This is a genomic window from Nonomuraea sp. JJY05, from assembly GCF_043496855.1.
Lineage (GTDB): Bacteria > Actinomycetota > Actinomycetes > Streptosporangiales > Streptosporangiaceae > Nonomuraea.
Genome location: NZ_JBIEIS010000034.1, coordinates 57,132 through 148,532 on the forward strand (window position 1 = coordinate 57,132; position 91,401 = coordinate 148,532).

88 protein-coding genes (1 of these 88 cut by a window edge) are annotated in these 91,401 nt (G+C 71.4%); 36 read left to right on the plus strand and 52 right to left on the minus strand.

The window, feature by feature from the left end:
• Window positions 1–561: the 3' portion of an FAD binding domain-containing protein gene (locus ACFKCF_RS41355; protein ID WP_394500807.1), read on the plus strand. The gene continues 309 nt to the left of window position 1, outside the view; only the last 561 of its 870 coding nucleotides appear in the window; its start codon lies beyond the left edge, outside the window; the stop codon is at window positions 559–561.
• Window positions 558–1,037: a (2Fe-2S)-binding protein gene (locus ACFKCF_RS41360; RefSeq protein WP_394500808.1), complete on the plus strand. Its 480-nt coding sequence runs from the start codon at window positions 558–560 to the stop codon at window positions 1,035–1,037. The genes ACFKCF_RS41355 and ACFKCF_RS41360 overlap by 4 nt, the downstream gene beginning before the upstream one ends.
• A gap of 6 nt (window positions 1,038–1,043) precedes the next feature.
• On the opposite strand, the gene ACFKCF_RS41365 is transcribed toward ACFKCF_RS41360, so the two are convergent.
• On the minus strand, window positions 1,044–2,132 hold the full coding sequence (locus ACFKCF_RS41365; protein WP_394500809.1) for a mandelate racemase/muconate lactonizing enzyme family protein: 1,089 nt from the start codon (window positions 2,130–2,132) through the stop codon (window positions 1,044–1,046).
• Between the two features lies 1 nt (window position 2,133).
• Complete coding sequence (locus ACFKCF_RS41370; protein ID WP_394500810.1) at window positions 2,134–2,799, minus strand: GntR family transcriptional regulator; 666 nt, start codon at window positions 2,797–2,799, stop codon at window positions 2,134–2,136.
• Window positions 2,800–2,914: 115 nt separating this feature from the next.
• Between ACFKCF_RS41370 and ACFKCF_RS41375 the strand changes: the two genes are divergently transcribed.
• Window positions 2,915–3,262: a hypothetical protein gene (locus tag ACFKCF_RS41375; protein WP_394500811.1), complete on the plus strand. Its 348-nt coding sequence runs from the start codon at window positions 2,915–2,917 to the stop codon at window positions 3,260–3,262.
• Window positions 3,263–3,294: 32 nt separating this feature from the next.
• Window positions 3,295–3,501: a hypothetical protein gene (locus tag ACFKCF_RS41380; RefSeq protein WP_394500812.1), complete on the plus strand. Its 207-nt coding sequence runs from the start codon at window positions 3,295–3,297 to the stop codon at window positions 3,499–3,501.
• Here ACFKCF_RS41380 and ACFKCF_RS41385 read toward each other — a convergent pair whose 3' ends face one another.
• From ACFKCF_RS41385 to ACFKCF_RS41405, 5 genes are all read right to left on the minus strand, one after another.
• Window positions 3,502–4,023 (minus strand): class I SAM-dependent methyltransferase, encoded by a 522-nt coding sequence (locus tag ACFKCF_RS41385; RefSeq protein WP_394500813.1) that lies wholly within the window; start codon window positions 4,021–4,023, stop codon window positions 3,502–3,504. It lies immediately after the preceding gene.
• Window positions 3,993–5,438, minus strand: a complete 1,446-nt coding sequence (locus ACFKCF_RS41390; protein WP_394500814.1) for a hypothetical protein — start codon at window positions 5,436–5,438, stop codon at window positions 3,993–3,995. The genes ACFKCF_RS41385 and ACFKCF_RS41390 overlap by 31 nt, the downstream gene beginning before the upstream one ends.
• Window positions 5,439–5,513: 75 nt before the next feature.
• Window positions 5,514–6,518, minus strand: coding sequence for an enolase C-terminal domain-like protein (locus ACFKCF_RS41395; protein ID WP_394500815.1), 1,005 nt, complete (start codon window positions 6,516–6,518; stop codon window positions 5,514–5,516).
• Window positions 6,519–6,540: 22 nt separating this feature from the next.
• Window positions 6,541–7,914: an MFS transporter gene (locus ACFKCF_RS41400; RefSeq protein ID WP_394500816.1), complete on the minus strand. Its 1,374-nt coding sequence runs from the start codon at window positions 7,912–7,914 to the stop codon at window positions 6,541–6,543.
• Window positions 7,915–7,987: 73 nt separating this feature from the next.
• A complete protein-coding gene (locus ACFKCF_RS41405) occupies window positions 7,988–8,719 on the minus strand; it encodes a TetR/AcrR family transcriptional regulator C-terminal domain-containing protein (protein ID WP_394500817.1) in 732 nt (243 codons plus the stop codon).
• A gap of 98 nt (window positions 8,720–8,817) precedes the next feature.
• Between ACFKCF_RS41405 and ACFKCF_RS41410 the strand changes: the two genes are divergently transcribed.
• Entirely contained in the window at window positions 8,818–10,263 is a 1,446-nt protein-coding gene (locus tag ACFKCF_RS41410) for an MFS transporter (protein WP_394500818.1), read from the plus strand.
• A gap of 39 nt (window positions 10,264–10,302) precedes the next feature.
• Here ACFKCF_RS41410 and ACFKCF_RS41415 read toward each other — a convergent pair whose 3' ends face one another.
• The 5 genes from ACFKCF_RS41415 to ACFKCF_RS41435 all read right to left on the minus strand — a co-directional run bounded on the left by ACFKCF_RS41415 (window position 10,303) and on the right by ACFKCF_RS41435 (window position 17,707).
• Window positions 10,303–11,442, minus strand: coding sequence for a VWA domain-containing protein (locus tag ACFKCF_RS41415; protein ID WP_394500819.1), 1,140 nt, complete (start codon window positions 11,440–11,442; stop codon window positions 10,303–10,305).
• The gene (locus tag ACFKCF_RS41420) at window positions 11,439–13,727 is read right to left on the minus strand and encodes a DUF5682 family protein (RefSeq protein WP_394500820.1); all 2,289 of its coding nucleotides are present in this window, start codon (window positions 13,725–13,727) and stop codon (window positions 11,439–11,441) included. Before ACFKCF_RS41420 ends, ACFKCF_RS41415 begins: the two co-directional genes overlap by 4 nt.
• A 67-nt stretch (window positions 13,728–13,794) precedes the next feature.
• Entirely contained in the window at window positions 13,795–14,859 is a 1,065-nt protein-coding gene (locus tag ACFKCF_RS41425; protein ID WP_394500821.1) for an AAA family ATPase, read from the minus strand.
• Window positions 14,856–16,301, minus strand: a complete 1,446-nt coding sequence (locus ACFKCF_RS41430) for a DUF5691 domain-containing protein (RefSeq protein WP_394500822.1) — start codon at window positions 16,299–16,301, stop codon at window positions 14,856–14,858. The genes ACFKCF_RS41425 and ACFKCF_RS41430 overlap by 4 nt, the downstream gene beginning before the upstream one ends.
• The gene (locus ACFKCF_RS41435) at window positions 16,298–17,707 is read right to left on the minus strand and encodes an SWIM zinc finger family protein (protein WP_394500823.1); all 1,410 of its coding nucleotides are present in this window, start codon (window positions 17,705–17,707) and stop codon (window positions 16,298–16,300) included. The genes ACFKCF_RS41430 and ACFKCF_RS41435 overlap by 4 nt, the downstream gene beginning before the upstream one ends.
• A 112-nt stretch (window positions 17,708–17,819) precedes the next feature.
• Between ACFKCF_RS41435 and ACFKCF_RS41440 the strand changes: the two genes are divergently transcribed.
• From ACFKCF_RS41440 to ACFKCF_RS41455, 4 genes are all read left to right on the plus strand, one after another.
• Window positions 17,820–18,365 (plus strand): cupin domain-containing protein, encoded by a 546-nt coding sequence (locus ACFKCF_RS41440; protein WP_394500824.1) that lies wholly within the window; start codon window positions 17,820–17,822, stop codon window positions 18,363–18,365.
• A 22-nt stretch (window positions 18,366–18,387) separates the two neighbouring features.
• Window positions 18,388–19,278 carry a hypothetical protein gene (locus ACFKCF_RS41445; protein WP_394500825.1) on the plus strand — a complete coding sequence of 297 codons (891 nt, stop codon included), beginning with the start codon at window positions 18,388–18,390 and terminating at the stop codon, window positions 19,276–19,278.
• 49 nt (window positions 19,279–19,327) lie between these two features.
• On the plus strand, window positions 19,328–20,200 hold the full coding sequence (locus tag ACFKCF_RS41450) for a UTP--glucose-1-phosphate uridylyltransferase (protein ID WP_394500826.1): 873 nt from the start codon (window positions 19,328–19,330) through the stop codon (window positions 20,198–20,200).
• Between the two features lie 61 nt (window positions 20,201–20,261).
• On the plus strand, window positions 20,262–21,812 hold the full coding sequence (locus ACFKCF_RS41455; RefSeq protein WP_394500827.1) for an aldehyde dehydrogenase family protein: 1,551 nt from the start codon (window positions 20,262–20,264) through the stop codon (window positions 21,810–21,812).
• A gap of 62 nt (window positions 21,813–21,874) precedes the next feature.
• Here the strand turns inward: ACFKCF_RS41455 and glnII are convergent, their stop codons facing one another.
• The 3 genes from glnII to ACFKCF_RS41470 all read right to left on the minus strand — a co-directional run bounded on the left by glnII (window position 21,875) and on the right by ACFKCF_RS41470 (window position 26,728).
• Window positions 21,875–22,894, minus strand: a complete 1,020-nt coding sequence (gene glnII, locus ACFKCF_RS41460) for a glutamine synthetase (RefSeq protein ID WP_394500828.1) — start codon at window positions 22,892–22,894, stop codon at window positions 21,875–21,877.
• 176 nt (window positions 22,895–23,070) lie between these two features.
• Window positions 23,071–26,037 (minus strand): AAA family ATPase, encoded by a 2,967-nt coding sequence (locus tag ACFKCF_RS41465; protein WP_394500829.1) that lies wholly within the window; start codon window positions 26,035–26,037, stop codon window positions 23,071–23,073.
• Between the two features lie 10 nt (window positions 26,038–26,047).
• Window positions 26,048–26,728, minus strand: coding sequence for a hypothetical protein (locus tag ACFKCF_RS41470; RefSeq protein WP_394500830.1), 681 nt, complete (start codon window positions 26,726–26,728; stop codon window positions 26,048–26,050).
• A 281-nt stretch (window positions 26,729–27,009) separates the two neighbouring features.
• Here ACFKCF_RS41470 and ACFKCF_RS41475 point away from each other — a divergent pair, with 281 nt between their 5' ends.
• A complete protein-coding gene (locus ACFKCF_RS41475; RefSeq protein ID WP_394500831.1) occupies window positions 27,010–27,345 on the plus strand; it encodes a carboxymuconolactone decarboxylase family protein in 336 nt (111 codons plus the stop codon).
• Here ACFKCF_RS41475 and ACFKCF_RS41480 read toward each other — a convergent pair.
• Entirely contained in the window at window positions 27,305–28,450 is a 1,146-nt protein-coding gene (locus ACFKCF_RS41480) for a PQQ-dependent sugar dehydrogenase (protein ID WP_394500832.1), read from the minus strand. The genes ACFKCF_RS41475 and ACFKCF_RS41480 overlap by 41 nt on opposite strands.
• Before the next feature lie 34 nt (window positions 28,451–28,484).
• On the opposite strand from ACFKCF_RS41480, the gene ACFKCF_RS41485 reads away from it, so the two are divergent.
• Entirely contained in the window at window positions 28,485–29,234 is a 750-nt protein-coding gene (locus ACFKCF_RS41485; RefSeq protein ID WP_394500833.1) for an SDR family NAD(P)-dependent oxidoreductase, read from the plus strand.
• 125 nt (window positions 29,235–29,359) lie between these two features.
• Here the strand turns inward: ACFKCF_RS41485 and ACFKCF_RS41490 are convergent, their stop codons facing one another.
• Window positions 29,360–30,574, minus strand: a complete 1,215-nt coding sequence (locus ACFKCF_RS41490; RefSeq protein ID WP_394500834.1) for an ABC transporter ATP-binding protein — start codon at window positions 30,572–30,574, stop codon at window positions 29,360–29,362.
• Window positions 30,575–30,752: 178 nt separating this feature from the next.
• Between ACFKCF_RS41490 and ACFKCF_RS41495 the strand changes: the two genes are divergently transcribed.
• Entirely contained in the window at window positions 30,753–31,811 is a 1,059-nt protein-coding gene (locus tag ACFKCF_RS41495; protein ID WP_394500835.1) for a LacI family DNA-binding transcriptional regulator, read from the plus strand.
• Here the strand turns inward: ACFKCF_RS41495 and ACFKCF_RS41500 are convergent.
• The 3 genes from ACFKCF_RS41500 to ACFKCF_RS41510 form a co-directional block, all read right to left on the minus strand.
• Window positions 31,808–32,941 carry a hypothetical protein gene (locus tag ACFKCF_RS41500; RefSeq protein WP_394500836.1) on the minus strand — a complete coding sequence of 378 codons (1,134 nt, stop codon included), beginning with the start codon at window positions 32,939–32,941 and terminating at the stop codon, window positions 31,808–31,810. The genes ACFKCF_RS41495 and ACFKCF_RS41500 overlap by 4 nt on opposite strands.
• A gap of 69 nt (window positions 32,942–33,010) precedes the next feature.
• Window positions 33,011–33,793 (minus strand): SDR family oxidoreductase, encoded by a 783-nt coding sequence (locus ACFKCF_RS41505; RefSeq protein WP_394500837.1) that lies wholly within the window; start codon window positions 33,791–33,793, stop codon window positions 33,011–33,013.
• 51 nt (window positions 33,794–33,844) lie between these two features.
• Window positions 33,845–34,330 (minus strand): glutathione peroxidase, encoded by a 486-nt coding sequence (locus ACFKCF_RS41510; protein WP_394500838.1) that lies wholly within the window; start codon window positions 34,328–34,330, stop codon window positions 33,845–33,847.
• A gap of 212 nt (window positions 34,331–34,542) precedes the next feature.
• Between ACFKCF_RS41510 and ACFKCF_RS41515 the strand changes: the two genes are divergently transcribed.
• Complete coding sequence (locus tag ACFKCF_RS41515; RefSeq protein WP_394500839.1) at window positions 34,543–35,058, plus strand: GNAT family N-acetyltransferase; 516 nt, start codon at window positions 34,543–34,545, stop codon at window positions 35,056–35,058.
• A gap of 470 nt (window positions 35,059–35,528) precedes the next feature.
• Entirely contained in the window at window positions 35,529–35,978 is a 450-nt protein-coding gene (locus ACFKCF_RS41520; protein ID WP_394500840.1) for a lytic transglycosylase domain-containing protein, read from the plus strand.
• 27 nt (window positions 35,979–36,005) lie between these two features.
• Here the strand turns inward: ACFKCF_RS41520 and ACFKCF_RS41525 are convergent, their stop codons facing one another.
• The gene (locus ACFKCF_RS41525) at window positions 36,006–36,653 is read right to left on the minus strand and encodes a TetR/AcrR family transcriptional regulator (protein ID WP_394500841.1); all 648 of its coding nucleotides are present in this window, start codon (window positions 36,651–36,653) and stop codon (window positions 36,006–36,008) included.
• 89 nt (window positions 36,654–36,742) lie between these two features.
• Here ACFKCF_RS41525 and ACFKCF_RS41530 point away from each other — a divergent pair, with 89 nt between their 5' ends.
• Window positions 36,743–37,855 (plus strand): ferritin-like domain-containing protein, encoded by a 1,113-nt coding sequence (locus tag ACFKCF_RS41530; RefSeq protein WP_394500842.1) that lies wholly within the window; start codon window positions 36,743–36,745, stop codon window positions 37,853–37,855.
• Here ACFKCF_RS41530 and ACFKCF_RS41535 read toward each other — a convergent pair.
• A complete protein-coding gene (locus ACFKCF_RS41535) occupies window positions 37,852–39,189 on the minus strand; it encodes a sensor histidine kinase (RefSeq protein ID WP_394500843.1) in 1,338 nt (445 codons plus the stop codon). The two genes, ACFKCF_RS41530 and ACFKCF_RS41535, sit on opposite strands and share 4 nt — an antisense overlap.
• A 52-nt stretch (window positions 39,190–39,241) precedes the next feature.
• Window positions 39,242–39,715, minus strand: coding sequence for a nucleoside deaminase (locus ACFKCF_RS41540; RefSeq protein WP_394500844.1), 474 nt, complete (start codon window positions 39,713–39,715; stop codon window positions 39,242–39,244).
• A gap of 178 nt (window positions 39,716–39,893) precedes the next feature.
• On the opposite strand from ACFKCF_RS41540, the gene ACFKCF_RS41545 reads away from it, so the two are divergent.
• Window positions 39,894–41,678 (plus strand): ABC transporter ATP-binding protein, encoded by a 1,785-nt coding sequence (locus tag ACFKCF_RS41545; RefSeq protein WP_394500845.1) that lies wholly within the window; start codon window positions 39,894–39,896, stop codon window positions 41,676–41,678.
• The gene (locus tag ACFKCF_RS41550; RefSeq protein ID WP_394500846.1) at window positions 41,675–43,507 is read left to right on the plus strand and encodes an ABC transporter ATP-binding protein; all 1,833 of its coding nucleotides are present in this window, start codon (window positions 41,675–41,677) and stop codon (window positions 43,505–43,507) included. The genes ACFKCF_RS41545 and ACFKCF_RS41550 overlap by 4 nt, the downstream gene beginning before the upstream one ends.
• Before the next feature lie 4 nt (window positions 43,508–43,511).
• On the opposite strand, the gene ACFKCF_RS41555 is transcribed toward ACFKCF_RS41550, so the two are convergent.
• The 4 genes from ACFKCF_RS41555 to ACFKCF_RS41570 all read right to left on the minus strand — a co-directional run bounded on the left by ACFKCF_RS41555 (window position 43,512) and on the right by ACFKCF_RS41570 (window position 45,591).
• Window positions 43,512–43,835, minus strand: coding sequence for a hypothetical protein (locus ACFKCF_RS41555; RefSeq protein ID WP_394500847.1), 324 nt, complete (start codon window positions 43,833–43,835; stop codon window positions 43,512–43,514).
• A gap of 640 nt (window positions 43,836–44,475) precedes the next feature.
• Window positions 44,476–44,811: a DUF202 domain-containing protein gene (locus ACFKCF_RS41560; RefSeq protein ID WP_394500848.1), complete on the minus strand. Its 336-nt coding sequence runs from the start codon at window positions 44,809–44,811 to the stop codon at window positions 44,476–44,478.
• Between the two features lie 17 nt (window positions 44,812–44,828).
• On the minus strand, window positions 44,829–45,155 hold the full coding sequence (locus ACFKCF_RS41565) for a YidH family protein (protein ID WP_185077672.1): 327 nt from the start codon (window positions 45,153–45,155) through the stop codon (window positions 44,829–44,831).
• A 46-nt stretch (window positions 45,156–45,201) separates the two neighbouring features.
• On the minus strand, window positions 45,202–45,591 hold the full coding sequence (locus tag ACFKCF_RS41570) for a hypothetical protein (protein ID WP_394500849.1): 390 nt from the start codon (window positions 45,589–45,591) through the stop codon (window positions 45,202–45,204).
• A 72-nt stretch (window positions 45,592–45,663) separates the two neighbouring features.
• On the opposite strand from ACFKCF_RS41570, the gene ACFKCF_RS41575 reads away from it, so the two are divergent.
• The 4 genes from ACFKCF_RS41575 to ACFKCF_RS41590 all read left to right on the plus strand — a co-directional run bounded on the left by ACFKCF_RS41575 (window position 45,664) and on the right by ACFKCF_RS41590 (window position 49,131).
• A complete protein-coding gene (locus ACFKCF_RS41575; RefSeq protein WP_394500850.1) occupies window positions 45,664–46,251 on the plus strand; it encodes a winged helix-turn-helix domain-containing protein in 588 nt (195 codons plus the stop codon).
• 145 nt (window positions 46,252–46,396) lie between these two features.
• Window positions 46,397–47,575, plus strand: a complete 1,179-nt coding sequence (locus ACFKCF_RS41580; RefSeq protein WP_394500851.1) for an MFS transporter — start codon at window positions 46,397–46,399, stop codon at window positions 47,573–47,575.
• Between the two features lie 96 nt (window positions 47,576–47,671).
• Window positions 47,672–48,589 carry a class A beta-lactamase gene (gene bla, locus ACFKCF_RS41585; protein ID WP_394500852.1) on the plus strand — a complete coding sequence of 306 codons (918 nt, stop codon included), beginning with the start codon at window positions 47,672–47,674 and terminating at the stop codon, window positions 48,587–48,589.
• A 230-nt stretch (window positions 48,590–48,819) separates the two neighbouring features.
• Window positions 48,820–49,131, plus strand: a complete 312-nt coding sequence (locus tag ACFKCF_RS41590; RefSeq protein WP_394500853.1) for a hypothetical protein — start codon at window positions 48,820–48,822, stop codon at window positions 49,129–49,131.
• Between the two features lie 60 nt (window positions 49,132–49,191).
• On the opposite strand, the gene ACFKCF_RS41595 is transcribed toward ACFKCF_RS41590, so the two are convergent.
• From ACFKCF_RS41595 to ACFKCF_RS41620, 6 genes are all read right to left on the minus strand, one after another.
• Window positions 49,192–50,481 (minus strand): ABC transporter substrate-binding protein, encoded by a 1,290-nt coding sequence (locus tag ACFKCF_RS41595; RefSeq protein WP_394500854.1) that lies wholly within the window; start codon window positions 50,479–50,481, stop codon window positions 49,192–49,194.
• Window positions 50,482–50,494: 13 nt separating this feature from the next.
• Window positions 50,495–51,661 carry a branched-chain amino acid ABC transporter permease gene (locus tag ACFKCF_RS41600; protein WP_394500855.1) on the minus strand — a complete coding sequence of 389 codons (1,167 nt, stop codon included), beginning with the start codon at window positions 51,659–51,661 and terminating at the stop codon, window positions 50,495–50,497.
• Window positions 51,658–52,545 (minus strand): branched-chain amino acid ABC transporter permease, encoded by an 888-nt coding sequence (locus ACFKCF_RS41605; protein WP_394500856.1) that lies wholly within the window; start codon window positions 52,543–52,545, stop codon window positions 51,658–51,660. Before ACFKCF_RS41605 ends, ACFKCF_RS41600 begins: the two co-directional genes overlap by 4 nt.
• Window positions 52,542–54,377 carry an AMP-dependent synthetase/ligase gene (locus ACFKCF_RS41610; protein WP_394500857.1) on the minus strand — a complete coding sequence of 612 codons (1,836 nt, stop codon included), beginning with the start codon at window positions 54,375–54,377 and terminating at the stop codon, window positions 52,542–52,544. The genes ACFKCF_RS41605 and ACFKCF_RS41610 overlap by 4 nt, the downstream gene beginning before the upstream one ends.
• Before the next feature lie 62 nt (window positions 54,378–54,439).
• Window positions 54,440–55,213 (minus strand): ABC transporter ATP-binding protein, encoded by a 774-nt coding sequence (locus ACFKCF_RS41615; protein ID WP_394500858.1) that lies wholly within the window; start codon window positions 55,211–55,213, stop codon window positions 54,440–54,442.
• A complete protein-coding gene (locus ACFKCF_RS41620; protein ID WP_394500859.1) occupies window positions 55,201–55,962 on the minus strand; it encodes an ABC transporter ATP-binding protein in 762 nt (253 codons plus the stop codon). The genes ACFKCF_RS41615 and ACFKCF_RS41620 overlap by 13 nt, the downstream gene beginning before the upstream one ends.
• A gap of 124 nt (window positions 55,963–56,086) precedes the next feature.
• On the opposite strand from ACFKCF_RS41620, the gene ACFKCF_RS41625 reads away from it, so the two are divergent.
• The gene (locus tag ACFKCF_RS41625; protein WP_364747060.1) at window positions 56,087–56,344 is read left to right on the plus strand and encodes a UBP-type zinc finger domain-containing protein; all 258 of its coding nucleotides are present in this window, start codon (window positions 56,087–56,089) and stop codon (window positions 56,342–56,344) included.
• A gap of 19 nt (window positions 56,345–56,363) precedes the next feature.
• On the opposite strand, the gene ACFKCF_RS41630 is transcribed toward ACFKCF_RS41625, so the two are convergent.
• Entirely contained in the window at window positions 56,364–57,938 is a 1,575-nt protein-coding gene (locus ACFKCF_RS41630) for a Na+/H+ antiporter (RefSeq protein WP_394500860.1), read from the minus strand.
• 34 nt (window positions 57,939–57,972) lie between these two features.
• On the minus strand, window positions 57,973–59,226 hold the full coding sequence (locus ACFKCF_RS41635) for a hypothetical protein (RefSeq protein WP_394500861.1): 1,254 nt from the start codon (window positions 59,224–59,226) through the stop codon (window positions 57,973–57,975).
• Between the two features lie 230 nt (window positions 59,227–59,456).
• On the opposite strand from ACFKCF_RS41635, the gene ACFKCF_RS41640 reads away from it, so the two are divergent.
• Complete coding sequence (locus ACFKCF_RS41640; RefSeq protein ID WP_394500862.1) at window positions 59,457–61,460, plus strand: ATP-dependent DNA helicase; 2,004 nt, start codon at window positions 59,457–59,459, stop codon at window positions 61,458–61,460.
• Window positions 61,461–61,865: 405 nt separating this feature from the next.
• On the opposite strand, the gene ACFKCF_RS41645 is transcribed toward ACFKCF_RS41640, so the two are convergent.
• The 9 genes from ACFKCF_RS41645 to ACFKCF_RS41685 all read right to left on the minus strand — a co-directional run bounded on the left by ACFKCF_RS41645 (window position 61,866) and on the right by ACFKCF_RS41685 (window position 68,641).
• Window positions 61,866–62,618, minus strand: coding sequence for an SGNH/GDSL hydrolase family protein (locus ACFKCF_RS41645; protein WP_394500864.1), 753 nt, complete (start codon window positions 62,616–62,618; stop codon window positions 61,866–61,868).
• The gene (gene aroQ / locus ACFKCF_RS41650) at window positions 62,615–63,049 is read right to left on the minus strand and encodes a type II 3-dehydroquinate dehydratase (RefSeq protein WP_394500865.1); all 435 of its coding nucleotides are present in this window, start codon (window positions 63,047–63,049) and stop codon (window positions 62,615–62,617) included. Before aroQ ends, ACFKCF_RS41645 begins: the two co-directional genes overlap by 4 nt.
• Complete coding sequence (aroB, locus tag ACFKCF_RS41655) at window positions 63,046–64,116, minus strand: 3-dehydroquinate synthase (RefSeq protein WP_394500866.1); 1,071 nt, start codon at window positions 64,114–64,116, stop codon at window positions 63,046–63,048. The genes aroQ and aroB overlap by 4 nt, the downstream gene beginning before the upstream one ends.
• Window positions 64,113–64,613, minus strand: a complete 501-nt coding sequence (locus tag ACFKCF_RS41660; protein WP_394500867.1) for a shikimate kinase — start codon at window positions 64,611–64,613, stop codon at window positions 64,113–64,115. Before ACFKCF_RS41660 ends, aroB begins: the two co-directional genes overlap by 4 nt.
• Window positions 64,610–65,791, minus strand: coding sequence for a chorismate synthase (gene aroC / locus ACFKCF_RS41665; protein WP_394500868.1), 1,182 nt, complete (start codon window positions 65,789–65,791; stop codon window positions 64,610–64,612). The genes ACFKCF_RS41660 and aroC overlap by 4 nt, the downstream gene beginning before the upstream one ends.
• Before the next feature lie 43 nt (window positions 65,792–65,834).
• Window positions 65,835–66,437 (minus strand): prepilin peptidase, encoded by a 603-nt coding sequence (locus ACFKCF_RS41670; protein WP_394500869.1) that lies wholly within the window; start codon window positions 66,435–66,437, stop codon window positions 65,835–65,837.
• A gap of 125 nt (window positions 66,438–66,562) precedes the next feature.
• A complete protein-coding gene (locus ACFKCF_RS41675) occupies window positions 66,563–67,096 on the minus strand; it encodes an SseB family protein (protein ID WP_394500870.1) in 534 nt (177 codons plus the stop codon).
• An 89-nt stretch (window positions 67,097–67,185) separates the two neighbouring features.
• Window positions 67,186–67,524: a PadR family transcriptional regulator gene (locus ACFKCF_RS41680; RefSeq protein WP_394500871.1), complete on the minus strand. Its 339-nt coding sequence runs from the start codon at window positions 67,522–67,524 to the stop codon at window positions 67,186–67,188.
• Between the two features lie 10 nt (window positions 67,525–67,534).
• Window positions 67,535–68,641 (minus strand): ring-opening amidohydrolase, encoded by a 1,107-nt coding sequence (locus ACFKCF_RS41685; RefSeq protein ID WP_394500872.1) that lies wholly within the window; start codon window positions 68,639–68,641, stop codon window positions 67,535–67,537.
• Window positions 68,642–68,810: 169 nt separating this feature from the next.
• On the opposite strand from ACFKCF_RS41685, the gene ACFKCF_RS41690 reads away from it, so the two are divergent.
• The 3 genes from ACFKCF_RS41690 (at window position 68,811) to ACFKCF_RS41700 (ending at window position 71,855) form a co-directional block, all read left to right on the plus strand.
• Window positions 68,811–69,479 carry an alpha/beta fold hydrolase gene (locus tag ACFKCF_RS41690; RefSeq protein ID WP_394500873.1) on the plus strand — a complete coding sequence of 223 codons (669 nt, stop codon included), beginning with the start codon at window positions 68,811–68,813 and terminating at the stop codon, window positions 69,477–69,479.
• 110 nt (window positions 69,480–69,589) lie between these two features.
• Complete coding sequence (locus tag ACFKCF_RS41695) at window positions 69,590–70,708, plus strand: aromatic acid exporter family protein (protein WP_394500874.1); 1,119 nt, start codon at window positions 69,590–69,592, stop codon at window positions 70,706–70,708.
• Between the two features lie 49 nt (window positions 70,709–70,757).
• Entirely contained in the window at window positions 70,758–71,855 is a 1,098-nt protein-coding gene (locus tag ACFKCF_RS41700) for an aromatic acid exporter family protein (RefSeq protein WP_394500875.1), read from the plus strand.
• Window positions 71,856–71,984: 129 nt separating this feature from the next.
• On the opposite strand, the gene ACFKCF_RS41705 is transcribed toward ACFKCF_RS41700, so the two are convergent.
• The 3 genes from ACFKCF_RS41705 to ACFKCF_RS41715 form a co-directional block, all read right to left on the minus strand.
• Window positions 71,985–72,596 (minus strand): amidase family protein, encoded by a 612-nt coding sequence (locus ACFKCF_RS41705; protein WP_394500876.1) that lies wholly within the window; start codon window positions 72,594–72,596, stop codon window positions 71,985–71,987.
• 269 nt (window positions 72,597–72,865) lie between these two features.
• Window positions 72,866–73,681 (minus strand): type II CAAX prenyl endopeptidase Rce1 family protein, encoded by an 816-nt coding sequence (locus ACFKCF_RS41710; protein WP_394500877.1) that lies wholly within the window; start codon window positions 73,679–73,681, stop codon window positions 72,866–72,868.
• Between the two features lie 231 nt (window positions 73,682–73,912).
• On the minus strand, window positions 73,913–74,929 hold the full coding sequence (locus ACFKCF_RS41715) for an aldo/keto reductase (protein WP_394500878.1): 1,017 nt from the start codon (window positions 74,927–74,929) through the stop codon (window positions 73,913–73,915).
• An 89-nt stretch (window positions 74,930–75,018) separates the two neighbouring features.
• Between ACFKCF_RS41715 and ACFKCF_RS41720 the strand changes: the two genes are divergently transcribed.
• Window positions 75,019–75,615, plus strand: coding sequence for a TetR/AcrR family transcriptional regulator (locus ACFKCF_RS41720; RefSeq protein ID WP_394500879.1), 597 nt, complete (start codon window positions 75,019–75,021; stop codon window positions 75,613–75,615).
• Here ACFKCF_RS41720 and ACFKCF_RS41725 read toward each other — a convergent pair.
• A complete protein-coding gene (locus tag ACFKCF_RS41725; protein WP_394500880.1) occupies window positions 75,596–76,762 on the minus strand; it encodes a pyridoxal phosphate-dependent aminotransferase in 1,167 nt (388 codons plus the stop codon). The two genes, ACFKCF_RS41720 and ACFKCF_RS41725, sit on opposite strands and share 20 nt — an antisense overlap.
• A gap of 96 nt (window positions 76,763–76,858) precedes the next feature.
• On the opposite strand from ACFKCF_RS41725, the gene ACFKCF_RS41730 reads away from it, so the two are divergent.
• The 7 genes from ACFKCF_RS41730 (at window position 76,859) to ACFKCF_RS41760 (ending at window position 83,623) form a co-directional block, all read left to right on the plus strand.
• Window positions 76,859–78,562 (plus strand): alpha/beta fold hydrolase, encoded by a 1,704-nt coding sequence (locus ACFKCF_RS41730; protein WP_394500881.1) that lies wholly within the window; start codon window positions 76,859–76,861, stop codon window positions 78,560–78,562.
• On the plus strand, window positions 78,559–79,479 hold the full coding sequence (locus tag ACFKCF_RS41735) for a DUF418 domain-containing protein (protein WP_394500882.1): 921 nt from the start codon (window positions 78,559–78,561) through the stop codon (window positions 79,477–79,479). The genes ACFKCF_RS41730 and ACFKCF_RS41735 overlap by 4 nt, the downstream gene beginning before the upstream one ends.
• Complete coding sequence (locus ACFKCF_RS41740; protein WP_394500883.1) at window positions 79,439–80,215, plus strand: carbon-nitrogen hydrolase family protein; 777 nt, start codon at window positions 79,439–79,441, stop codon at window positions 80,213–80,215. Before ACFKCF_RS41735 ends, ACFKCF_RS41740 begins: the two co-directional genes overlap by 41 nt.
• 26 nt (window positions 80,216–80,241) lie before the next feature.
• Window positions 80,242–80,688, plus strand: a complete 447-nt coding sequence (locus ACFKCF_RS41745) for a hypothetical protein (RefSeq protein WP_318786947.1) — start codon at window positions 80,242–80,244, stop codon at window positions 80,686–80,688.
• Window positions 80,689–80,753: 65 nt separating this feature from the next.
• Window positions 80,754–81,149, plus strand: coding sequence for a hypothetical protein (locus tag ACFKCF_RS41750; RefSeq protein WP_394500884.1), 396 nt, complete (start codon window positions 80,754–80,756; stop codon window positions 81,147–81,149).
• 33 nt (window positions 81,150–81,182) lie between these two features.
• Window positions 81,183–81,680: an RNA polymerase sigma factor gene (locus tag ACFKCF_RS41755; protein ID WP_394500885.1), complete on the plus strand. Its 498-nt coding sequence runs from the start codon at window positions 81,183–81,185 to the stop codon at window positions 81,678–81,680.
• Entirely contained in the window at window positions 81,677–83,623 is a 1,947-nt protein-coding gene (locus tag ACFKCF_RS41760) for a hypothetical protein (RefSeq protein ID WP_394500886.1), read from the plus strand. Before ACFKCF_RS41755 ends, ACFKCF_RS41760 begins: the two co-directional genes overlap by 4 nt.
• Here the strand turns inward: ACFKCF_RS41760 and ACFKCF_RS41765 are convergent.
• Window positions 83,620–85,104 (minus strand): carboxyl transferase domain-containing protein, encoded by a 1,485-nt coding sequence (locus ACFKCF_RS41765; RefSeq protein WP_394500887.1) that lies wholly within the window; start codon window positions 85,102–85,104, stop codon window positions 83,620–83,622. The genes ACFKCF_RS41760 and ACFKCF_RS41765 overlap by 4 nt on opposite strands.
• 74 nt (window positions 85,105–85,178) lie before the next feature.
• The gene (locus tag ACFKCF_RS41770; RefSeq protein WP_355194669.1) at window positions 85,179–86,336 is read right to left on the minus strand and encodes a CoA transferase; all 1,158 of its coding nucleotides are present in this window, start codon (window positions 86,334–86,336) and stop codon (window positions 85,179–85,181) included.
• Between the two features lie 77 nt (window positions 86,337–86,413).
• Between ACFKCF_RS41770 and ACFKCF_RS41775 the strand changes: the two genes are divergently transcribed.
• Complete coding sequence (locus tag ACFKCF_RS41775) at window positions 86,414–86,950, plus strand: uridine kinase (RefSeq protein WP_394500888.1); 537 nt, start codon at window positions 86,414–86,416, stop codon at window positions 86,948–86,950.
• Window positions 86,951–86,958: 8 nt separating this feature from the next.
• On the opposite strand, the gene ACFKCF_RS41780 is transcribed toward ACFKCF_RS41775, so the two are convergent.
• Complete coding sequence (locus ACFKCF_RS41780; RefSeq protein WP_394500889.1) at window positions 86,959–87,630, minus strand: histidine phosphatase family protein; 672 nt, start codon at window positions 87,628–87,630, stop codon at window positions 86,959–86,961.
• A gap of 71 nt (window positions 87,631–87,701) precedes the next feature.
• Between ACFKCF_RS41780 and ACFKCF_RS41785 the strand changes: the two genes are divergently transcribed.
• Window positions 87,702–89,660 (plus strand): hypothetical protein, encoded by a 1,959-nt coding sequence (locus ACFKCF_RS41785; RefSeq protein ID WP_394500890.1) that lies wholly within the window; start codon window positions 87,702–87,704, stop codon window positions 89,658–89,660.
• Here ACFKCF_RS41785 and ACFKCF_RS41790 read toward each other — a convergent pair.
• A partial coding sequence (locus ACFKCF_RS41790; protein WP_394500891.1) for a hypothetical protein occupies window positions 89,645–91,401 on the minus strand: 1,757 nt, incomplete at its 5' end. The two genes, ACFKCF_RS41785 and ACFKCF_RS41790, sit on opposite strands and share 16 nt — an antisense overlap.

The window sequence follows — 91,401 nt, forward strand, 5'->3', positions numbered from 1 at the left end:
CCGCCCATCCGCGCCCGCGGCACCTTCGCGGGCAGCCTCGCCTGGGCGCATCCAGCGTCGGAGTGGTGCGCGCTGGCCATGGCCCTGGACGCCGGGATCGAGGTGGACGGCCCCGCGGGCCCGCGTACGGTGCCCGCCGGCTCATGGTTCCGCGGCGCGTTCGAGACCGCCTGCCTGCCGGAGGAGCTGGTCACCGGCGTCCGGCTGCCGCGCCCCCCGGCCCGGACCGTCTCGGCCTTCGCCGAGCACCGCCGCACACACAGCGGCTTCGCCCTGGCCGCCGCCCTGGTGATGCTGCGGCTGGCCGCCGGCCGCGTCGAGTGGGTGCGCATCGGGCTCGCGAACGCGGCGGACGTACCCCTCCGCGCCGTCGGGGCCGAGCGCCTGCTGACGGGCGAGCGGCCACAGCCGGAGCTGTTCGCGGCGGCCGGCGCGCGGGCCGCCGCCGAGGCGGACCCGCCCGGCGAGCCGCACGCGCCGGCCGACTACCTCAGGCACGCGCTGTCCACGCTGGTACGGCGCTGCCTCGCCCGTGCCGCCCACCACGCGGGGACCTCATGAACGTGCGGCTCACCGTCAACGGCCGGACCCACCAGATCGACGTGGAGCCGCGCACCAGCCTGGCCGACGCGCTGCGCGACCGGCTGGGCCTCACCGGGACCACCTTGGGGTGCGAGCACGGGGTGTGCGGCTCGTGCACCGTACTGGTGGACGGCACGGCCATCCGCTCCTGCCTGGCCCTGGCCGTCCAGGCGGAGGGCGCCGACATCCGCACCGTCGAAGGGCTGGCCGACGGCGACGAGCTGCACCCGCTGCAGGAGGCGTTCGCGGCCGAGCACGCGCTGCAGTGCGGCTTCTGCACCCCCGGCTTCCTCATGCTGCTCGCCGGCGCGCTGGCCGAGGAGCCGGAGCTGGACCGGGACGAGCGCCGGCTCGACGCGGTGCTGGCCTCCAACCTGTGCCGTTGCACGGGGTACGCGGGCATCCGCCGGGCCGCCGCCCGCGCGGCCGAACGCATGCGCACGAACGGCGGCTGAGGTGGTTCAGAGGACCCTGAGGTCGTCCATCGCGTCCCGGTCCCAGTCGATGCCCAGGCCGGGCACGTCGGGGGCGATCGCGTGGCCGTCCTCGATCGGCAGCTCGGACCGCGTGATTGCGCGCAGCTGCGGGATGTGCTCCACGTACGCCCCCGCCGGCACCGCGGCCACCAGGCTGACGTGCAGCTCCATCAGGAAGTGCGGGCACACCGGCACGTTGAACGCCTCCGCCAGGTGCGCCACCTTCAGCCACGGCGTGATCCCGCCCACCCTGGCCACGTCCGCCTGCACCACCGAGGCCGCCCCGCGCGCCAGGTAGTCGCGGAACTGCCCCACCGAGTACATCGACTCGCCCACCGCCACCGGGATCGAGGTCGAGCGGGCCAGCTCCCGGTGCCCCTGCACGTCGTCCGCCGGCAGCGGCTCCTCGAAGAAGTACACCTGGTACGGCTCCAGCGCGTGCGCCCGCCGCCTGGCCTCGGCGTAGGTCATGGACTGGTTGGCGTCCACCATGATGTCCAGCCCGGGGCCGGCGGCGGCCCGGACGGCGGCGACGCGCTCCGCGTCCTCCTCGATCCGGGGCTTGCCTATCTTGAGTTTGACGCCGCCGAGCCCGGCCTCCTGGGCCGCCAGCGCCCCGCGTACGAGGTCGTCGACGGGCAGGTGCAGCCAGCCGCCCTCGGTGTCGTACACCGGCACGGCCCGCCTGAACCCGCCCGCCAGCCGCCACAGCGGTTCGCCCGCGCGCAGGCAGCGCAGGTCCCACAGCGCCGTGTCGACGGCCGCCAGGGCCAGCGAGGTGATCGCGCCGACCGTGGTGGCGCGCGTGGTGGCGAACAGCTCGCGCCACAGCGCCTCCACGTCGCGGGCGTCACGGCCCTCCAGCAGGGGCAGCAGGTGGTCGCGGAGCATGGACAGCACGGCGCGGCCGCCCGTGCCGATCGTGTAGGAGTAGCCGGTCCCGGCCAGCCCGTCGTCCGCGAGCAGCTCGACGAAGATCGTCTCCTGCTTGACGAACGCCTGCACGGCATCCGTCCTGACGGTCTCCACGGGGAGGTCTACCAGGTACGCGTCGGCACGCACGATCTTCGTCATGTCAGGGTCCCATCTGGAGGAAACGGTCGCGGGCGGCGGCGAGGTGGGCCCGCATGGCCTCGGAGGCGGTCTCTGGACTGCCCGCCACGACGGCCTCGGCGATGCGGGCGTGCTCGGCCAGCGTGGGGTCGCCGTCGCGCCGGCCCGCGTACTCGATGCGGAACAGGTGCAGGTGGCAGTGGGTACGCCGGAGCGAGTCCCGCAACGCCTCGCTGCCCGAGAGCTCGGCGATCAGGTCGTGGAAGCGGGCGTCGTGGTCGGCCAGGCCGTGGTAGTCCTCGTACCGGGTGCCCTGGGGCGCCTTCGGGACGCTGGCCAGCTCGGCCCGCACGCGCTCCCCCGCCTCGGCCGTCACCAGCTCGGCCGCGCGCCCGGCCGCCCACGGCTCCAGGAGCAGCCTGAGCTGGTAGAGGTCGGCGATCTGGCCGGGCGTGAGCAGGGACGCCACGGAGTAGCCGCGCAGCGCCTCCTTGGTCAGCAGGCCCTCGGACTCCAGCGCGGACAGCACCTCGCGCACCGGCGTCTGGGAGACCTCGAGCAACCTGGCGATGGCGTAGATGTTGACGCGGGCGCCGGGCTCCAGGTCGCCGTTCATGATCAGGCCCTTGACGCGCTCGTGGACGTCCTCGGTGAGAACGCTCCGCCGGGCGGCCGGCACGCGGCCCATCAGGCGCTTTTCGATCTCACTGGCCAACCTTCACGCTCCGGCGGGTCTTGACGGGCATCGGGGGGCGTATGCACCATTGCGAAATATCCAATAGGAAATATTACTGAGGACCGCGATGGCCACAACCCTCCGAACCACCGTCCGCGGCCGGTTGCGCGCGCTGCCCGCCGACGTCGCCCCGGCCGACCGGTACGTGGCCTCGATCGGCGGCATCCAGAACTTCGCCTCGAACTTCGCGGGCATCATCAGCCCCATCATGGTCGGCTACCTGGTGGACAAGACGTCGTCCTTCGCCGTGCCCCTCATGGTGATCTCGTGCGGGGCTCCTGCTGGGCGCCTTCACCTACGCGGTGATCCTCAAGCGGGTCGAGCCCATCGGCCTCCCGCGCCGGGCAGAACCGTAAAGATCCGTTCTTGCTCATGTGGCGGCGCGGCCCTGCCCCGACCTGCCGTGATCTCCTGAGCGGTGTTCGTACCATCATTCAGGAGGTCCGCATGCGCCGACGCGCTCACCTGCTCGCCACCGCCGCCCTGCTCACCGCTCTCGCCCCGGCCGTCGTCCTGAGCCCCGCGGGCCTGACCTCGGAGTTCCCCACCATCAGCCAGCGCCTCATCAACTCCCTCGTCCTGACGAACGGCTACGTCTCGCAGGTGAGCGACATGCTGGGCGACTCCCTGGGCAGTCTCAATCTGCACGTCTGATCACGCGGGCCGGTGGAAGGTCGCCCGCCAGCGATGGTGCTCGCCGTCGCGCAGGTCCTCGACCTTCCCGCTCTCCAGCCCGCCGGTCGCGAAGGCCCCGATTTCCGACGGAGTCAGCGGCCACGGCGGCGCGAACGCCGGCCCGCCCTCCTCCCGGCCCGACGCGATCACCAGCAGCGTGCCGCCGGGCCGGACGAACTCCGCGATCGCGGCGACGGCCCGGCCGTGCAGGGGCTCCGGCAGCGCCTGCACGGTCATGATCTCGACCACCAGGTCGAACGCGTGCCGCCACTCCGGGGGCGGCGCCAGCAGGTCGGCGACCTGGTAGCGCACCTCGCTTCCGGGAAAGCGCTCCCGGGCCAGCCGGACGGCCGACTCGCTCACGTCGAACGCCACCGTCTCGTAGCCGAGGCCCGCCAGGTGCTCGGCGTCGTCGCCCAGCCCCGCGCCCACGACCAGCGCCCGCCCGACGCCGGGACGGGCCCACTCCGTCAGCAGGAAGTGCGGGACCGCGAGTCCCACGGCACGATCGCGTCGCCACTGGCCGACTCGGCATAGAGCCGCTCGAACCAGCCGGTCGGGTCGCCGTGAGCGAGCGACTCGGCGGCCAGCCTGGTCGCGTCGGCGTCCGGATCTCGTCCCGTCATCAGCCCTCCCAGCAGGATCCCGTACGGCTCGCCCCGCTCCGCCTTGGCGGCCAGCTCCACCAGGTCGGCCCGGTCCCCGAGGGGGCCGACCAGCCCACGCTGGGCGAAGACGTGCTCGTGCACGTATCCCCTGCGCCGCAGCGCCACGTCGAACAGCGGGAGCAGCGCGCAGACGCCGGGCGTGGGATGCGGGCAGGGCTGCTCCTTGTGCCACCATTCAAGCTCATTCGCACGCCCGGCGACCACGAGCTCGACGACGTCCAGGTCAGTGGCCTGCCGGCCGAGCAACTTGGCCGCCGCCTCAAGCACGACCTCACGCTGGTGCTTACCGACCCGCACCCAGGCCTCCACGGGGAGGTCCGCCATCCGGTACGGCCTCACGCCCAGCGCGAACCCGCCCCAGCCGCTCAGCTTGTGCGAGACGACTTTCCCGAGCCTGATGGCCAGCTTGGGGGGCACCGTCACCATCACGCCCGAAGGCACCGGCATGAGCGCCACCCCGTCGCCGATCGGCTGAGCAGCGTCCCAGTCGATCGCCTCGGCCATGCCGGGAAGAGCGGGCGCGGGCCGGGCGCGGGCCAGCAGCCCGTCCCTCTGGACCTTCCACAGGAAGCTCTCGTAGACGTCCGCGGCGCCGCCGCTGCCGGAGAACGGCGCGACGTAACGGGCCGCGTGCCAGCCGAAGGCACCTCCCAGCAGCCGCTCGGCCCGCATACCGGCGACGAAGCGCTCGCTCCCGACGATGGAGCGGGTCTCGGCCCAGAGCGCCTCCCGCAGCGACGCGGTCGCCTCGCCCAGCCAGGACCAGTCCGGATGGTGTGCCACGAACAGGTGGACGGCCCAGCGCTCGTGCCAGCGCCACCGCCTGGCGGCGAGCAGCTCCCCGACCATGAGCGTGTGCAGCTCCGCCTCGTCCGCCGCCAGCAACAACGGCAGGCCCACCAGCAGGATCGGCTTGCCTCGCTTGGTCCGACCCGCCCGCACCTCGGCCCAGGCGGACACGCGTACCTTGGGCACGGCGTCGAAGCCCGCGAGCCGCGCCGCGTCCGCGACCAGCTCGCGCAGCCGCGGCTGGTCATCCAGCGGCAGCGCGGGACAGCGCCACCGGAACCGCCGAGGCCATCGGTCCGCGGCGAAGGCGACCGCGCAGGCCCCGAGACCGAGGCTCACGACGAGCACTCCCTCGATGCCTCCCAAAGCCGCGCTGAGGAGGGTGCCCGCGACGCCGACGCCGAGGATCGCCGCCAGGCCGATGAGGAGTTTCGCCCATTCAGGAAGGAAGCATGACAAGAAATTCTTTGTCAGCAGGATCCATAACACCCGCCACCGCGTCAGTCGCACGGCCTAATGATCGGGCAGGAAGCCTTACGCGTGGAAGGAGTCCTTGGCCAGCCTTCGCACCCGCGTCTCGTCGATGTCGTGGCCCAGCCCCGACTGCGTGAGGGGGACGGCGATGACGCCGGCGTTGGCGCCCACGATCGGCGTGACGATCTGGTTCTGGCGCGGCGGCTGCGTCACGTCGCACGGCAGCGTGCAGCCCGGCAGGCTCGCGACCGCCACCGTCGCCGCCCTGGCCAGCCCCGCGCCCTGGCCGCCCGCGCACTGGATGTCCAGGCCCGCCGCCGCGGCCCGGTCGTGCGCCCGGCGCGCCTCCGTCAGCGAGGGGAACGCGTTCGGCCGCAGCAGCAGGACCCTGGCGGCCCGCAAGGTCAGGTAGTCGTCCAACCGGGCGGTGGAGGCGACCTCGACCGCGACCGAGGCGGACACCTGGTCCTGGAGCGAGGCGTGCGCGTGGACGTCGCCGACGGCGAAGGGCCGCTCGATGACCTCCAGCCCGTAGGAGTCGAGGGCGACGAGCTGGCCGAGGTCGGTGTAGGCGGTGCCGCAGTCGACGGCCAGGGTCAGCGCGGGGTACGCCTGGCGCACCGCCCGCACGGGCTCGACGTCCCAGCCGGGCCTGATGTCCAGCGTGACGTGGCCGTACCCGGCGCAGACCTGCTGGTTGACCCGGGACACGAGGCTCTCCACGGACGGATCGGGGGCCAGCCGGACGGTGGCCATGAGCGAGGTGCGGGTGCCGCCGATCGCCTCGGCGAGCGGCACCCCGCGCATCCTGGTCCACAGGTCCCAGCAGGCCATGTCGACCGCCGGGTCGCCGCTCGGCACCGTGTCGGGGTGCTCCCAGTCGACGCCGATCAGCAGGGCGCCCAGCGACTCCTCCAGCCTCGACCACGTCTTCGGCTGGGGGGCGATGGACTCGCCCCAGCCGGTCATGCCGCCGTGGTCGGTGAGTTTCACGAGCAGGGTCTCCGACTTCTTGCCGAACGGCAGGACAAGCCGGAAGACCTCAAGCTCCCGCACTCGCGGCATGTATCCCCCTTTTATGACGCGTTTATGACGCGGCTCCCTCCATAGTGCCTGCTGTGCGGGACTGGACAAAACGCGGGGCCAGCAGAAAGGCCACGGCCGCGAGCGCGGCGGTGAAGGACAGGCCGATCGCGTAGTTCTCGGCGGTGGCGGTGAACAGGGCGCCGCTGATCGCGACGGCCACCACGGTGAAGACCGACTCGCCCACGCCGACGGCCGCGGTGTTCTGGCCCTCCTCGCCCTCCTTGGACATCTCCAGCACCAGTACGGACACCGTCGGGTGCAGCGCGCCGATGCCGAGCCCGGCGATCGCCATGGCCACGAAGGCGAGCGCGAGCGGCAGGGAGTCGATGAGCACGAGCGTCACCAGCACGATGCCGATGGTGATCATGGCGGCGCCGCCGCGAATGGCGGCCAGGTGGCTGATCGTGCCCCGGCCCTTGATCCAGGAGCCGGTGGACCAGCCGAGGGCGCCGACGGTGAGCACGAGGCCCGCGCCGGTGGCGGTCAGGCCGCGCTCGTTGATCAGCATGAGCGGGATCAGCACCTGGGAGGCTGTCAGCGAGCCGAAGGCCAGGCCGCGCAGCACGGGCGCGGTCGGCAGGCCGGGGGCGGCCCTGAGCGAGCCGCGCAGCAGCAGCCTGGGCAGGGCCACGGCCAGCAGGACGATCCCCGCGAGGAGCAGGGGCAGGCCCGCGAGCTCGAGCGCGCTGCCGTACTGGATCAGGGCGGCGGCCACGGCGGTCAGCGTGGCCCAGACGAGCTTGCGGCCGAGGCCGGGGGCGGGCTCGGCGATGCCGTCGCCCACCTCACGCCCCGCGGTGCCGCGCCAGAGCAGCAGCGCCGACGGGACGACGATCAAGGAAACGCCGATGAAGATCCACCGCCAGTCGATGTTCTGGGCCACGAACCCGGCGATGGCCGGGCCGACCATGGACGGCACCACCCAGGCCGCCGAGAACAGGGCGAACACCTTGGGATGCATGCTTCCCGGGTAGACCCGGGCGACCAGCACGTACAGTGACACCTGGATCAATCCCGCCCCGAGGCCCTGCACGAACCGGCCCGCGACGAACACCTCCATGTTCGGCGCGAACCCGGCCAGCAGCAGCCCGGCCACGAAGCCCGCCACGCCGACCGCGATCGGCTGCAGCGGGCCGCGCATGTCGCTCCACCGCCCGCCCACGACCGTCGCGATCACGCTGGCCGCCAGCGTGGCGCTGAAGGCCAGGTTGTACAGGTGCATCCCGCCCAGCTCGCGGGCCACCACGGGCATCGCCGTGGCCACCGCCATCGCCTCGAAGGCCACCAGCATGACCAGCGCGACCAGCCCGATGCTGAGCGCCCGGTACTGCGGCGACACCACGCCCGCCGCGGATCTCTCAACTGTCATCGTCATACGGGGCAAGCTATGGCGAACCCCCACGTCAGCACCTCCGGCGGGGGTCCTAGGCGGCCCTCGGCAATTGGGCCTAGGGCGTGCGGGGCATGCGGGCCTCGATGCCGTCGAGGAGCAGCTCGAGGCCGTAGTGGAAGCGCTGCTCGCCGTCGTCGGCGATCAGGTCGTCCACGAACTTGGTGATGTGCGGGAACCGCGCCGCCGGCAGCGCCCGGTAGTAGCCGGCGATCTGCCCGACGAAGGACTCGAAGTAGTCCCGCGCGTCGGTCAGGCCGGCCGCGCGCATCCTGGCGAAGTGCACGGAGCCCTCGTACGCGTCGCCGACGACGTACAGGGAGATCCGGTCCATCGACAGGGACGCATCCCGCGGCGACATGCCGGCCTCGATCAGCAGGCCGAAGACGAACTCGCCCATGCGGACCGAGTTCTCCCCCGAGGGGATGTTGGCCAGCGCCACCCGGGCCAGGTCGATGTGCTTGCCCAGCACCCGGTGCACCTCGACCACGTATGCCCGCAGCTGGTCCTTCCAGCGGCTCGGATCGCGCTCGGGCAGCCGGATCTCGCCGAGCACCCGGTCGTAGATCAGCTCCAGCAGCTCGTCCTTGTTGGCCACGTGCGCGTAGAGGGAGGCGGGCCCCGTGTCGAACTCCTGGGCCACGCGTCTCATGCTCAGCGCGTCGAGCCCTTCGGCGTCGAGGATCCGCAGGCCGGCCTCGACGATCAGGTCCTGGCTGAGCTGCCGCCTCAGCTGGGCCGGCTTGCGCGACTTACGCCACGGGGGGAGCGGAACGTCCTCGGTTGCCATACGAACACTGTACTTGACACGAACGGTGTTCGCCACTAAAACGGTGTTCGTAGCGAACACCGTTCGTTCATAGAACACCGTTTCTTAAGGAGCCCCCCATGACAGTCACCGCCTCAGCGGCGACGACCGAGACCCAGCCCTACCGCTGGCGCTGGATCGCACTGTTCGTGATCCTGGCCGCCGAGGTCATGGATCTGCTCGACGCGCTCGTCACCACGATCGCCGCCCCCACGATCCAGAAGGAGCTGGGCGGCAGCGACAGCATCGTGCAGTGGCTCGGCGCCGGATACACCCTGGCCATGGCCGTCGGCCTGATCACCGGAGGGCGCCTCGGCGACCTGTTCGGCAGGAAGCGCATGTTCGTGATCGGCGCGCTGGGCTTCACCGCCGCCTCACTGCTGTGCGGCGTGGCGATGAGCCCGGAGATGCTGATCGCGAGCCGGGTGCTGCAGGGCCTGTTCGGGGCCGTCATGCTCCCGCAGGGCCTGGGGCTGATCAAGGAGATGTTCCCGCCTCAGGACCTGGGCAAGGCCTTCGGCATGTTCGGCCCGGTCATGACGATCTCGTCCGTGGGCGGTCCCGTGCTGGCCGGGTGGCTGGTCGACGCCGACTTCTTCGGCACGGGCTGGCGCATGATCTTCCTGATCAACCTGCCGCTCGGCCTGGCCGCCGCGCTGGCCGGCCTGCGTTTCCTGCCTGAGTACCGCCTCTCGAACGCCACCAGGCTCGACCTCGTCGGCGTCACCCTCGTCTCCCTGGCCTCGTTCCTGCTGATCTACCCGCTCATCCAGGGCCGCGAGCTGGGCTGGCCCGTGTGGACGTTCGTGTCGATGGCGGCCTCGATCGTGGTGTTCGCGATCTTCGGCCAGTACGAGTCGCGCCGCGCCAGGTCCGGCAGGGACCCGCTGGTCACGCCCGGGCTCTTCCGCAAGCGCGCCTTCACCGGCGGCCTGGTCGCCGGCCTTGCCTTCTTCTCCGGCATGATGGGCCTCGGCCTCGTCTTCAACCTCTACACCCAGCTCGGCCTCGGCTTCACCCCGCTCGAGGCCGGTCTCACCGGGCTGCCGCAGGCCCTCGGCGGCGTCGTCGGCTTCGGGCTGGCGATGTCCGGCCTGCAGGAGAAGCTGGGCCGCGGCCTGCTGCAGATCGGCACCGTCGTCATGGCCGTGGGCGCGGCCGCGCTCGCCCTGACCATCCACCTGGCCGGGGTCGACGTCAGCGGCTGGCAGCTCGCTCCCAGCCTCGCCTTCGTCGGCATCGGGATGGGCCTGACCATGGCGCCGTTCTTCGACATCGTCCTCGCCGGCGTCGAGCCGCACGAGTCGGGCTCGGCCTCCGGCACCCTGACCGCGATCCAGCAGCTCGGCGGCGCGCTCGGCACCGCCGTGCTGGGGACGCTCTTCTTCAACCTGCTGGCTCGCCAGTGGAGCTTCGGCTCGACGATGCAGGTCACCGTGTGGGTCGAGGTCGGGCTGCTGGTCCTGACGTTCGCCCTGTCCTACCTGCTGCCGCGCAAGGCCAGGCCGGGCGAGGCCGGCCACTGACGCCCCGGGGCGGGGCGCACGGTGAACCGGCCGCATGACTCACACCGCGAGGTGCCGCTCGGCCCACTGCGCGATGTCGCGTCGCTCGATCGCGGCCGCCATCAGGTCGGGGAAGGCGTCGGGCGTGCACGCGAAGGCGGGCACGCCCATCGCGGCCAGCGCGGCGGCGTTCTCGTGGTCGTAGAACGGCGCGCCCTCGTCGGAGAGCGCCAGCAGCACGATCACCTGGACGCCGGCCTGCGTCATCGCGGCCACCCGGCGCAGCATCTCCTCCCTGACGCCGCCCTCGTAGAGATCGCTGATCAGGATGAAGATCGAATCGGTGGGCCGCGTGATCAGGCCCTGGGAGTAGGCGATGGCCCGGTTGATGTCGGTGCCGCCCCCGAGCTGGGTGCCGAACAGCAGCTCCACCGGGTCGTGCAGCTGGTCGGTGAGGTCCACCACCGCCGTGTCGAACACCACCAGCGACGTCTTGAGCGACCGCATCGACGCCAGCACCGCGCCGAACACGCTCGAATAGACCACCGAGGACGCCATCGATCCGCTCTGGTCGATGCAGAGCACCACCTCGCGCTGCACCGACCGCTGTCGGCGGGCGTAGCCGACGAGCCGCGAGGGGACGACGGTGTTCTTCTCCGGCAGGTAGTTCTTGAGATTGGCCCTGATCGTCCGGTCCCAGTCGATGTCGGCCACCCGCTTGGGGCGGTTCGTCCTGGCCGAACGGTCGAGCGCGCCGGTCACGGCGGCCCTGGTCTTCTGGGCCAGCCTGCGTTCGAGCTCGTCCACGACCCTGCGCACCACGGCCCTGGCCGACTCGCGGGCCTGGTCGGGCATGACGCGGTTGAGCGCGAGCAGCGTGCCGACCAGGTGCACGTCCGGCTCGACCGCCTCCAGCATCTCGGGCTCCAGGAGGAGCCTGGTGAGGTTGAGCTTCTCGATGGCGTCCTTCTGCATGACCTGGACGACCGTGGAGGGGAAGTAGGTGCGGATGTCGCCGAGCCAGCGCGCCACGCGGGGCGCGGACGCGCCGAGGCCGCCCTCCCTGCCGCCCTGGTCGTAGACGGCCGACAGCGCGGCGTCCATCCGCGCGTCCATGCCCTCCAGCCCGAGCCCGGTGCCGTCGGCGTCGCCGCCGCCCAGCACCAGCCGCCACCTGCGCAGGCGGTCGTCGTCGGTCATCCGTCCTCCTTTCCGAGGATCGCGAGCACGGTCGCGACGGCCGCCGCCGCGCGGCCCTCGTCCACGTCCTGTGTCCCTTCCCGCGCGCCGCTCCCCGCCGAGCGGACGCGCTCCCCGATCGCCCTGCGCTCGGGCGCGGCGAACCCGCCGAACGTACGGCGCAGCAGCGGCAGCACGTCGGTGAACTGCTCGCCGGACAGCCCCGTGAGCCAGCCGTCCACCAGGCTCAGCAGCCGCGGATCGTGCACCAGCAGCAGCCCGCCGCCCGCCAGGAACCCCTCGACCCACGCCGCCGCCCTGGCCGGGACCTGCCCCCTGGACATGGCCCTGGCCATGCGGTCGCCCGCGTCGTCGAGCTCCCCCGCGTCCAGCAGGATCCTGGTGAGCCGCCCCTCGATGAGCCCGTGCAGGTCCTGCCGGTCGCTGACGCCCCGCAGGGTGACCAGCCACCGGCTGCGCGGCGCCACCTCCCCGCCCGTGCCGTCCGTCTCGAGGAGCGCGACGGCCGCGTGCACGGCGTCCACGTGTTTGAGCAGGCCGGCCGCCGCGTCGTCGTCCAGCCCCGTCACCGCGACCGGCAGCCCCACGCAGATCCGCTCCAGCATCGAACGGACGATCGCCGCCAGCCCTTCGACCGAGGTGCCGCGCACGTCGCCGTAACGGTGGGCGCGCACCATCGCGGGCAGCGCCGCCATCAGGTGCGTCACGTCGGTGTCCAGCGCCGCCCTGGCCGACAGCGCCGCCAGCACCTCGGGCAGCGCCTGCGGCAGGTCGGCCAGCAGGCACTGCTCGACCAGCGACGTCAGGTCCGCCAGGGCCGTCCGGTCCGTCGCGGCCAGGTCTCCGGCCCGCCGCGCCGCCGCCCCGGCCACGGTGGTGCCCAGGGCGGCCTGCTCGATGAGCGCCAGGTCGTGCTCGGGCCGCCACCGCAGCGTCCACGTCTCCCTGAACGTGCCCTTCCCGCGCGACTCACCCGGTGTGCCCCAGTCGACGCCGAGCAGGCCGAGCCGGTGGAGCAGGTGGCTGCGGTCGAGGTCGAGCGGCTTGCGCAGGTCGAGGTCGATCTCGCGGTCGAGCGCCTCCGGCCGCAGCCGCAGCCGCCGCTGCTGGTCGCGCAGGTCGCGCTGGAGCGGCACCATCGGGGTGCCGTCGGTGACCTGGCCGAGCCGGTCGCCGACGACCATGCGCCGCTGGATCAGCTCGACGGCCAGGTCGTCGCCCTCGCACAGCACGGCCCTGGCCGCCTCGGTGACCTCGCCGAGCCCGGCCAGGGGCCTGCCGCGCAGGGCGGCCAGGCTGTGCGCGAGGCGTACGGACTCGATGACGTGCGCGGACGACACGGCCAGCCCCTCGTCGCGCAGCACCGCGGCGGCCTCGGCCAGCCACCGCTCCACGGGCCGGTCGGGCGCGCCGAACAGGTGGTGGTACCAGCCGGGCGAGGTGATCCCCGCGCCGTAGCCGCTCCACGAGGCCAGCCGCCCGTACGTCCACGGCACCCACGTCAGCTCGGCCTTCACCTTGGGCAGCCCGCGCAGTACGGCGTTGTCCTTGGCGGCGGGCGGGAGCGGGCCGGTCAGCGCGGGGACGTGCCAGGCCCCGCAGATCACCGCGATCCGCCCGTAGCCCTCCTTGAGGGCCGCGCGGAGGGTCCTGCGCATGTACGCCTCGCGCCTGGCCTCCCGCTCGTCCGGCTCGTAGCCCTCGCGTACGGCGGCCATGGCCTCGGCGATCACCTCGAAAGGCGTGTCGCCGCGGTGCTCGACGACGTCCTCCCACCAGCGTTCGGGGTCGTCGTATCCGGCCGCCGCGGCGAGCGTGCCGATGGGGTCGGCCCGCAGGCCGGGGGTCTCACCCCGGTCTTCGCCCTCGATCTGGCTCCCGTCTTCGCCCTCGGTCCCGCCCCGGCTTTCGTCGTCGGTCTCGTCCCGGTTTTCGTCGTCGGCCAGCGAATGGGCCGCCGGGAGGTCGCAGAAGCGCACCGGGACGCCGGCCGCGGTGCCGTACAGGATGGCCTGCCATTCGGGCGAGAACGCGGCGAACGGCCAGAACGCGGCCCGCGCGGGCGCCCCCGGCACGTGGGCCAGCAGCGCGACGGGCGGCTCCAGGTCGGGTGCGAGCGCGACGAGCGGGTCGGCCTCGGGCGGGCCCTCGATGAGGATGGCGTCGGGGCGCAGGCGCTCGAGCTCCTGCCGCACGGCCCGCGCGGAGCCCGGCCCGTGGTGGCGCACGCCGAGCACCGAGACGATCGGCCCGCCCCCGGCGCCGGCGACCGGCAGGGTGCTCATGCGTCCTCCTTAGCCGGCCGCATGAGCACTTCGTGGCTGCGTCCGATGGGTCGCTGGCTGCGCTCGCTCATGACACCTCTCGGCAGGCGCGGTAGAAGTCGCGCCAGTCGGAGCGCTCGCGCACCACCGTCTCGAGGTATTCGCGCCACGCCACCCGGTCGGAGACCGGCTCCTGGACCACGGCGCCCACGATCCCGGCCGCCACGTCGGAGGGCCGCAGCACGCCGTCGCCGAAGTGGGCCGCGAGGGCGATGCCGCTGGTGAGCACCGAGATGGCCTCGGCCGTGGACAGGGTGCCGCTGGGAGACTTGACCTTGGTGCGCCCGTCCTCGGTGACGCCCGTGCGCAACTCGCGGAACACCGTCACCACCCGCCGGATCTCGGCCAGCCCGGTCGTCGTCTCCGGCAGCTCCAGGGCGCGGCCGAGCTGGATGACGCGGCGCGCGACGATGTCCACCTCCTCCTCGGCGGTGGCCGGGACCGGCAGCACGACCGTGTTGAACCGGCGGCGCAGGGCGCTGGACAGCTCGTTGACGCCCCGGTCGCGGTCGTTGGCCGTGGCGATCACGTTGAAGCCGCGTTCGGCCTGGACCTCGCGGTTGAGCTCGGGGATCGGCAGCGTCTTCTCCGACAGCACGGTGATCAGGGCGTCCTGCACGTCGGACGGCATGCGGGTGAGCTCCTCGACGCGGGCGACCCGGCCCTCGGCCATCGCGCGCATCACGGGCGAGGGGGTCAGCGCCTCGATCGAGGGGCCCTCGGCCAGCAGCCTGGCGTAGTTCCAGCCGTAGCGGATGGCCTCCTCGGCGGTGCCCGCGGTGCCCTGCACGAGCAGCGTGGAGTCGCCGCTGATCGCGGCGGCCAGGTGTTCGGACAGCCAGGTCTTCGCGGTGCCGGGCACGCCGAGCAGCAGCAGCGCGCGGTCGGTGGCCAGCGTCGCGACGGCGACCTCGACGATGCGGCGCGCGCCCACGTATTTGGGGGTGACGCGGTCTCCGTCGCCCAGGATGTACGTGGTCACGGCCCACGGGGAGAGCTTCCAGCCGGGCGGCCTCGTCCGGTCGTCGTCCTTGGCCAGGAGGGCCAGCTCCTCGGCGTACTGGTCTTCCGCGTGCGGACGCAGAACAGTCATGGGTGAAGCTCCTTGTACATGTCGGCACGGAAACGCAGCAGGGCGGCCACCTGCTGGACGGACTCCACGGGCGAGTAGCTCAGCGCCAGCGGGAACAGGGCCGGGTCGATGCGCTCGCCGGCCAGCTTGACCAGCTCGCCGAGATTCCACGGCTGCCTGGTGGCCACCTTCACGATCTTGCGGAGGACGGCCGTGGCCAGGCCCTCGCGCCAGTGGGACGACACCCCGCCCAACACCATGATCAACTGACTGTCCAAATCATGCTTTTTCACGAAATCTGCGGCGAGTTCCTGCTGCTCGTCGGGCGGCAGGGACTCCAGGAGGTCGGCGATCGGGTCCCAGCCGAACATCGCCCGCGCCCACTCCGGGTCCTTCTGCAGCACGGCGGCGCGCACCCAGGCGGCCTTCACCTCGGCGTCCCAGTCGGGGATCTTCATCTTGAGCAGCGTCGCGGGCGGGTGGCCCCAGATCGACAGCGGGGCGCGGGCGAGGATCTGCTGCAGCCACCAGGCCCGCTCGCCGATGCCCCTGGGCGGCTTGGGACGGATGCCGTCGCGCTCCATGGTCTTGTCGCACTCTCGGGGAGCCTCGACCGCGATGACCTTCCGGGAGATGGTCACGCAGGCCCGCGCCCTTTCGGCCATGCGCTGGGACATGCGCGAGCCGGGCAGGCGGGTGAGGAGGTTGGCGGCCGCCTGGCGCACCTCCCGGCGCCGGTCGTCGAGCGCGCTCTCCAGGAACGGCTCGTCGTCCATGCTCAGCCCGTCGGCCAGCACCTCCACGAACTCGGCCCGGTCGTCGGGCGTCTCGCGCTCCCACGTGCTCTCCAGCAGCCGCCTGGCCTGCCCGGGATCGGCCGTCCTGAGCGCGCGCAGGTGCGCCCGCCGGTCGGCGGCGCCGCCCAGCTCCCACGTCTCCCCGGTCGGCTCCTCCAGGAGGTAGTCCCAGGCGTCATTGAGCCCGGCCAGCCACCGGCCCCGCTGCCCGGCCAGGACCCCCAGATGCACCCGGATCGAGCGGTCGCGCCGTCCTTTCTCCAGGAGCTCGGGCAGCACGTACGGCGGCACCCTCCGGCCGGTGGCGGCGGCCGCGGCCAGCCATTCGGGCAGCAGCCGCTCGTGCTCGCCGCCCATGATCCGCACCAGCCGCTCCGCCGCCCGCCTGCCCACGGCCACCCGCTCCTCGGCAGGAGCGGCCTGGGCTTCAGGGGAGGCTCCCGGGAACGCTTCGGTGGACGCGTCCTGCGGTCCGGCCGCACCGGGCACCTGCTCCCCCTGCCCGGCCTCGCCGGGCGTCCGCTTCCGCTGCCCGGCCGCGCCGGTCTTGCGTCCGGCCCTTCTTCGCGCCACCTCCACGGCGGCGGCATCGAGCAGATCACCCTGGTACGGCCTGCGATCGGTCCCCACGAGCGCCGTCGAGGCCAGCTCCTCCCAGCCGGTCACAGGACCACCGCCGTTCCTTCGTCGTCCCACGTGGTCAGGGGCCGCAGCCCGCGCGGCGTCCATTCGACGGCCACGGTGACCGGGCGCCCTCCGGAGACGGCGATCAGCCGCCACGGGTCGCGGGCCGCGCGATGCAGCGGCAGGCCGCCGATCGAGTCGCGCCCCGGGACCACCCCGGCCAGCACGACCGGCCACGACTCGGTCCAGGGATCCTCGCCCAGCACCCCGGCCACCTCGTCGAGCGCCTGCTCCGGCGACACCCCGGGCGGCGTCCCCCCGCCGACCCCGCCCGCGACCCCGCCCGCGACCCCGCCCGCGACCCCGCCCGCGACGGAACCGTACCGGGCGGCGGTGTCCGCGCCCGGGTCATGCCGGGCGGCGACCAGCGCCCGCAAGGGGGCGGCGCCCGGGTAGTACGTGAGATCGGCCTCGATCGTCGTCCCCGTGACCAGGGAGGCGTCCAGCGGCTGCCCCTGCGGCGCGAACGACAGCACCAGAGCCGCCCGCCCGCTTCGGCGCCCCCGCAGCCAGACCCGCCGGGAGGTCAGCCGGTCCTGCTCCTCGTCCCGCCTGCCCAGCACGTCCCACTGGTCGCGCACCGCGGGCCCGGCCAGCACCTCCTCCTTGGCGACGGGAAAGCCGACCCGGCTCAGCACGGTCTCGGCCAGCGCCCCGGGCAGCTCCGCCCGACGCCGGTAGGCGACGGCGAGCAGGTGGATCAGCGCGTATTCCTCCAGCAGCCGCCCCGGCCAGTCGTCATCGGCCCGGACGCGGACCAGCCTGGAGACGACCCCCGCCACGCCGGGCGCCTGGGCGTCGATGAGCCGCTTGGCCAGCCCTTCCCATTCGTGCTCGGCGGCCCCCGCCAACCCCTGCCGCACCTGGTCGTCGAGCCACCGCTCCAGCTCGCTCAGCCCGGCGGCGACCCGCCCGTGGCGGACGGACTCCGCGCCCGGCCGCGACGATCCGCCGGACCGCCCGGCGCCGGGAGCCCCGCCGTCGCTCTCGCCCGAGGACGCCTCGGCGGCCTTCTTCGCCCGCGCCGCCTCGATCTTGGCCGCTTCCTTGGCGGCCCGCTCGGCCCGCGACTCCACCCACTCGGTCACCCACTGCGGCGCGCCCTGCTCGGCGGGCACCCCGTCGGCCGCCCACATGAGCAGCAGCCCCAGCGCGTGCTTGCACGGGAACTTCCGGCTCGGGCAGCTGCACCGGTAGGCGGGCTCGGTCAGATCGACGCAGGCGAGATAGGGCCTGGCGCCGCTGCCCTCGCACTCGCCGTACACGACCGTGCCCGTCACGCCGCACGCCGACCATTTCCCGGGCGCCGCCACCTTCTGCGCGGCAGAGCGCGACGCCGCGTCCGGGGCCAGGGCGAGCACCTGATCACGGCTCCACCGTTCGATCACCTGCCGCAGACTAGCCACCTCCACCGACATTTCGCGCCCCGTCCGCGAGATGCCCATCGGCTGGAAATGAACCACCCACCTTGTCCCGATTTATCGGCATAAACTCTCCCAGGTGGAGTTGCGCACCTACCCCGACGGCCCGTCCATCCAGGTGCCCGACGAGGCGGCGGCCCTGGCCAGCCCGCTCGACGGGCAGCTCGTCCTGGACGGAAATCTCTTCCTGCGCAGGGACGTGACGGGCGCCCCGGTGGCCTTCGTCGAGCGCCCGCCCGTCGCGGCGGCCCTGGACCTGCTCCCCCACCCCGAAGGCGGCTGGTTCAGGGAGACGTGGAGATCGTCCGTGGCCTTCCACCCGGACGGTTACCCCGGGCCTCGGTCCAGCGCCACGGGCATCTACTTCCTGCTGCACCCGGGCGAGGAGTCGGTGCCGCACATGGTCAGGTCGGACGAGGTCTGGCTGTGGCACCGCGGCGGCCCGCTGAGCCTGACGATCGGCGACTCCGTGGTGACGCTGGGGCCCGACGTGGAGGAGGGCCAGGTGCCCCAGGCGATCGTGCCCGGCGGCGTGTGGCAGTCGGCCCGCCCGGCCTCCGACGAGGCGGTACTGGTGAGCTGCATCGTGTCCCCAGGCTTCGATTTCGCCGACTTCACGGCCTAGCAAAGCCTGTATATAGGGAGGCGTGCCAGGCATTGAGGCGGCGCTGACGGCCGCGGGCACGTCGATCGCCGAACGTGCCATGCGGGAGCGGCCGGCCACCCGGGCCGCGCGCAAGGAGCGTGGTTCGGAGCTGAAGGACCTCATCCAGGGCGGCTTCCGTGACCGGCTGGCGCCCAGGAAGTTCGACAACCAGCTCCAGGGCATCGCGCTGGCGGTGGAGGGGCGGCTGGCCCGCCTGCTGGAGCAGGAGTTCCGCGGCCTGGACGAGCAGGCGCGAGCCGCCGTCCTGCTGGAGGTGGTCCACGCCCTGCGGCAGGCGGACCTGTCCGACGCCGCCCTCTTCGAGGCCGACGCCGACCCCGCCAAGCTCGCCGGGCGCGTCATCTCGCGGCTGCCGGAGCCCCGGCTCGGGGAGGCCGAGGACCAGCTGTACGAGGTGCTGCTCGCCGAATGCGTCGAGTGCCTGACGGGCATGATGCGCCAGCTCCCGCAATACGTGCCGCGGGCGGCCATGGAGAGCCTGGCCCGGCTGAGCGGCCTGGCCGAGGGCATGGAACGCCTGCTCGCCCATGCCGCTGCGCACCCTGGAGGCGCCCGAGGGCCGCCAGGACGACGACGGCCGCGCCCCCGAGCGCCTCTCGGTCGCCTCGCTCACCGGCCGCCCCACCGGGGAGCTCGCCACCGAGCGCATCGAGTCGGCGCTGGGCCGAGCGCCTCATGTTGCTGCGCGGGGACGCGGGCTCGGGGAAGAGCACGCTGCTGCGCTGGCGGTCGACCACCACCCCCACCGGCGCCCGCCGCGGGATCCGCCCTCGCAGTTGCACGTCGTTCGGCCGCACCGCCAGCCTGCCCGCGCCGCTCGAATCTCGCATCCGTACATACTGGCCGACACCTCAAAAATCGGCTGAGGTAACGTCGGCTCTCTCCCCGCACGATCAAGCCGCTCGAGCAAGGAGAGACGCATGGTCCACAAAGCCGTCATCCCCGTGGCCGGCCTCGGCTCGCGACTGCTGCCGCTGACCAGGGCGCTGCCCAAGGAGATGCTGCCGATCGGCGACAAGCCCGTCATCGAGCACACCATCCGGGAGCTCGTGGACTCCGGCATCGACGAAATCACCATCGTCACCTCGTCCCGCAAGGACCTCATTCAGCGGCACTTCGCCCCCGACGCCGACCTCGAGCTCCAGCTCCGCGCCGCCGGCAAGGACGACCTGGCCGACGCGGTGGCGGAGCTGTCGTCGCTGGCCCACATCACGTACCTGTACCAGAACGGCCCCTACGGCAACGGCACGCCCGTGCTCAACGCCGCCCGCGTCATCGGCGACGAGCCGTTCATGGTGCTGTGGGCCGACGACGTGTTCGTGGCCGAGGTGCCCCGGGCCAAGCAGCTCAAGGCCGCCTACGACGCCACCCGCGCGCCCGTGCTGGCCCTGATGCCGATGGCCGTCGAGGACGCCTCGCGCTACGGCGTGCCGATCGTCAAGGAGGACCTCGGCGGCGGCCGCCTGCTGATCTCCGGGCTGGTGGAGAAGCCGTCCCCCGAGCAGGCCCCCTCCCGGTACGCCGCCATCGGCGGATATGTCGTCACCCCGGGCGTCATCGAGGAGCTCCACGAGCAGACGCGCAGGTGGCACGAGAACCCGCAGGGCGAGATCTACCTCACCGACGCCCTGCACCGGCACGCCGCGGACCACCCCGTGTACGGGCAGGTGATCGACGGCACCTGGTGGGACACGGGCTCGCCGCTCAACTATCTCAAAGCCCAGTTCGCCGCCGCGCTCGCGCATCCGAGGTTCGGGCCGGAGCTGCGCAAACTGGCCCAGGAGAGCGGCTGACGCCTTGGGTTTTTTCCGGCGAGATGATTGTCTGACCGAAGGAACTATGAGGAGGACACCGGTGAGCCGTCAGATCGTTTCCATCGTGGGTGGCAAGGAGACGGGAAGCGCCACCACCTACCCGTCGACCAACCCCGCGCGCACCGGCGAGGTCGTGGCCCACGTCGGACTGGCCGACGCTAGCACGTTCGCCGCCGCCTGCCGCACCGCCAAGGAGGCCCAGCGCGAGTGGGCCAAGGTGCCCGCGCCCGTGCGCGGCCGGGTGATCGCCTCCATCGGCCGGCTGGTCGAGGCCAACGCCGAGCGGCTGGCCCGCCTGGTGACGGAGGAGATCGGCAAGCCGTACGCCGAGTCCCTCGGCGAGGTGCGGGAGATCGTCGACACCTGCGACTTCTTCCTGGGCGAGGGCCGCAGGCTGTACGGGCAGACCGTCCCGTCGGAGATGCCGGCCAAGAACCTGTTCACGTTCCGCAATCCGATCGGCGTGGCGGCGGTCGTCACCGCGGGCAACTTCCCGGTCGCCGTCCCCTCGTGGTACCTGGTCCCGGCGCTGCTCTGCGGCAACGCCGTGGTCTGGAAGCCCGCCGAGTACGCGGCCGCCTCGGCGCACGCCATGTTCCAGCTCTTCGCGGCCGCCGGGCTGCCCGACGGCGTGCTGAACATCGTGTTCGCCGACGGCGCCGAGACGTACCAGGGCCTGGAGCAGGCTCTCGGCGAGGGCAGCGTGCAGAAGGTCGGGTTCACCGGCTCCAGCGAGGTGGGCAGGAAGATCGGCGAGCTGACCGGGCGGCACCTGCAGTCGGCCTGCCTGGAGCTGGGCGGCAAGAACCCGATGGTGATCATGCCGGACGCCGACCTCGATCTGGCCGTGGAGGGCGCGCTGTTCTCCGGTTTCGGTACGGCCGGTCAGCGCTGCACGAGCCTGGGCACGGTGATCGTGCACGAGAGCGTGCACGACGAGTTCGTGGAGCGGTTCGCGCGGGCCGTGGGCGAGGCCAGGATCGGCGACCCCACGGAGGACGTGCTGGCGGGCCCGCTGCTCGACCAGAAGTTCGCAGATCGGTACGAGGAGTACCTGACCTGGATCCAGCCCCACCACAAGGTCGTGTCCGGAAATATCGGGAAAATTACGGGGGACAACCCGCGCCGCGACTTCGACGGCGACAGCGTCAACGGTGGGGGCCTCTACTACCACCCGGTGGTCGTCGACGGCGTCCGGCCCACCGACCGCCTGTTCCTGGAGGAGACGTTCGGCCCGATCGTCGGCGTGACCACCTTCAGCACCCTCGACGAGGCCATCGAGCTGGCCAACCTGCCCGGCTACGGCCTGTCGAGCTCCATCTACACCACCGACCCGCAGCACGCCTTCCGCTTCCGCGAGGGCATCTCGGCGGGCATGGTCAGCGTCAACAACTCGACCTCGGGCGCCGAGGCCCACCTCCCGTTCGGCGGCAACGGCAAGTCGGGCAACGGCAGCCGCCAGTCCGGCATGTGGGTGCTCGACCAGTTCACCCGCTGGCAGGCGATGAACTGGGACCACTCGGGCCGCCTGCAGAAGGCCCAGATGGACGTCACCGAGATCGAGCCCGACCTGGCCTTCCGCCTGCCGTGATCAATACGAGGAACGGGCCCCTCGGCGACGAGGGGCCCGTTCCTTCTGCTTGTGGGGGTGGGTCAGACCTGGCCGGCCTTCTCCAGGGCCGCGCAGCAGGTGTTCACCAGCAGGCGGGTGACCACGTACGGGTCGACGTTGGCGTTCGGGCGACGGTCCTCGATGTAGCCCTTCTTCTCCACCTCGACCTGCCACGGGATGCGCACGGACGCGCCGCGGTTGGACACGCCGTAGCTGTACTTGTTCCACGGGGCGGTCTCGTGGTGGCCGGTGAGGCGGGACTCGATGTCGGCGCCGTACTGGGTGACGTGCTCCATCGGCTTGTCGCCCTCACCGAGCGCCTCGCAGGCGGTGATGATGGCGTCGTAGCCCTCGCGCATGGCCTTGGTCGAGAAGTTGGTGTGCGCGCCGGCGCCGTTCCAGTCGCCGCGGGCGGGCTTGGCGTCCAGGGTGGCCTCGACGCCGAACTCCTCGGCGGTCCGGTAGAGCAGGTAGCGGGCGACCCACAGGTGGTCGGAGACCTCGAGCGGGCCGGCCGGGCCGACCTGGAACTCCCACTGGCCGGGCATGACCTCGGCGTTGATGCCGGAGATCTTCAGGCCGGCGGCGAGGCAGCGGTCGAGGTGGAGCTCGACGATCTCGCGGCCGAACACGGCCTCGGCGCCCACGCCGCAGTAGTAGTGGCCCTGCGGGGCGGGGAAGCCGCCCTCGGGGAAGCCGAGCGGGCGGCTGCCCTTGAAGAAGGTGTACTCCTGCTCGATGCCGAACCAGGAGTCCTGAGCGGCGTACTTCTCGGCGATCGGGCGGAGCAGGGCGCGGGTGTTGCTGACGTGCGCGTCGCCGTTGATCTCCTCGACCTCGGAGAGGACCAGGACGTGGTCACCGCCGCGAATCGGGTCGGGGCAGACGAACACCGGGCGGAGCACGCGGTCCGACGAGTGGCCCTCGGCCTGGTTGGTGCTGGAGCCGTCGAAGCCCCAGACCGGCGGCTCGGCCCCGTCGGCGAGGATCCTCGTCTTCGAGCGCAGCAGAGCCGTGGGCTCGGTGCCGTCGATCCAGATGTACTCAGCCTTGTAGCTCACGGCGGTCCTTTTCTTCACGGTGTTTCACAGCCACGCCGAGTCTTACGGACAGCCGTTTCCCGGTTTTTGCCCGAATGTGAACGCCGTGTTAATCGGGCCGCGAAAAGGTAAAGGATGCGACGACGGCGCATGGCGCGGCGCCGGGGGCACCACGCCATGCTGTCAGAGCCGTCGCCTCAGGTACGGCCCTCCGTCCCGTTCCCGTCGTAGCCGAGCAGCCGCATGGCCGTGTCGGGATCCATCGCCGCCGCCAGGAGCTGGGCGCGGGCGTGGGCCTGGTCGCGTTCGCGTTCGGCCTTGGCCTGCGCGGCGCGTACCCCCTTGATCGCGACGAACGCGAGCCCGGCGCCCACGATCACCGCGACCACCACGACGAACAGCAGGAGCAGCAGCCCCGGCGAGGCCACGGTGGAGGTGGCCGCGTTCGTGCCGACGCCCGCCACCGTGCCCGTCACCGCGAGCGCCGCGATGATGGACAGCGCCACGAGCCCGAGCAGGCTGGCGACGACCAGCCAGACCCGGCCCGCGCGCCGCCGCGCCGGGGGCGGGACCGGAGCCGCGGTCGGTGTCCCCACCACGACGGGCATGGGCGTGGGAGGCGGCGAGGCGGCCGCCCACGGCACGAACTCGGGGCGTTCGGCCGCCTCTCCGTTCACGTCGATCGTGATGGGGGCCGGAGCCTGGATGACCGAGGGCTGCGCCGTCGGCGGCGCCAGCTGGACCGCCGTGACGCCGGGGCCGCCGGAGGCGACCGGCTGCAGCTCCACCGGCTCCTCCACCGGCCCGGGCAGGTCCCGCTCGATGTGGCTGTGCTCCTTGTGGGCCCTGGCCGCGTCGCGGTGGTAGTCCTCCAGCTCCCGGCAGAGCTCGTCGGAGGCGTAGATCGTGCCGTCGATGAGCGGCCCGGGCTCCCTGCGGATGATGGCCACCACGTCGTCGCCGTTGAGCGTCTTGTGCGTCTCCAGCGCGTGCGCCACGCAGAGCACCTCCCTGCGGTGCTCCTGCAGCAGTTCCTCGGTCTTCTCCAGCAGCCGCACCAGGTTGAACTCGATCCGCTCCCCCAGGACGTCGGGGGTCAGGTCGGGCTGGTTCCTGGCGGGCTCCCGCTCGGTGATGCCGATCGAGCCGCCGGCGCCCGGACGGGCCTTGCGCATGGCCTTGCCGCCCATGATCTCCAGCTCCTGGAGGGCCGGCAGCGAGGTGACGCCGGAGCCCATGCCCCAGTACGACTCCATCATGGCGGTCAGGTAGGTGGCCGAGTACAGGTCGCCGGAGACGCCGGAGGAGTTGTCCTCGCCGAAGAACATCCGCTCGCCGGCCAGCGAGGCCAGGGAGACCATGATGTCGGCCTCGTGCTCGGACTTCCACCGGGTGAACTGGTCCTCGGGCTTGATCGAGGCGACCATGCCCAGGTAGTCGGCGCCCTTCTCGATGGTGGCGATGTCGATCTCGAGGTGGAAGCGGGTCACGTACGCCACGACGGCGTGGCAGGCCTCGTGCACGGCCACGGCGTGCCGCTCGCGCTCGATGTACTCGACGTCCTCGGGCGGGCCGAGCTGCTTGAGCCGCTTGGCCCGCAGCACGTCCGACCAGGTGATGATCTCGCGCCCGTCCCTGATGGCGGTGATCAGCGACTCGTTGACCAGGTCCTTGATCGTGGCGCCGGTGGCGTACGGGGTGATCGTGGCCAGCTTGTCGATCTGCTCGGGCGTGAGCTCGTGCCACACCTTGTCGAAATAGCCCTGGTACGTACGGACCCGACCGGCCTTGGACGGGTAGCCGACCTTGTAGATGCGGTCGATGCGGCCCGGCCGCAGCAGCGCCTCGTCGAGCGCGTCCGGCCGGTTCGTGGCCATCATGACGAGAATGCGGTATTTGGGCGGCGGCTTGGGCCGCATGCCGAGCAGCCGGCGGACGAGCCGGTTGAAGAACCCGCGCGGCTTCTTGAGCCCGGACAGCTCGGTGAGCAGCGCCTGGAGCGTGCCGGGGTCGCCCGAGCCGTTCATGCCGCCGCCCATGAAGAAGCGGTTGCGCCGCTCCGGCTCGTCGGGCGATTCGCGCCTGGCCCGGAAGGCCAGCACCTGGCGGGTCTCCTCGGACAGGTAGTTGAGCCCGTGGCAGCCGTTGACGCCGGACAGGCCGGAGAAGCCGCCCTGTCCGGGCGGGCCCTGCTGGGCGAGCCGGCCGCGCTTGCCGAGCGAGTCGGCCTCGTCGAAGAAGACGATCACGCCGCCGTACCGGAGCGCCAGCTTGCGGAGCTTCCTGAACAGGGCCTTGACCTTCAGGATGCCGACGCCCATGAACATGTTCGTGAACGCGCCCGGATCCACGAACACGTACGGCTTGCCGGTCTCGCCCGCGACAGCCTCGGCCATGAGGGTCTTGCCGGTGCCCGGCGGCCCCCACAGCAGCAGGCCGCTGGGGACGTACCCGCCGCGCCGCTCGATCTCGTCGGGGCGTTCGAGGAAGACGATGTTCTCCCGGACGCGCTCGACCACGTGGTCCTGCCCCCACACGTCGTTGAAGCGGGTCTTGATGTCGTCGGGGAAGTACGTCTCCACCCCGCCCCTGGACAGGAACCAGAACAGGCCCACGAACTGGATGATGACCACGAAGAACAGGAAGACGATCTGGATGAGGAACGGCATCGCGTTCCAGAGCAGCGCCGGCGCCTGCATCACCGCCACGAACGGGCTGACGTCCAGCACCGCCCCCAGCACCAGGGCCGTCAGCACCACGAAGAAGGCGATCTTGAGCGCCCGCGAGAGGCGGTACCTCGTCCAGTCGTCGAAGCGCCGGTGCGTCCAGCGCTCGAAGCCGCCGAACACCCGCTGGCTCCAGAAGCGGTGGTAGGCCGACCAGTGCTCACTGACCAGGAAGTGGAGCTGCCGCGCGACCTCCACGCCGAGCAGCCAGAAGATCCATTGGTATTCGTACGCGATCTTCTGGGTCGCCTCGATGAACGTGACGACGCCCTGCCAGTCGGCCATCGTCTTCCACGTGAGGATGAGGTAGGCCACCACCAGGGCGATGAGGAATTTGCTCCGGTCCCAGAACTGCATCTTCTTTCTGGTCACGGATTCGGGGTCGGAGGGCCCGCTGCCGGGGGCACGCAGCCCTTCGTGGTGATTGGTCGTGGTCAATGGTGCTCCCTCATCCAGGCAGCCGGAGCAGCTTGAACGTACTCTCGATCTTGTCGAACTCGGCGGCGCGCTTCCGGAAACAGACGGATTGGCAGCCGATGAGCATGACGGAGACCGTGGCGCCCTTCTCGTCGAGGATGGCGGTCTGGTCGAACGTCTGGACGTCGTCGCCGATCTGGTACTCGAAGCGGACCCGGACGCCCCTGGCGCCGTTGTCCATCGTCATGACCTCGTCGTTGATGAGGACGAAGTTCTTGAACATCGACGGCTGGCCCGTCGCCATGGCCTGCTGCGCGTAGAGCTCGCGCACCTGCGAGGTCACCGGCAGCACGAAGTCGCGCAGCCGGTTCAGCGAGATCGCGTCCCGCTGCTCCTCCGTGAGCTGGTGCACGGTGGCGTAGACGAACGGCTCCGCCGAGCCGAGCAGGTGGTTGACCGACGGCTCCGCGGCCTGGTCGAAGGCGGTCGACCACACCCGCTGGGCCCGCAGGAGGGCCGCCTCCGAGTTCGGATGGTCGCCGGACAGGTACAGCTCAATGGGATAGGCGTTGAGCTGCGTGAACGAGGACGGCACCTTGAAGTAGGTCGTGCCCGCCTTGTCGCGTACGTAATGGAATTCGGGCTGTCCGGCGCACGCGGACAGCATCAGGATCGCGACCGTGACCGCGATCAAACCCCGTGCCTTTTTCACCAGGGCTTACCTCCGCTTTACGGACCAACGGAGTTGTTGTGCCCGCTTTCCGACGCAATGAGCGCGAAGGGGAAGGAAAAATCTTGACCAAATCTTGGCCATGCCTTGGCTTTACTTGTTACAGATCAATTAAGGCTTCGTGCACGCTCCGTAGCACTCCGTGGCGGGGTCACCTCGGGGGCCGGTTCATGTGGCTACAACGTTCATGCAACCCCCATTGGTTCAACTGGGGAAGTAGCGAAAGATATGAGGATCCCTTCCGACCGCCCCGGGAGCGCACAATGTCAGAACCCGCAATGGAGACCGTCGACTCCTTCGGCATGACGGCGGAACGCCAGTTCGCCGAAGTCTGGTCGAGGACGGTCCTGTCGGTGCGGGAGCGCCGCCTGCTCCTTCTCGGGCTGCTCGTCGGCCAGGGCCTCCACGAGCAGACGGACGTCCAGCTCGACACCGCGCTGCGCGCGTGCGAGCTCACCGAGACCGAGTTGCGCGAGGTGGTCGTCTTCCTGACGCTCTACGCGGGCTGGGCCCGGGGGAGCAAGCTGAACGACCAGGTCGAGGGGCTGATCGAGCGGGTCAGGCAGGCTCGATCCGGTAGAGCGGACCACGCAGGCTGAGCGCGTACAGCTCGCCGTCGTGCCCCTCGCCGAACGACGAGAGCTGCTCGACCTTCCCGACCTCGGCCCCCTCCCGCGGCGCGTCGGCGGGTGCGGCCTTGATCCAGCCGGCGCAGAAGTCGCCGTACAGGAACCGGCCCCGCAGCCAGGGGATCTTCTCGCCGCGGTAGACGTACCCGGCGATGACGGAGCAGTTTCCGCCCTCGTCCAGGGAGTACGTGATCACCGGGTCGACCATGTCGCGGCCCTTCGCGCCCCGGAAGCGGCTCTTGCCCTCGCGGGCGTTCCAGCCGTAGTTCTCGCCGCCCCGCGAGCCGGCCGGCTGGCGGTCGACCTCCTCCCAGGCGTTCTGCCCGACGTCGCCGATCCACAGGTCTCCCGTGTCGCGGTCGAAGCCGAACCGCCAGGGGTTACGGAGCCCGTAAGCCCATATTTCGGGTTTTGCGCCTTTCTGGTCGGCGAACGGGTTGTCCTCCGGGATCTTGTACGGCCGGCCGCCGCGCGGATCGATGCGCAGGATCTTGCCCAGCAGGGTCGTCAGGTCCTGGCCGTTGCCCTGGGGGTCGCCGGCGCTGCCGCCGTCGCCGAGCGCGATGTAGAGGTGGCCGTCGGGGCCGAAGGCGAGCTGACCGCCGTTGTGGTTGGGGTAGGGCTGGTCCTGGGTGAGCACGTCGCGCCTGGCCGTGGCCTTGGAGCCGTCGAAGGCCCATTCGGTGACATGGGTGCGGCCCCGCGCGTCGGTCCAGTCGAGGTAGACCCAGCGGCCGGAGGGGTGGAACGCGACGCCGAGCAGGCCCTGCTCGTTGCCCCCGCTCACCTCGCGCGACAGGTCGATCACGACGTCGCCGTCGGAGGTGCGCAGCCTGCCGGTCTGCTCGGCGACGTAGAGGCGGTCGTCGCCCTTGCGCACGGCGAACGCCACCGGCTGCTCCAGCTTGGCGATCTGCTTGAAGCGCAACTTCCCGCGCTCCGGGGGATCCGTCTCGGCGGGCTCCGGCGTCGGAGCGGCGCTCTCCACGGGGTCGAGCGGGACCGGCGCCGGCTCCTGCGCGCACGCGGTGAGGGTCACGAGGACGAAGGCCGCTAAGGCCGCCACGGGTCGCACGGAGCCCATCCTCGCACGGCGTTAGGGTTCAGGTATGCCTACCGCATTGATCACCGGCGCGACCTCCGGCCTCGGCGCCGCCTTCGCCCGGCGCCTGGCCGCCGACGGCTTCTCGCTCGTCCTGGTGTCCCGCGACGAGCAACGGCTCTCCGAGAGCGCCGACCAGCTCAAGCTCCGGTACGGCGTCGCCGCCGAGGTGCTGCCCGCCGACCTCGCCACCGAGGAGGGCCTGGCCAGGGTGGAGTCCAGGATCGCCGGCGGCGTCGACCTGCTGGTCAACAACGCCGGCTTCGGCCACCCGGGCCGCTTCCCCGAGGTCCCGGTCGAGGACGAGGTGCGCATGCTCAAGCTGCACTGCGAGGCCGTGCTGAGGCTGACGCTGGCGGCGCTGCCCGGCATGCGGGAGCGCGACCGGGGCGCGATCGTCAACGTGGCCTCGGTGGCGGCGTTCTTCACGCGGGGCACCTACAGCGCGTCCAAGGCGTGGGTGGTGAACTTCAGCGAGTCCGCCGCCAACGAGGTGGGCAACCCGCGCATCAAGATCATGGCGCTCTGCCCCGGTTTCGTGCGGACCGAGTTCCACCAGCGGGCCTCGATGGACGTCTCGGGGATCCCCGGGTTCCTGTGGCTGAAGGCCGACGACGTGGTGCGGGAGGGCATGCGGGACCTGGCGCTGGGCAAGCGGGTCTCCGTACCCGACCTGCGTTACAAGGCCATCGTCGCGATCGGCAAGCTCGTGCCGCGCGGCCTGCAGTCCCGCGTCTCGGCGAGCCTCGGCCGCTGACCCCCGTACCAGGACCCGACGGAACGGCCCCCGCCGCATGGAACGGGCCCCCGCCGCGGGAGGGGGTCGCGGTGGGGGCCCGAGCGGCCGTGAGCGGGGCTCACGGCCGGGAATGCAGGAGTCGGCTAGCGGTTGGCCTCGTGGCCGATCGACAGGCCGCTCTCGGGGTCGAAGAAGTGCAGGTTGTGCGTGTCGAGGACCAGGTCGATGTTCTGGCCGGGACGGGCGTGGCTGCGGGCGTTGACGCGGGCGGTCCACAGGGACTTGTCGCCCGACAGCGGCAGCGCGGCCTCTTCGTCGTCACCCGCGTCGGCGGCGGCGACGGTGTCCTTGTGCTCGACCGGCGGGGCGTCGATCAGGAACAGCACGTTGATCTCGGAGCCCAGCTCCTCGGTGACCTCCGCCTTGACCGGCAGCGTGGCCCAGCCGTTGGCGTGGTTGCCGGCCGAGGCCGCGTCCTCGAAGTCGGAGGGGCGGATGCCGAGGATGATCTTCTTGCCGATGTACTGGTCGAGGCCCGGCTTGTCGGAGAAGGTCGACTCGGGGATCGGCAGCTTGATGCCGGCGAAGGAGACGGCGGCGGCGCCGCCGTCGCGGATGAGCTCGGCGGTGGCGAAGTTCATCGAGGGCGAGCCCATGAAGCCGGCGACGAAGAGGTTGACCGGCTTGTCGAACAGGTTCTGCGGGGTGTCGACCTGCTGGAGCAGACCGTCGCGCAGCACGCAGACGCGGTCGCCGAGGGTCATGGCCTCGACCTGGTCGTGGGTGACGTACACGGTGGTGACGCCGAGGCGCTCGTGCATCTGGTTGAGCGAGGCGCGCATGGAGACGCGGAGCTTGGCGTCCAGGTTGGACAGCGGCTCGTCCATGAGGAAGGCCTGCGGCTCACGCACGATGGCGCGGCCCATGGCGACACGCTGGCGCTGACCACCGGAGAGGGCGGCCGGCTTGCGCTTGAGGTAGGTCTCGAGGCCGAGCATCTTGGCGGCCTCGTTGACCCGCTTCTGGATCTCCGGCTTGGGCATCTTGCGGAGCTTGAGGCCGAAGGCGAGGTTCTCCTCGACCGTCATGTGGGGGTAGAGCGCGTAGTTCTGGAAGACCATCGCGATGTCGCGGTCCTTGGGCGGGAGGTGGTTGACCACCTTCTCGCCGATGGCGATCTCGCCACCGCTGATGTCCTCGAGGCCCGCGATCATCCGGAGGGCGGTCGACTTACCGCAACCGGATGGGCCTACCAGGACCATGAACTCGCCGTCCTTGATCTCAAGGTTGAGCCCGTTCACGGCCTTCACGCCACCGGCGTAGACCTTGTCGACGTTCGTCAGAACGATGGATGCCATGACATTCCTTCGCGCTCCAGGGCGGTGGCCCGGACGTTGTTACCGTGACCCACTCACGTGGATACGTTTTCAAGCATCTCACCCGAAACGGACATCGGTGTCAAGGGTTACCGCGTGACCAGCCGTTGTGGATGCGCGAGTCTTCCCGATTTCCGGAAACCATGATGGAATCGTTTCCATGGAGAAGCGGGCGACGATCAAGGATGTGGCCGAGGCGGCCGGCGTGGGCGTCGCGACCGTGTCCAGGGTACTGTCGGGCGGCTCGGCCAGTGCGGCGACCAGAGAGCGCGTCCTGGCCGTCGCCGCCCAGCTCGACTACCGCCCCAGCGCCCTGGGCCGCAACCTGCGCCAACGCCGCACGGGCGGCATCGGCTTGCTCGTCCCCGACCTGACCGACACCTTCTACGGGCAGCTCTCCGAGGGCGTGCTCGCCTGCGCCCGCTCGGCCGGCGAGCCCGTCGTGATCGGCTCCACGGGCGGCGACCCCGAGCAGGAGGCCGACCTGATCGGCATGCTCCTGGAGCAGAGCGTGGACCGCCTGATCGCCGTGCCGTCGGGAGACGCGGACACCTGGACCCCGGCGCTCCGCGCGGGCATGACGGTGGTCTTCGCCGACCGCCTCCCGCTCCAGTCGTCCTCCGAGGACGTGCGGGCGGCGGCCGTGGCCGACCTCATGGCCCTGGACGGCCTGTCCGCCGCCGCCCCGGCCCGCCCGCTGGACGTCCCCGCCGTGGTGGCCGACGACCGGGCCGGCATCCGCACGGCCGTACGCTACCTGCGCGGCCTGGGCCACAAGCGCATCGCCTTCCTCGGCGGCCCCGGGCAGGAACGCCGGGTGCACGCCTTCAGGGAGGCCGTGGGGGCGCCGGTGGACGAGGAGCTCGTCGTGTTCGGCACCGGCAGCCGCGACTCCGCCTACGCCGCCGCCTCGGGCCTCTTCCAGAGCCGCCCCGACCTGTCGGCCGTGGTCGCCGGGGGCAACGTGCTGGGCGAGGCGGCGGTGCTGGCGGCCAGGGAGCTGGACCTGCGGGTGCCGAGGGACGTTTCGCTGGTCATGTACGACGACGTGCCCTGGGCCGAGCTGTGCTCCCCGCCCCTGACGGTGATCGCCCAGCCGGGCCGGGACATGGGCTACCGGGCGGCGGAGCTCGTGCTCAGGGCGGGCGCCAGGAAGCCGCGCAGCGTGGTCCTGCCGACGGAGCTCATCATCCGGGGCAGCTGCGGCCCCCGCCGCTAGCCGGGCCCGCCACCTGTGTAGCGCCGGGGCAGGATCATGATCGGGTTGTCGTCGAGGATCACGTCCGGCGGCCCGAACCGCGCCGCAACCTCCCTGATCTCCGGCTCGTCGAGCATCAGCAGGCGCCCGTTCTCGATGAAGAGCTCCCCGTCCACCAGCACGGTGGGCCGGTCGACCTGGCAGTCGCAGTGCGCGAACCCCGGGCCCGTCGTGATCGGCTGCCCGTCGGTCAGGCCGTCGATCCCGCAGTAGAAGGCGCCGGCGTGCTTCTCGCGCTCGAACTGGTTGCCCCCGGCCACCCGCACCTTCGGGTTGAGCCCTATGAGGCCGTGGCGCATGTAGAAGCCGCCGGGCGCGTAACGCCGCAACTGCTCGGCCGCGGCCCCGCCCTCGATCTTGCGTACGAGGTTGCCCTCCAGGGTGATGCGCAGGGACTCCTCCGGCACGCCGGTGACCGTGCTTTCCTCGACCATGAGGACGCCCTCGGTGTCGGCCGGCCAGAAGTTGGCGCCCCCGTACGGGAAGGGCCGCCAGTCGCCGGGCCGCATCGCGCCGGGGTCCGGGTCGAACGTCAGCCCCGAGAACGTCACGTCCGTCCCCCGCGCGGACGTGACCCGGATCGACCGGGCGCCCGACATCTGCCGCAGCGTCCTGCGCAGCAGCGCGTAGAAGACCTCGGCGGGCAGCCGCCCGCCGGTGAGCAGCGCCCCCGCGGTGGCCGTCATGTGCAGGGACAGGAAGCGGGAGGAGCGTGACTTGATCTGGTCGAAGAAGAGCGGCGCCGTGTGCACCTCGCCCCACCAGGTGCCACTGATCACCAGGTCGGCCTCGCGGAAGGCGGCCGTCTCGATGTGCAGCGACGCCTCCCTGTCCCACCCGCCGGGGCTGAACGGCGGCACGGACAGGATGCGCACGTCGGCGTCCCGGTAGGCCGCGGCCGCCGCGATGGCCTGGACGACGACCGGGTCGACGGTGTGCTCCATGAGCAGCAGCACGCGCTCGCCCGCCTCGAGCCCGGTGTACTCCAGCAGGTTCCGGACGCCGGGCATCAGCTCCACGATCGAGTACGGCCCCACGGCCGGCTCGGTGGCGTAGCTGAACGGCGAACCTGCGTACGGGTTGATCGTCATCGCGTACTCCCTGCGGGACCTTCAGGCCAATGCCTGAACCCCTACCCGTAACGCAGCGCAATCACACGATTACGGAACCCAGCGGCGGAACCCTCCCTCGGAGTTGATCACCTGCCCGGTGATCCAGGCGGCCTCGTCCGAGGCGAGCCAGCGCACCAGCCGGGCCACCTCCTCCGGCCGCCCCCAGCGCCCCGCCGGAAGGGCGCGGCCGACGTGCCGGGTGACCTCGGGATCGGCCCACCCCGTGTCGACCGGTCCCGGGTTGACGGTGTTGACGGTGATGCCCCGGTCGGCGAGCGCGTCGGCCAGGCTGGCCGTCATCTGGTGGATCGCGCCCTTGCTGATCGCGTACGGCAGCTCGCCCGGCATCGGGGCCAGATGCTGGCCCGAGGTGAACAGGATCACCCTGCCGCCGGAGCGCCGGTCGTCGTGCTGGGCCGCGAACGCCTGCGTCAGCAGCGCGCTGGCCCGGGCGTTCACCGCCCACGACAGGTCCAGCTCGGCGGCCGTCAGCTCCTCCAGCGACTGCCGGTTGCTGCGGGCGTGGTTGGCCACGAGCACGTCCACGTGCCCGAACGTGGCGACCGCCTGCTCCATCACCCACGCCGGCGCCGCCGGGTCCGCGAAGTCCGCCTCCACGTGGTGCAGCCGGTCGCCGACGCCGCCCAGCGACTCCAGCACGCCGTCCATGCCCGCCGGGTCGCTGCCCCACGGCATCTCGGCGTCGTGCGGCGTCCACGACTGCACCAGCACCTTCGCGCCCGTCGCCAGCAGTTCGCGCGCGACGGCGTAGCCGATCCCGATCCGCCTGCTCACCCCGGTCACCACGGCGACCTTCATGTCGGACGTCATCCGATCATCTTCGCCGACCGCTCGCGAGGCGTCGAAAGGTTTTCCCGCCCCTCAGAGAAGCTTCTCGATGGCCGACGTGACCGCCGGGTCGTCCGGGGCGGTGCGGGGACGGAAGCGGGCCACGACGCCGCCCTCCCGGTCCACCAGGAACTTCTCGAAGTTCCACTGCACGTCGCCCGCCTCGCCCTGCTCGTCGGAGGTCCGCGTCAGCTCCTCGTAGAGCGGGTGCCGGCCGGGGCCGTTGACGTCGGCCTTCTCCAGGAGCGGGAAGTCCACCCCGTACGTCGCCGAGCAGAACGCCTGGATCTCCTCGGCCGTGCCCGGCTCCTGGCCGGCGAACTGGTTGCAGGGCATGCCGACCACCGTGAAGCCGCGCGGGCCGTACTGCTCCTGGAGCTTGACCAGGGCGCCGTACTGCGGGGTGAGGCCGCATCGCGAGGCCACGTTGACGACGAGAACGGCCTTGCCGGCCGCCAGCTCCCCGAAGGTGGTGGAGGTGTCGTCGAGGGTGCGGAGCTGGATGTCAGTGAGGCTCATGCACCGCACCCTACGCCTCCGGAACGCGATTCGGTCTTGCGCCTCCCCCGTCGCGGGGCTGCTAGGATCGCGGCGGCGCGAGAGGCGCCTGATCGCTCCGGGACGAGGGAGGTTGATGAATATGGCTGCCAGCAGCCGTCATCAGCATGCCCTTCTCCGGCCCGCGCGAGCCTAGAGCGCGGCCCGGTCGTTTCACTGACCTGGAGTCACAAGTGTCTTCTTTCTTCTCGGTGTCCGGCACCGACCTGACCACCGACCGCCTCGTCCTGCGGCCCTGGACCCCGGGCGAAGTCAGCGCCGTCCTGGACGGCACCCGGTCCACGCACTGGGCCGAGGACTTCCCCGCCGAGGGTGACCACGTCATCGCCGGCCTGTTCGCCGAGCACCCCGCGTGGTTCGGCGAGTACGGCCATCGCCAGATCATCGAGCGCGACAGCGGCCTCGTGGTCGGCTCGCTCGGCCTGTTCTGGCCGCCCGCCGACGGCACCCTGGAGATCGGGTACGGCATCGTCGCCTCCCGCCAGGGCCGCGGCTACGCGTCCGAGGCGGCGCGCGCGCTGACGGAGTTCGCGCTCACGGCGCCGGGCGTGCACACGGTGTGCGCGGGCGTGGAACTGTCGAACCCGGCCTCGATCAGGGTCCTGGAGAAGGCCGGCTTCCAGCGGTCGCACACGGACGCCGAGGCGGACACGGCCCGGTACGTGACCACGTCGCCGGCACAGCGGTAGCAACCCCACGGGATCGGCGGCGCCACGCCGCCGATCCCCCGGTCCGGCGTTTCCGCGAAACGGCCGAGGACCCGCCGATCCCGCCGCAGGCGACGACACCGTGGAAGGCCGTGCTTACCCGCAGCTCACGCACGCCCAAACCCCATAGTTGCTCGCGGTTTGCGGCAAGACCCGTTCAGCCGGACGGCGGGGCGGGCAAGGCCGGCCCTGCGAGAGGGACTTATATCCGCAACGCTCGCGCAAACACCTCTCCACCGCGTGTCGAGATGTACGACCCGCGCTGTCCGAACGTAATAGGAATCGTGCTAGAGGACACGTCGCGGCGCCCTTCGGGCCGCCCAGCGGGATCGGGCGGTGCCGGATTCCCGGAGGGCCGCGCGGACCCTCCGCGTCCGAGCCACGGACGCGGACCGGCAGGGGCGCCCGATGCAGTGCGCCTGTCCGCACGCGACCCGACAGCAAGGATCGACTTGGACAGCAAACGCGCACTCATCAGCGTCACCGCATTCACCGCCTTCACCGCGATCGGGGCGCCCGCGGCCTGGGCCGAGCGCCCACCCGTGGTGCGGCTCGGGACCTGGACGACGAAGGCGCAGCCCAAGGTCGCGGTGGCGACGCCGAACAAGAACAAGAGGATCGCGCTGGACCAGGTGGTCCAGCGGTCCTGGAACCTGCAGGAGTTCCGCTGCCTGGACAATCTCTGGACCAGGGAGAGCAACTGGAACCATCACGCACGCAACCGCTCGTCCGGCGCGTACGGCATCCCGCAGGCACTGCCCGCGGGCAAGATGCGCGGCGCCGGCCGCGACTGGAAGTCCAACCCGGAGACGCAGATCCGGTGGGGACTTTCCTACATCAAGGGGAGGTACGGCAGGCCGTGCGGCGCCTGGGGACATTGGAGATCGCACAACTGGTACTGACCGAAGGCGGGCGAGGGCACCCGGTGTTCACCGGGTGCCCTCCCTGCGCGCCACGTGCACCTCGATCGCCTGGATGAGCAGCTCCAGCCCGAACTCGAACTCCGCCTCGTGATCGCATTCGTCCAGCAGCGGCGCCAGTGAGTGGACCTCGGGGAACAGCGCGGGATCGACGCCCTCGGCCTTGACCAGCCGGTTGTGGACGGGCGCGAACGTGGGCGTCACCCCCACCTCCCGCAGCAGCGAGCCCACGATGTAGGCGATGAACATCCGCAGCATCCTGACCGCGTCCGCCCCGTCGAACCCGGCACTGCGCAGCGTGGCCAGCGCCCGCTCGACCGGCAGCAGCCCGGCCGTGGAGTGGAGCTGGCGGCTGACGACCACCATGGTCGAGCGCGGGTGGTCGTGGGCGATCTGGCGGAACGCCCGCGCCTGCATGCGCACCCGCTCGGTCCAGTGCGCGCCGGGGTCGTCGGTGAACTCGATCTCGCTCAGCACCGCCTCGGCCACCCCGTTGAGCAGGGCGTCCTTGTTGGGCACGTGATTGTAGAGGGACATCACGCCGACGCCGAGCTCGGCCGCGATGCGCCGCATGGAGACCGCGTCGGCGCCCTCGCGCTCGATGAGGTCGATGGCCGCGGCGACGATGCGGCCTCGCGAGAGGGGCTCCGTAGGCATACCTCATTCTATTGACGTACGTACGGTGTACGTGGAACTCTCGGAAGGCGGACATACGTACGGTGTACGTAACCCCCCCGGGAGGTTCCATGTCGACCCACGATCTCTACACCATCCCCGCCGAGCTCTCCACGTGGAACGTCGAGATGGCCGGCGCGAGCCGATTCACCTGGGAATATGACGACGGCCGGGACCGCATGCTGGCGCTGTACCAGAAGGGCAAGGACAAGCAGTGGGACTCGACCAAGCGCATCGACTGGGACCTCGAGGTCGATCCGTACGACGTCCTGGGCGTCCCCGACCAGACGATCGCGATCCACGGCACCCCGCTCTGGGAGCGGATGGACGAGCGGACCCGTAACGAGGTGCGGCGGCACGGCGCGGCATGGCAGTTCTCCCAGTTCCTGCACGGCGAGCAGGGCGCGATGATCTGCTCGGCCAAGATCGTGGAGTCGGTCCCCGACCTCGACTCGAAGTTCTACGCCGCCACCCAGACGATGGACGAGGCGCGCCACGCCGAGACGTACGCGCGCTTCCTGCAGGAGAAGGTGGGCCTGGCGTACCCGATCAACGAGCACCTCAAGGCCCTGCTCGACAGCACGCTGAGCGACACCCGCTGGGACATGCCCTACCTCGGCATGCAGGTGCTCATCGAGGGGTTGGCGCTGGCCGCGTTCGGGGTGATGCGCGACATCACGACCAAGCCGCTGCCCAAGCAGATCCTCGCGTACGTGATGCAGGACGAGGCCAGGCACGTCGCCTTCGGCCGGATGGCGCTGCGCGACTACTACCGGAACCTGTCGGAGACCGAGCTGCGCGAGCGCGAGGACTTCGTCATCGAGGGCTGCTACCTCATGCGCGACCGGCTGCGCGGGCGGGAGACCTGGGAGAACCTGGGCCTGTCCAAGGCCGAGGTCGAAGAGGCCATGGAGGCCACCGACCACTCCGAGTACCTGCGGCTGTTCAGGTCGCTGCTGTTCAGCCGGATCGTGCCGTGCGTCAAGGACATCGGGCTGTGGAGCCCGCGGCTGCGCCAGGCGTACGCGGAGATGGGGGTGCTGGAGATGGCGGGCCAGTCCCTGGACGCCCTGATGCGCCAGGACGAGGACATCGCCGACAAGCTCGACGCGGAGCGGTTCGCCCAAGAGGAGTCCGAGCGGCACGCCGAGGTGGCCGAGACCGTCGAGCTCGGCAGGTCCTAGAGCCGCGTCGCGTCGGGCGCGGGCAGGCTCTGCGGCAGGCGCAGGATCATCCGGGCCCCCGGGCCGTCCCCGATCTCCAGCGTCCCGCCGTGGGCCTTGGCGATGTCGCGGGCGATCGGCAGCCCCAGCCCTGTGCCCCCGGTGTCCCGCGAGCGCGTGTGATCGAGGCGGGTGAACCGCTCGAACACCCGGTCCCGCATCTCCGCCGGGATCCCCGGCCCGTCGTCCAGCACCTCCACGACGGCCTGGTCCGCCCACCCCCGCACGGAGATCCACACCCGGGAGTCCCCGTACCGGTCGGCGTTGGACAGCAGGTTCGTCAGCAGCCGGGCCAGCCGGAGCCGGTTGCCGCGGACGAAGAGCCCCGGCTCCACGTCCATCGTCAGCGGCAGCCGGCGGGTTTGCCGCGCGACCTCCTCCTCGACCAGCTTCCCCAGCTCGATCCGTTCCTGCTGGGGCTGCACCCCCGCGTCCAGCCGGGCCATCAGGAGCAGGTCGTGGACGATGTCCGACAGCCGCTCGGCGTCCTTGATCGCCGCCCGCCACTCGCCTTCGTGCAGGTCCGCGAGCCCCGACTCCAGCCGAACCAGGAGCCCGGTGATCGGCGTCCGCAACTCGTGGGAGGCGTCGGAGACGAAGCGCCGCTGCCGGTCCACGGCGTCCTCCAGCCGCTCCAGGGTCTCGTTGACCGTGGCGGCCAGCTCGGCGACCTCGTCCTGCGTGTCGGGCACGTCGATGCGCCGGCTCAGGTCGTGGGCGCTGATGCGGGCCAGCCCCGCCCTGATCCGCTCCACGGGGTCCAGCACCCGGCCGACCCCGTACCAGGAGCCCCATCCCGTCAGCGCCACCAGCACCGCCCCGAAGACGGTCAGCACCAGAGGCAGGAACGGCGAGCTCAGCAGGAACGGCTCCCGCAGGGCCGCGAAGGCGACGACGGACCCGTACGCGCTGGCGGGGTTGCTCGTCCCCACGACGACCATGCACCTGCCGGGACACACCCGGGTCTGGACCCGCAGGTCGCCTTCCCTGGGCCAGGTCCGGGTGAGCGGCGGCTGGCCGGCGAGCCCGTTGCTGGCGACCAGCACCTGGCCGGAGGAGTTCACGACCTGGAAGAGGTAGACGCCCTTCCGCGGCGGGATGGGGCCGCTGAAGCGGTGCTCGGTGATGGACATGGCCAGGTGCCTGCTGGCGTCGTCAGCCTGCTGGACGAGTTCCGCCCGCGCCCGCACGGGGTAGCTCAGCGAGATCGCCAGAATCCCCAGAACGACGACGGCCCCGAAGACCACCACCGTCGCGATGGTCATCCGGGCCCTGATCGAGCGGCCGAACACCATGGCCGTACTCTGTCACGGAGAGTACAAATCACAGGTAAAACGGCATATTTGCTCAGCCGTGGAAACGGCGGTGCAGCTCGTGGACCTCCTCGGCCAGCTCCGGCACCGGACCCTCGACGACCACTCCGGGCGCGACGTCGTTGATCGGCAGCGTGCGCACGGGGGGCTGCGGGACGCCGAGCTCCGACAGCCACGCGGCGAGCTGCTCCGACGAGGCCACGTACACGATGCGGCCCAGCCCGACCCACGCGTGGGCGGCGGCGCACATGGGGCAGTGCTCGCCGGAGGTGTAGACGGTGGCGGCCGCCCGCTCCTCGGGCGTCAGGTGCGCCGCCGACCAGCGGGCCAGCGCGAACTCCGGGTGCTGCGTGTTGTCGCCGGCGGCCACCCGGTTGTGGTCCTCGGCCAGCACGGTCCCGTCGCCGGAGACCAGCACCGAGCCGAACGGCTCGTCGCCCACCTCCAGCGCCCTCGTGGCCAGCTCGACACAGCGGCGCAGGTGCGGCATCTCCGATTCAGCGATCATGAGTCCCCCATCCTAGACGGCCGCCGAGCAGGGCAAAGAACATACCCCAACAGATCACAACAAAAGTATCGGTCCGCCGAATGTGCAAGATCTTTCACTGTTTCTGCACGTCACGTACAAGAACCGCACTCTTCGGGCTACTGAAAATCGGTTGAACCCTCGTATTAGCCTAGAAGGGATGCCTCCCGATACGCACATACCTCAACGTCCCCTGCTCTCCTCCAACTCCCTGTGGCGGATGAAGTCCTACCTCCGCCCCTACGTCGTCAGATTGGTGTTCATCTGGCTGGCGGCGATCGTCGGCATCGCGGCCGGCATCGCGCTCCCGCTCATCAGCGAGAAGGTCATCGACGGTCCCGTGGCACACGGCGACTCCGGTGCGCTGCTCCCCCTCGGGCTGCTCGCGATCGGCGTCGGCGTCGTCGAGGCCCTGCTGATCCTCCTGCGGCGGTGGGCCCAGGTGAAGCCGGTGCTCGGCCTGGAGACCGCGATCCGCGACGACCTCTACGAGCACCTGCAGCGGCTGCCCATGGGCTTCCACGGCGACTGGCAGTCCGGCCAGCTGTTATCCCGGGCCACGACCGACCTGTCGACCATCCGGCGCTTCCTCGGCTTCGGCATGCTCTTCCTGGTCATGAACATCCTGCAGCTGATCACCGTGACCGTGCTGCTGCTGAACAAGTACTGGCCGCTCGGGCTGCTGGTGCTGGCCTCGGCCGTGCCGATCGTGTGGCTGTCGCTGCGGTTCGAGAAGCGCTACATCAAGACCTCCCGCCAGGTGCAGGACGAGCAGGGCGACCTCGCCACGCTCGTCGAGGAGTCCGCCCTCGGCATCCGTACGATCAAGGCCTTCGGCCGCCGCCACTACGTCTTCGACCGCTACGACGAGGGCGCGCTCAAGGTCTACGGCACCTCCATGGACAAGGCCCGACTGCTGGCCAAGTTCTTCGCCTTCCTCGAGATCATCCCCAACATCACGCTGGCCCTGGTGCTGCTGCTGGGCGCGCTGGCCGTCGGCACGGGCGCGCTGACGCTGGGCGCGCTGGTCGCGTTCACCACGCTGATGCTGCAGCTCGTCTGGCCGATCGCGAGCCTGGGCTACATCCTGGCCATGGCCCAGGAGGCGATGACCTCCGCCGACCGCCTCATGGAGGTCATGGACACCGTGCCCGCCATCGAGGGCGGCACGCACACCATCGACGGGCCCCGCGGCCACCTGCGCTTCGAGGGCGTCGGGTTCCGCTTCCACGACTCCGAGGAGCCGGTGCTGCACGACGTCTGGCTGGACGTGCGCCCCGGTGAGACGGTGGCCGTCGTCGGCGCGACCGGCTCCGGCAAGACCACGCTGACGGCCCTGGTGCCGCGGCTGATCGACCCCACCGAGGGCCGCGTCACGATCGACGGGCACGACGTGCGCGACCTGGACCTGACCAGCCTCCGCTCGGTGGTGGCCACGGCGTTCGAGGAGCCGACGCTGTTCTCGATGAGCGTGCGGGAGAACCTCACGCTCGGCCGGCTCGACGCCACCGACGAGGAACTGGCCGAGGCCATCCAGACCGCGCAGGCCATGTTCGTGTACGACCTGCCGTGGGGTCTCGACACCCGCATCGGCGAGCAGGGCCTGTCCCTGTCCGGCGGCCAGCGGCAGCGCCTGGCCCTGGCGCGGGCCGTGCTGAGCAAGCCGCGGATCCTCGTGCTCGACGACACCCTCTCCGCGCTCGACGTGGAGACCGAGGCGCTCGTGGAGGAGGCGCTGCGGCACGTGCTGCGGGACGCGACCGGCATCGTGGTCGCCCACCGCGCCTCGACCGTGCTGCTGGCCGACAAGGTGGCGCTGCTGCGGGGCGGCACGATCACGCACGTCGGGCAGCACCAGGAACTGCTGGCGCAGGTGCCCGAATACCGCGAGCTGCTCGCCCAGGACGCCGACTTCGACGACGCCGCTGAAGGAGCGCTGCGATGAGCACGACCACCACGGCGTCCTGGCGGGGCGTGTCCTCCGAGGACCAGGACGAGCTGCCGGAGAAGGTGTCCGTCCTGCTCCGGGAGCGCTCCCGGCGGCTGCTCGGCGCCCTGCTCAGGCCGTACCGGAAGAAGATCGGGCTGCTCGTCGCGATCATCGTCGTCTCCAACGCGGCCGGGCTCTCGATCCCCTTCCTGGTCTCCATCGGGATCGACGAGGGCATCCCGCCGATCACGAGCGGGGCCGGCCCCTCCGTCCTGCTGACCGTGGTCGGGGTGATCCTGGCCGCGGCGATCACGCAGGCGCTCACGCGGCGGGCGTTCCTGACGCTGTCGGGCCGGATCGGCCAGGGCACCCTGCTGGAGCTGCGCAGGAGGGTGTTCGACCACTTCCAGCGCCTGTCGCTGAGCTTCCACGAGCAGTACACCTCAGGGCGCGTCATCTCGCGGCTGACCTCCGACATCGAGGCCATCGCCGAGCTGCTCCAGTCGGGGTTCGACGCGCTGGTCAAGGCCGTGCTGACCATGGCGGGCACGGCCGTGCTGCTGCTGGTGCTGGACGTGCACCTGGGCCTGCTGGCGCTCGTCCCGCTGCCCTTCCTGCTGCTGTTCACCCGGTGGTTCCGGCAGCAGTCGGCGATCGTCTACCGGCGTACGCGGGAGACGGTGGCGCTGGTGATCGTGCACTTCGTGGAGTCGATGACCGGCATCCGCGCGGTGCAGGCCTTCCGCAGGGAGCCGCGCAACCAGGAGATCTTCGAGCAGCTCAACGACGACTACCGGGGCGCGAACGCGCGCAGCATGCAGCTCGGCGCGACGTTCATGACCGGGATCAAGCTGATCGGCAACCTGACGATCGGCGGCGTGCTGCTTTACGGCGGCTGGCTGGCGCTGCAGGGGGAGGTCAAGGTCGGCGTGCTGACCGCCTTCCTGCTCTACCTGCGCCAGTTCTACGAGCCGATGCAGGAGGTCAGCCAGTTCTACAACACCCTGCAGTCGGCCGGCGCGGCGCTGGAGAAGCTGTCGGGCGTGCTGGAGGAGGAGCCCTCCGTGCCCGAGCCGCGCGAGCCGGCCAGGCTGCCGGACGGCAGGGCGCGCGGCAAGGTGCGCTTCGAGGGCGTCAGGTTCGCCTACGTCGAGGAGATGCCGATCCTGCCCCGGCTCGACCTGACGATCCCCGCCGGGCAGAGCGTGGCGCTGGTCGGGGCGACGGGCGCGGGCAAGACGACGCTGGCCAAGCTGATCTCCCGCTTCTACGACCCCACCGACGGGCGCGTGCTGCTCGACGGCGTCGACCTGCGCACGCTGGACGAGCCGACGCTGCGCCAGGCCGTCGTCATGGTGACGCAGGAGAACTTCCTGTTCAGCGGCACGGTCGCCGACAACATCAGGTTCGGCCGGCCCGACGCCACCGACCGGGAGGTGCGCGAGGCGGCCAAGGCCATCGGGGCGCACGAGTTCATCTCGAGCCTGCCCGACGGCTACGACACCGAGGTCGGCAAGCGCGGCGGCCGGATGTCGGCCGGGCAGCGCCAGCTCGTCGCGTTCGCCAGGGCGTTCCTGGCCGATCCCGCCGTGCTGATCCTCGACGAGGCCACCTCCAGCCTCGACGTGCCGAGCGAGCGACTGGTGCAGCGCGCGCTGCGCACGATCCTGGCCGACCGGACGGCGCTGATCATCGCGCACCGGCTCTCGACGGTGGAGATCGCCGACCGGGTGCTGGTGATGGACCGGGGCGAGATCGTCGAGGACGGTCCGCCGGACCGGCTCATCGCGGCCTCGGGCAGGTACGCCGGGCTGCACCAGGCGTGGCTGGAGAGCCTCAGCTAGCTCCCTAGTGATGGTGCGCCAGGGCCACGGCGTTCGCGTACAACTCGTACCCGACGAACAGCGCCAGCGGCACCCCGAGCGCGATCAGCAGCCTGCCGGGCAGGTGGGTCCGCGGTGCGGACACCCTGCCCGGCTCCGGCGTCGCCGCGGCCAAGGCCGGCGCGGGCTCCGGATCCGGGGCGGATACGAGTTCGGGATGTCGCGCCAGGTATCCCGTGGGGAAGGAGGTCACGTGGTACGCGCCGCAGTGCGGGCAGCAGGTGCCCGACCAGGGCGGCGGCACGGTCACTCCCGCGCTGAGCCAGAGCTCCACCTCGTTGCCGTGCACGTCTGAGAGATGTCTGACGACGAAATTCTCTTCCCAGACGTATAAGCAGCGAAGGCATTCGAAAGGCCACGTCTCGCGGGTGTCGAACCCTTCGGTCACTGGGACCACCCCCCGGCTTCTGATCGCCGTCGATCCTGAGTGTCCGCTTGACTTCGCGCGCCCGCAAGACGGGCTTTCTGACACTTGCCGCTACGAAATGCTCACCAAGTGTCAGGTTAGACGTTCATGGTGTGGTCGGGGTTGCCCCCTGCCTGAGACGACGCGCTCGGCGGCATCGAGGTAATACGGCCTGGGGACCGGGCTGAGCAGCGGAGTCGCGTCTGGCCCGGGGGACTCCGCGGGCGGGATCAGCTCCGGATGTCGGGACAGGTAACCGTCCGGGAAGGTCGTGGCCTGCTGACTCCCGCACCTCGGGCACATGACGCCCCCCGGTGACGGCGGCAGGACGGGGAGGCCGGCGCGCAGCCAGATCTCCCGCTCGTTTCCGTGACGGTCGTCGATGCGCCTGACGAGGTACTCCTCTTCCCACACGTGCCAGCAACCGCGGCACTCGAAAGGCACGATCCGGTGTTCTTCTTCCAACGAGGTCACCCCCTCACCTTCGAGTGTGTGCCTCCTTGCCCAGATCTGGCAACCGCGCTTACCGAATCGCGAAGACGAAGGTGAGGGCACCGGCCACCACGCACAAGGTGCCGAGCCACGCGAACAGCACGTCGAGCCCCGGGTCCAGCGGCTTGCCGCCGTGCAGGGCCTCCTGCACGCGGCGGAACCGCGCCCCGGTCCTGATCAACAGCACGGCGCCGCAGAGCGCGGCCAGCGCGAACGCCACCACCGAGGGCACGGGCAGGCCGTGCCTGAGGGACAGCCCGGCCGCGCCGAGCCCACCGGTGGCCAGCGCCACGGCCGTGCGCACCCAGGCCAGCCGGGTGCGCTCGCTCTGCAGCCCCTCGTCCCAGATCTCCTTCTCCGGGGCCATCTCGTCCGGCCTCGGGCTCAGGCGGCCAGGATGATCAGCACGAGGGCGATCACCGCCACGGCCGCCACGCCGTACCCGAAGACCGCCGCGAGCGCGGGCGGCGGCAGCGGCGCCTGCTGGCGCAGGGCGCGCTGGATGTTGCGCCAGCGCGGATACGCCATGCCCGCCGCGAGCGCGGAGAGCGTCACCAGCACCACGGCCAGCGCGGTACGGATCCACGGCACGAACACGTGCTCCGGCACCGCCGCCATCGCCACCCCACCCGCGCTGAGCGCCAGCGCCGTGCTCAGCCAGGTGAGGAAGGTTCGTTCATTGGCCAAGGTGAAACGCGGGTCGGGCTCCATGGGAAAAACGGTAATTCGTCCCCATTTCCCCTAGAGAAGTCGGGATTCAGCCAGTACAGGCCTTGGCCACCTTCTCGGCGTAGGCCGCGCTCTCAGTGAGGACCTTCTGGGTCGCGTCCACGGCGTCGTTGACGTCCTTGACGTTGATCCCGCTCAGCGTCTTGGCCAGGTCGTCGGAGGCTTCTTTGATCGTGGTGTTGGCGGCCTTGTCGGCCACGTCGTTGAGCTTGGTGGCGGCGTCGTCGAGGGCCTTGTCCATGGCCTTGGGATCGTCAGCGAGTGTCTTGAGCTGGGCGCCAAGGTCGGCGACGATCTTCGGGGCTTCGAGGCACGCTTGGGCCTTGTCGATGGTGCTGTTGACCTCACCGCATCCGGCGGCGAAGACGCAGAGGGCGAAGGCGGCCAGGGGCACGAATCGGCTCTTGAGGAGTCGCATGCTTCGACCCTACCCAACGCATTCCAAAGGTTCCCTTGACATCTTCGGCGACAGGTGCCCAAGATTCCAAGCATGTCCTTGGAATCCTCGCGGCGACGGCTCAGCGACCCGGCCGCGATGCGGGCGTTCGCGCATCCGGTCCGGCTGGCGCTGCACGAGCTGCTGATGAGGGCGGGCGCGATGACCGCCGCCGACGCCGCGCGGGAGGTGGGCATCAGCCAGGCGCTGGCCTCGTACCACCTGCGGCAGCTGGCCAAGTACGGCTTCGTGGAGCAGGCGGAGGCGCGCGACGAGCGCGAGCGGCCGTGGAAGGCGACCGAGACCGTCCAGGAGTGGGACGACGACGCGGCCGGGCCGGAGCAGGCGGCCGCCCGCAGCCTGCTGGAGCAGGTGATCGCCGAGCGCGCGCTGTCACGCCTGGCCGAGTGGCAGCAGCACCGGGGGGACGAGCCCGAGGAGTGGCGGGGGGTGGGCGGCGTGGGGAACCTGTACCTCTACGCCACGCCGGAGGAGGTGAAGGTGCTGGGCGCGGCGGTGGCCGAGCTGCTCGGGCCGCTGATGGCCCGCGTCGACGACCCCTCCACCCGCCCCGACGGCGCCCGGCCCGTGCTGGTGACGCAACTGGTCGTCCCCCTGCCACCCACGGACTCCGGTGACTGACCGGGCCGAGGGCACGCCGTCGGACGAGGGACGCCGCGCGCCTTCGGGCGGGGGCCGCCGCACGCCTTCGGGCGGGGGCCGAGACGGGATCGGAGGGCACCGCGCGCCAAGCGGCAGCCGAGACGAGGGCGGCGGGGTTCGCGCGTTGTTAGGCGGCAACCGGGACTACCGTCGCCTGCTCCTCGCCGGGCTGATCTCGCAGACCGGCGACTGGGTGATCAGCACCGGGCTGGCGTTCCACGTCTATCGCCTCACCGGCTCCACGCTGTCCACCGCGATCATGCTGCTGGTCTCGCGGCTGCCCGACGTCGTGCTCGGGTCGGTGGCCGGGGTGCTGGCCGACCGGTGGGATCGCCGCCGGGTGCTGGTCGTCACCGACGTGCTGCTCGCGCTGGGCCTGCTGCCGCTGCTGGCCGTACGCGGGCCGGGCCAGGTGTGGATCGTGTACGCCGTCGCGCTCTGGACCGGCGTCCTGAGCACCGTGCTCGCCCCCGCGCAGAAGGCCCTCGTGCCGCAGGTCGTGGCGGAGTCGCAGCTCGTACGGGCCAACGCCCTGCACGGCCAGACCGGCCAGGTCGCCCGCCTGCTGGGGGCGATGCTGGGCGGGCTCGCCGTCAGCGCCGGAGGGCTCGCCGCGGTCGTGCTGATCGACGTGGCGAGTTTTCTGGTCTCCGCGGCCCTGCAGGCCACCCTCCGGCCGCCCGGACGCCCGGCGAGGGCGGCGACGATGGGCGGGCAGTGGGTCGCCGGGCTCCGCCTGGCCATGGGGGACGCGGGCGTCCGCCTGCTGGTGGCGTACATGATGATCACGGGGCTCGGCGAGGGGATCTTCGCCACGCTCGCCGCGCCCTTCGTGAGCGACGTGCTCGGCGGCGAGGGCGACGCCTACGGGCTGTTCCTGTCGGTGCAGGCGGTCGGCGGCATCCTGGGCGGGCTCGTCGTGGCGCTCCGGCCGGGGCGCGCCGCCCCTCGGGTGCTGCTGGGCGGGGCGACGGTCGTCTTCGGGCTCGTGGACCTGGCGCTGTTCACCTACCCGCTGGCGGTGACCGCGCTGTGGCCGGCGCTGGTGCTGATCGGGCTGGCCGGGGTGCCCGCTGCGGCCGCGATGGCGGGGTTCAGCACGCTGGCCCAGAGCGTCGTCGGCGACGACCGGCGGGGGGCCGTGTTCGGCGTCCTGGGCAGCGCCCACGCGACCACCGCGCTGGCCGGCATGGGACTGGCGGGGGTGCTCGGCGGGGCGGCCGGGGTCGTGCCCGCGTTGTGCGTGCACGCCGCCGGGCTGATCGTCGCCGGGATCATGGTTCTGACGTGCGCTCATGCGTGAACCGATATCGAATCCTTCGCGATATCGCTATTAGACACCTGGTGATCGCATCTGCTTTGCTCCTAGCCCATTGACGGACGACCGCAAGGACAAAGCATGCGAAACCGCCGCCTCACGGCAGTTGCCACGTTGACGATCTCCTTCCTGGCGGGCGGCGCCCTCCCGGCGGGCGCGGCCTCGGCCACGAGCTCCGTGCAGGCGCTCTCGGGCGAGGCCCAGGCGCGCAAGGAGCTGCGCGCGCTGGAGGCGTCGTTCAAGGGGCGCATCGGCGCGTACGCCATCGACACCGCCACCGGCAGGACGATCGGCTACCGGTCGAACGAGCGGTTCCCGCTGCTGTCCACGTTCAAGGCGATGGCCTGCGCGGCCGTGCTGCACAAGGCAAGCACCTCCGACCCCGGGCTGATGGAGAAGGTCGTGCGCTGGACGGCCGACGACCTCAAGCCGAACTCCCCCACCACCGAGGAGCACGTGAAGGACGGCCTGACCGTCAGCCGGCTGTGCGAGGCGACCATCACCCTGAGCGACAACACCGCGGGCAACATGGTGCTCAAGCAGATCGGCGGCCCGGCCGGCCTGACGCGCTACTTCCGCACGCTCAAGGACCCGATCTCCCGCCTGGACCGCTGGGAGACCGAGCTGAACGACTGGACGCCCAAGGAGAAGCGCGACACCACCACGCCCTCGTCCATCGCACGCGACCTGCGCGCGGTCACGACCGGCAACGCGCTCACCGCCAAGGACCGGGAGCAGCTCAACGCCTGGATGATCGCGACCAAGACCGGGGACGCCCGCATCCGCGCCGGCCTGCCGAAGACCTGGACGATCGGCGACAAGACCGGCACGAACGGCGCTTTCGGCGGAGCGAACGACATCGCGGTCATCTGGCCCAAGAAGGGCGCGTCTCCCATCATCATGGCCATCTACACCAACCGCAGCGCGGGCGAGTCCGGCGACGACACGGCCATCGCCCGCACGGCCACCATCCTGGCCCGCGGCCTCGGCAAGCTCTGAGAGCGCCGGTTTCGATACCCCATTCGCACCCGCGCTGAACCTGAAAATAATTCTTTCAAATTTGGGCGGATAATTCCGGACTTAAGGTGCCGCTTGCCCGCTGACCAGGGGAATCTTCATTCGATTCCGCTTGTGATCGCCAATTGAAGGGGTATCTTCTTGGCAAAGAAGCGGGACCGGAGATCGCTACCATCCCCGGTCCCTTACCCCCCACCGTAAGGGAGATCAACATGAGCTTCAAGGAACTCTGCTGCAACCTCGGCACCGAGTTGGACAACGAGTTCATCCGGCTCCGGGCGGACCAGGCGGAGCTCGGGCAGCAGCTCACCGAGCGGATCAACGGCGTGGCCAACCACGTCAAGACCCTCGACGCCAAGGTCACCGTCCTCGACGAGCGGGTCACCGCCCTCGACACCAAGATGGACACGAAGTTCGAGGAGATCGACGCCAAGTTCACGACCAAGTTCAACGAGCTGCAGGGCAACCAGAGCGAGATGATGAACATCCTCATCGACATCCAGCGCAAGGTCAGCGCCAACTAGCGCCTGACCAACCGTGAAAGGGCGGACTCGTGAAGCACGCGAGTCCGCCCTTCGCGTTCCCTAGAGCTTGTTGAAGCAAGGACCGTCGAACGTGTACGCCTGCGCCGTCGGACCCGCGAAGAAGTCCTTGACGATCGTCACGCCCGTCGGCGCCTGCTCGTCGACCTTGTTGATCAGCGTCTGCCTGAACACCGCGGCGCTCGACGCGTCCGCGTAGTTGCCCGCCTCCGGCGGGAGCATGCCCTCGTAGTCCACCGTCCTCAGCGTCTTGACGGCCGCCAGCAGCCCCTTGCGGCTCACGTCCCCGCCGGCCACCATCGCGTCCAGGGCCGCCTTCATCGGGTATGCCCAGGCCCAGCCCGAGGTGTACCCGTCGTTGGGCGTCACGCCGGGCAGCGCGTCGCGCATCGCCTTGTGGCCCGGGGTGTCGGCGTCCCACGGCCTGCCCGGGGCCGACTGCTCGTACAGGGCCTTGAGGGCGGGGGCGGCGGGAGACTTCAACAGGGCCGGGTTCCAGGTGGGGCCGGTGCCGATGAAGCGGCCCTTGTAGCCGGCCGCGGCCGCCTGGCCGATGATCGTGGCGGCGTCGGCCGGGCCGGTGGTGAGGATGACCAGGTCGGGCTTGTTCTTGGTGATCTCGGTGATGGCCCGGCCCTGCTCGGTGGCGCCGGAGGGGGTCTCGACGCTGGTGAACTTCAGTCCGTTGCGCTCGGCGGCGATCTTGGCGCCGGCGGCGGCGTCCGCGCCGTAGTCACCGGCCAGGTGGACGGCCATGACCGACTTCGGCTTGTACGTGTCCATCGCGTAGTCCACGGAGTTCATGGCCTCGACGCAGTAGTTGGAGCCGCTCTCGATCATGACGTCCTCGAACTCCCAGGCCGAGGTCCACGAGGCGGGGGCGGCAACGATGCTGTTGGCCTTGAGGTCGCCGATGATGGCGGCGGTCGTGGGCGAGCCGAGCGTCTGGGCCAGCGCGAGCACGTGGTCCTTGATCTCGTTGTAGACCTGGCGGTGCACCTCCGGGTTGTACTTGTTGTCCCGTACGTACTTGGTGACGTCGACCTCGTACTTGCCGCCTATGCCGCCGGCCTTGTTGACGCGGGCCCAGAACGCCTTCTGGGCCTCGGTGATCGGCACGGCCAGCGCGGCGAAGGGGCCGGAGGTCAGGTCGGAGATCGTGCCGAGGTAGATGCAGCCCTTCTTGGTGTCGACCGCGGTGGGGCAGGGTGCGGTGGTGACACCTGGAGCCTGGGCGCCGCCCTTGCTGCCCTCGTCGTCCCCCCGGAAGACGCCGCATGCGGACAGAAGGGCCACTATGGCGATAAATCCCGCTGCATAGCGACTCTTCATGAAAAATCACCTTCTAGTAGGAGAAAGGCCAGGACTTCCAGTAATTGCGAGCTCGAATCCACAGGCCGAACAGGCCCCGCGGTTCGAAGATCAGGAACACCACGATGAGCAGCCCGTACAGCACGGTCTCGACCTGGAACACGTTCGGCGTCCGCGTGGTGTCCGCGCTCACGAACGGCACCAGCGCCGGCAGCGACCTGGTCAGCGGCTGCAGCAGCGAGATGAACAGCGCCCCCGCGATCGACCCCGACACGGTGGCCACGCCGCCGATCAGCACCATCGCGATGAACTGCACGGACAGCAGCAGGCTGAACGACCCCGGCTCGACGTAGCCGGAGATCGTGTAGAGCAGGCCCCCGGCGCAGCCCGCGTAGAACGACGAGATGCCGAAGGCCAGGACCTTGTAGCGGGTGAGCGGCACCCCGATGACCTCGGCCGCGATGTCCCGGTCGCGGATGGCGGCGAAGGCGCGGCCGACGCGCGAGCGGGCGAGGTTGCGGGCCGCCAGGGCGAAGACGACGAGCAGCGCCAGCATGAGCACGTACAGCGACTGCTCCTTGGTGCCGAGCGGCCCGTCCTGGTCGAGACGCACGCCGAAGAGCTGCGGCACCGCCGCCTCGCGCCCGACCCCGGGCCCGCCGGTGAGCTCCTGCCACTCCTTGAAGACGTGCTCGCCGAGGAACACCAGCCCGAGCGTGACGACGGCCAGGTAGAGGCCGCGCAGGCGGGTGGCCAGGGGCGCGACCAGCACCCCGGCCACCGCGGCGACGAGTCCGGCCGCGGGCAGCCAGATCCAGATCTCCGCGAGGCCCAACCCGATGCGCTCGCCGTCCACAGGGCCGGACAGGGCGGCGGCGGTGTAGGCGCCGATGGCGACGAAGAACGCGTGGCCGAGCGAGACCTGCCCCGCGTAGCCGGTGACGATGTTGAGGCCGATGGCGCCGATGGCCAGCGCGTACGCGCCCGCCAGCACCTCCAGTGACCGGTCCTGCAACAGCACCGCCAGCCCGAACGCCAGCAGCACCAGCAGCCCCGTCCAAACCCGCTTCGCCCGCGTGTCGAGCAGCGCCATGTCCTGGGCGTAGGAGGTGTAGAGCAGCGGCCGCCCGCGCACCCGGCGAGACCGTCCGGTCGGTATGTCAGGAACGGCGGAGGGCGCCGCGGATCGCGTCTCGGTCATACCCGCTCGACCTCCCGGGTCCCGAACAGGCCGTACGGCCTGACCAGCAGGACGATCAACATCACGATGTACGGCGAGACGATCGCCACGTTCTGCCCCAGCCAGGGCGCGAACTCCCCCTGGTACGACTGGAACAGCGACTCCACGACCCCGATCACCAGCCCGCCGACGACCGCGCCGCCGAGCGAGTCGAGCCCGCCCACGATGATCGCCGGCAGCGCCTTCAACGCGACCACCCAGGTGAGCTGCTCGATCCCCTGCCCGGTCCCGACGAACATCCCGGCCACGGCCGCCAGGAACCCCGCCAGCGCCCACGACAGCGCGAACACGGCCCCCACCGAGATACCCTGCGCCAGCGCGGTCTCCTGGTCGAAGGCCGCCGCCCGCATCGCCAGCCCGTACCTCGTGTAGCGGAAGAACGCGAACAGCAGCGCCACCAGCACCGCCGTGACCAGGAGCATGGCCAGCCAGCGGCGCTGCACGACCAGCGGCCCGAGCGACACCTGCGTGAACCCCCACGGGTCCCCGACCTGCCGCACGTCCCGGCCGATGAAGCCGTTCACCACCACCCGCACCACCACGTCGATGCCGAGCGTGATGATCGCCACGACGAACACGGGCCGCCCCACCATCGGCCTGATCGCGACCCGCTCGATCCCGAGCGCCACCAGGGCGATGAGCAGCGCCGACAGCAGGACGGCGGCGTAGAAGCCGGTCACCTCGGCCAGGTAGCTCACCGCCACGGCCCCGGCCAGCATCAGCGCGGGCTGCGCGAAGCTGATCACCCGGGTGGCCTTGTAGATGATCACGAACCCGAGCGCGAGCAGCGCGTACACCGAGCCGTTCCCCAGGCCCCTGATCACGGTCTCGAGCAGCCCCTTCACCGGGCGTACATCCCTTCCACCAGGTCCTCGAAGAGCTTGGCGACGGCGGCGCGCTTGACCTTCTGGGTGGCGGTCAGCTCGCCGTCCTCGTGGTCAAGCTCCTTGGGCAGGAACGCGAACCTCCGCACCTGCTCGACCCGGGCGAAGCGGGTGTTCACCTCGTCGACGATCCCTCGGACCAGCTCCCGCGTCTCCGGCTTCTCCGACAGATCCCGATAGGTCGTGTACGGCAGCCCGCGCCGCCGCGCCCACTCCCCCACCGTGTCCGGCTCGATCCCGATGAGCGCCACCAGGTACGGCCGCTGGTCCCCGATCACGATCGCTTCCTTCAGGTACGGCGACGCCTTCAGCGCGTTCTCGATCTCGCTGGGCGCGACGTTCTTGCCGCCGGCCGTGATGATGATGTCCTTCATCCTGTCGGTGATCCGCACGTGCGTGCCCTCGGCGAACTCGCCCACGTCCCCGGTGTGCAGCCAGCCGTCCTCGTCCAGCACGTCGGCCGTGGCCCGCGGGTTGCGCCAGTAGCCGGCGAAGTTCCCCGGATGCCGGGTCATGATCTCGCCGGTGGCCTCGTCGATCTTCAGCTCGATGCCGGGGTGCGGCTCGCCGACCGTGCCCAGGCGCACCCTGCCGGGCCGGTTGGCGGTGGCGATGGCGGTGTTCTCGCTCATCCCGTACACCTCGTGCATGGGGATGCCGATCCCCATGTAGAACTTGAGCACGCCGGGCGCGATCGGCGCGGCCCCCGAGGCCGCGTACCTGACCCGACGCATCCCGAGCCGCTCGCGCAGCGAGCGGTAGCAGAATACCCAGCCCAGCGCGTACGCCAGCCGCGTCCCGAACGTGTGCCGGCCGCCCGTGCGCACCAGCGCGTCGCCGATCCGGTCGGCCACCCGCAGCCAGAACCGGGTCACCGCCCGCTTGACCGGCGAGGCCGACGCCAGCCGGATGTCGACCTGGGCCAGGACCTTCTCCCAGATCCGCGGCACCCCGAACAGGATCGTCGGCTGCACCTCCCGCAGGTTGGCCTGCACGGTGTCGATGGACTCGGCGAAGTTCACCTGCACGCCGGCGGCCGAGTTGAACCACACGGTGAACGCCCGCTCGGCCACGTGGCACAGCGGCAGGTACGACAGCGCCAGGTCGCGTTCGGAGGGCGGCGGGGAGGTGAAGCCGCCGCCCAGCACGAGCGTGCTGACGGCGAACTCCACGTTCCCGATCGTGAGCATGACGCCCTTGGGCGGTCCCGTGGTGCCCGAGGTGTAGATGAGCGTCATCACGTCGCCGGGCTCGGCCTCGGCCATGCGGCCCGCCACCGCGCCGGGGTGCCCGGCGCGGTGCTCGGCCCCGAGGGCGAGCAGTTCGGGCCAGGACATCAGGACGTCGTCGTCGTAGCGGCCGCGGATGCCGCGCGGCTCCAGGTAGACGATGCGCCGCAGCTCGGGGCACTCGCCGAGGACCTTGAGCGCCTTGTCCACCTGCTCCTGGTCCTCGGCGATGAGGATCTTCGCGCCGGAGTCCGCGAGGAGGTAGGCGACCTCGGCGGGCGGGTTCGTGGGGTAGAGGCCGACGGTGATGCCCCTGACGGCGACCGTGCCGAGGTCGCCGTAGAGCCATTCGGGGCGGTTCTCGGAGTGGATGGCGACGCGGTCCCCGGGCTCGACGCCGAGGGCGAGCAGGGCGTGGGCGACGAGCTCCACCTGCGTCCAGTACGCGGCCCAGGTGACCTCCCGCCAGATGCCCAGGTCCTTGTGCCGCATGGCGACCGCTCCGGGGGTGCTGCGCGCACGGTCCCGCACCCTGGTGACGATGCTCATGCGGCTCGTGCTCATTGGTCGCTCACCACTCCTCATTCGCTCCGCGGAGTCCCTCCTTCGTCGGGCCTCCACTCCGCTCACTGCGTCGGGTTCGCTCCTCCCAGGTACGCCTCGATGACCTTGGGGTTCTGCTGGACCTCGGCCGGGGTGCCTAGGGCGACCGGACGGCCGAAGTCGAGCACGAGCACCCGGTCGGCCAGGTCCATCACCAGGGCCATGTCATGGTCCACGAGGACGATCGGGATGCCCAGCTCATCCCGGATGTCCAGCACGAACCTGGCCATGTCCTCGGTCTCCTCCAGGTTCATGCCGGCCACCGGCTCGTCCAGCAGGAGCAGCCGGGGCTCCATGGCCAGCGCCCGGCCCAGCTCGACCCGCTTCTGGATCCCGTACGGCAGCAGCCGCACGGGATGGCGCCGCCAGGCCTCGAGTTCGAGGAAGTCGATGATCTCCTCGACCTGGGCGCGGGCGGCCAGCTCCGCGCGCCTGGCCCGCCCGTACCACAGCAGCGCGGCCAGGGCGCCGTAGCGGAAGTGGTGGTGGCGGCCGAGCATGAGGTTGTCCAGGACGGTCAGGTTGTGGAACAGCTCGACGTTCTGGAACGTCCTGGCCAGGCCCATGGCGGCGATCTCGTGCGGCCGCTTCGGCAGCAGGTCCTCGCCCAGGAACGTGACCCGGCCGCGCTGGGGCCGGTAGACCCCCGAGAGCACGTTGAAGATCGAGGTCTTGCCCGCGCCGTTCGGCCCGATGACGGCCAGCAGCTCGGCCTGCCGGACCTCGAACGAGACGCCGTCGACGGCCTTGACGCCGGCGAAGCTCAGGTGCACGTCCTCGAACGTCAGGAGAGCCATCGTTTCCTCCGCTTGTAGTGCTTGACCTCGCGGAAGGACCTGACGGCCCCCAGGTAGAACTCCTTGATGTCCTCGTCGGCGAGCAGTTCGCCGGACGGCTTGTCCATCACGATCTTGCCGGTCTCCATGACGTAGCCGTGGGAGGCGATGGACAGGGCCATCGTGGCGTTCTGCTCGACCAGCAGGACCGTGGTGCCCTGGCGGTTGATCTCGACGATGAGGTCGCGCACCTGGGCCACCAGCGACGGCGCGAGGCCCAGGCTGGGCTCGTCCAGCAGCAGGTACTTCGGCCCGGCCATGAGGGCGCGGCCGACGGCCAGCATCTGCTGCTCGCCGCCCGACAGGTAGCCGGACACGCTCCTGCGCCGCTCCCGCAGCAGCGGGAACAGGCCGTAGACGCGGTCCAGGTGGGACTCGGCCGCCGTGTGGCCGCCGACCTTGAGGTTCTCCTCGACGGTCAGCTCGGCGAGGATGCGGCGGCCCTCCATCACCTGGCTCACCCCGCGCCGCACGATCTGGGCGGGTCTGAGGTGGTGGATGGGCTCGCCCTCCAGCGTCACGCTGCCCTTGGTGATCTCGCCGTCGTGCACGTCGAGCAGCCCGGACAGGGCACGCAGCAAGGTCGTCTTGCCCGCGCCGTTCGCGCCGAGCAGCGCCACGATCGCCCCAGGCGGGACGCTGAGGCTCACGCCGCGCAGCACGAGCATCACGTCGTCGTAGACGACTTCAAGGTTGCGGACCTCCAGCACGCCGGCTCCAGGGATGGTGTGGCCTGTGTCACTCCCCCGATGAGCACAATGTCCACGCTTGCCCGGCGGCCGACAAGAGGGGCGGGCGAAATTTGATCGTGTCGCTGGTCCTAGGATTTCTCCTATGGCAATTTGCGAGCATCTTTCCCAGGCGGACGATCCGGCCGCGAAGACGCCGGAGGGCTGCGAGGAGTGCCTGGCCGTCGGGGGCCGCTGGGTGCACCTGCGGCGCTGCCTCGAGTGCGGGCACATCGGCTGCTGCGACTCCTCGCCGGGCAAGCACGCCACCCAGCACTACCACGAGACGGCCCACCCGGTGATCCAGTCCTACGAACGCGGTGAGGACTGGCGCTGGTGCTTCGTCGACAGCGCGATGGGCTGAGCGGCGCGGCTCTCGCCGGCTAGCGCTCCAGGATCGCCTCCTCGAAGTCGAGCTGCGCCATCACGTCGCGCATCACCTCGTCGTCGAGGCGGCGCTCGTCGCGCAGCCGTACGAAGATCTGGCGCTCGGCCTGGAGCATGTCACGGCGCAGGCGGCGGTAGAGGGAGCTGGGGGTCTCCGCACCGCCCTGCCCCGTGCCGCCGCCCAGGCGCTCCCAGGCGCTCAGCGAGCGGCGCCAGGACTTCTCCCTGAGCTGGTCGATGACCTGCTTCTGGATCTCGTCGGGCTCGCCCTGCTCTGCGACGAGCCGTTCGAGCTCCGCCAGCCCGGCCTCCAGCGCGGCCTGCTGGGCCGCCGCCTCGGCCAGGCGGTCTTCGTACTGCTCCTGATCGCTCGACACGCGCAGCCGCCTGATCAGCGCCGGGAACGTGGTGCCCTGGATGAGCAGCGTGCCGATCACGGTCGTGAACGTCAGGAACAGCAGCATCGCGCGGTCCCGCGCGGGGATGTCCGGCGGGATGGCGAAGGCCGCCGCCAGCGACACCACGCCGCGCATGCCCGCCCAGCCGAGGATCACCGCCTGCGGCACGGTGGGCGCGCTGCCCCTGCTCACCAGCTTGGTCAGGTACGTCACCGTGAACACCCACACGAACCTGCTGACGATCGTCACCGCCAGCACGGCGGCGGCGTAGCCCGCGACCGCCCACGGGTCGTAGCCGGAGATGCCCTGGATGACGGTCGTGAGCTGGAGCCCGATCAGGGCGAACACGATCGTCTCCAGGAGGAAGTCGGTGACCTTCCACACCGCGCCCGACACCAGCCGGGTGCCGAACCCCTGCAGGTGCATGCGGTTGCCCAGATAGAGGCCGACGATCACGACCGCGATCACGCCCGAGGCATGCACGCTCTCCGCCGCGAGGTAGGCGGCGAACGGGATCAGCAGCATCAGCGTGTTCTCGACCAGGGAGTCGCGCGTGTGCCGGAACAGCCAGGCCAGCGCGAACGCCAGCGCCAGCCCGATCGCCACGCCGCCCGCCGCGGCGAGCGCGAAGTCACCGAGGCCGTGCCACATGTCCAGAGTGCCGCCCAGCGCGGCCCCGACGGCGACCCGGTAGAGCGTCAGCGCCGTGGCGTCGTTGAACAGGCTCTCGCCGACCAGGATCGTCAGCGCCCTGCGCGGCAGGCCCAGCCGGCGGCCGACCGCGACGGCGGCCACGGCGTCGGGAGGCGCGATGATCGCGCCCAGCGCGAACGCCAGCGCGAGCGGGAGCTGCGGCAGCAGCAGGTGGACCACCAGTCCGACGGCGGCGGTGGTGAACAGCACGAGCCCGACCGACAGCAGCGCCACGGGCCGTTTGACGTCACGAAGGCGCAGGTAGGAGCTGTCGAACGCGGCGGAGTAGAGCAGCGGCGGCAGGAAGACGTACAGCACCAGCTCCGGCTGCAGCGGCACCGCCGGCACCAGCGGCGACACCAGCAGGCCGGCGGCCACCAGCAGGAGAGGGGCGGGCCAGCCCTTGCGCCGGGCGACGGCCGCCACGCCGATCGCGCCGCCCGCGACCAGCAACAGTTGCAGGCCCATGGTCGGGTTCACGGGAGGAGCGTACCCGGCCCCCGGACCCGGCGTGTCACCACTCCCTGCGGTCGCTCCGCTCGTGGTAGTCCGGCTGCTCGCCGGGCCGCAGGCGTTCGCCCGTGGAGAACATGGGGTCCACGACGTACGGGCGCGACAGCGCGTCGGGCTGCTGGTGCTCCTGCCTGCCCATGGACAACAGCGGGTCCACCGGGTTCGGCGCGGGACTCTGCTGGTAGGCGGCGTAGTCGTCGCGCAGGGGCTGGGGGGCGGCGTAGTCGTCGTGGACGGGCTGCGGGGCCGGACGGCGCCGGCCCGCGCCCGGGATGCCGTGCATGGGCGTGCCCAGACCCGCGGCGGCCGGAGCCTGCTGCTGGTGCGGCGGCGGCGGCTGCTGCTGGTAGGCGTCGGAGCGGCGGGCGTAGGGGTCGGACGGGTAGGGGTCGTTCTGATACGGGTCGGGCCGGTGCTGGGGCGGCTGGTGCGGGGCGGCCGCCTGGGAGGGGAAGCCGAGCGGGTCGGTGCTCAGCGGCGCCGGGCGGCGCTGGTCGCCGGGCATCTGGTAGACGGGCTCGTTGTCGAGGTACTGGGGGCCCGCGAAGGGGTCGGCCTGGGCGGGCGGGCCGGCGTACTGGGGCGGCTCGGGGGTGTACTGCGGGCCGCTGAGGGGATCGCCGGTGTACTGCGGGCCGCTGAAGGGATCACCGGTGTACTGGGGACCGCTGAAGGGATCACCGGTGTACTGGGGACCGCTGAGCGGGTCGCCGGTGTAGCGCTGCTGCGGGGCGGTCGTCTCGACGTACTGGGGGCCGGTGAAGGGGGCCCGCTCGCCGTAGGCGTCCCTGGGAGCCTCGCCGTACGCCGGGGGCATGCTGTCCCTGGGGGCCGTGGTCTCACCGTAGGAGGCCACCAGCTTGTCCTGGTGGGCAGGAGGGGCTCCCCTGGCCACGAGGACGTCGTTGGGCGACAGGGCCGCCGTCGGCCGTTCCTCGGGCTGGTGCTGCGGCGGCTGCTGGACGGGCTGCGTCGGCCGCTGGTACTGGCCGGTGCCGGGGATGACCTCGGTGCCCGGGTCGTGCGCGGGCACGGCGGGCTGCTCGCCCGTGGCCTCGGCGAAACCCTCATCGAGGGTGTCGAGCAGGCGCCCGACGTCCTCCATAGGCATGCGGAAGCTCGCGGTGCACATCTCGCCGCGCCAGAGGCTGAGGACCAGCGTGCCCTCATGCCACGTGACGCGGAGACACCGCTCCTGACCTCGCGCATCGAAGAACACTTCGCCGAACGACGGCAACGGGACAACTTCCGACATGGCAGACATACTGCTTTAACCAGCCTTTTCCCGTCCACTCAACCCCGGAAAACCCTCTTGAACCGGCCTTCCCATCTACACCGGGAACCCCTTTGGTCACTCCGTGTGAAGACCTTCTTCGACCTGTCGGAGTCCCGACCGCCCAGTGTGCCACGGGTGCCGCCGCGAGGATCCGGGAACGCCGGGATGCATCCGGCCGATCACACCGCGTTCGGCACGGCGACCCTGGAATGCGGGTAGCGTTTACTGCCGTGCCGGACTCCCATCTCCCGTCTGCGGACGAACTTCTCAAGGTCGCGGTAAACGCTCTCGGAGGGAGCGAACGGCAGGGCCAGATGACCATGGTCCAGGCCGTGCAGCAGGCCATCGACGGCGAAGAGCACCTGGCGGTCCAGGCTGGCACGGGCACCGGGAAGTCGCTGGCGTACCTGGTGCCGTCGATCCGTCACGCGATGGACAGCGACTCGCCCGTCGTGGTCTCCACGGCCACGATCGCGCTGCAGCGCCAGCTCGTCGACCGCGACCTGCCCCGGCTGGCCGAGACGCTGGGCAAGGAGCTGCCGCACGAGCCGACGTTCGCGATCCTGAAGGGCCGCCGCAACTACCTGTGCCGCTACAAGGCGACGGCGGGCTGGCCCGAGGAGGACGAGCAGGACCAGCTCTTCGACCCCCGCGAGGTGAGCGCGACCGGCCGCATGGTGCAGCGCATCCAGGAGTGGGCCGACGAGACCGAGACCGGCGACCGCGACGAGCTCGTCCCCGGGGTGAGCGAGCAGGCGTGGCGGCAGTTCTCCGTGAGCGCGCAGGAGTGCCTCGGGGCCAGCCGCTGCCCGAGCGGGGCCGAGTGCTTCGCCGAGATGGCCAGGGCGCGGGCCGGCGAGGTGGACGTCGTGGTGACCAACCACGCGCTGCTGGCCATCGACGCCATGGGCGACCTGCCGGTGCTGCCCGAGCACGAGGTCGTGGTCGTGGACGAGGCCCACGAGCTGGTCGACCGGGTGACGTCGGTGGTGACCGGCGAGCTGTCGGAGATGACCGTGGCGCTGGCGGTGCGCCGGGTGGGCAGGCTGATCGAGCAGGGGATCGCCGACCAGCTCATGGAGGCGGGCGAGGACCTCAAGGCGCTGCTGGCCGCCGCGCCGCCCGGACGCATCGACGAGCTGCCGCAGGTGCTCGGCCTGACGCTGGCGCTGGTACGCGACTCGGCCGCGCGGTGCGTCACGGCCATGGGGCCGCGCGGCGCCGACAAGGACGACCCCGACAAGGCGGGGCAGCGCAAGGCCGCGTTCTCGGCGCTGGACGAGGTGCACGACACGGCGGTGCGCATGCTGGAGGCGTACGGCCACGCCTCGGAGTCCGACCGCGCCGAGGTGGTCTGGCTCGACGCGGGCACCGACCGGCGCCCGCCCGCCCTGCGGGTCGCGCCGCTGACGGTGAGCGGCATGCTGCGCGACAAGCTGTTCGGCGAACGCACGGTGATCCTCACCTCCGCCACGCTGGCCCTGGGCGGCACGTTCGACGCGCTGGCCGCGCAGTGGGGGCTCGGCGACGGCAAGGGCTGGCAGGGCATCGACGTCGGCTCGCCGTTCGACCACCCCCGCGCCGGCATCCTGTACGTCGCCAAGCACCTCCCCCAGCCCGGCCGCGACGGGCTGCCACAGCAGTACCTCGACGAGATCGCCGAGCTGATCGAGGCGGCCGGGGGGCGCACGCTGGGCCTCTTCTCCTCGATGCGCGCGGCCAAGGCGGCCACGGAGGCGCTGCGCGAGCGGCTGGACGTGCCGCTGCTGTGCCAGGGGGACGACTCGACGATGCTGCTGGTCAAGCAGTTCGCCGAGGACGAGCCCACGTGCCTGTTCGGCACGCTGTCGCTGTGGCAGGGCGTGGACGTGCCGGGGCCCTCGCTGCGGCTGGTGATCATCGACCGGGTGCCGTTCCCGCGCCCGGACGACCCGCTGACGTCGGCCCGGCAGCGCCACGTGGCGGCCAGGGGCGGCAACGGCTTCATGGCGGTCGCGGCCAACCACGCCGCCCTCCTCCTCGCCCAGGGCGCCGGCCGCCTCCTGCGCGCCCAGGACGACAAGGGCGTCATCGCCGTCCTGGACCCCCGGCTCGTCACGGCCCGCTACAGCGGCTTCCTCCTGGGCTCCCTGCCCCCGTTCTGGCGCACCACCGACCCGGCCATCCCCCGAGCCGCCCTGAAACGCCTCACCTCCGACTCCCCCACCCCCTGAACGCACGCGCCCCCAGAACCGCACCCTCGACTCGGCACGGGCACTCGGACACCGATGGCGCGGTGGGCCAGCACCGCCACCCCACCCGGCACGAGCACGAGCCACTGGGCACCGCCCCCGAGCCACCCGGGCGCCGGTGCGGCGAGAAGCCGTGCGGCGGGGCTCGGCGCAACGTGGGCGGCGGGAAAGGGGGAAGCACGGAGCCGGTCCGGCTTTTCAGCACCCAGCCGGGAGACGCTCACCTCCATCATCACCGTCAGCGGCCGTTTCCTGGAGGGCTGTGCTCATGGTCGCGCTCGCACCGGGCTCCGCTGGTCACGCAAGCTGCCGCTCTCCGCCCCAGGCTCGCCGCTCCGCCAGCCGAAGACCGGCGGGTGGCCTGCCCGTGCTGAGCCGTAAAAGAAGCTAAAAAGCGGTGAGATCTGGACGCTTGGGAGAAAGCCCATCGCCGGAGGAGACGCCGCGGAGGCGGCGGGACATCCAGGGGACGAGGTGCTCGCGGATCCATTGGGCGTCCTCGCGCCGCCGCGCCCGGGGGTCGACGGTACGTGACGGCCAGTCCTTGCGCCAGTCCTCGAACGGCACCCCCAGCACGTCCAGCACCCGCGCCGCCACCAGCCGGTGCCCGTCCTCGTTCATGTGCAGCCGGTCCGCGCTCCACGCCCGCCAGTCGCGCAGCCCCTGCATCGACCACTGATCCACCAGCCGGCACCCGTAGAGGTCGGCGATGGAGCGCACGTGCAGGTAGAAGACGGCGAAGCGGCCGCGCAGCCGCCGCATCAGCGGCGTGTCGCGCGGGTCCACCCCCGTGAACAGCAGCACGTCCGAGCCCGCGGCCCGCAGGTCGCGCACGGCGCGGGCGAGCTTCTTGGCCATCACGTCGGGGTCGCTGCCCGGTCTGAGCAGGTCGTTGCCCCCGGCGCAGAGGCTGACCAGGTCGGGGGCCATCTCGACGGCCACCGGCACCTGCTCGGCGACGATCTGGTCGAGCAGCTTCCCGCGCACGGCCAGGTTGGCGTAGCGGAAGCCGGGTTCGTCGGCGGCGAGCCGTTCGGCGACCCGGTCGGCCCAGCCACGGTAGTGACCGTTGTGACCCGGGTCGTTCAGTCCTTCTGTGAAGCTGTCGCCGAGGGCGACGAAGGACTTGTAGTGCCTCATGAGGTGGTGTTCATCTCCGCGATAGCGTGCAGCGCAAGGACGTACGACTGTAGTCCGAAGCCCGCGATGGTGCCCGTCGCCACCCCGGCGACGACGGAGTTGTGGCGAAACTCTTCCCTGGCGGCCGGGTTGGAGATGTGCACTTCAACGAGCGGTGCCGTGCGCATGGCGATCGCGTCGCGCAGGGCGTAGGAGTAGTGGGTGAAGGCGGCCGGGTTGAGCACGACCGGGATGCGGCCGTCGGCGGCCTCGTGGATCCAGCCGATCAGCTCGGCCTCGTCGTTGGTCTGGCGTACCTCGACGTGCTTGCCGAGCTTCCTGCCGGTCTCGCGGCAGAGCGTGGCGAGGTCCTCGAACGTCTCGGCGCCGTAGATGTCGGGCTCGCGGGTGCCGAGCCTGCCCAGGTTGGGCCCGTTGAGGACGAGGATCATGCGGAGATCTCCTTGTAGGCGGCTTCGAGCAGCTCTTGCGAGGGGCCTTCGAGCCGGCCCGGCTCGGCCAGGCCGTCGAGCACGACGAACCGCTGCTTGGCGCCGCGGTTCTTCTTGTCCAGCCGCATGTGGTCGCGCAGGGACTTCCAGGCGTCGGCGCGGTAGGAGGTGGGCAGGCCGACGCTCGTGAGGATGGATCTGGTGCGTTCGACCAGGTCGGCGCGGCCGGCGAGCCTCGACAGCTCGGCGGCGTAGACCATGCCGATGGCGACGGCCTCGCCGTGGCGGATGGCGTAGTGCTCCTCGCGTTCGATGGCGTGGGCGAGGGTGTGGCCGTAGTTGAGGATCTCGCGCAGGCCCGCCTCGCGCAGGTCGGCGCCCACGACGTCGGCCTTGACCTGGATCTTGCGCTCGATCAGCTCGCGGGTGTGGGGGCCGTCGGGCCTCGTGGCGGCCTCCGGGTCGGCTTCGACGAGCCTGAGGATCTCCGGATCGGCGATGAACCCGCCCTTGATGACCTCGGCCAGGCCGGCCACGTAGTCGCGCTTCGGCATGCTCGCCAGCGTGGACAGCTCGCACAGCACCCCGGCGGGCGGCAGGAACGTGCCCACGAGGTTCTTGCCCTCGGGCGTGTCGATGCCGTTCTTGCCGCCGACGGCCGCGTCGACCATGGCGAGCAGCGTCGTGGGCACGAGCACCACCTGTACGCCGCGCAGCCACGTGCCCGCCACGAACCCCGCCAGGTCGGTCGTCGCACCCCCGCCCACGCCCACCACGGCGTCGGAGCGGGTCACGCCGTTGCGGCCGAGCGCCGACCAGAGCCCGGCGGCCACCTCGACGCTCTTGGCCTGCTCGCCGTCGGGCACGGGCAGCTCGACCACCTCGTAGCCGGCCTCGCGCAGCGCCTCGCCGACCGGGCCGGAGATCTCCGGCAGGGTCTCCGGGTGGATGACGGCGACCGTGCGCACGCCGGGCTTGAGCAGCGTGGTCAGCTCGGCCAGCACCCCGGTGCCGACCACCACGTCGTACGGGCTGTCACCGCGTACGTGGATCCTCGTCGCACTCATGCGGGAAGCCCCTTGATGATCTCGTCGGCGAGCTCTTCCGGCTCCCGCTTGTCCGTGACCACGGTCACCACCGCGAGCCGCTCGTAGACCGGCCGCCGCTCCTCCATCAGCTTCTTCAGCTGGCTGCGCGGGTTGAGCACGAGCAGCGGCCGGGCGGAGGCGAGCCCCACCCGCTGGACCGCGTCCGACAGCCCCACCTGCAGGTAGACGACGTGGTGGCCCTCCAGCAGGGCCTGCGTCGCCTCGTTGAGCACGGCGCCGCCGCCGAGCGACAGGATCCCGTCGTGCTCGGCCAGGGCGCGGCGCACGGCCTCGTGCTCCAGCTCGCGGAAGCGGGCCTCGCCGTCCTCGACGAAGACGTCGGAGACGGGCTTGCCGGCGACGGCCTCCACGTCGGCGTCGGTGTCGCGGAACCCGACACCGAGCCGCTCGGCCAGCAACCGCCCTACCGTGGTCTTACCGGACCCGGGGGGACCGATCAATACAGCCCTGCTCATTTGATCACCATCGACGACAGGTAGCCGGACAGGTTGCGGGCGACCTCCTCGACGGAGTCGCCACCGAACTTCTCGAGAGCCGCGTCGGCCAGCACCAGCGCGACCATGGCCTCGGCCACGATGCCGGCGGCCGGCACGGCGCACACGTCGGAGCGCTCGTGGTGGGCCTTGGCCGCCTCGCCGGTCTTGACGTCGATCGTGGCCAGCGCCCTGGGGACGGTGGAGATCGGCTTCATGGCGGCGCTGACGCGCAGGATCTCGCCGTTCGTCATGCCGCCCTCGACGCCGCCCGCGCGGTTGGTGATGCGGCGCACGCCGTCTTCGGCGGTGTATTCGATCTCGTCGTGGGCCCGGGAGCCGGGCCTGCGCGCGGTCTCGAAGCCGTCGCCGACCGCCACGCCCTTGATCGCCTGGATGCCCATGAGCGCGCCCGCGAGCCTGGAGTCGAGCCTGCGGTCCCAGTGGGTGTAGCTGCCCAGGCCGGGCGGCAGGCCGTAGGCGAGGACCTCGACGACGCCGCCGAGCGTGTCGCCGTCCTTGTGGGCCTGGTCGATCACGGCGATCATGGCGGCGCTGCCCTCGGCGTCGGAGCAGCGCACCGGGTCCTCGTCGATCCTGGCCAGGTCGCCGGGGCCGGGCAGGGTGTCGGCCGGGCTCTTCGCGCCGCCGATCTCGGTGACATGGCTGACGATGTCGACGCCCAGCGCCTGCTTGAGGAAGCGCCTGGCGACCTCGCCGAGCGCGACGCGGGCGGCCGTCTCGCGGGCGCTGGCCCGGTCGAGCACCTGCCTGGCGTCGTCGAACCCGTACTTCTGCATGCCCGCCAGGTCGGCGTGGCCGGGACGCGGCCGGGACCGGGGCGCGTTGCGCGCGAGGCCCTCCAGCTCGGCCGGGTCGACCGGGTCGGCCGCCATGATCTTCTCCCACTTGGGCCACTCGGTGTTTCCGATCCGGATCGCGATCGGGCTGCCCATCGTGCGGCCGTGGCGGACGCCGCCCACGATCGTCACCTGGTCCTGCTCGAACTTCATCCGGGCACCCCGGCCATAACCGAGCCTGCGACGGCGCAGGGCCTCGTCGATGGCGGCCGTGGTCACCTCCACCCCGGCCGGCAGGCCTTCGAGGATGGCGACGAGTTCGGGGCCGTGGGACTCTCCGGCGGTCAACCAGCGCAACATGCGTACAAGTCTTCCATGTGCTGCCTAGTGAGATGTCCCGCGTTCACCAGCCGAGACAGAGTGTCATGAACGCGCCCAACAGCATGAACGGCCCGAACGGGAACTGGCTGTGCCTCGTCCCCCGCCCGGACAGCAGGAGCGCCAGGCCGTAGAGGGCGCCGAGCAGCTGCCCGCAGAAGGCCGCGACGATCCACGCCTGCCAGCTCAGCGCCGCGGCGGCCATCCCGATGAGGCCGGCCAGCTTGACGTCCCCCAGGCCCATCGCCTCCGGCCTGATGAACCAGAGCAGCCCGTACACGGCCGTCAGCGCCACCGCGCCGGCCAGCGCCCTGGGCAGCTCTCCCGTCGGCGCCAGAGCCAGGGCCATGATCGGGTACGCCGGGAGCGTGATCGCGTCGGGCAGCAGGCTGGTACGCCAGTCGACGACCGCCAGCGCGGTGCCGATGAGGGCGAAAGGTACGTACGGCAGCCCGAACCGCCAGGCGACCAGCGCCGCCACGGCGGCGGTCACCAGCTCCACGGCCGGCCCGGGTCGCTGGATCACCGCGCCCTGGTCGTAGTGGGCCGGGCCCTCGTCGTAGGAGTCGGCCAGCCCGCGGATGTGGCGTCCGCAGATCAGCCCGGCGAGCGCCATGAGTGCGACCACGAGCCGACCTTAATGCGCCGCCCCCGGGCACATGGGGCCGTTCGCTCCACCTGGTATCCCGCCGATCCTCCGGAGGACCGAGCTACCTCGCCCGGCCTCGGTGGCCGGCTGCGCGAGGCTGAACGTCATCGGCCCTTTCTGGAGAACCACCGGCGGCGCCGGACGGGCTCCACCTTGGCGACGGTCACACCGTCGAGCCGATCGACGGTCCCCGACTCCACGGCCGCCAGCGCCTCCAGCACCGCTCCCTCGATCACGAACTGCACCGGCCCCGCCACGTCCACCACGACCGCCGCCGCCTTCTCCTGCACCGCCGCCTGGCACACCTGCAACGCCGTGGCCTGGATCGGCCGGGCGTCGGGCCGCCATCGGGCCAGCGCCTCGCTGCCGGTGAACGCGAGCACCGCCTGCCTGCCGTCCGCCCCGACGAGCTTGGGCAGCGCCATCTCGCTCTCCTTCTCCTGCCGCAGCCCATGCGCGCCGACCTCGCTCTCGGTCAGCAGCGCCACGACGGGCACCAGCAGCCTGGCCCCGCTGAGGGCGTTCAGCACGTCGGCGGCGTCGGCGGTGCCCTCCTGGTAGGAGGCCAGGGCGGCGGCCACGGCGGGCGCGGCGCCGCCGTCGTCGTGGGGATCGAGAGGTCGCGGGATGCTCGGCACAGCCCCCGAGACTACCCGCGCCCAGCCCTGCCCCAGCAGCCTGGCCCGCAGGGCACCGGCGGCGACCCAGATCGCCGAGCCCGGACCGTTCAGCCAGCCGAGCCCGGACCGTTCAGCCAGCCGGGCGCGGGCTGTCTGCGCGACCGGTACGCTCGCGCGACGGTGGTACGCGCCTGTTCCGCGCCGTCCGCGGTGATCCGGTAGTAGCGGCGTCGCGGACGCCCCTCCGCGACGTGCGTCTCTGGATCCTCCCACCGGCTCTCCACCCAGCCGACCTGCTCCAGTCTGGCCAGGATCGGGTAGACCGTGCCGCTCGGCAGTCCCGCCAGCTCGCACACCTCCAGGCCGTAACGATCGTGCCCGGGATCGCGGAGCAGGGCCCGGAGGACAGCCTGGGTCGGCATGGTCATCCGCAGACTACTCTTCATATCTCGTACTCTACATAGCTCCCTGGGATCCCAGGTCGGAGATGGCCGCCACCGGGCCACCGCCCGAGGGGCCCTGGTGGACGGCCGCCACCGAGACGAACACCGCCGGGTCGCCCGTGACCGAGGCCGCCACCCCGCCCACCGTCGCCTTGATCTGCCGGTGCCAGTGCACGTCCGAGTCGTCCAGCATGATGTTGCGCCGTCCGCGCACCCGTCCCGACGGGTCGGCCTCGCACTTCATGAAGACGTTCACCAGCCGCCCCCCGAGGTCCGACGGGTGCGGGCGCTCCGGTAGCGGCAGTCCGGAGTCCCTGATGGCCTCCCAGATGCCGTCGGCGTCCAGGGCGTCCTTCATGACGCTGTGGCCGATGCGGTAGCGGCCGCCGATCCCCCGTACGTTCCCGACCAGCACGATCTGCGCCCGATCCAGCTCCACGCCCGACGAGCACGAGGCCACGGACGAGTACAGCGACAGGTCCTTGTGGATCTGGTCGGCGCTCGGCATCTCGATCTCGCCGAGGGCCACGGCGATGCCGAGGGCGGTGGTCGAGTTGGACAGGTCCATGGAGGGGCCGGTCTCCTCGATGGCGGTCTCCTGGCCGCGGCTCTTGGCGTCGGTGATGGTGGCCAGGGTGAGCAGCGGCGTCTTGGTCTGTACGTAGTGGACGTCGCGCGGATCGTCGATACCCGCGATCTTCATGGCCTCGCGTACGCCTGCCGCGACCTTCTCCACCATCGCGGGCCGGCCGATGTCCTCGGGCAGGATCACCTCGCTCATCGCCACGCCCACCGACAGCCGCGGCTCGTCGGACGGGGGCGCGTCGGCCGTGGTGGCGAAGATGGTGGCGTGCGGGCTGAGCACGCCGTCGGTGCCGCCCGACCACACCAGCGGCACGCTCTCCGGCGAGGGATGCCCGTGCTCCGCCAGCACCTCGCGGAAGGCGCGGTCGGCGAGGATGCGCGTGTAGTCGTTCACGCCGCCGTTGCCCTCGGTCTTGCCGACGACGGCGAGCACGCGGCGCGCCTCGATCACCCCGTCGGCGATGAGCCGGGCGAGACCGGAGGCGTCGGTGACGCTCTCGATCGGCACCTTGCGTACTTCAATCGGGTCCGGCATATGACGCCCCTTCTCCGTTACCGGTCCTCCCCGCCCTCGCGACGCTATCCGAGCCGGTCAGCGGGGTTCATGGTCAATGTCTGCCCATGAAGCCCGCCGACGATGTCAAGGTGCGCTCAGTGCCGTGGGCCGGGGAGCCCGCCGGACGCCGGGCGATATGGTCGCCGGTGTGATTCGCGAAGCACACGTCAACGGGATCAAGCTCGTATACCGGGAGGAAGGCGACCCCACCGCTCCCCCGCTCCTGCTGATCCACGGCCGGACCGCCAACCACAACGACTGGAACGGCATCACCCAGCACTTCGCGGCGCGCTACCACGTGATCGCCCTCGACCTGCGCGGGCACGGGGCCAGCGACTATCAGGCCCCGTACGAGCTGCCCGGGATGGCCGAGGACGTGGTCGCGCTGCTCGGCCACCTGGGCATCGGGCGCGCCACGCTGATCGGGCACTCGCTCGGCGGCGTGATGGCCTACCACGCGGCCATGAACCATCCGGACCGAATCGAGCGGCTGGTGCTCGAGGACGCGCCACCGCCGCTTCCCTTCGAGAACCGCCCGCCGCTCGTCGAGGACGATTCGACCGGGTTCGACTGGCGCATGATGCACGACACCGAACGACAGCTGGTCGACCCCGATCCCGCCTGGCTGGAAGACCTCGGCAAGATCACGGCGCCGACGCTGGTGCTGAGCGGCGGGGAGCGGAGCCCCGTCAACGCCGCGGAGGTGGCGGCGCGGATCCCGGGGGCCCGGCTGGTCACGATCGACGTCGGGCATCTGATCCACGCCACGGCCCGCAGCCGGTTCCTGCAGGCGGTGGACGCCTTCCTGGACGCCTGACGGGAACGCGCCGCATCTCATCACGCCGTAACCCTGGTGTCACGCATGCGCGGCAGGGTAGGGGCGTGGTTGACATGCACGTACATCAGCGTCTGGGCAGACTGAGGCTGATGGCCCCCTCGATCGGCCAGTGCGCGGTCGGAGCCGCGATCGCCTGGCTCGTGGCCAAGGACCTGCTGGGGCACAGCCGCCCGTTCTTCGCGCCCATCGCGGTCGTGATCTGCATCGGCGTGGCGCTGGGCCAGCGGATGCGGCGGGTGGTGGAGCTGGTCGTGGGGGTCAGCCTCGGCGTCGGCGTGGGCGACCTGCTGGTGTCGCGGATCGGCTCGGGCGCCTGGCAGATCGCGCTGGTGGTGGCGCTGGCCATGGCCGTGGCGGTGCTGCTCGACAGCGGCTCGCTGATCGTCCTGCAGGCGGGCTCCTCGGCCGTGCTCGTCGCCACGCTCCTGCCACCGAGCGGCAGCGGCGGGTTCGACCGGATGGTCGACGCGCTGGTCGGCGGGCTCATGGGGCTCGCGGCCGTCGCCCTGCTGCCCACCAGCCCGTCGGCGCTGGCGAGGCGGCACGCGAAGGGGACGTTCGGCGCGCTGGCCGACGCGTTGCGGCAGATCGCCGAGGCCATCGAGAATCGCGACGTACGCTTGGCCGCCGACGCGCTGGAGGAGGCGCGCGGCAGCCACAAGAACATCGAGGAGTTCAGGCAGGCCCTGGAGACGGGCAAGGAGATCGCCACCATCTCGCCGCTCCACCGCCACCGCCGCCCCTTCCTGGAGGGGTACGAACAAGCGGCCGTGCCACTCGATCACGCGCTCAGGAACGCCAGGGTGCTGGCCAGGCGGGCGATCGTGGCGCTCGACGGCCCCGCCGCCCTCCCGCCCTGGCTACCGCGCGAGCTGCGCGAGCTGGCCGACGCGACGCTCATGCTCCGGGACGACCTCGCCGCCGAACGCTCGCCGGAAAGGGCGAGCCGGGCGATCCTGTCGGTGGCCTCGCGGCAGGGGGCGGAGCGGTGGGGCTTCTCGGCGGACGTGATGATCGCGCAGCTCAGGTCCATCATCGTGGACCTCCTCCAGGCGACCGGCATCGATCGGGACGAGGCGGTCGCGACCCTGCCGCCGCTGGACGTCCACCCCGACGACCGAGCAGCCGATGAGGAGGACGTACCCCCAGACTCAAAGGACTCCACCAGCCCCAGAAAATCCACACAACGCCCGACTAAAAGGACTTAGCTGGGGCAAACGTGACCTCAATGTCATATAGATCCGCCAAGGTAGAAGGGTGCGAACCAGGCTCAGCGATCATGTGAAGGAACGACTGGGCACGTTCGGCCTCATGGCTCCCTCCATCGCGCAGTGCGCGGTGGGCGCCGCACTGGCCTGGATCATCGCCATGGAGCTGCTCGGCCACCCCCGTCCGTTCTTCGCGCCGATCTCGGTGCTGATCTGCGTGGGCGTCGGGCTGGGGCAGCGGCTGCGCAGGGTGGCCGAGCTGGTGATCGGCGTCAGCCTCGGGGTGGGCATCGGCGACCTGCTGGTGTCCTGGATCGGCTCGGGCGCCTGGCAGCTCGCGCTCGTGGTGGCGCTGGCGATGGCCGTCGCGGTGCTGCTGAACAGCGGGGCGCTGTTCGTCGCGCAGGCCGGGTCGTCGGCCGTGCTGGTGGCCACCCTCGTGCCCGGCGACGGGGCCGGCGGGCTGGACCGGATGGCCGACGCGCTCACCGGCGGCATCGTCGGGGTCATGGCGGTCGCGCTGCTGCCCGCCAGCCCGTTCACGATCGCGGCCAAGCACCTGTCCGGGGTGCTCGACGCGCTGTCCACGGTGCTGGAACGAGCGGCGGAGGCGATCGAGAAGCGGGACGTGGAGCTGGCGGCGGAGGCGCTGGAGGAGGCGCGGAACACGCAGGAGGCGGTGGAGGAGTTCGAGCACGCGCTGGAGACCGCCAAGGAGATCACCATGATTGCGCCGCTGCACTGGCACCGGAAGGCAAGGCTGGCGCGCTACGAGACCGCCGCCGTGCCGGTCGACCTCGCGATGCGGAACGCCCGGGTGCTGAGCAGGCGTACCCTCGCCTCGCTCGGGGAGGCCAGCCCGCCGCCCGCCGCCCTGGCGGAGGCCCTGCGCGAGGTCTCGGAGGCGGCGCTGCTGCTGCAGCTGGAGCTCGGCGCCGGCCGGGAGCCGACGCTGGCGCGCCAGGCGCTGCTGGCGGTGGCGGCCCGGGAGCGGCCCGACGGGCTCGGCTTCTCGGCGCACGTGATCATCGCGCAGCTGCGTTCCGTGGTCGTCGACCTGCTGCAGGCGACCGGGATGGAGCACGAGGCGGCCACGGACACGCTCACCCCCTTGGACGAGCCACGCGACGAGACCAGCCGCCGCTGACGGCCCGGCGCCTGCAGCAGGCCCGCCAGATGGTCCTCGACGACCGCGCGAACACGAGAGCCACCAGACCTACCGGCCGCCACTCGGCCGCGGGTCGACCGAGGGCCCGGGAGTCCTGGAGGCTGAACGTCAAGCCGCGAAGTCGTGTTGGCGGTGCTGGCGCGGGGCGATCGGGGTCAGCGGAGGAGTGCGGGCCTCGATCGCGTCGGCGGCGTCCAGGCACAGGTCCTCACGGAAGCGCGGCCCGATGATCTGGACGCCCTGAGGCAGCCCCTCGGCCAGGCCCGTGGGGACGGCCACCGCCGGCAGCCCCAGGATGTTGACCGTCCACGCCATGCGCAGGGACGCCGGCCACCGAGCGAGTCGGCCGTCGTCGAGTTCGGATCCCACGGCGAAGGCCGGGCCGGTGCAGATCGGCGCGAGGACGTCCGCGGCGGCGACCGCGTCGCGCATCGGGACGATGCCCAGCGTCGTGGCCGATCCCGCGACGTCGATGTTCTCCTTCACGGTCACCGGGACTCCGCACAGCGGGCCGACCGGCAGGCCTGAGGCCAGGGCCCGGTCGGCCGCGTCCGCCGCCTGCAGCGCCCGCTCGGTCAGGACGACGGTGACCGCGTTCACCGAGGGATTGACCTCGGCGATCCGCCGCAGATGCGCCTCTACCGCCTCGCGGCTCGACACCGTGCGAGCCTGGATCTGCCGCGCCAGCTCCCAGGCGGACATCTCCCATATTTCCGACATTGCGCCCCCTTCTTCGTTTGCCGTGCCGAGGAATCTAGGGCGCGTCGCCACAAAATTGCAGTCTTGTGTTCACGGTCCGTGTCAGCCGCCCAGATGCCGAGACACCGGTCCAGGCGAGCAGGCGCCCAAGGACTCCGAGGGACGAGCCCCGCCGGCCGGGGCAGTGAGGCGGACCTGCCGCCCCTCCCCAGGAGCGCGGCCGCCATCCGCGGGCGAGGGGGCGGCGCGAGCGCGCGGCCCGCTGGGCGGCATCCCTCGTTTCGAGGCGCTCACATCGAGTAGGCGCCGGAGGCGAGGGCGATGATGCCGACCACGGTCATCAGCAGCGCCGAGCCGGGGTGCATGGCGATCGAGATGCGGATGTCCCGCTTCTTCCAGGCGAGCCAGACGCCCGGGTAGAGGAAGACGAGCTTCGACAGGACCGTCCAAGGGGCCCAGAAGTGGTACACCGAGAAGAAGAAGGTGTTGAAGAACGGGGCCCACTTGCCGAGCTGCGGGAGGCGGGGCAGCAGGAAGCCGCGGAAGTAGTACTCCTCGAGCAAGGGCAGGGTGAAGCCGGTGAACGGCGCGCAGATGAGCAGCGTGGTGAGCACGAGCTCGTGCGGGTAGCCCTGGAGGTAGGCGGTGCCGTCGGGGCCGGCGCCCTGGTAGTCCACCCAGGTGAAGAACCAGTCGTAGACGATGTTGTCCAGCGGGGTCAGCGAGAGCGAGACCACGGTCATCCACACGAGGCACGCGGCCCCGAGCCAGAAGACCTTGCCGCGCGAGACCGGCTTGTCGCGGTAGTGGACGACGCCCTTCATCGTGAAGCGGCCGGTCTTCTTCTTGCCCAGCCACAGCAGGAACAGCTGGAGCGGGAAGAGCACAACCGCGAGAGCGATGGCCCAGGCCAGGAAGATCGGGAATTCGATCGCCCGGACCAGGGGGGCGGCGATGAACGCGTACACGGCGACGATGACCGCGCCGGGCACCAGGTGCAGTGCGATGGAGAACGGGACGGAGTGACGGTCGGCGAGGAGCTTCGCGACGAAGCCCTTCGGCTGGGCGCCTTGGGTGTCGGCCGGGGGCCGCATTGCTGTGTCCATGCCGAGAATCGTGGCCCGGCGACCCTATATGGAGCTGACATCGCTCTGACACGGCTTCGAGTCGCCGTGAAAGGCGCAGGTCACGGTGGGTGCGGGGCGGGCGGGAGTCGCCACGCGCCGGTGGGGCCGGTGGCGATGACGTCCCGCAGCCGGCCGCCGGGCTCCTCGCCGACGTAGGTGCGGCGCCGGTTGCCGGGGACGGCCTCGGGGATGGGAGAGGCTGCGGGGGGCTCAGCGGGGGACGAGGTGGAAGAACGAGCCGTCCATGGGGCCGAGGTCGCGGTGGGAGATCGCGTCCAGCCGGGCCGCCGCCTCCTCCGGGAGGTCGAGGTCGAACGCCGCCAGGTTCTCCCGCAGCTGCTCCACCGATCGCGGGCCGATCAGCACCGAGGTCACCCCGGGACGCCGCGCCACCCAGGCCAGGGCCACCGCGGCCGGTGCGGCGCCGAGTTCGGCCGCGACCTCGACCAGTTCGCCGGCGACGTCCAGGTTGCGGTCGTTGAGCAGCGATCGGGCCCAGCGGTTCGCGCCCGGGAGGGAGTGGCCGAGCAGCCTGCCCATGCGGCTGTCGGGATCAGGGGCCTCGCCGTGCTTGTAGCGGCCGGTCAGCACGCCGCCGGCGAGTGTCCCGTACACGACGGTGCCGATCCCGTGCCGTTCGCACGCCGGCAGGATCTCCGCCTCGATCACCCGCTGGATGAGCGAGTACTGCGGCTGCAGGCTCACGAACGGGGTGCCGCCCACGCGGGCGGCGGCCCACTGCGACTCGACGAGCTGGGTCGCGGTGAAGTTGGAGCAGCCGAGATAGCGAACCTTGCCCGCCTTGACGAACCCGTCCAGCGTGGCCATCGTCTCCTCGATCGGCGTCGCCGGGTCCCACTGGTGGCACTGGTAGAGGTCCACGTAGTCGGTGCCGAGCCGGCGCAGGCTGGCGTCGAGGGCCCTGGTGAGGTGGCGCCGCGACAGGCCGCGCCCTTCCGTGCCCACCGGCATGGCGCCCTTGGTGGCCAGCACGACCCACTCGCGCCTGCCCTTCAGCGCGCGGCCGACGATCTCCTCGGTCTCGCCCCGGTGGTACAGGTCGGCGGTGTCGATGAAGTTGCCGCCCGCGTCGAGGAACGCGTCGATGATCCGACCGGCCTCGGCCTCGTCGCTGGCGGCCAGGCCGTGCTCGGTGCCGAAGTTCATGGTGCCCAGGCAGGCCCTCGATACCCGCAGGCCGGAACGGCCGAGATTCAGGTGGTCCACTGGAGTTCCCCTAGAATCGGAATGATTGTTCCGGATGCCGACCATACGGAACACTCGTTCCGGTTGTCAACGGGAAAGGGCCCTCTGTGATGCGTGCGGACGCGCGACGCAACCGCGCCCGGGTGCTGGAGGCCGCCGAAGTGGTGCTGGCCAGGGACGGGCTGTCCGCGTCGATGCGCGAGATCGCCTCGCTGGCGGGGGTGGGGGTAGGGACGATCTACCGCCAGTTCCCCACCAAGGAGGACCTCTACCAGGCCATCGTCGTCGACCGGATGGCGCGGCTGGCCGCGCTGGCCGATGAGCTGGCCACGGCCGCGGACGCCGGGGAGGCGTTCTTCGAGTACTTCACGATGATCGTGGAGGATTCGACCGTCAAGAAGGTGCTCGTGGACGCCCTGGCGGCGGCGGGGATCGACGCCAAGGCCGGGGCGCCGGACATCCGGGGGGCCATCGAGACGCTGCTGGTGCGGGCGCAGGGCGCCGGGGCGGTTCGGGGGGATGTGGGGATGGCGGAGTTGCTGGCGTTGTTGAGCGCCACGTGTCTGGCGGCGCAGCACAACGGATGGGACGAGGGCCTGCGCACGAGGACCCTCGCCATCGTCTTCGACGGCCTGCGGCCCTCGGCGCGACCGGCGTCACGCCACCCGCCTGAGCGCCGCAGGCGGGTCAGGTGGAGAGGTGTTTGAGACGGGTCACGGCCTCGTCGATGACCTCGTCCTTCTTGCAGAAGGCGAACCGGACGAAGTGCCGCCCCCGGTCGGCGTGGTCGTAGAAGACCTGGGTCGGGATGGCCACCACGCCGGCCAGCTCCGGGAGGCGGCGGGTGAGTTCGAGGCCGTCGGTGAAGCCCAGGGGGCGGATGTCCGTCTGGACGAAGTACGTGCCGGAGGGCCGCAGGACGGAGAAGCCGGCGGCCGCGAGGCCCTCCATGAGGCGGTCGCGCTTGTCCTGGAGGCCGGCGCGCAGCGCGGACACCCACTCCAGCTCGTGCCGCAGCCCGTACGCCACCGCCAGCTGCCACGGCGCGCTCGACGTGAACGTGAGGAACTGCTTGACCGTCTGCACCGCCGTGACCAGGGCGGGAGGTGCGCAGATCCAGCCGGTCTTCCAGCCGGTGACCGAGAACGTCTTGCCCGCGGACGAGATCATCACCGTGCGCTCGCGCATGCCGGGCAGCGTGGCCAGCGGGACGTGCTCGACCCCGTCGAACGTCAGGTGCTCGTACACCTCGTCGGTCACCGCGATCAGCCCGCGCTCCTGGCAGAGCTCGGCGATGACCTCCAGCTCGGCGCGGGTGAAGACGGTGCCGGTGGGGTTGTGCGGCGAGTTGACGAGGATGACGCGGGTGCGCGGGGTGACGGCGGCGCGCAGCTCGTCGGGGTCGAACGTGAAGCGCCCCTCGACCGGGCGCATCGTGACGGCGACCAGGCGGGCCTGGGCGAGCGCGATCGAGGCCGCGTACGAGTCGTAGTACGGCTCGAAGGCGATCACCTCGTCCCCCGGCTCGCAGAGGGCGAGCACGGCCGAGGCGATGGCCTCGGTGGCCCCCACCGTGACCAGGATCTCGCCCGCCGGATCGTAGGAGAGGCCGTAGTGGGCCGAGCGGTGTTCCGAGATCGCCCGGCGCAGCTCCAGGATCCCCGGACCCGGCGGGTACTGGTTGGCGCCCGAGGTGATCGCCTGGACCGCGCGGTCGAGCATGGCCGCGGGCCCGTCGGTGTCGGGGAAGCCCTGGCCGAGGTTGATGGATCCGGTCTCGGCGGCGAGCGCGCTCATCTCCGCGAAAATCGTCGTGCCGAAGGCGCGCATCCTGGCAACAAGTGGTTCGGTCACGGCACTTAGGCTATGCCCGGCGGGAAAGCCGCTCATCATTCCGCCCCCTGATGTCGCGTGGAGCGCTCCGGCGCGCCTTGTCGGTAGTCTCGTCTCGTGATCATTCGGGTCGTGCTCGCCCTCGCCTTGACGACGTCCCCTGTCATGACCCCGCCGGATGCCGGCCCGAGCGCCTGCCCGGTCGCCGCGCCGCCCCGTACCACCTGCGGTTTTCTCGAGGTTCCCGAGCGCAGGGACGCGCCGGAGCGCAAGATCAAGGTGGGGTACGCCGTCCACGCCTCCACCGCCAAGGACCGCAAGCCGGACCCCGTGGTGTACATGAGCGGAGGCCCGGGGTCGGCGTCCATGCAGCTGACGGGCTTTCTCAGCCAGATGTTCCCCGATCGCGACGTGGTGACGATCGAGCAGCGCGGCAGCAAGTACTCCGAGCCGGTCCTGAGCTGCCCCGAGACGGCCGAGGCGCTGCTCGGGCAGCTCAGGCGGCCGCCCGCCGACGTCGGCGCGGAGGCCGTCCGCTGCCGCACGAGGCTTCAGGAGCAGGGCGTCGACCTGCGGGGATACAACACGAAGGAGATCGCGGCCGACGTCGTCGCGTTACGCGAGAAGCTGGGCTACGACTCCTGGAACCTGTTCGGCGTCAGCTACTCCACCAGGGTCATGATGGACGTGGCCGCCGCGGACCCGAAGGGCGTGCGGTCGGTGGTGCTGGACTCGTACCTGCCGGAGAGCGTCGCCTGGTACGACGACGCCGACCGGAATCTGGCCGACACGGCGGCTCGGCTGAACATGAAGGACGCGTTGGAGGCCATGACGGCCCGGCTGAACGCCGCGCCCGCGCAGGTGACGACGACCGACCCGCTGCTCGGCAAGGCGTTCGCGGCGCGGATCAGCGGTGACGACGTGGCCACGATCATGGCGGAGGCGCTGCACGAGGCGGACTTCGCGGCGGTCGCGCCCGCCATGGTCGGGGCGCTCGCGAAGGGCGACGACGAGCTGCTGGGGGCGCTGGCCGACGCGGTGGGCGGGGGGCTGGTGTCGCACGAGCTCGGGCTGTATCACGCGGTGCAGTGCCAGGACGAGGTCCCGTTCAACACATACGCCACAAAATCCCGACTTTTCACCGTAAATGGGGACAAGGCGGTGTGTGATGCTTGGCAGCTCCCCAAGTCCAAGCCCGTCAACGCCACCACCAAGGCCCCCGTGTACGTCCTGGGCGGCCAGTACGACCCCACCACCCCCACCAGGACCACCAAACCCGCGGCCGAGGCCCTGCCCGACGCCCGCTTCGAGGAGTTCCCCCGTGCTGCCCACGCCGTCTTCCTGAGCAGCGCCTGCGCCCGCCGCAAGATCGTCGAGTTCCTCGACGCCCCGAAGGGCGACACGGCCTCCCCGTGCGTCGACGACGACACCGCGCGGCCGGGCGACCTGCACGTGACCGCCGCCCCGTACCGGATCTCGAAGTCGCCCTGGCTGGCCGCGCCCTTCGCGCTGTTCGCGCTCGCCTCCCTGATCCAGCTGGTCGCGGCCGCGCTGAAGGGCCGGGCGCTGGCGGCGTTCGGCGGGCTGACCGGCGTGGCCTTCGCCGGGCTGGTCGGGCAGTCCGTGTACGCCCTGGCGAGCCGGAACGAGACCGCGCTCGCCGTCGGCGTGCCCGGCACGGCCGTCCTCTACACCTGGATCGCCGCCGCCTCGGCCGCGCTGACCGCCGCAGCGCTCCTGCGCGACCGGCGCTGGCCGCAGATCGCGGCGGCCGCCGTCGGCGCCGGATTCCTCGTATGGTGGTTGGCCTGGTTCCTGTGACGCGCATCCGTGAGCTCGACGCCCTCCGCGGTTTCGCGGTGGGCGGCATCATGCTGGTCAACACCTGGCAGCACACCGCCAAGGAACCGCGCAACGGCGTCGACTGGGTCATCGAGGCGCTGTTCCAGAGCCGGTTCTACCCGATCTTCTCGCTGCTGTTCGGCATCAGCTTCATGCTGTTCCTGCGCGGAAACAGCCGCTGGGCGCTGCTGAGCAGGCTGTTCTGGCTGTTCTGCCTCGGGCTGGTCCAGCACACGTTCTACGAGGGCGAGGTGCTGACCGACTACGCCGTCTACGGTGCCGCGGTGCTGCTGCCGGCCTCGTTCCTGACCGGCGGCCTGCCGGTGCTGCTGCTCGGGCTGGCAGGGGTGGCGTGGGGGCTCGAGGTGGGCGGCGGGACGAAGCTGATCCCCGGCCTGTTCCTGATCGGCATGGGGCTGTGGCGGCTGAGCCCGTCCAGGTCGCTGCTGCTGCCCTCGTTCGCGGTCACCGCGCTGGCCGGCGCGCTGCTGACGGCCGCCTGGGCGAGCGAGGGCGGGTGGATCCTCTACAGCACGGCCGCGCTGGCGGGCGCGGCGGCGTACTCGCTGGGACTGCTGCTGGCGCTGCGGCCATGGTTGTCGGCGGTGCTGGAGCCGCTGGGCAGGATGGCGCTGACGAACTACGTCACGGGCACCGTCGTGATCGTCCTGGTCACCCCGCTGCTGAACACCGATCCGACGCGCTGGTCGGTGGTGGCGCTGGCGGCGGCGACCGTGGCGGCGCAGGTGCTGTTCAGCAGGTGGTGGCAGGCCAGGTTCAGGTACGGGCCGCTTGAGTGGATCTGGCGGTGCCTGACCTGGTTTCGAGTGGTGCCCAACCGGTTAGAGTCGGGCCGTGACCGAAATCGCCCTCTGCCAGATCCCGGTGTCTCCTGACCCGGCCACGAACCTCGAACGAGCCCAGGAGGCGCTCGCCAGGGCCGAGGGGGCCGACTTGGCGATCTTCCCCGAGGCCGCGCTCACCCGCTACGGCCGGCGCATCACGGACCTGGCCGAGCCGCTGGACGGGCCGTTCGTGACGGGCCTGGCGGAGGCGGCCAGGAAGCACGGGCTGGCGGTGATCGCCGGGGTCTTCGAGCCGGGCGACGACCGCGTGCACAACACGGCCGTGGCCATCGACGCCCAGGGCGCGGTGAAGGCCGCGTACCGGAAGATCCACCTGTTCGACTCGTTCGGCGCGAAGGAGTCCGACCTGGTCGCGCCCGGCGCGGAGCCGACCGTGGTGGAGCTCGCGGGGCTCAGGGTCGGCCTCATCACCTGCTACGACGTGCGGTTCCCCGAGCTGGCCAGGGCGCTCGTGGACATGGGCGCCGAGCTGTTCGCGGTGATCGCCGCGTGGGGCTCCGGGCCGCTCAAGGAGGACCACTGGGTCACCCTGGTCAGGGCCCGGGCGCTGGAGAACACGATGTGGACGGCCGCCGTCGGCCAGGCGCCCAACCCCGCCGAGTCGTCCGACGGCTACGGCGTGGGCCGCAGCATGCTGGTCGATCCGCTGGGCGTGATCCGCGCCGACCTGGGCACCGCGCCCGGCGTGCAGGTCGTGCGGGTGGATCACGAATGGACAACAGCCGCCCGGGCGACCCTGCCCTGCCTCCAACACCGGGTCCTCTGAGGTTCAACCGATCGTAAAGTAGTACCGTGAGCGGAACGCAGATGCAGAAGGTTGTCCCGCCGCGTCTGCTCGTGCCATACCTGTCGGGCAAACGCACGGTGATCTCGGGTTACGTCTACCGCGTGCAGGACTGCGTCAGGCTGACCACGCCTGAGTCGCTCTACTACGGGCTCGACCTGTCCTTCGACGGGTCGGAGCTGTTCGCCGAGGTGCCCGAGCTCTACGTGATGCGCTGGTACGCCCGCGACGTCGACACGTACGCGGTCCCGTACGGGCCCCACATGGGTGGCGACTGGAGCGACGCGCCGCCGTTCGCCGGCAACGGTTTCACAACATCGTCGGACCACGTGGTGCCGCAGTTCCACACCGTTCCGATGCCGATCCCGGCCGGGGCGGAGATCGTCCACGTCACCGCCGACGGCGAGCGGCCCTTCGCCGAGTACGACGGCCTGACCTGGCGGCCCGCGGCATGAGCGAGCATAGCGAGCGACCCATCGAACACAGCCGACCCGCTCAGGCGACCGACGAAGGAGGGCGCGTGAGCGAGGAGATCATGCCGGTGGCGTCCGGTTTCGTGGCGCGCTTCGACGATCGCACGCTGCCCGCCGCCCTGGGCCCCGACAACGGCCAGGTGGTGCTGTTCAGCGAGGTCGAGCTCGACGGGTTCGAGCCCGCGTCGGGCTACTGGCGCAGGGTGGTGGCCAGGTCGCAGGTGGAGTGGCTCGTGCTGATCCGCACCGTGGGGGCCTTCGGCGGCGAGCCGTGCATCGTGATCGACGAGGACGACGACGGGCTGCACATCGCCTACACGGGGCACAGCGGGATGAAGGCGGAGGCGCTGGGCTACTGGCTGGTCGACCACGGCGCCTACGAGGTCGTGGTGCCCCGCGAGGAGGTCTTCTCGATCCGGGTCGAACGAATTCCGGTTCCTTAGTCAACCTGCCGCCGTTACGGGTGTCTCTATGAGGTGACCGAAACAGCGACCATGGCGCAGCCGGCGTTCGCCGACCTGTTCGCGGCCCAGTACCACTCCCTGGTACGCCTGGCCGGGCTGCTCGGCGCGGACGACCCTGAGGACATCGCTCAGGAGGCGTTCACCCGGCTGCACACAAGGCGGTTGCGCGACGAGGGGGCCGCCCTGGCCTACCTGCGCTCCACCGTCTGCAACCTGACCCGCAACCGCCTGCGCCACCTCAGCCTCGTCCGGCTGCGCCGCCCCGACCCTCCAGAACCGGCGCGCAGCAGCGAGCACGCCGTGCTCGCCTCCGAGGAGCACCGCGAGCTGCTGGCCGCCGTGGACCGGCTGCCGCGCCGCCAGCGCGAGGCCCTCGTCCTGCGCTACTGGCTGGACCTGTCGGAACGCGAGATAGCCGACGCCATGGGCGTCTCGCCCGGATCGGTGAAGACGCACGCGAGCCGGGCCCTGGCTGCCCTGGGCAAGGCGCTGAAGGAGGAGGACGCGTGAACGACCTGGAAGAACGCCTTCGAGCCGCGTTCGACGCCCGCGCCCGGACCTACGAGCCCGACCCGCACGCCTGGGCGCGCATCATGGCGCGCCGGCCGCGGCGCCGGCCGGCCCGGTGGCTGCTGGCCGCGCTGCCGGTGGCGCTGCTGACCGTATTCGTTCCTGCGCTGCTCAACGGGGGCCTGGGCAGGAACACCGCGATCGACCCGACCGGCGTCTACCAGCAGCTCATGAAGGATCGGACGCCCCTCGGCAAGGAGGCGTCCATCGACAACCCCTCCGAGGGCAAGCCGCTGCGGATCTGGTTCGCCAAGGCGAAGCTGGGCTATCCCGAGGTCTGCTACGTCGTCGAGCGGGCCGCCGGCGAGCCGTACGGGGCCTGCGCCGACGCCGTCGAGTGGGCGGACGCGGACGCCTGGTACGTGGGCAGCACGCTGCGGGACGGCGCGGCGACCGCGATGGACTGGGGGCTGGCGCGCCAGGACGTGGGCGCGGTGGCCGGGGTCACGAAGGGCGGGCAGGAATTCCAGGGCACGGTGCGGAGCCTGGACGGCGCGCCGTACCGGCTGTGGACCGTGACGTATCCGTCCCAGGAACCCATGTCCAAGATCCAGATCTCGGACGTCGACGGCAAGCGCCTCGGGTGGTGGTCCCGCGACGGCCTGTTCCTGCCGGGCGGGCAGCCCATGAGCGCGCCCATGGAGCTGTCCCCGGGCATCTCCGTCCAGCCGTACCGGACGAAGAAGGGGACGCGGCTGACCTGGTCGCGGCACGGCGCCGAACTCGTCACGCAGGAGCCCTCCGCGACGGACCCGACCGTGACGATCAGCGGGCGACGGGACCTGATCATCGGCTTCGCCCGCAAGGACGTGGCCAGGATCGAGGTCTCCTTCGGCAGCGGGAGCACGGCGAGCGTCGTGACCAGGCCCGATCCCTGGAACGTGGGCGTCACGCTGTTCGCGGCCGCGAGCCCGTCCGACGACCCGGCCGAGAGCCGCCGCGTGACCGCCTATGACGCGTCGGGCAAGCAGGTCTGGAGCCAGGAAGAGCCGGCCAGAACAGACCCCTTCGAGGCCGACAAGGTCGCCGGCGAGGTGATGACCCTCCCGGGCACCGAAAACTCCGGCCGCCCGGTACGCATCTGGTTCACCCGGAGGTCCGACGACGGGGACGGGTTCTGCTTCACCGGCGGGCCCGCGCCGAGCGACCAGGCGAGCGGCTGCTTCATCAGCTTCTCGCAGAACTCCTATCCCTTCCACCAGTCGACCACCTACCTGCCGGATCCCGGCGCCGACATCTACTTTGGCCCAACCCTCGCGGGCTGGGAGTCCGTCGAAGCGGTGCTTTATGACGGGCAGCGGGTCCGCGCCTCGTTCCTGCGCGGCAAGGGCACTCCATACCCGGTCTGGCACGTCAGCGTCCCGCGCGGCACCGAGGTCGGGGGCTTCGTCGTAAAAGCGAAGGGCAAGCCGGACAAGCAGGTTCCGAACTACAGCAAGAGCTGCGCGAAGCAGGCCGCGAGGTCCGAGGCCGTCCCCCAGACCCTGCCGGCGGGCATCACGGCGCTCCTCGTGCCGGGCTGCGCGGCCTTCTGGGAGAACGGTGAGCAAGGGCCGGCGCTGCCCGGGCCGCTGCCCGGCGCGCGGCTGAGCGACCTGCTCGACGCCGCGCGGCCGGTCCAGTGGATCACCGGCGAGACGGCCTGGTACGGCTACGCGCCCGCGGGCACGGCCAAGGTGGAGCTCCGCATGAAGGGCGGCGCCACCGCGACGGCCGAGGCCGTCCCGGACTCGTGGGGGCAGAACGTGACGCTGTTCGCGGCCCCGGTTCCCAAGGGAGCCCCCAAGGGAGGCGGCGAGACCGTCGCCCTCACGGGCTACGACGCCCGGGGCAAGGAGCTGTGGCGGTACGAGCTGCCCGGGCAGCGCGCCCCGAAGTTCTAGCCGAGGTTGCGGTAGCGGGCCCGGCGGGCCGCGAAACGGTCCGCCGGGCTCAGCTCCAGCAGGTTCGCGATCTCGTACTCCAGCGCCCGCCCCACCCGCTCGCAGAACTGCCTCGGCTCGTAGGCGGCGTCCGGCACCTCCGGCACGACCCGGTCCACGATGCCGTCGCGGCGCAGGTCGGTGGCGCGGATGCGCTGGGCCTGGGCGATCTCGGGCGCGAAGTCCACCGAGCGGTAGAGGATGGCCGAGGCGCCCTCCGGCGGCAGCGGCGACAGCCAGGCGTGCTGGGCGCAGAGCACCCGGTCGGCGGGCAGCAGCGCCAGCGCCGCCCCGCCCGCCCCCTCGCCGAGCAGCAGGCACACGGTCGGCGCGTCGAGCATGACCAGCTCGGCCAGGCAGCGGGCGATCTCGGCGGCCAGCCCGCCCTCCTCGGCCGCCTTCGACAGGTCCGCGCCCGCCGTGTCGACGACGGTGATCAGCGGCAGGCCCAGCTCGGCCGCCAGCCGCATGCCCCGCCGGGCCACCCTGAGCCCCGCCGGGCCGAGGGGCGAGTTGGTCCGCTGGACCCGCCGGTCCTGGCCGAGCACCACCGCCGGCGCCGTGCCGAACCTGGCCAGCGCGAGCAGCAGCCCGGGCTCGTTCTCGCCCTCCCCGCTGCCGCTGAGCGGCGTCACGTCGGTGGCGGCGAGCTTGAGCAGCGTACGCACGCCGGGCCGGTCGTCGCGACGCGAGCGGGTGATCGCCTCCCACGCCTCCACGGGCCGCAGGTCCTCCTCCGGAGGCGTGCCCGCCTCCACCCGCGACCTGTCGTCGGCGAGCACGCCGAGCGCCCTGATCGCGATCTCCCGCGCCTCCTCGGCCGGGACCACCGCGTCGATCAGGCCCTTGCGGTGGAGGTTCTCCGCGACCTGTACGCCCTCGGGGAACGCGTAGCCGTGCAGCGACTCGAACACCCGCGGCCCCATGAACCCGATCAGCGCCCCCGGCTCGGCCGCCGTGACGTGCCCGAGCGACCCCCACGACGCGAACACCCCGCCCGTCGTCGGATGCCGCAGGTAGACCAGGTAGGGCAGGCCCTCGCTGCGGTGCAGCTGGATCGCGGTGGTGATCTTCACCATCTGGACGAACGCGAGCGCGCCCTCCTGCATCCGCGTGCCGCCCGACGCGGGCGCCGCCAGCAGCGGCAGCCGCTCGCGGGTGGCCCGCTCGACGGCGGCCGTGAACCGCTCGGCCGCCGCCACCCCGATCGAGCCCGCCATGAAGGAGAACTCGCAGGCCACCACGGCCACCCTGCGCCCTCCGAGCAGCCCTTCACCGGTGATGACCGACTCGTCGTAGCCGGACTTGACGCGGGCCGCGGCCAACTCGTCGGCGTAGGGGGAGCCGGGCTGCGCGGGGTCGGCGGGCGGCGCGTCCCACGACTTCCACGACCCCCGGTCGAGGATCGTTTCGATCAGTGTGCGCGCGTCCGGACGGCTCACTATCGCTCCCTAAATGTCGGCCAGCCTTGCAATGTTGACGCATGAAGAGATCGTCCGGTGCCGCGAAATGCGGATCATCGTTCACGCTCTTCGAGCCAGGCGAGCACGGCGTCGCCGTCCTGGCCGAGGGCGGGCGGCGCGGTGTGCTCGAACCCCTCGAGACCGTCGAAGCGCAGCGGCGGCCCGGGCAGCTCGATCGTGCCCAGCACCGGGTGCTCCACCTCGACGACCAGCCCCTGCGAGCGGGTCTGGTCCCAGGCGTAGACCTCGTCGAGCGTCCTGATCGCGCCCGCGGGCACGCCCTCCTCGCCCAGCCTGGCCAGCCAGTGGGCGCGGTCGTGGGCCGCCAGGGCCTTCTCCATGTCCGCGATCAGCTCGTCCCGGTGGGCGAACCTGTCCCTGTTGGTGGCGTATTTCGCGGCGTCGGGGTCGATGCCGAGGAGCGTGGCGACCTTCTTCCACTGGCCGTCGTTGGCCGCGGCGATCTGCAGCATGCCGTCGGCGCAGCGGAAGGCGCCGTAGGGGGCGATGGAGGCGTGATGGTTGCCGCCGGCCGCCGGCACCTTGCCGCCGACCGTCCAGGCGGTGCCGTGGTAGGCGTGGACGCCGGTGATCGCGGCCAGCAGCGAGGTGCGTACGACGCGGCCCTTGCCGGTGCGCTCGCGCTCGTAGAGGGCGCCGGTGACGCCGTACGCGCCGTGGATGCCGGCGAGCAGGTCGGCGATGGAGGCGCCGACGCGGTAGGGCTCGTCGGGCGACGGCCCGGTCAGCGACATCAGGCCGGCCTCGCCCTGGGCGATCTGGTCGTAGCCGGGCCGCCCGCCCTCCGGGCCGTCGTGGCCGAAGCCGGTGATCGACAGGATGACCAGGCGGGGGTTGAGCTCGTGGAGGCGTTCGACGGAGAAGCCCAGGCGGTCGAGCACGCCGGTGCGGAAGTTCTCGATGAGGACGTCGCTCTGGCGGACGAGACGCTCGATGAGCCGCTTGCCGTCGGCGGACTTGAGGTCGACGGCGATGGACTGCTTGTTGCGGTTGGCTGCCAGGAAATATGTCGAAATTTCGTGATCCGGCCCGACGAACGGCGGTCCCCACCCGCGCGACTCGTCGCCCCCGTCCGGATGCTCCACCTTGATCACCCGAGCGCCCAGGTCACCCAGCATCTGCGCCGCGTGCGGCCCGGCCAGGGCCCTGGACAGATCGAGCACGACGATGTCACCGAGGGGTCCGAGCAAGATCTACCTCCTGCTTGCATTCGGGGCGAAAGAACATTCTCTCAGTAGCCCACACCACGTCTTCTACCCTGGGTCCGGTGAACCACCTGGCCGATCGCATCATGACCCTGCGCCCCTCGTGCGGCCCCGTCCGGCTGGTGGCCGTGGACGGGCCGGCGGGGGCGGGCAAGACGACGTTCGCGGGGCGGCTGGGGGCGGCGCTCGGGTGCCAGGTGATCCACAGCGACGACTTCCCCGTGCCGTGGGAGGAGGGGCCCGGCGGCTGGTTCCACGCGCTGGAGTCGCAGGTGCTGGTCAGGCTCCGCGACGGCCTGCCCGGGGGTTTCCGCAGGTACGACTGGGTGCGCGGCGAGTACGCCGAGCACGTGGCGGTCCCGGTCGCGCCGGCCCTGGTCATCGAGGGCGTCGGCACGGCCCGCGCCTCGATCGCCCGCCTGCTGGCGTTCACCGTCTGGGTGGACGCGCCGCGGGCGCTGCGCTTCGCGCGGGTCATGGAGCGGGACGGGGCCGAGCTGGAGCCGCGGTGGCTGGAGTGGTTCGCGGCCGAGGAGAAGTGGTTCGCCCAGGACGGGACCCGCGACCGGGCCGACCTGATCGTCGAGACGGGCTGGTGAGCGGTGGGTCAGAGGTGGCCGACGTCGTTGAACCGGACGAGCCCGGAGTGGTCCCAGACGGAGACGGAGGCGTTCAGCACCGGCGCGAACTCCAGGACCGCCGCCAGGTCCGCGGCCCCGTCCGTTTCCGGGCCGCCCGCGAGGACGTGGCGCAGGCCCAGCACCACCGAGTCGTGGGCGACGATCAGCACCCGCCGGCCGGCCGCGTGCTCGCGCAGGTCGGCGAGGAGGTCACGGAGCCGCACCACGACGTCGGCCAGCGACTCGCCGCCGGGCGGCCGGAAGGCGTACGCGCCCTCGGCCTCCCGCCGCGCCATCTCCCCGGGGAAGCGCTCGCTGATCGCGGCCAGGTTGTATCGCGCGAACGCGCCGGACTCCTGGTCCCTCAGCCGCCGGTCCACGGTGAGCGGGAGCGGGCCGGCGCCCCACGCCCGCAGGGCCTCTCGCCACGTGTCGAGCGCCCGCAGGTAGGGCGAGCACCACACCACCTCGGGGGCCTCGGTGGCGGGCAGGCCCGCCAGCGACCGCCCCAACGCGGCCGCCTGCGCCCGGCCCAGGTCGGTCAGCGTGACCTCGTCGTCCCCGCGCTCGTAGACCAGCGGCGCCGGCCCGGCCTCCCGGTGGGCGAGGTTGGCCTCGCTCTCCCCGTGTCGCACCGCCATGATCCGCGCCGGTCCCATCCCGCCATCTTGTCACCGGCCCCTCTGGCAAATTACGGTCAAGGCCGTTATGTAGCTCTGGGAGGTCGTACGTGCGCACCATCCTCGCAACACTCCTCGTTGCCTTATTCATCTCGGCTCCGGCCCAGGCCGAATCCGCAGCAGCCCCACCGACCGGGTGCGGCTTCCAGAACCTCGGCACGCTCCCGCTGACCGGCGCCACCACCGCGGGCACCGCGCTGGACGCCCGCCACCCGCAGGGCCCGCGCGTCTACTCGGTCACCTCCAGCGCCTCCGGCCCGGCGCTGCTCGGGATCAGGGACGCCCGCGACGGCCGCCTGATCGCCGAGCGCCCGCTCCCGCTCGCGCTCGGTTCCTGGGCCGTCACCGTCGCCCCCGACCACTCCGTCTACGTCGGCAGCTACAACTCCACCCCGGGGGCGATGGGCCGCCTCTTCCGCTACACCCCGTCCACCGACCAGGTGAGCGAGCTCGGCATCCCCATCGCGACCGAGACGTTCGTCTGGACCGTCGCCGCCGGTCCCGACGGCTCGGCCATCTACGGCGGCACCTCGCCCGCGGGCAAGCTCTTCCGCTACGACACCGCGACCGGCGCCTTCGCCGACCTGGGCAGCCCGGTCCCGGGCGACCAGTACGTCCGGGACCTGGCCGTCGGCAAGGACGGCACCGTGTACGCCGGCGTCGGCGCGCGCAGCATGAAGGTCGCGGTGCTCTCCCCCGGCGGCACGGTCGAGCGGGTGATCGACCCGCCCGTCGAGGGCAGCGGCTACGCCTACGACGTGGACGTGGCCGGCCGCTACCTGCTGGTCCGCTTCGTCACCTCCACCGGCGCCAACCCCATGGGCGTGTACGACCTGCGCGAACGCGTATGGAAGGACGTGGTGGAGGACGTCGACAACCTCACCGTCGGCGGCGGCAGGCGCGGCCACGACCTCTACCTGTTCCAGCACGACGAGCTCGTGAAGTACGACCTCAAGAGCCGGAAGATCACCAAGCTGGGCTTCACCGGGTACGGCGAGGGCGCCGCCCGCCCGCTCGGCTGGCTCGGCCACACCCTCGTCGGCACCAGCTCCACCGGCCGCATCTGGCAGTTCGACCGCAAGACCGGGCAGGGCCGGCTGCTCGACGGCACGCTGAACGGCCAGCCCGTCAGCATCCGATCGCTCGGCACGGGCCCCGACGGCCGCGTCTACGCGGGCGGGTTCTTCACCGGCGGCCTGGCCGCCTACGACCCCGCCACGGGCCAGGCCCAGAACTGGCCGAACGTCGGCCAGAGCGAGGGCATCGTCACCCACAAGGGCAAGCTCTACCTCGGCGTCTACCCCGGCGCCCGGATCTACGAGTTCGACGGGAGCGCGCCCAGGCTGCTGCTCGACCTCGGCGGCCAGGAGCAGGACCGGCCCTTCGCGATGATCTCGGCGGGCGACTGGCTGGCCTTCGGCACGGTGCCCAAGGCCGGCACCCACGGCGGCGCGCTCGGCCTGCTCGACCCCGCCACCGGCCGGAACGTGATCAGGCGGGACCTCGTCCCGGGCCACAGCATCATCGGCCTGGCCTACCGCGACGGGGTCGTGTACGGCGCCACCTCGGCCTTCGGCGGCACCAGCACGCCGCGGGGCGACGCCGCGGCGTTCGCCTACGACATCGCCACGGACTCGCTCAAGTGGCAGTCCACCCCCGTGCCCGGTGACCTGGCGCTCGGCTCGATCGCCTTCGACGGCGACGGGCGGCTGTGGGGGCTGACCCCGGACACCCTGTTCGAGCTGGACCCGGCCACCGGGCGGACGGTCAGGAGCGTGAAGCACCAGACCTACCCCTGGTCCAGCGCCACGCAGGTCTGGCTGGACACCAACCTCGTCTTCCACGAGGGCTCCCTGTGGGGCAAGGTGCAGGGCAAGGCGTACCGGATCGATCCGGGGACGATGGCGCTCGCGCTCATCGCCCGCCCGATCTCGAACCTGGTGCTCGGCCCCGACGGCCACCTCTACCTATCACGCTTCGAGAACTTCTACACCTACCGCGTCTGCTGACGGGTCAGCCGGAACAGGCGCGGCCCTTCGGCGAAGTAGACGTCCCCGGACCCGTGCACCGCGAGCTGGTGCACGGGTCCCTGCCGCAACGCGGCGTGCCGCCCGGTCCGCGGGTCGAGGGAGAAGACCTCCTGGCCGGCGTGCGCGCCGTACAGGGTGCGGTCGCACGGGTTGAACGCGAGCTGCCCGCCGGCGCTCCTGCTGTCCGACAGCGTGACGCGCGAGACCACCTTGCGGGTGGCCGTGCTGACCGCGAACACCTCGCCACCCGCGATCCCCCACAGTCTTCCCCGGTCGTCGAACGTCAGCGCCGGGACGGCGGGCTTGCCCGGGGCGGGGACGATCTGCCACAGCAGCCGGTTCTCCTTCACCGACCACGCGAACAGCTTGGCCTCCGGCTGCGTCGGCGGCGTGGCCGACTGACCGCTGTAGATGGACGTGCCGCCGTAGAGCACGCCGTCGCGGTAGGCGAGCGAGACGATGCTCTGGTCCTGGACGACGTTGCGCTGAGCGTGCTTGAGCGTCCCGGTCCGCGGGTCCCACACGGCGAGCACGCCGCCGAGCTGGCCGAGGTCGGGCATGGTGCCCGCGGCGAGGTAGCGGCCCGCCGACACCAGCGCCCGCGGCCTGATCTGCTTGTCGGCGGCGAAGTCGAACAGCCGCGCCGGGTTCGGCGCCGGGCCGGGCTCGGGGCTGGGCGAGTATTCGGTGCTGTTCCACGGCAGCGCCGGGTCGTAGGCGTAGACCCTGGCCTCGGGATAGGCGCCGACGTACAGCTTGCCCTCGTGCGCGATCATGTCCTCGCTCTGGGAGAACGTGTGAAATTGGGTTCTCTTACCGGTCTTCGGGTCCAGGGCGGCGAAGCCGCCGTTGAGGAAGCCGCCGGCGTACATGCGGTGGTCGGGGCCCTCCGCGAGCGCGGTCACGTCGATGGGCTCGCCCTTGACCGCCGTCTGCACGAACGACTTCGCCCCGGTCTGCGGGTTGTAGCGGAACATCAGCCCGCGCCAGAGCAGGCCGACGACGCTCTTCCCCGGATAGTCGGGCAGGCCCAGCTCGGCCCAGCCGATTCCGCGCGTGTTGGCCACCCGGCCGGTGAAGGGCAGCCCGGTCGGCGTCGTGGCCTGCGCACGGGGGTCGTAGCGGACCAGCTCACCGCTCCTGACCAGGTAGACCGCCCCGTCGGCGTCCGGGGGCGAGACGTCGAGGCCGTGTACGGCGTCGAGCGCGCCGGTCCACTTGCCGGCGGCGATGTCCCAGACGTGCATCGGGCCCGGGCTCGCGCCGCCGTAGCGGACGTAGAGGAAGCCGCCCGCCGCGTTCACGTCGTAGGCCCACTTGCCCGCCGGGTCGAGGCCGTCGGGCGTGGGGAGCTGCCTGGCCGCGCCCGAGGCGGCGTCGATCTCGAAGACGGCGGCCGGGGCCTCGGTGCCCGCGTAGATCTTCCCCCCGGCGTAGGAGACGCTGCGCACGTAGGCGTGGGCGGGCGAGAGCTTGCCGTAGTCGCGCACGCCGGTGGCGGGGTCGTAGGCGAACAGGCGGCCGCCCGGGGAGGTGCCGCCGTAGACGGTGGCGCCCTCGCCCGCGGCCACGGACCAGATGAAGTTCTCCGAGGGCAGGGGGCGGCCGAGGTCCTGGACGCCGCCCTGGTCCGTCCAGCGGTAGAGGCGGCCGTCGCCGTACGTGCCCGCATAGACGCTGCCGTCCTGGGCCGCCTCCACGGCCCAGGAGCCGCCGGCGC

Coding starts and splice junctions, on each gene's coding strand:
- ACFKCF_RS41360 (WP_394500808.1), top strand. CDS start 558: ATGAACGTGCGGCTCACCGTCAACGGCCGGACCCACCAGATCGACGTG.
- ACFKCF_RS41365 (WP_394500809.1), bottom strand. CDS start 2,132: ATGACGAAGATCGTGCGTGCCGACGCGTACCTGGTAGACCTCCCCGTG.
- ACFKCF_RS41370 (WP_394500810.1), bottom strand. CDS start 2,799: ATGGGCCGCGTGCCGGCCGCCCGGCGGAGCGTTCTCACCGAGGACGTC.
- ACFKCF_RS41375 (WP_394500811.1), top strand. CDS start 2,915: ATGGCCACAACCCTCCGAACCACCGTCCGCGGCCGGTTGCGCGCGCTG.
- ACFKCF_RS41380 (WP_394500812.1), top strand. CDS start 3,295: ATGCGCCGACGCGCTCACCTGCTCGCCACCGCCGCCCTGCTCACCGCT.
- ACFKCF_RS41395 (WP_394500815.1), bottom strand. CDS start 6,518: ATGCCGCGAGTGCGGGAGCTTGAGGTCTTCCGGCTTGTCCTGCCGTTC.
- ACFKCF_RS41400 (WP_394500816.1), bottom strand. CDS start 7,914: ATGACGATGACAGTTGAGAGATCCGCGGCGGGCGTGGTGTCGCCGCAG.
- ACFKCF_RS41405 (WP_394500817.1), bottom strand. CDS start 8,719: ATGGCAACCGAGGACGTTCCGCTCCCCCCGTGGCGTAAGTCGCGCAAG.
- ACFKCF_RS41410 (WP_394500818.1), top strand. CDS start 8,818: ATGACAGTCACCGCCTCAGCGGCGACGACCGAGACCCAGCCCTACCGC.
- ACFKCF_RS41415 (WP_394500819.1), bottom strand. CDS start 11,442: ATGACCGACGACGACCGCCTGCGCAGGTGGCGGCTGGTGCTGGGCGGC.
- ACFKCF_RS41420 (WP_394500820.1), bottom strand. CDS start 13,727: ATGAGCACCCTGCCGGTCGCCGGCGCCGGGGGCGGGCCGATCGTCTCG.
- ACFKCF_RS41425 (WP_394500821.1), bottom strand. CDS start 14,859: ATGACTGTTCTGCGTCCGCACGCGGAAGACCAGTACGCCGAGGAGCTG.
- ACFKCF_RS41450 (WP_394500826.1), top strand. CDS start 19,328: ATGGTCCACAAAGCCGTCATCCCCGTGGCCGGCCTCGGCTCGCGACTG.
- ACFKCF_RS41475 (WP_394500831.1), top strand. CDS start 27,010: ATGTCAGAACCCGCAATGGAGACCGTCGACTCCTTCGGCATGACGGCG.
- ACFKCF_RS41485 (WP_394500833.1), top strand. CDS start 28,485: ATGCCTACCGCATTGATCACCGGCGCGACCTCCGGCCTCGGCGCCGCC.
- ACFKCF_RS41490 (WP_394500834.1), bottom strand. CDS start 30,574: ATGGCATCCATCGTTCTGACGAACGTCGACAAGGTCTACGCCGGTGGC.
- ACFKCF_RS41495 (WP_394500835.1), top strand. CDS start 30,753: ATGGAGAAGCGGGCGACGATCAAGGATGTGGCCGAGGCGGCCGGCGTG.
- ACFKCF_RS41500 (WP_394500836.1), bottom strand. CDS start 32,941: ATGACGATCAACCCGTACGCAGGTTCGCCGTTCAGCTACGCCACCGAG.
- ACFKCF_RS41505 (WP_394500837.1), bottom strand. CDS start 33,793: ATGACGTCCGACATGAAGGTCGCCGTGGTGACCGGGGTGAGCAGGCGG.
- ACFKCF_RS41510 (WP_394500838.1), bottom strand. CDS start 34,330: ATGAGCCTCACTGACATCCAGCTCCGCACCCTCGACGACACCTCCACC.
- ACFKCF_RS41525 (WP_394500841.1), bottom strand. CDS start 36,653: ATGCCTACGGAGCCCCTCTCGCGAGGCCGCATCGTCGCCGCGGCCATC.
- ACFKCF_RS41530 (WP_394500842.1), top strand. CDS start 36,743: ATGTCGACCCACGATCTCTACACCATCCCCGCCGAGCTCTCCACGTGG.
- ACFKCF_RS41535 (WP_394500843.1), bottom strand. CDS start 39,189: ATGGTGTTCGGCCGCTCGATCAGGGCCCGGATGACCATCGCGACGGTG.
- ACFKCF_RS41540 (WP_394500844.1), bottom strand. CDS start 39,715: ATGATCGCTGAATCGGAGATGCCGCACCTGCGCCGCTGTGTCGAGCTG.
- ACFKCF_RS41545 (WP_394500845.1), top strand. CDS start 39,894: ATGCCTCCCGATACGCACATACCTCAACGTCCCCTGCTCTCCTCCAAC.
- ACFKCF_RS41550 (WP_394500846.1), top strand. CDS start 41,675: ATGAGCACGACCACCACGGCGTCCTGGCGGGGCGTGTCCTCCGAGGAC.
- ACFKCF_RS41560 (WP_394500848.1), bottom strand. CDS start 44,811: ATGGCCCCGGAGAAGGAGATCTGGGACGAGGGGCTGCAGAGCGAGCGC.
- ACFKCF_RS41565 (WP_185077672.1), bottom strand. CDS start 45,155: ATGGAGCCCGACCCGCGTTTCACCTTGGCCAATGAACGAACCTTCCTC.
- ACFKCF_RS41570 (WP_394500849.1), bottom strand. CDS start 45,591: ATGCGACTCCTCAAGAGCCGATTCGTGCCCCTGGCCGCCTTCGCCCTC.
- ACFKCF_RS41575 (WP_394500850.1), top strand. CDS start 45,664: ATGTCCTTGGAATCCTCGCGGCGACGGCTCAGCGACCCGGCCGCGATG.
- bla (WP_394500852.1), top strand. CDS start 47,672: ATGCGAAACCGCCGCCTCACGGCAGTTGCCACGTTGACGATCTCCTTC.
- ACFKCF_RS41590 (WP_394500853.1), top strand. CDS start 48,820: ATGAGCTTCAAGGAACTCTGCTGCAACCTCGGCACCGAGTTGGACAAC.
- ACFKCF_RS41595 (WP_394500854.1), bottom strand. CDS start 50,481: ATGAAGAGTCGCTATGCAGCGGGATTTATCGCCATAGTGGCCCTTCTG.
- ACFKCF_RS41600 (WP_394500855.1), bottom strand. CDS start 51,661: ATGACCGAGACGCGATCCGCGGCGCCCTCCGCCGTTCCTGACATACCG.
- ACFKCF_RS41610 (WP_394500857.1), bottom strand. CDS start 54,377: ATGAGCACGAGCCGCATGAGCATCGTCACCAGGGTGCGGGACCGTGCG.
- ACFKCF_RS41615 (WP_394500858.1), bottom strand. CDS start 55,213: ATGGCTCTCCTGACGTTCGAGGACGTGCACCTGAGCTTCGCCGGCGTC.
- ACFKCF_RS41625 (WP_364747060.1), top strand. CDS start 56,087: ATGGCAATTTGCGAGCATCTTTCCCAGGCGGACGATCCGGCCGCGAAG.
- ACFKCF_RS41635 (WP_394500861.1), bottom strand. CDS start 59,226: ATGTCGGAAGTTGTCCCGTTGCCGTCGTTCGGCGAAGTGTTCTTCGAT.
- ACFKCF_RS41640 (WP_394500862.1), top strand. CDS start 59,457: ATGCGGGTAGCGTTTACTGCCGTGCCGGACTCCCATCTCCCGTCTGCG.
- ACFKCF_RS41645 (WP_394500864.1), bottom strand. CDS start 62,618: ATGAGGCACTACAAGTCCTTCGTCGCCCTCGGCGACAGCTTCACAGAA.
- aroQ (WP_394500865.1), bottom strand. CDS start 63,049: ATGATCCTCGTCCTCAACGGGCCCAACCTGGGCAGGCTCGGCACCCGC.
- aroB (WP_394500866.1), bottom strand. CDS start 64,116: ATGAGTGCGACGAGGATCCACGTACGCGGTGACAGCCCGTACGACGTG.
- ACFKCF_RS41660 (WP_394500867.1), bottom strand. CDS start 64,613: ATGAGCAGGGCTGTATTGATCGGTCCCCCCGGGTCCGGTAAGACCACG.
- aroC (WP_394500868.1), bottom strand. CDS start 65,791: ATGTTGCGCTGGTTGACCGCCGGAGAGTCCCACGGCCCCGAACTCGTC.
- ACFKCF_RS41680 (WP_394500871.1), bottom strand. CDS start 67,524: ATGAAGAGTAGTCTGCGGATGACCATGCCGACCCAGGCTGTCCTCCGG.
- ACFKCF_RS41685 (WP_394500872.1), bottom strand. CDS start 68,641: ATGCCGGACCCGATTGAAGTACGCAAGGTGCCGATCGAGAGCGTCACC.
- ACFKCF_RS41695 (WP_394500874.1), top strand. CDS start 69,590: ATGGCCCCCTCGATCGGCCAGTGCGCGGTCGGAGCCGCGATCGCCTGG.
- ACFKCF_RS41705 (WP_394500876.1), bottom strand. CDS start 72,596: ATGTCGGAAATATGGGAGATGTCCGCCTGGGAGCTGGCGCGGCAGATC.
- ACFKCF_RS41710 (WP_394500877.1), bottom strand. CDS start 73,681: ATGGACACAGCAATGCGGCCCCCGGCCGACACCCAAGGCGCCCAGCCG.
- ACFKCF_RS41720 (WP_394500879.1), top strand. CDS start 75,019: ATGCGTGCGGACGCGCGACGCAACCGCGCCCGGGTGCTGGAGGCCGCC.
- ACFKCF_RS41780 (WP_394500889.1), bottom strand. CDS start 87,630: ATGGGACCGGCGCGGATCATGGCGGTGCGACACGGGGAGAGCGAGGCC.